110 protein-coding genes and 2 pseudogenes (2 of these 112 running past the window's edge) are annotated in these 115,343 nt (G+C 32.8%); 17 read left to right on the top strand and 95 right to left on the bottom strand.

The annotated features are described in order from the left end of the window. Positions 1–137, top strand: partial view of a 3D domain-containing protein gene (locus tag IEV77_RS08800; RefSeq protein ID WP_188463906.1) — the 3' end only. Its footprint begins 283 nt before the window's first position; 137 of the gene's 420 nt are visible here — the last part of the coding sequence; its start codon lies off the left edge, out of view; it ends in the stop codon at positions 135–137. Positions 138–191: 54 nt separating this feature from the next. On the opposite strand, the gene IEV77_RS17545 is transcribed toward IEV77_RS08800, so the two are convergent. Further along, the gene (locus IEV77_RS17545) at positions 192–323 is read right to left on the bottom strand and encodes a hypothetical protein (protein ID WP_262891656.1); all 132 of its coding nucleotides are present in this window, start codon (positions 321–323) and stop codon (positions 192–194) included. 586 nt (positions 324–909) lie between these two features. On the opposite strand from IEV77_RS17545, the gene IEV77_RS08805 reads away from it, so the two are divergent. Beyond that, positions 910–1,599 (top strand): hypothetical protein, encoded by a 690-nt coding sequence (locus IEV77_RS08805; protein WP_188463908.1) that lies wholly within the window; start codon positions 910–912, stop codon positions 1,597–1,599. Here IEV77_RS08805 and IEV77_RS08810 read toward each other — a convergent pair. Next, entirely contained in the window at positions 1,589–2,170 is a 582-nt protein-coding gene (locus IEV77_RS08810; RefSeq protein ID WP_188463910.1) for a pseudouridine synthase, read from the bottom strand. The two genes, IEV77_RS08805 and IEV77_RS08810, sit on opposite strands and share 11 nt — an antisense overlap. 153 nt (positions 2,171–2,323) lie before the next feature. On the opposite strand from IEV77_RS08810, the gene IEV77_RS08815 reads away from it, so the two are divergent. Both IEV77_RS08815 and IEV77_RS08820 read left to right on the top strand, forming a co-directional pair. After that, entirely contained in the window at positions 2,324–3,883 is a 1,560-nt protein-coding gene (locus tag IEV77_RS08815; protein ID WP_188463912.1) for a DEAD/DEAH box helicase, read from the top strand. A gap of 145 nt (positions 3,884–4,028) precedes the next feature. After that, on the top strand, positions 4,029–4,880 hold the full coding sequence (locus IEV77_RS08820) for a universal stress protein (protein ID WP_188463914.1): 852 nt from the start codon (positions 4,029–4,031) through the stop codon (positions 4,878–4,880). Positions 4,881–4,955: 75 nt separating this feature from the next. On the opposite strand, the gene IEV77_RS08825 is transcribed toward IEV77_RS08820, so the two are convergent. The 4 genes from IEV77_RS08825 to IEV77_RS08840 form a co-directional block, all read right to left on the bottom strand. Then, entirely contained in the window at positions 4,956–5,783 is an 828-nt protein-coding gene (locus IEV77_RS08825) for an OmpA/MotB family protein (RefSeq protein WP_188463916.1), read from the bottom strand. A gap of 211 nt (positions 5,784–5,994) precedes the next feature. Next, the gene (locus tag IEV77_RS08830) at positions 5,995–6,132 is read right to left on the bottom strand and encodes a hypothetical protein (RefSeq protein ID WP_188463917.1); all 138 of its coding nucleotides are present in this window, start codon (positions 6,130–6,132) and stop codon (positions 5,995–5,997) included. Positions 6,133–6,411: 279 nt separating this feature from the next. Beyond that, entirely contained in the window at positions 6,412–7,428 is a 1,017-nt protein-coding gene (locus IEV77_RS08835; RefSeq protein ID WP_188463919.1) for a S1C family serine protease, read from the bottom strand. A 58-nt stretch (positions 7,429–7,486) separates the two neighbouring features. Continuing rightward, on the bottom strand, positions 7,487–8,296 hold the full coding sequence (locus IEV77_RS08840; RefSeq protein ID WP_188463921.1) for a DUF1853 family protein: 810 nt from the start codon (positions 8,294–8,296) through the stop codon (positions 7,487–7,489). A 109-nt stretch (positions 8,297–8,405) separates the two neighbouring features. Between IEV77_RS08840 and IEV77_RS08845 the strand changes: the two genes are divergently transcribed. Beyond that, positions 8,406–9,035: an SDR family oxidoreductase gene (locus tag IEV77_RS08845; protein WP_188463923.1), complete on the top strand. Its 630-nt coding sequence runs from the start codon at positions 8,406–8,408 to the stop codon at positions 9,033–9,035. A 97-nt stretch (positions 9,036–9,132) separates the two neighbouring features. Here the strand turns inward: IEV77_RS08845 and IEV77_RS08850 are convergent, their stop codons facing one another. The 34 genes from IEV77_RS08850 to IEV77_RS09015 all read right to left on the bottom strand — a co-directional run bounded on the left by IEV77_RS08850 (position 9,133) and on the right by IEV77_RS09015 (position 41,388). Beyond that, the gene (locus IEV77_RS08850; RefSeq protein ID WP_188463925.1) at positions 9,133–10,533 is read right to left on the bottom strand and encodes an NAD-dependent succinate-semialdehyde dehydrogenase; all 1,401 of its coding nucleotides are present in this window, start codon (positions 10,531–10,533) and stop codon (positions 9,133–9,135) included. A 398-nt stretch (positions 10,534–10,931) separates the two neighbouring features. Then, complete coding sequence (locus IEV77_RS08855; protein WP_188464837.1) at positions 10,932–11,159, bottom strand: CDGSH iron-sulfur domain-containing protein; 228 nt, start codon at positions 11,157–11,159, stop codon at positions 10,932–10,934. A 391-nt stretch (positions 11,160–11,550) separates the two neighbouring features. Further along, entirely contained in the window at positions 11,551–12,345 is a 795-nt protein-coding gene (locus IEV77_RS08860) for a hypothetical protein (protein ID WP_188463927.1), read from the bottom strand. A 198-nt stretch (positions 12,346–12,543) separates the two neighbouring features. Further along, the gene (locus IEV77_RS08865) at positions 12,544–13,587 is read right to left on the bottom strand and encodes a hypothetical protein (RefSeq protein ID WP_188463929.1); all 1,044 of its coding nucleotides are present in this window, start codon (positions 13,585–13,587) and stop codon (positions 12,544–12,546) included. Positions 13,588–13,738: 151 nt separating this feature from the next. Next, the gene (locus tag IEV77_RS08870) at positions 13,739–15,448 is read right to left on the bottom strand and encodes a hypothetical protein (protein WP_188463931.1); all 1,710 of its coding nucleotides are present in this window, start codon (positions 15,446–15,448) and stop codon (positions 13,739–13,741) included. 139 nt (positions 15,449–15,587) lie between these two features. Then, on the bottom strand, positions 15,588–15,980 hold the full coding sequence (locus tag IEV77_RS08875; RefSeq protein WP_188463933.1) for a hypothetical protein: 393 nt from the start codon (positions 15,978–15,980) through the stop codon (positions 15,588–15,590). 152 nt (positions 15,981–16,132) lie between these two features. Continuing rightward, a complete protein-coding gene (locus tag IEV77_RS08880) occupies positions 16,133–17,641 on the bottom strand; it encodes a GIY-YIG nuclease family protein (protein ID WP_188463935.1) in 1,509 nt (502 codons plus the stop codon). A 296-nt stretch (positions 17,642–17,937) separates the two neighbouring features. After that, entirely contained in the window at positions 17,938–19,173 is a 1,236-nt protein-coding gene (locus tag IEV77_RS08885; protein ID WP_229736626.1) for a S41 family peptidase, read from the bottom strand. A gap of 404 nt (positions 19,174–19,577) precedes the next feature. Next, a complete protein-coding gene (locus IEV77_RS08890; protein ID WP_188463939.1) occupies positions 19,578–20,198 on the bottom strand; it encodes a tetratricopeptide repeat protein in 621 nt (206 codons plus the stop codon). A 155-nt stretch (positions 20,199–20,353) separates the two neighbouring features. Continuing rightward, positions 20,354–21,064 (bottom strand): DUF6090 family protein, encoded by a 711-nt coding sequence (locus IEV77_RS08895; RefSeq protein ID WP_188464900.1) that lies wholly within the window; start codon positions 21,062–21,064, stop codon positions 20,354–20,356. Positions 21,065–21,238: 174 nt separating this feature from the next. Next, complete coding sequence (locus tag IEV77_RS08900) at positions 21,239–21,634, bottom strand: hypothetical protein (RefSeq protein WP_188463942.1); 396 nt, start codon at positions 21,632–21,634, stop codon at positions 21,239–21,241. A gap of 2 nt (positions 21,635–21,636) precedes the next feature. Further along, positions 21,637–21,870, bottom strand: coding sequence for a hypothetical protein (locus IEV77_RS08905; RefSeq protein WP_188463944.1), 234 nt, complete (start codon positions 21,868–21,870; stop codon positions 21,637–21,639). Between the two features lie 173 nt (positions 21,871–22,043). Beyond that, on the bottom strand, positions 22,044–22,748 hold the full coding sequence (locus tag IEV77_RS08910) for a hypothetical protein (RefSeq protein WP_188463946.1): 705 nt from the start codon (positions 22,746–22,748) through the stop codon (positions 22,044–22,046). Between the two features lie 260 nt (positions 22,749–23,008). Then, on the bottom strand, positions 23,009–23,347 hold the full coding sequence (locus tag IEV77_RS08915) for a hypothetical protein (protein ID WP_188463948.1): 339 nt from the start codon (positions 23,345–23,347) through the stop codon (positions 23,009–23,011). Between the two features lie 137 nt (positions 23,348–23,484). Continuing rightward, complete coding sequence (locus tag IEV77_RS08920; RefSeq protein WP_188463950.1) at positions 23,485–24,129, bottom strand: hypothetical protein; 645 nt, start codon at positions 24,127–24,129, stop codon at positions 23,485–23,487. A gap of 137 nt (positions 24,130–24,266) precedes the next feature. Continuing rightward, positions 24,267–24,785 carry a hypothetical protein gene (locus IEV77_RS08925; protein WP_188463951.1) on the bottom strand — a complete coding sequence of 173 codons (519 nt, stop codon included), beginning with the start codon at positions 24,783–24,785 and terminating at the stop codon, positions 24,267–24,269. A 16-nt stretch (positions 24,786–24,801) separates the two neighbouring features. Further along, positions 24,802–25,389 (bottom strand): hypothetical protein, encoded by a 588-nt coding sequence (locus IEV77_RS08930; RefSeq protein ID WP_188463953.1) that lies wholly within the window; start codon positions 25,387–25,389, stop codon positions 24,802–24,804. 398 nt (positions 25,390–25,787) lie between these two features. After that, positions 25,788–27,626, bottom strand: coding sequence for an ankyrin repeat domain-containing protein (locus IEV77_RS08935; protein ID WP_188463955.1), 1,839 nt, complete (start codon positions 27,624–27,626; stop codon positions 25,788–25,790). Positions 27,627–27,780: 154 nt separating this feature from the next. Beyond that, positions 27,781–28,770: a WG repeat-containing protein gene (locus tag IEV77_RS08940; RefSeq protein WP_188463957.1), complete on the bottom strand. Its 990-nt coding sequence runs from the start codon at positions 28,768–28,770 to the stop codon at positions 27,781–27,783. Positions 28,771–28,919: 149 nt separating this feature from the next. After that, entirely contained in the window at positions 28,920–29,909 is a 990-nt protein-coding gene (locus IEV77_RS08945; protein ID WP_188463959.1) for a hypothetical protein, read from the bottom strand. Positions 29,910–30,055: 146 nt separating this feature from the next. Continuing rightward, positions 30,056–30,694 carry a hypothetical protein gene (locus IEV77_RS08950; RefSeq protein WP_188463961.1) on the bottom strand — a complete coding sequence of 213 codons (639 nt, stop codon included), beginning with the start codon at positions 30,692–30,694 and terminating at the stop codon, positions 30,056–30,058. Between the two features lie 246 nt (positions 30,695–30,940). Next, entirely contained in the window at positions 30,941–31,702 is a 762-nt protein-coding gene (locus IEV77_RS08955; RefSeq protein WP_188463963.1) for a hypothetical protein, read from the bottom strand. Positions 31,703–31,863: 161 nt separating this feature from the next. After that, positions 31,864–32,394 carry a hypothetical protein gene (locus IEV77_RS08960; RefSeq protein WP_188463965.1) on the bottom strand — a complete coding sequence of 177 codons (531 nt, stop codon included), beginning with the start codon at positions 32,392–32,394 and terminating at the stop codon, positions 31,864–31,866. Between the two features lie 366 nt (positions 32,395–32,760). After that, positions 32,761–34,464: an amidohydrolase gene (locus IEV77_RS08965; protein ID WP_229736627.1), complete on the bottom strand. Its 1,704-nt coding sequence runs from the start codon at positions 34,462–34,464 to the stop codon at positions 32,761–32,763. A gap of 164 nt (positions 34,465–34,628) precedes the next feature. Beyond that, complete coding sequence (map, locus tag IEV77_RS08970; protein WP_188463969.1) at positions 34,629–35,393, bottom strand: type I methionyl aminopeptidase; 765 nt, start codon at positions 35,391–35,393, stop codon at positions 34,629–34,631. A 109-nt stretch (positions 35,394–35,502) separates the two neighbouring features. After that, a complete protein-coding gene (locus IEV77_RS08975) occupies positions 35,503–35,847 on the bottom strand; it encodes a hypothetical protein (protein WP_188463971.1) in 345 nt (114 codons plus the stop codon). A gap of 323 nt (positions 35,848–36,170) precedes the next feature. Beyond that, on the bottom strand, positions 36,171–36,671 hold the full coding sequence (locus tag IEV77_RS08980) for a hypothetical protein (protein WP_188463973.1): 501 nt from the start codon (positions 36,669–36,671) through the stop codon (positions 36,171–36,173). A gap of 145 nt (positions 36,672–36,816) precedes the next feature. Continuing rightward, positions 36,817–37,311 carry a PPC domain-containing DNA-binding protein gene (locus IEV77_RS08985; RefSeq protein ID WP_188463975.1) on the bottom strand — a complete coding sequence of 165 codons (495 nt, stop codon included), beginning with the start codon at positions 37,309–37,311 and terminating at the stop codon, positions 36,817–36,819. A gap of 26 nt (positions 37,312–37,337) precedes the next feature. Beyond that, positions 37,338–37,628: a putative quinol monooxygenase gene (locus IEV77_RS08990; protein ID WP_188463977.1), complete on the bottom strand. Its 291-nt coding sequence runs from the start codon at positions 37,626–37,628 to the stop codon at positions 37,338–37,340. Between the two features lie 154 nt (positions 37,629–37,782). Continuing rightward, entirely contained in the window at positions 37,783–38,472 is a 690-nt protein-coding gene (locus IEV77_RS08995) for a metallophosphoesterase family protein (protein ID WP_188463979.1), read from the bottom strand. Positions 38,473–38,535: 63 nt separating this feature from the next. Continuing rightward, entirely contained in the window at positions 38,536–39,279 is a 744-nt protein-coding gene (locus tag IEV77_RS17450; protein WP_229736628.1) for a hypothetical protein, read from the bottom strand. A 25-nt stretch (positions 39,280–39,304) separates the two neighbouring features. Further along, positions 39,305–39,880, bottom strand: a complete 576-nt coding sequence (locus tag IEV77_RS09005) for a Crp/Fnr family transcriptional regulator (RefSeq protein WP_188463981.1) — start codon at positions 39,878–39,880, stop codon at positions 39,305–39,307. Continuing rightward, complete coding sequence (gene ribB, locus IEV77_RS09010; protein ID WP_188463983.1) at positions 39,881–40,543, bottom strand: 3,4-dihydroxy-2-butanone-4-phosphate synthase; 663 nt, start codon at positions 40,541–40,543, stop codon at positions 39,881–39,883. 146 nt (positions 40,544–40,689) lie between these two features. Further along, positions 40,690–41,388 (bottom strand): hypothetical protein, encoded by a 699-nt coding sequence (locus IEV77_RS09015; protein ID WP_188463985.1) that lies wholly within the window; start codon positions 41,386–41,388, stop codon positions 40,690–40,692. 77 nt (positions 41,389–41,465) lie between these two features. Here IEV77_RS09015 and IEV77_RS09020 point away from each other — a divergent pair, with 77 nt between their 5' ends. Then, positions 41,466–41,885 carry a winged helix-turn-helix transcriptional regulator gene (locus IEV77_RS09020; protein ID WP_188463986.1) on the top strand — a complete coding sequence of 140 codons (420 nt, stop codon included), beginning with the start codon at positions 41,466–41,468 and terminating at the stop codon, positions 41,883–41,885. Between the two features lie 134 nt (positions 41,886–42,019). Here the strand turns inward: IEV77_RS09020 and IEV77_RS09025 are convergent, their stop codons facing one another. The 6 genes from IEV77_RS09025 to IEV77_RS09050 all read right to left on the bottom strand — a co-directional run bounded on the left by IEV77_RS09025 (position 42,020) and on the right by IEV77_RS09050 (position 46,605). Beyond that, positions 42,020–43,270: an ATP-binding cassette domain-containing protein gene (locus IEV77_RS09025; RefSeq protein ID WP_188463988.1), complete on the bottom strand. Its 1,251-nt coding sequence runs from the start codon at positions 43,268–43,270 to the stop codon at positions 42,020–42,022. Between the two features lie 74 nt (positions 43,271–43,344). Beyond that, entirely contained in the window at positions 43,345–43,947 is a 603-nt protein-coding gene (locus tag IEV77_RS09030) for a hypothetical protein (RefSeq protein ID WP_188463990.1), read from the bottom strand. Positions 43,948–44,006: 59 nt separating this feature from the next. Next, entirely contained in the window at positions 44,007–44,447 is a 441-nt protein-coding gene (locus IEV77_RS09035) for a hypothetical protein (RefSeq protein ID WP_188463992.1), read from the bottom strand. A gap of 45 nt (positions 44,448–44,492) precedes the next feature. After that, on the bottom strand, positions 44,493–45,041 hold the full coding sequence (locus IEV77_RS09040) for an ASCH domain-containing protein (RefSeq protein ID WP_188463994.1): 549 nt from the start codon (positions 45,039–45,041) through the stop codon (positions 44,493–44,495). Positions 45,042–45,145: 104 nt separating this feature from the next. After that, on the bottom strand, positions 45,146–45,715 hold the full coding sequence (locus IEV77_RS09045) for a hypothetical protein (RefSeq protein ID WP_188463996.1): 570 nt from the start codon (positions 45,713–45,715) through the stop codon (positions 45,146–45,148). Between the two features lie 62 nt (positions 45,716–45,777). Continuing rightward, positions 45,778–46,605, bottom strand: a complete 828-nt coding sequence (locus tag IEV77_RS09050) for an RHS repeat domain-containing protein (RefSeq protein ID WP_188463998.1) — start codon at positions 46,603–46,605, stop codon at positions 45,778–45,780. A gap of 452 nt (positions 46,606–47,057) precedes the next feature. On the opposite strand from IEV77_RS09050, the gene IEV77_RS09055 reads away from it, so the two are divergent. Then, entirely contained in the window at positions 47,058–47,975 is a 918-nt protein-coding gene (locus tag IEV77_RS09055) for an ABC transporter ATP-binding protein (protein WP_188464000.1), read from the top strand. A 4-nt stretch (positions 47,976–47,979) separates the two neighbouring features. After that, complete coding sequence (locus tag IEV77_RS09060) at positions 47,980–48,765, top strand: ABC transporter permease (RefSeq protein WP_188464002.1); 786 nt, start codon at positions 47,980–47,982, stop codon at positions 48,763–48,765. 123 nt (positions 48,766–48,888) lie between these two features. Here the strand turns inward: IEV77_RS09060 and IEV77_RS09065 are convergent, their stop codons facing one another. The 5 genes from IEV77_RS09065 to IEV77_RS09085 all read right to left on the bottom strand — a co-directional run bounded on the left by IEV77_RS09065 (position 48,889) and on the right by IEV77_RS09085 (position 53,403). Continuing rightward, positions 48,889–49,263, bottom strand: coding sequence for a GreA/GreB family elongation factor (locus tag IEV77_RS09065; RefSeq protein ID WP_188464841.1), 375 nt, complete (start codon positions 49,261–49,263; stop codon positions 48,889–48,891). 455 nt (positions 49,264–49,718) lie between these two features. After that, the gene (locus IEV77_RS09070) at positions 49,719–50,096 is read right to left on the bottom strand and encodes a DUF3703 domain-containing protein (protein ID WP_188464004.1); all 378 of its coding nucleotides are present in this window, start codon (positions 50,094–50,096) and stop codon (positions 49,719–49,721) included. Between the two features lie 138 nt (positions 50,097–50,234). Continuing rightward, complete coding sequence (locus IEV77_RS09075; protein ID WP_188464006.1) at positions 50,235–50,828, bottom strand: STM3941 family protein; 594 nt, start codon at positions 50,826–50,828, stop codon at positions 50,235–50,237. A gap of 191 nt (positions 50,829–51,019) precedes the next feature. After that, positions 51,020–52,537, bottom strand: coding sequence for a nuclear transport factor 2 family protein (locus tag IEV77_RS09080; RefSeq protein ID WP_188464008.1), 1,518 nt, complete (start codon positions 52,535–52,537; stop codon positions 51,020–51,022). 200 nt (positions 52,538–52,737) lie between these two features. Then, on the bottom strand, positions 52,738–53,403 hold the full coding sequence (locus IEV77_RS09085) for a DUF6962 family protein (protein ID WP_188464010.1): 666 nt from the start codon (positions 53,401–53,403) through the stop codon (positions 52,738–52,740). A 517-nt stretch (positions 53,404–53,920) separates the two neighbouring features. On the opposite strand from IEV77_RS09085, the gene IEV77_RS09090 reads away from it, so the two are divergent. Both IEV77_RS09090 and IEV77_RS09095 read left to right on the top strand, forming a co-directional pair. After that, on the top strand, positions 53,921–55,438 hold the full coding sequence (locus tag IEV77_RS09090) for a helix-turn-helix domain-containing protein (protein WP_188464012.1): 1,518 nt from the start codon (positions 53,921–53,923) through the stop codon (positions 55,436–55,438). A gap of 111 nt (positions 55,439–55,549) precedes the next feature. Then, positions 55,550–56,920: a T9SS type A sorting domain-containing protein gene (locus IEV77_RS09095; protein ID WP_188464014.1), complete on the top strand. Its 1,371-nt coding sequence runs from the start codon at positions 55,550–55,552 to the stop codon at positions 56,918–56,920. 397 nt (positions 56,921–57,317) lie between these two features. Here the strand turns inward: IEV77_RS09095 and IEV77_RS09100 are convergent, their stop codons facing one another. The 9 genes from IEV77_RS09100 to nfsB all read right to left on the bottom strand — a co-directional run bounded on the left by IEV77_RS09100 (position 57,318) and on the right by nfsB (position 68,444). Continuing rightward, positions 57,318–58,067, bottom strand: coding sequence for a LytR/AlgR family response regulator transcription factor (locus IEV77_RS09100; RefSeq protein WP_188464016.1), 750 nt, complete (start codon positions 58,065–58,067; stop codon positions 57,318–57,320). 6 nt (positions 58,068–58,073) lie between these two features. Then, on the bottom strand, positions 58,074–61,106 hold the full coding sequence (locus IEV77_RS09105; RefSeq protein ID WP_188464018.1) for a ligand-binding sensor domain-containing protein: 3,033 nt from the start codon (positions 61,104–61,106) through the stop codon (positions 58,074–58,076). 38 nt (positions 61,107–61,144) lie between these two features. Next, a complete protein-coding gene (locus IEV77_RS09110; protein ID WP_188464020.1) occupies positions 61,145–61,552 on the bottom strand; it encodes a DUF4345 domain-containing protein in 408 nt (135 codons plus the stop codon). A 96-nt stretch (positions 61,553–61,648) separates the two neighbouring features. Further along, the gene (locus tag IEV77_RS09115; protein ID WP_188464022.1) at positions 61,649–62,683 is read right to left on the bottom strand and encodes a hypothetical protein; all 1,035 of its coding nucleotides are present in this window, start codon (positions 62,681–62,683) and stop codon (positions 61,649–61,651) included. Between the two features lie 10 nt (positions 62,684–62,693). Next, entirely contained in the window at positions 62,694–63,596 is a 903-nt protein-coding gene (locus tag IEV77_RS09120) for an SH3 domain-containing protein (protein WP_188464024.1), read from the bottom strand. 22 nt (positions 63,597–63,618) lie between these two features. Beyond that, positions 63,619–64,191 carry a hypothetical protein gene (locus IEV77_RS09125; protein WP_188464025.1) on the bottom strand — a complete coding sequence of 191 codons (573 nt, stop codon included), beginning with the start codon at positions 64,189–64,191 and terminating at the stop codon, positions 63,619–63,621. 264 nt (positions 64,192–64,455) lie between these two features. Then, a complete protein-coding gene (locus tag IEV77_RS09130; protein WP_188464027.1) occupies positions 64,456–66,609 on the bottom strand; it encodes a VIT and vWA domain-containing protein in 2,154 nt (717 codons plus the stop codon). Between the two features lie 151 nt (positions 66,610–66,760). Further along, positions 66,761–67,615 carry an SDR family oxidoreductase gene (locus IEV77_RS09135; protein WP_188464029.1) on the bottom strand — a complete coding sequence of 285 codons (855 nt, stop codon included), beginning with the start codon at positions 67,613–67,615 and terminating at the stop codon, positions 66,761–66,763. Between the two features lie 163 nt (positions 67,616–67,778). Continuing rightward, on the bottom strand, positions 67,779–68,444 hold the full coding sequence (nfsB, locus tag IEV77_RS09140; RefSeq protein ID WP_188464031.1) for an oxygen-insensitive NAD(P)H nitroreductase: 666 nt from the start codon (positions 68,442–68,444) through the stop codon (positions 67,779–67,781). A 235-nt stretch (positions 68,445–68,679) separates the two neighbouring features. On the opposite strand from nfsB, the gene IEV77_RS09145 reads away from it, so the two are divergent. Beyond that, on the top strand, positions 68,680–69,024 hold the full coding sequence (locus IEV77_RS09145) for a winged helix-turn-helix transcriptional regulator (RefSeq protein ID WP_188464033.1): 345 nt from the start codon (positions 68,680–68,682) through the stop codon (positions 69,022–69,024). Between the two features lie 235 nt (positions 69,025–69,259). Here IEV77_RS09145 and IEV77_RS17455 read toward each other — a convergent pair. The 3 genes and pseudogenes from IEV77_RS17455 to sinR form a co-directional block, all read right to left on the bottom strand. Continuing rightward, a pseudogene (locus tag IEV77_RS17455) lies at positions 69,260–69,442 on the bottom strand (OsmC family protein); the annotation flags it as partial. A gap of 225 nt (positions 69,443–69,667) precedes the next feature. Continuing rightward, positions 69,668–70,096 (bottom strand): transcriptional repressor LexA, encoded by a 429-nt coding sequence (lexA, locus tag IEV77_RS09155; protein WP_229736656.1) that lies wholly within the window; start codon positions 70,094–70,096, stop codon positions 69,668–69,670. After that, positions 70,091–70,267, bottom strand: a pseudogene (gene sinR, locus IEV77_RS17460) (polysaccharide synthesis transcriptional regulator SinR); the annotation flags it as partial. The gene lexA and the pseudogene sinR, both read right to left, overlap by 6 nt. Positions 70,268–70,428: 161 nt before the next feature. Between sinR and IEV77_RS09160 the strand changes: the two are divergent. Both IEV77_RS09160 and IEV77_RS09165 read left to right on the top strand, forming a co-directional pair. Continuing rightward, a complete protein-coding gene (locus IEV77_RS09160; RefSeq protein WP_188464039.1) occupies positions 70,429–71,691 on the top strand; it encodes a putative DNA modification/repair radical SAM protein in 1,263 nt (420 codons plus the stop codon). A 9-nt stretch (positions 71,692–71,700) separates the two neighbouring features. Continuing rightward, entirely contained in the window at positions 71,701–72,465 is a 765-nt protein-coding gene (locus tag IEV77_RS09165) for a TIGR03915 family putative DNA repair protein (RefSeq protein ID WP_188464041.1), read from the top strand. A gap of 19 nt (positions 72,466–72,484) precedes the next feature. Here IEV77_RS09165 and IEV77_RS09170 read toward each other — a convergent pair whose 3' ends face one another. The 5 genes from IEV77_RS09170 to IEV77_RS09190 all read right to left on the bottom strand — a co-directional run bounded on the left by IEV77_RS09170 (position 72,485) and on the right by IEV77_RS09190 (position 77,588). Further along, positions 72,485–73,084: a DUF6642 family protein gene (locus IEV77_RS09170; protein ID WP_188464042.1), complete on the bottom strand. Its 600-nt coding sequence runs from the start codon at positions 73,082–73,084 to the stop codon at positions 72,485–72,487. A gap of 156 nt (positions 73,085–73,240) precedes the next feature. Continuing rightward, a complete protein-coding gene (locus tag IEV77_RS09175) occupies positions 73,241–73,669 on the bottom strand; it encodes an organic hydroperoxide resistance protein (protein ID WP_188464044.1) in 429 nt (142 codons plus the stop codon). A gap of 116 nt (positions 73,670–73,785) precedes the next feature. After that, complete coding sequence (locus IEV77_RS09180) at positions 73,786–74,310, bottom strand: hypothetical protein (protein WP_188464046.1); 525 nt, start codon at positions 74,308–74,310, stop codon at positions 73,786–73,788. Between the two features lie 46 nt (positions 74,311–74,356). After that, entirely contained in the window at positions 74,357–76,852 is a 2,496-nt protein-coding gene (locus IEV77_RS09185) for an ABC transporter permease (RefSeq protein WP_188464843.1), read from the bottom strand. 25 nt (positions 76,853–76,877) lie between these two features. After that, on the bottom strand, positions 76,878–77,588 hold the full coding sequence (locus tag IEV77_RS09190; RefSeq protein ID WP_188464048.1) for an ABC transporter ATP-binding protein: 711 nt from the start codon (positions 77,586–77,588) through the stop codon (positions 76,878–76,880). Positions 77,589–77,614: 26 nt separating this feature from the next. Here IEV77_RS09190 and IEV77_RS09195 point away from each other — a divergent pair, with 26 nt between their 5' ends. Beyond that, complete coding sequence (locus IEV77_RS09195) at positions 77,615–78,358, top strand: arylesterase (protein ID WP_188464050.1); 744 nt, start codon at positions 77,615–77,617, stop codon at positions 78,356–78,358. 358 nt (positions 78,359–78,716) lie between these two features. On the opposite strand, the gene IEV77_RS09200 is transcribed toward IEV77_RS09195, so the two are convergent. After that, positions 78,717–79,841, bottom strand: a complete 1,125-nt coding sequence (locus IEV77_RS09200; RefSeq protein ID WP_188464052.1) for an SO2930 family diheme c-type cytochrome — start codon at positions 79,839–79,841, stop codon at positions 78,717–78,719. Continuing rightward, on the bottom strand, positions 79,816–81,084 hold the full coding sequence (locus tag IEV77_RS09205; protein WP_188464054.1) for a parallel beta-helix domain-containing protein: 1,269 nt from the start codon (positions 81,082–81,084) through the stop codon (positions 79,816–79,818). The genes IEV77_RS09200 and IEV77_RS09205 overlap by 26 nt, the downstream gene beginning before the upstream one ends. Before the next feature lie 506 nt (positions 81,085–81,590). On the opposite strand from IEV77_RS09205, the gene IEV77_RS09210 reads away from it, so the two are divergent. Continuing rightward, the gene (locus IEV77_RS09210) at positions 81,591–82,463 is read left to right on the top strand and encodes an outer membrane beta-barrel protein (RefSeq protein ID WP_188464056.1); all 873 of its coding nucleotides are present in this window, start codon (positions 81,591–81,593) and stop codon (positions 82,461–82,463) included. Between the two features lie 331 nt (positions 82,464–82,794). Here IEV77_RS09210 and IEV77_RS09215 read toward each other — a convergent pair whose 3' ends face one another. The 18 genes from IEV77_RS09215 to IEV77_RS09300 all read right to left on the bottom strand — a co-directional run bounded on the left by IEV77_RS09215 (position 82,795) and on the right by IEV77_RS09300 (position 106,500). Then, positions 82,795–83,745 carry a hypothetical protein gene (locus IEV77_RS09215; protein ID WP_188464057.1) on the bottom strand — a complete coding sequence of 317 codons (951 nt, stop codon included), beginning with the start codon at positions 83,743–83,745 and terminating at the stop codon, positions 82,795–82,797. A gap of 233 nt (positions 83,746–83,978) precedes the next feature. Continuing rightward, complete coding sequence (locus tag IEV77_RS09220) at positions 83,979–84,503, bottom strand: tetratricopeptide repeat protein (protein ID WP_229736629.1); 525 nt, start codon at positions 84,501–84,503, stop codon at positions 83,979–83,981. 365 nt (positions 84,504–84,868) lie between these two features. Continuing rightward, on the bottom strand, positions 84,869–85,912 hold the full coding sequence (locus tag IEV77_RS09225) for an ArsO family NAD(P)H-dependent flavin-containing monooxygenase (RefSeq protein ID WP_188464059.1): 1,044 nt from the start codon (positions 85,910–85,912) through the stop codon (positions 84,869–84,871). 218 nt (positions 85,913–86,130) lie between these two features. Then, positions 86,131–86,739 (bottom strand): DUF6515 family protein, encoded by a 609-nt coding sequence (locus IEV77_RS09230; RefSeq protein ID WP_188464060.1) that lies wholly within the window; start codon positions 86,737–86,739, stop codon positions 86,131–86,133. 237 nt (positions 86,740–86,976) lie between these two features. Then, positions 86,977–88,416, bottom strand: coding sequence for a DUF1254 domain-containing protein (locus IEV77_RS09235; RefSeq protein ID WP_188464062.1), 1,440 nt, complete (start codon positions 88,414–88,416; stop codon positions 86,977–86,979). Positions 88,417–88,516: 100 nt separating this feature from the next. Continuing rightward, entirely contained in the window at positions 88,517–90,034 is a 1,518-nt protein-coding gene (locus IEV77_RS09240; RefSeq protein WP_188464064.1) for a DUF1254 domain-containing protein, read from the bottom strand. A gap of 42 nt (positions 90,035–90,076) precedes the next feature. Then, a complete protein-coding gene (locus tag IEV77_RS09245; RefSeq protein WP_188464066.1) occupies positions 90,077–90,889 on the bottom strand; it encodes a neuromedin U in 813 nt (270 codons plus the stop codon). Positions 90,890–90,929: 40 nt separating this feature from the next. Beyond that, positions 90,930–91,985, bottom strand: a complete 1,056-nt coding sequence (locus IEV77_RS09250) for a SphA family protein (RefSeq protein ID WP_188464068.1) — start codon at positions 91,983–91,985, stop codon at positions 90,930–90,932. Beyond that, a complete protein-coding gene (locus IEV77_RS09255) occupies positions 91,982–92,221 on the bottom strand; it encodes a hypothetical protein (protein ID WP_188464070.1) in 240 nt (79 codons plus the stop codon). Before IEV77_RS09255 ends, IEV77_RS09250 begins: the two co-directional genes overlap by 4 nt. A 177-nt stretch (positions 92,222–92,398) precedes the next feature. Further along, positions 92,399–94,036, bottom strand: a complete 1,638-nt coding sequence (locus IEV77_RS09260; RefSeq protein ID WP_188464072.1) for a tetratricopeptide repeat protein — start codon at positions 94,034–94,036, stop codon at positions 92,399–92,401. A gap of 146 nt (positions 94,037–94,182) precedes the next feature. Further along, positions 94,183–95,772, bottom strand: coding sequence for a DUF1254 domain-containing protein (locus IEV77_RS09265; RefSeq protein ID WP_188464074.1), 1,590 nt, complete (start codon positions 95,770–95,772; stop codon positions 94,183–94,185). A 236-nt stretch (positions 95,773–96,008) separates the two neighbouring features. After that, the gene (locus tag IEV77_RS09270) at positions 96,009–97,517 is read right to left on the bottom strand and encodes a DUF1254 domain-containing protein (RefSeq protein ID WP_229736630.1); all 1,509 of its coding nucleotides are present in this window, start codon (positions 97,515–97,517) and stop codon (positions 96,009–96,011) included. Between the two features lie 69 nt (positions 97,518–97,586). Continuing rightward, positions 97,587–99,176 carry a DUF1254 domain-containing protein gene (locus IEV77_RS09275; RefSeq protein ID WP_229736631.1) on the bottom strand — a complete coding sequence of 530 codons (1,590 nt, stop codon included), beginning with the start codon at positions 99,174–99,176 and terminating at the stop codon, positions 97,587–97,589. Between the two features lie 121 nt (positions 99,177–99,297). Next, positions 99,298–100,365, bottom strand: coding sequence for a SphA family protein (locus IEV77_RS09280; protein ID WP_188464076.1), 1,068 nt, complete (start codon positions 100,363–100,365; stop codon positions 99,298–99,300). Between the two features lie 14 nt (positions 100,366–100,379). Beyond that, entirely contained in the window at positions 100,380–101,189 is an 810-nt protein-coding gene (locus tag IEV77_RS09285; protein WP_229736632.1) for a hypothetical protein, read from the bottom strand. 139 nt (positions 101,190–101,328) lie between these two features. Next, positions 101,329–102,834 carry a DUF1254 domain-containing protein gene (locus tag IEV77_RS09290; RefSeq protein ID WP_229736633.1) on the bottom strand — a complete coding sequence of 502 codons (1,506 nt, stop codon included), beginning with the start codon at positions 102,832–102,834 and terminating at the stop codon, positions 101,329–101,331. A gap of 23 nt (positions 102,835–102,857) precedes the next feature. Further along, entirely contained in the window at positions 102,858–104,381 is a 1,524-nt protein-coding gene (locus IEV77_RS09295) for a DUF1254 domain-containing protein (RefSeq protein WP_188464078.1), read from the bottom strand. A 478-nt stretch (positions 104,382–104,859) separates the two neighbouring features. Continuing rightward, on the bottom strand, positions 104,860–106,500 hold the full coding sequence (locus IEV77_RS09300; protein WP_188464080.1) for a tetratricopeptide repeat protein: 1,641 nt from the start codon (positions 106,498–106,500) through the stop codon (positions 104,860–104,862). Between the two features lie 711 nt (positions 106,501–107,211). Between IEV77_RS09300 and IEV77_RS09305 the strand changes: the two genes are divergently transcribed. After that, the gene (locus IEV77_RS09305; protein ID WP_188464082.1) at positions 107,212–108,123 is read left to right on the top strand and encodes a patatin-like phospholipase family protein; all 912 of its coding nucleotides are present in this window, start codon (positions 107,212–107,214) and stop codon (positions 108,121–108,123) included. A gap of 115 nt (positions 108,124–108,238) precedes the next feature. Beyond that, the gene (locus IEV77_RS09310; protein ID WP_188464084.1) at positions 108,239–108,934 is read left to right on the top strand and encodes a CPBP family glutamic-type intramembrane protease; all 696 of its coding nucleotides are present in this window, start codon (positions 108,239–108,241) and stop codon (positions 108,932–108,934) included. Between the two features lie 34 nt (positions 108,935–108,968). Here IEV77_RS09310 and IEV77_RS09315 read toward each other — a convergent pair whose 3' ends face one another. The 7 genes from IEV77_RS09315 to IEV77_RS09345 form a co-directional block, all read right to left on the bottom strand. After that, a complete protein-coding gene (locus IEV77_RS09315; RefSeq protein WP_229736634.1) occupies positions 108,969–109,679 on the bottom strand; it encodes a DUF6090 family protein in 711 nt (236 codons plus the stop codon). Between the two features lie 598 nt (positions 109,680–110,277). Next, positions 110,278–110,628: a hypothetical protein gene (locus IEV77_RS09320; RefSeq protein WP_188464088.1), complete on the bottom strand. Its 351-nt coding sequence runs from the start codon at positions 110,626–110,628 to the stop codon at positions 110,278–110,280. A 177-nt stretch (positions 110,629–110,805) separates the two neighbouring features. After that, complete coding sequence (locus IEV77_RS09325; RefSeq protein WP_188464090.1) at positions 110,806–111,915, bottom strand: T9SS type A sorting domain-containing protein; 1,110 nt, start codon at positions 111,913–111,915, stop codon at positions 110,806–110,808. Between the two features lie 188 nt (positions 111,916–112,103). After that, positions 112,104–112,523, bottom strand: a complete 420-nt coding sequence (locus IEV77_RS09330; RefSeq protein ID WP_188464092.1) for a hypothetical protein — start codon at positions 112,521–112,523, stop codon at positions 112,104–112,106. A 160-nt stretch (positions 112,524–112,683) separates the two neighbouring features. After that, positions 112,684–113,340: a DUF4304 domain-containing protein gene (locus tag IEV77_RS09335; protein WP_188464094.1), complete on the bottom strand. Its 657-nt coding sequence runs from the start codon at positions 113,338–113,340 to the stop codon at positions 112,684–112,686. A 165-nt stretch (positions 113,341–113,505) separates the two neighbouring features. Further along, positions 113,506–113,910: a hypothetical protein gene (locus IEV77_RS09340; protein ID WP_188464096.1), complete on the bottom strand. Its 405-nt coding sequence runs from the start codon at positions 113,908–113,910 to the stop codon at positions 113,506–113,508. A gap of 338 nt (positions 113,911–114,248) precedes the next feature. After that, positions 114,249–115,343, bottom strand: the 3' portion of a protein-coding gene (locus IEV77_RS09345; RefSeq protein WP_188464098.1) for a TlpA family protein disulfide reductase. It continues 309 nt past the right edge of the window; only the last 1,095 of its 1,404 coding nucleotides appear in the window; its start codon lies beyond the right edge, outside the window; its stop codon occupies positions 114,249–114,251.

Here is a 115,343-nt window from a genome sequence, read left to right on the forward strand (position 1 = left end):
AGATGAATAGTCGCTGGACCAATAAAATAGATATCTATATGGGAACAGATATCGAGGCTGCTAAAATTTGGGGTAGGAAGAAAGTAAACATCGAATACGGAATTATAGAAGATGACCTTGAAATATTAAATGATTAAAAAAAAAGTCAGCATAAACATGCTGACTTTTTTAGTTAGACTAATCTCAAATTATTAATGGGCAAAACGTTTTATGCCTGTCCAAAGTTCATCTTCGGAGTTATTAAATCTCTTAGCGAGTTTATTAATTGAAAAATGTTTTACTTTTTCGTAAGAATCTCTGGAAATTTTAATAACTGCTTTCATTTTGATTGGTTTTAAATAGATCCTCCGAAGCTTTTGGCGAAGGAGGATTGATTGATTGATTGATTGATTGATTGATTGATGATTTGTTTTAGATCCAGTTATCTGAATCTTCTATTACTATTCCAAGTAAATCCTTTACTGGTGCTTACTCTATCTGTAATTTGATTGTTGTTTAAAGTTCTCATGATTTCTATGTTTTATTGATTGATTATTGGTTTTTGATTGATACGTTTATCTGTATCTTCTTTTACAATTCCAGGTATATCCTTTACTTGTACTTACTCTGTCTGTTACTTGGTTGCTGTTTAAAGTTCTCATAATTTTAAGTTTTAAAGATTGATTGATACTAAATAGACGACAGGTATTTTAAATTGTTACAGTACTATGTATAACATAATAGATTTTTAACATTATTTAACAGAAAAACAGGGGAGTAACGCCATAAAAAAAAGGTGTAAGAAGACTGAAACAAGGTTATTTCATTAAAGTTTTGATAAAAAATTGCATATTATATTATAAGGAACGATTTTTGAACTTATAACTTTTTTTATTTTAATTCGTTATCTTTAAACTTATAACCCAAACCATGAAATATATTTGTTTCATTATATGTTGTTTTCTTTCCTTATCTGCATTTTCTCAAATAGATGCTAGTCAAGAATCAACCAGTATTCCGGCTATTCAAAGTAATGAAGGTAGTACAGGAACTTTGCTGTTAGAATCAAAACCCATTGAAAATAATGGTTTAAGCATTCCTAATTCTGGTAAAGTTAATGGGCTGTCAATTCCAAATCAAAGTGAGATGCCAGATCCTAATAAAAAGGAATTCTCCATGTTTAATAGTGAAGAATTTGGAAATCCTGCAGAATTATATACCAAACAAATTAAACAACACACTAAATATACTAAGGAAGAAGGTGGCTCTAGAGAAAATGGTAGTACAACTAACCAATATCTAGGAGATTTTACTACTGGGGTTTCTCAAGTAAATGTTATTTATAGAGATCATCAATATCCAGATGGCGATCGTGTACGTGTTTTTGTAAACGACGATGTGGTTATTCAAAATGCTTTATTGCAAACTTCATTTAATGGTTTTCAATTAAATTTGGTTGAAGGCATTAATAAAATAGATTTTCAGGCATTAAATCAGGGGAGTTCTGGGCCGAATACTGCCGAACTTCAAATACTTGATAGTACTGGAAACATCATTGCTACAGGTGTTTGGAATCTTGCTACTGGGGTAAAAGCGACCTTGATTGTAATTAAAGAATAAGGTTTAATTCTTTTACATCTCCAGGTTGCATTTGGTTTAATTTAAAATCACCTATTCGAACACGAACCAATCTTAAGGTTGGAAATCCAACTACGGCCGTCATTTTTCGAACTTGTCTAAACTTGCCCTCGGTTATAGTTATTGAAAACCAACTTGTAGGGCCATGTTTTTGATCTCTAACAAAACGTTCGGGTATATTATCTGGCACTGTTTCAAAAAGGAAAGCAACAGAAGGTTTGGTTAGATAGGGTTTTCCTTCTACTGATATTTCCACCCCTTGTCTCAACTTTTCTAGAGCTAGGGGAGTCATAATACCATCAACCATTACGTAATATTCCTTTTCAACTTGCGAACTTCTAATATAATCGCTCATTTTTCCATCGGTTGTTAATAATAGTAAACCTTCAGATTTTTCATCTAATCTTCCAATCGCCATCACATTTTCTGGGAATTCAAAAAGGGTTCCTAATAATTTTTTGTTTCGTCTTTTATTCTGATTATTAACAAATTGACTCAGATAACCATAAGGTTTATAGAGCTTAAAATGCAGGTGTTTTTCAGAATCAGACATAATATAACTAATTATTAAAGTATATTAAAAGAAAGAAGCACTTCTTAAAAATATCTTATTAACTGCAAATGTTAAAAAAACTTAAGAATATTATTCGCTTTAAATCTAAAAAAACTAAGAAAAGAGCTTATTTTTGCACATTACAAATTTTTTATGAGCAAGACAGTTACATCTTTAGAATTAGAAGAAAGACGAGAAGGAAAGAACCTTTATAGCTACCAAAAAGGTGCTATTGATAAGATTTTTAAATGCTTTGAAGAGGCTCCAGAAGATTACCATTTACTGTATCAATTACCAACTGGTGGAGGAAAAACAGTTATTTTCTCTGAAATAGTTAGACAATATTTAAAACATCACAAGAAAAAAGTGCTGGTTATGACTCATAGAATCGAGTTATGCCGACAAACTTCAACCATGTTAGAAGAATTTGGTGTGGACAACAAAGTGGTTAGTAGTAAAGCCAATTTGGAAGACCAAGCACAATTTAGTTGTTTTGTAGCTATGGTTGAAACCTTGAATAACCGTTTGCAAGAAGGTAAACTGGATATTTCTGATATTGGACTTGTTATTATTGATGAGGCGCATTACAATTCCTTTACCAAGCTCTTTAAGTTTTTTGAAAAATCTTTTATCTTAGGGGTAACAGCAACTCCTTTAAGCTCGAACATTAAATTACCAATGAAAGACAACTACAACGAATTGATTGTAGGTGAAACTATCGAGTCTTTAATTAGTAATGAGTTTCTTTCTCAAGCAGATTTTTATTCCTATAATGTAGGGTTAACCTCTTTGGTTGTTGGTGCAAATGGAGATTATACCGTAAAATCTTCAGAAGATTTATACACCAATAACGACATGCTTACTAAGTTAATGCAAGCATATGAAGAACGTTGTAAAGGAAAGAAAACCCTAATTTTTAATAACGGTATTAATACCTCTTTACATGTTTACGATACCTTCCGTACGGCGGGATATCCTGTGGCTCATTTAGATAATACCAATACAAAAAAAGAAAGACGTAAAATATTAAAATGGTTTAATCAGACTCCTGATGCTATTTTAACTTCAGTAAGTATTTTAACTACTGGGTTCGATGAGCCAACTGTAGATGCCATTATCCTTAATAGAGCAACCAAATCCTTGACACTTTATTACCAAATGATTGGACGTGGTTCGCGTATTCTACATAACAAAAATAGATTTACTGTTATTGATTTAGGGAATAACCTTCATAGGTTTGGACCTTGGGGTGCCGATTTAGATTGGCAACGTATCTTTAAATCGCCTAGCTATTATCTTGATAATATTTTAAGTGATGAAGAGTTAGAAGATAATTTTAGATATGAAATGCCGGACGACTTACGTGCTGAGTTTGGAAAATCGGATGTGGTTTATTTCAACATTAAAGAAACCTATATTGATGCTGTTAGAAATGGAGAATCATCTAAAGTAGTTTTAGAACGCTCTATTGAACATCATGTAAAAATATGTGTTGAAAACAGTGAAGATTTGTACGACGCTTTAGATTTGGCTAAGAAACTTGGAGACGATATTGATTATAGAATCCATCGTTATACCAAATGTATTAGCAAGAGCACCTTTAATTTTGTAGAATGGTTGAAAGACGATTATAGAAAAAAATTAAGAGCTTACTTAAGATCTAATTTCGATGAAGTTTTTCTAGAAGTACATGGCAGACCAGTCGAAGATTAATTAAGATACTTGCCATTTTATAAGGATTTTAAAGTGAAGGTTGTGAAAATATAGTCTGTTTTCCTCATAACTTATATAAAACCTGATAAAAGTCAATTTATATCTTTTAAATTAATAATATCTTTAAACTTTAAATAGTTTATATATGAAAAAGATATTATTACCAACAGATTTTTCTGAGAATTCCTGGGAAGCTTCACTTTATGCTTTAAATTTATTTAAGAATGAGACATGTACATTTTACATCATGCATTCTTTAGAGCCTTTAGTATCGGCTCCATCTACAGCTGTTTCTTCTAAAAGAGCTAGCGAAGCCATTAGTAAATCCAGACTTAGTGAATCTAAAACAGAATTAGAGAGCGAATTAAAAAGGCTTCATGAACTTCCGAAAAATGATAAACATACTTTCGAGACTATTATAGCTCATGACTATTTTTTAGAAGCTGTAAGATCTTCAGTTAAAAAACTAGACATTCAAATAGTGATTGTTGGTACCAAAGGAGCTAGTGGTATTAAAGAAATGACCATTGGTAGCAACACGTCCAACTTAATCAATAAACAATCCTGTCCAATTATTGCTGTACCTCAAAACGCTTTAAGCCACAACATGTTGGAAATAGGGTTTGCGAGTGATTTTAGTATTAGTGACTACGGAAACGAGCTTAACTTATTAAAAGAAATTGCTGTAGCCAATAAATCTAAAATATCTCTGGTTCATGTCCTTCACAAAAATGATGAACTGTCTACAGAAGCATTGGAAAACAAAATAGTTTTAGAAGCTACTTTGAAACCTTTGGCTATCGATTTTTATCTTATTAAAGATGTAGCGGTAGAAGTAGGGACTCGTGTTTTTAGTGAAAGCAGAAGATTAGGAATGCTTTGTATTATCAATAAGAAACATAGTTTCTTTGAGAAGCTTTTCAATAAGAGCAATAGCAAGTCTATTAGTAGTCATCTAAATGTACCTTTACTCATTATCAATCACGAGACAGCATAAAACAAAAAAGACGTTATCTAAATGGATAACGTCTTTTTTTTGGATTAAGAAATATAATATTTGATCTAAAATGTATTAGTTTGAAGACATAAGGGCAAAAAACTTATCGATGTTAGGCATGATGATTATGCGTGTACGTCTGTTTTTAGCTCTGTTGTCGTTTGTATCATTTGGATATAAAGGCAGGTAGAAACTTCTTCCAGCTGCAATTAATTTCTCAGGAGCTACTTTATAATCTGATTGTAATTTTTTAACTACAGAAGTAGCACGAAGTACACTTAAATCCCAGTTATCTTTAACAGCCGCGTTAGCTACCATTGTTTGATTGTCTGTATGACCTTCAACCATAACATCTAAGCTTTCTTCAGAATTGATAACATCAGCAATCTTTTGTAAAATATCGTTTGCTTTGTTACTTACGTGATAGCTTCCAGAGTTAAATAACATATCGTCTGCAATTGAAATCATTACTACCGTTTCATTAATATCAATGGCAAGATCTTCATCTTCATTCATGTTATTAATGGTTTTACGTAAGTTGTAACTCACAGCTAAATTCATAGAATCTTTTAGCGTTTTAGCTTGAGCTAAAGCATTTTGATCTACGTTTTTAAGCGTCGCTTCCATTTGCTTTCTAACATCTTTAGAAATTACAACATCATCACCTACAACTACTATTTGAGAATCATTCTCTGCAGTTAAGGAATTAATTTTTGTGTTATAGATATCTATTCTAGCTTGAATTTCATCGAATTTAGCTTCTAGATCTTCTTTTTCAATTTGTGTTTTTTGTAATTGGCTAATAATTTCACCATTCTCTTGTTCTAAGGCTACGTATTTCTTTTTTGAAACACAGGCAGTCAATAAAATTCCGGTTAGTAGAAAGATTGATACTTTTTTCATAATTTAAGTTTCTTGTTTTTGATTACTCTATATCTACGGTAATGTTAGGTTAATGGACGTTTGAGATGTGATTTTATAATTTCTTTAACAAATTAAAATGATAAAAATGGCATCAAATAATTAGAAGTTAATGACTTACATTTTAAATAAAAAACTCAGTTGTTTTACCTTTTTCCCTGCTAAACTCAACATTAATCATTAAAATTAAGCATTATAAAACATTAAATACATAGCCTAATAACCAATAAAGGATTAAAAAGACAACAACGGTTCCAATGCATCCGCATTTACCACCACCTATTTTTTTTGCTCCCCAGGCAGCACCAATAATTTGTAATAATTTCTTCATAATTAATTATTCTTGTTTTAGATTCTTAGAAACATCATGCTTGGAATCATCCTAGAATCCAAAAGCAACTGACTTCCTTAAAACTAAGATACAAAACTTTCATTTGTTTTTAAATACTAAAAATGTTTTGAGGTCACAATTTTATTAATGGCATTAAAAAAAGGTCCATAGAAAGAAATGAGAGCCTTCCTATAGTTTAAAAATAATAAGAAGTTTACATCCACTTATTTTGTTCAGTGATGTATTGGTATGAATAAGGGAGCGAAATGGAAATATTAGCTATTTACTTTTTAAAGTAATGATTTTTCCGTCTCTATAAACAGTGACTGTGAATTTTGGGTTATCATTTATACTATTGGTAAAGTCGGCTAATTTATTTAGAGCCTCATCGCTTAAATCGAATGTAATATCGTTATATCCTAAAATAATATCACCACCTAAGATTAATTTCTGATTATTGATAACACCTTCAACATCTCCGCCTTTTATTCCCATTTTACCAAAAATAGAACTCTCTACTACGCGTTGTACCAGTAAAGCGTGAGCTTGTGGTACGTTTAAAAGCTTACACTCTTCGGTAGTAAGGGTGTGCATATCTGCACCAAGCCAAGGCATTTTATCATTTAATAATAATTTGGTAGCTAAGTTCGATGTGGTAGCATAACCAATACCATCAAAGCCACCAGATTGAGAGGTAATAAAACTTACAATACCTACAACTTCACCTTTTAAATTAAACATTGGGCCTCCAGAGTTACCAGTATTAATGGCCGCGTCTGTTTGGATAAATTCTGTATTACTAAATGGGTTTTTCCCGGTGCCTTGTTTTCTTATACCACTTACATAACCAGATGAAAGCGAGGCTCCTTGTCCGTAAGGTGCGCCAATTACAAAGATACGTTCTCCAATTTTTAAAGAATCTGAATCCCCTAACTTTACTGTAACCGGGTTGATGCGTGGTCTAAACAATTTAATTAGGGCAATATCAGCAGTTTTATATGAGCTTACTACAGTTGCAGGAATAATGTCTCCATCAGGGAATAATACGTTAATCTTTTCAGGAACTGTAACGACATGAGCAGCAGTTATAATTAACCTATCTGAGATCATGAAGCCAGAACCCAGACCATCTTTAGTAACTACATTCGATTTTGAACCTACAGTGGTGACAATTTCCTTTTCAGAAGTAAAAATAATGACAACAGCAGGACTTACTTCTTTATAAAGTTTGGACAGGTCTTGCGCATTTACAGCGAAACTCATGAATGCTAATAGTACAAAGGAAAGATGTTTCATATAATAGGTACTTTGTTTTTTTGTGCAAAAATACATATTATTTATAGAAGTTGGGGTTTTACCACCAAACGATAAAACACTTTTCTACAAGTCCGTTTGGATGTTTTATCCAGACTAAACGCGACGTTTGCTGTTCTAAAACAGGGGAGATGTCTTCCATAAAAGAAGGATAGAGTTGCCAAGATACTTGAGCATGTGGTTCCATTAGCCAATTGGCTTTATTAGGGATGTGGAATTTACAATCTTTAAAATTTTGTAAGTCGGTTTTCTTAAGATAACAGCCTGAAATACACGCTTTATTGATACTTTGAAAGTGCGTTTTACTAGAGAGATAAGGCAGAAATAGTTGGGCTTTAAACAAGACTTTTTGCTCAATTTGCTCAATCTCTAGTTGGTATTTTTGTAAATAGCTTAAAGTATCTGTACGGTAGAGCAGTGGTAACTGCTTGTTTTTAAGCTTATCTAGTTTTTCTACCAAACTATCTTTTCGGTTGGGACCAATCCAATGATCTAATTCTGTGGTGCCCACAGACTCATCATAGACATAGAACTTATAGACTATTTCTAGATGTACTGGTTGCTTGTTGATTAACAGTAAACCATCTATTTCACCTAAAGTTAATTTGTCTTTTTGGATTTGAATATTTTCAGCTAGAATAGATACTTGCGGATGTTGTTTTAATTGATGGAAAACAAACTGCTCGACACGTTTACCAAGTCTTATAGTTGGAGAAATGGTTTCATTAAAGCTAGTTGGTAATTGGGTTTGTAATTCTAATTGCTGTAAGTTATAGATATCACGTCCAAACCATAAATTGGGCGTATTTAAATATCCGCGATATTGTGAATTAAGGGCTTTGAAATCCATAGCTGCAAATTACGAATTCAAGTATTTAACAACTCATAAGAGTTCATATTTTTTCTTCTCAGGGCAATTTCTGCTGTCTTAAAGCGATATCTTGAGAAAAACAAGAAACATGGAAAAAGTATTAGTAGCTGGAGCAACCGGCAAAACAGGATATAAAGTGATTCAATTATTAAAAGAATCTCAATATTTCGAACCCATTGCGATGGTTAGAAATGAGCAACAAAAGATAAAGTTTGATGCGGAGCAGGTAAAAACGGTGATGGCCGATTTGGAACAGGATGTTTCGCATAGCACAGAAGAAATAGATAAAGTGGTGTTTGCTGCAGGATCTGGAGGAAAGAACGTAGAAGCTGTAGATAAAGAAGGCGCAAAGAAATTGATTCGTGCGTCTGAACATTCTAAAGTAAAGAAGTTTGTGATGTTGAGTTCTATGGGAGCAGATAATCCGGAGCAAAGTGATACGCTTCAGGATTATTTAAAAGCCAAACAGGATGCTGATGCATTTTTAAAGGCTTCTAATTTGAACTATACCATTGTTAGACCTGGAGCTTTGACTGATAAACCAGGTGCAGGTAGCATTGAGCTAGCTAAATCTGTTTCTAAGCAAGGAGAGATTTCTAGGGATGATGTTGCACAAACGCTTATAAGATCTTTGCATGATGATGCGGCTAATAAGGAAACGTTTGAAATTATAACGGGAGATACGCTTATAGGCAAAGCATTTGATGGTATTTCATAGAAAGCTATGATTCCGTATTAAAGAAGTAACTGCTATTAAAAAAGGACCGAAATCATAACAGATTTCGGTCCTTTTTTTATGGTGATTTGTGAGACTATTATTTGCCTTTACTGATAACAATGGCTTTGATGTTTACAAACTCTTTCATACCAAAACCACCATGTTCTCTACCAAAACCGGAATCTTTAACGCCACCAAATGGCATGTGCGGATCTGCTAGGCCAAAGGAATTGATAAAGACCATTCCAGTATCGAAATGTTTTTCTGCTAATTTTATGGCGCCTTCCACATCTTTAGAGAAAATACCACCACCAAGACCAAAGCGACTGTCGTTGGCAATACGCATGGCATCTTCGGCATCTTTTGCTTTAATTAGCGAGGCTACAGGTCCAAAAAGCTCATCGTGGTAAGCTGGTTGTCCTGGTTTTACATTGCCTAAAACGGTAGCAGGATAATAGTAACCATCGCCTTTAGGTATTTGTCCACCACAAAGAATTTCGGCACCATTGGCTACACTTTCAGTTACTTGTTTGTGAATGTCTTCGCGTAAATCTTTTCTAGCTAAAGGCCCTAATTGTGTTTTTTTATCTTTTGGATCACCCAGGGTTAACTGAGACATGGCTTTAACGAAACCCTCTTTGAATTGCTCGTAAACAGCTTCTACAGCAATAAATCTTTTAGATGCAATACAGGTTTCGCCATTGTTATAGGTTCTACCTTTAACGGATTCTTTAATGGCATTCTCCATATCGGCATCTTCCAAAATGATGTAGGCGTCATTACTACCAAGTTCTAAAACCGTCTTTTTAATTTGTGCTCCGGATTTTTCACCTATAGCTTTACCAGCGTCAGGACTTCCCGTAAGGGTAACACCGCGCACCAGTTTGTTTTTAATAATGGCATCTGATTGGTCGTGATCTATAATTAGAACGGTGAATAAACCTTCTGGTAAACCAGCCTTCTTGAATATAGACTCTAATAATACGGCAGTTCCTGTAACATTGGAGGCATGCTTTAATAAGACGCTGTTTCCAGCCATGAGGTTGGTAATTGCGTATCTAATAACTTGGTAAGACGGATAGTTCCAGGGTTGAATGCCATAAATAATTCCAATAGGAGCGTAGGTAATGATTCCTTTACCACCGTTAGATAATTCGCGGGTTTCGTTTTTTAATACTTTAGCGGCATTATCGGCAGCATAGGTACAAATACCCGAACATAAATCTACTTCCTGATAACTTTGTTTCAGCAATTTACCCATTTCATCTGTCATGAGTTCGGATAAGACCTCTTTAGAATTCTGTAATTCTTTCCCAATTGCTTTTATTATTTTTCCACGTTCTTCAAAAGACATGAAGCGCCATTCTAAAAAGGCTTTCTGAGATTTCTCAATCTTTTCAGACACCTCATTATCTGTGATATAGGTATAGGAGGAAAGGTCTTTTCCAGTGGCAGGATTGATGGTTTTGAAGGATTTGTTTTTAGTTTCAGTTTTCATATACTAAGTTTCTATATTTTTTGCATTATTGTATTGTAAGTTACATAGATAGCGACCTGAATGCTTGCTGTAAACCTTAAGATGTTAACGCATTTGGAATGGTGTTTGGTTTGTGGTGTGTGGCTTATGGTGTGTGGTGTTTGGTTTGTGGTGTTTGGTGTATGGTGTATGGTGTGTGGCAGGAATTTACAAATACGATGTTAGATATGTAGTTTATGAAAGGGACAGGTGCTTTGAAATATTCTATTTTACATAATATAAATTATAGTACAATTATAATTATGGATGATTTCGTGGAGGGAGCTATTTATAACAATGTTGTCGTACTGGTGACATTATAATATTGTTAGTACCATCATTCTTTTGATAACATTAATGACGGTACTAAATAATCTGTCTTATTTGGTTTTCATTGGTGGTAAATCGAAAGCTGTTGCGTCATGCTCGAAATGATTTCTATGTGAACCATCGCAAAAAGGTTTGTTACTAGAAAGTCCGCAACGACAGATACCTAAAACTGTTCGGCCTTGCAAGTTATATTCGTTGCCTTGGCTATCTACAATTTCGAAATCGCCTTCAACTTTTACAGATCCATTACTATTGATGGTAAGTTTGGTTTTGCTCATGATATTATTTTCTTTTATTTGATTTGTAAAAATATGCATATAGAATTAGTTTTCTCAATTTATAATACTTTTTGAAACTAATTCTACGAATCTGCCTGACGGTTAGCTTATTCACATAAATCTGTGCGATTTCTGAGGATTCAAATATTATGGGCATCTATAGTTAACTATTAGTATTTAGTTATTTGACATGGACTTGATATGGGCTTGCTATGGAGTAACTGCTGGTTGGCAAATGTTTTGCCTGGTTTACTATAGCCTACATACGGGGTTAAAACATGGTTAACCCGCATTTGACCCACGGATTACCCGAAGTAAACCCCAAGTAGATACGGAGTTAACCCGAAGTAGCTACGAGGGAACCCCCAAGTAAACCCCAGTATCTATGGGTTTAAAGCAGGTTGATACACTGCATAACCTGCATATTTTTTAAAGTGTATAGTTGTGAACCTTCTTGTTTAAGGTATTGAATACCGAACCAAACTACTAGAGATACGTTAGAAGAAACCTCTCTTTTTACAGGGGTTTTGAGTTGAATTTGAAGATTTTTATGCTCTATTTTACATAATAATGCCTCTGTTTTTTGACTGATGCCCAGGGCATTTTGTTTTGGAGCTACTGGTCTGTATGTTTTTTGGCCTGGACGGCATGTGTAATTTGATACTAAAGACAGTGCCGCGGTAAGCTGAAAATGTGTGGCTGTTTTTGGTTTGTTTACCAGATGGATTTGAGAACTTTCTGGAATGCTTATGGTAATTATACGTCTTTTTTTATGGCTTGTAACTACTGGAGTTGCTGTATATACTTGATCGAGGTTTTTTCTTGGTTTAAGAGGAAAGCCTATTAGGGCTTTTGGCTTGTTTGTTAGATTGGCTTCTCTTTTACCAATGGTACCACTCCCCTCTTTGATTATTTGATAACAGACCCTAGTTAAGCGACTTGCCATTTTAGGATCTTGAAAGTCTTTTACTGTTTCTAAAACCCCTGTTCTTATGGCTTTTGATAGTCTGGATGCCATACCAAATTCTAGATTTCTTGCTTTTAATTCTGCGAAGGCTGGATCTGTTTGAATGCGCTCTTTGGAAGGCCCATTAGCCGTACGGGAAAGATATATGCCTTTAAGCGGGTAATAGCTTTTACCGTTTAGTTTGCCATGTATTAATATGATTCCTTTTTGCTTAGGCATTTGGTTCTTAGGTGTTTGGGTTAATCTAAGATAAGGAAAAAATGGATATGTTGGTGTTGGGTTTGTTAAAATGTTTGAGATTAGCTATTAATAGCAGTGTGTAATAAGCCATTAAAACAGGCCTTTGCTATAGCAAAAAGTGGATTGCCATATATTGAAAACTTTGTTTCAAGATTAGCTTAAAATTGCTTGTTTTTGTTAGCTACTGTACTTGTTTAAATAATATGCGCATACTTCATAAGTTTCCTCAAGAGCAGAAAAATTAAGATATAAATTCCATTTCTTATTATACTCTTGATAAGAGCCATGTAAAATCAAGTCTCTGTCATCTTTAAATCTTCCTTTAAGAAAATCTAAACGCGTATCTAAATCAATCAATACATTTTCTCTATCTATCCCAAATTCGCTTCGATATTCTTTTAATGTTTTATCCTTTCCGAGCATTAGAGATAGTTTTGTTTCATCAATAGTTATGTCTTTTTTCCAAGTTACATCTCTTAATAATCTATTTAATGACATGTATTTATCTTCCGAGAAATTTTCTCCTAGTTCGTGGGGTATTGAAAGAAAATTAGCTAATTGCCTAACCATTCCTTCAATGGTTGTCATTAGGATTAAATTACATCCTCTAAATAGCTTTTTGTCATAACATTTAATAGCTTCATTAATGCTATCAGTGAATGAAAGATAAAATTCGTGATGTTTAAGGTTTGGAATAATTTTAGTTTTGATTTTTTCTAATAAATCTGGTAAATGTTTACCTAAATCGTCTAAATTCAATTCTCCTTTGGACATCTGAATTGCCTGTAAAACAGTTACTCTTCTCGACCATAGAATTTCTGTTCTAATCGCAATATGAAAAGAATTCGATAACATGAATGTAAGGTCTGGTTCGAAAGGTCTGTTCAGACTAATACTGAATGGTTTTTCCTTTTCGCTTTTTAAATTCTCACAATAAATCTTGATTTTGTCTTCATCTAATTCCTCCATTAGTTGTTTGACGTATCTAGATAAGTTTTCAATACATTTTTCAGTTTTGAGTTCCTGTCGTTTTGTAAGTTTATCTAGACCAGGCCTAATTGCAAATTCCTTCATCTGCATCATGCAATTATCTATCGTTCTTTTAATTCCATTTTCGCGTTCTAGATAGTCATTTTGAATATCTGTTGGATTTTCAAAATCAAAAATTTGAGTTTTTAATTTGTCGATTATTTCTCCAATTGTAAGTGAATGCGATATCATTTTGAGGTATTGTAGCTAACTTTTATGTATATGAGCTGTGGCGTGTTTTAACACGAAACTCTCCAAATATAATCTAACTTTGGGAAATCCATAGATTTTCCAAATGGGTACAGACCAAGCCATAGCTTATATACGGTTTTGTAAACTGGGCTTAACCGCGCCCATATTTTCTAAATGCTGTAATTGTCTGATATATTCCATAACTAATAAATATCCTTGCAAGCCATATAACAAGACTAATTTCCCACGATTTATTTTGAATTTCAAATTTTTCAAGTTCTAATTTTGGGAACGATGTTATAAATAAAATTAATTCTTTATAATTTGGATATTGATGCGATTCTATATTTAAAGTAAAAAAATATAGAACACAGAAAATAACGGAAACTATAATTGTAAATAAAACACCTCTTAACCAACTGCGACCATTATTGTTTGAAATCCAATTTAAAAATAGAAGTATGGAATCTGCACTAAATTTTTTACTTTTTAATAACTCTATATGTTCAAGCGATTTATATTTATTAGCGTTATCAAAATCGCCGTTTGTTCTTGCAACTTCCTTTAATTGTGTGTAAACATTTTTAAGATTTTCTTTTCTTTTTGATTTATCCTTAATTCCATAACCAACCTTTGGATTTGAACTTGAGGATAATATTGTATTGGGATATTTTTTAAGACTTATGCCATTCAGTTTACTATCTGCAATGACTATCTCTTCGAAAATATTAATATCTGAATTTATAAAGTTTAAGTTTCCGACTATAGAATCTTGAATTATTAAATGCAATCCCGATAAAATATTAGTGAAGAAGACAGAACCTATATTATGAAATTCCGATAATACTAAAGAGCTAATATTTGCCTCTTTGAAAAAGATATTGCCAAAATTAATATCTCTGATATCAATATCTAAATAAGCTCTTTCAAGAACGATATTTCCTTGATTCACTCCACTAATTCTTACCATTATCATATCTTCATTTTTCGTTGTATCTGTGTATGAATTGAAGTGAAAAAGCTGTTTAAAATTATTATTCGAAAAATTCAAATATTTAATGTTTGATAAGTTCACGCTCATATCCTTGTCAAAAACACTTGAATGTATTGACAAATCTTTAATTTCTAATTCTCGTGTTTTGTTATCGAGGTAATTATAGCCATTTAAGTATATCAGACCGTTGAAATTACTTCTGGAAAATCTTATATATTGAAAAAAGCCTTCTTGAAAATCAATCCGACTGTTGAAAGTTGAAGATTCAAAAAACAGATATTCTGTGATAATCTTTTTCTCAAAATTTATATGATTATTAAATATTCCTTCAAAATGAATTGAGTCATAATTTCCCGCTTTAAAAATAATTTGGGAATAGTTAATGTTTGATTTTATACTTAAATTCTTGATTCTGTTTTGCGCTAAAAATTCGATTGTTGAATCTCTATGAGTGAACTTATTATTTACTTCCCTTAATTCTAATTTTTCGACATTTAGTTGAACAAACTGAAGATATTGGTAGTGTCCATTAATCGTTATTTCATTAGAATTAATGTCTCTTAAAGTACAATAAGAGCGACAATTATTTTCTGTAATACTAAATTTTTTTTTGAACTCACAACTTGAAAAGCCAAGAATAAAAATGTTAGAATTAGTGAGACTAAATACATTTTCAAATTTGCAATTGTAAAAACCGAATTCTCTAACCGTAATGTTGTCAAAAGAGGTTATTCCTTTAAAGGTGCAATTATTAAATAGAATATCTTCTTCAGCGGTAAAACCCTTTTCTAAAATACTGGAATCAAAAGTTTGGTTATTGAAAACCTGTTTATCAGTCAATATGCTGTTCTCAATCTTTTTAGCCATTAGTTTTGAAGTTATTACGGATTTTTTTTAGCCTTGTTTACAACGGTTTTGTATATGAAAAGTGCGTGCTTGTGTCAGAGGATTTATGTAATTAGGGTCGTGCCAAGCAATTAATTATACCATGTGTTGTCTGTAGCTTTTATTTTTTATACCCTTTAAAATTACTTATCATTTCATCATTTTCTAACATAATTATTACATTAAGACCTGACTGTTTTTTTATGCAAATTGCTGTATTTCTGCCTAGGTTATCAGTTGCTAATATATTACAAAGAGGGTCGTGACCAACGTGTTGAGTTGGAGTATATTTAAAAATTGTTCCATCTCCAGTTTTAAGTTCAAAAGTGTTGTCATATTTTATGGTGAAATAGGCTTTTTCTTCTAATTCTCGACCATTCATTTCCGTCAATATAAATGTTGGCGGTCCTTGAGGGCCACTTTCTGTAGGATAATTTGTTTTAGTTTTTTTGTCTGAATTATCACAACTAAAGGCAAATCCTAAAATCAAAATTGTAACAAATATTTTTCTCATTATCTATGTTTTTTGATTTACACACAACCAGTTATATAAACAAACTCAACTCCATAAAAATAACACCGGTAACCACGCTAATTTACACTAATTTATAAAACATGGGTTATGGAAACCCGTAAGCCCTACTCTATTTATTTGTGTTTATTTTTTTAAAGCAATGTTTCTATAATATGTTCAACATCTTTTGCATCCAATTCGAACCATTCGCCTCTCAATCTTTTTTCCGAATATGTGTCGTGTAGTGCTTTTTCAATACTTTCTGCAATTTTTCTAATCGGAAACTTTTTCGATGCAATCATTTCTATTGTAGGCTTTTCACTCTGTAATGTTTTTTCCCTATATTCTGGATTGTTAGAAATTCCAATTTTATAATAATCGTTTCTTGTATCGTGCATTAAATAAACAAAACAAAATTCGGTCAAAACTTCTTTGATAGAGTCATTTTGTTTTAGTTCTGTTGGTTGATAATCAGGTATTGTATGTTTTACTAAGTCAATGTATTCAGTTGCGAATTTTTTGATGACAATTTGTATATTATTCTTTGTCGAATAGTCGTCTCCACTGCTTTCTCCTCCTAAAATTTCTCTTTTATCGCTAACTAATGAAATTTTCCATTTTTTGAAGTCGTAATTTGAAAACAATTCAAGTTCTGACTTTGTAATTAAACCCTTGTATTCCGTTATTTTTTCGTTTCGGATGTTTTTTGACGAACTTGGATTTACTGTTAATTCAAATTGAATTTGTTCTCCATTTTCAAACAAGAAAAAGACTTTATCAAATTGTTTTGGTTTTATCTGTTTTGGGTCAAAATGGAATACAATTTGGTCATTATTGTCTATGTAGTTGAAACTAAAAAGAAAGGTTGTACTAGAGTCATCTGATTTTGTTGTGATACCTTCTATTGGGAACTTTGAACTGACCCTTTTCCATTTAATTATAGTTGAATTAGAGAATTCATCGATTATGATGTTTGGTTCATTAATGAATTTTCTATTTATTCTTTCATTATCATCATTCCTTATGACATACATTAATTGGTTCTTTGGTATATCTAAAGTCTTTTTAAAATATAAATCTATATACCCACTTTTTTCAGATTTATGTATAGTTGTACTATCATTAATTTTAGCTCCTAATCTTACTAATCGTGCATTTGCAAGTATAGATCCTGAATATTCGTATATATCTTCATTTTCTTTGACTAAACTGCCATCTGCAACTAACCATTTTTTGAATGAAGATAATTTACTCTCTGCGAAATATGATTTGAACTCGGAATTTTCTTTAGAATTTTCATTTTTATAGACACCTGTTTGATGAATTTTGTATAATATATTACCGCTTTTTAAAAGTTCATCTCTTTTAAATATCCATTCTAAAACACCTTCTTTTGTTGCTTTAATGGATGCTCCATAGAATTTTCCAAATCCGGTACCTTCTCCAATACGAATCTTACATATTGGTTCTCCTATATTTATCCATTCTCCATCTGGTTTTTTATATTCATAGAAATAAAAGGATTTATCTCTATCTTTTTCGGGGTAGTCAAGAAGATTGAATTCTCCTAATTTTGATTCGGTTGTTTTTTCAGGTGGTGTGTCAGTTAATTTTTCTTCCGATTTTTTACACGATTTAAAAATTTTGTTTAAGAAATTCATTTTTTAATTGGTTAGTTCGGGTTTTTCTTCAAAATTAAACACAACGCGTTATATAAGCTATAAAAGTACACAACTCCTTAAAAGAAAAGAGTTAACCATGCTAATTTACACTTTTTTATAAAACATGGTTTATGGAAACCCGTAAACGGTATGATTTTAATTTGTGTTTTTTAGGAGATGGGGAGATGGGGACTTCTTTTTGATGAAATTAGAGGTGGGATAGGTAGAAAATTAAGGTGTTTTTACTTGTTTTTTGGCAGGGAGCTTTACCGGAAAGAGGCTTTATACTCCATTGTCTAATCTTGTAACATATAATTCCACAATGAGTTATTGTCGTTTACTAAATCTGATAGCTGTAACTTCATTTCTTTATCTGGAATGATGCCTTTGTCTAGTGCTAATTTAGGAACATTGACAGATTCCCTTTCTGTACCTATTTGCAAACCAAGTTTTGTGTTTTTTAAGGCTGTTGCTCCTCTACCTGGATGCGTACTGTAAGTGCCTCCTGATTCTTCTCCTACTAAAGTTGCTAATTGGTTATGTTTAACAACTGCTAACATTTGCGCTGTTGCAGATGCAGAGCGACCATCCTGAAGTATATAAATATTTGCATTACTAATATTATTTGTTGTTTTTGGTTTTACGGTTATTGGTCTTTTTCGACTTTTATTTAAGTTATTATCTTCATAAAAATTAATTTCTTTATCAATAATATAGGATAATATATATTCTGTACATTCTGGGTTTCCACCTCTATTTCCTCTTAAATCAAAAGCCACTTTATTTATATTTTCATCATTTATCTGTTTCATATATGTATCTATGGTCTCCTTAAAAAAATCGAAATTTTCTCTACCTCTTGGGAAATAGTTAAAATTCTTAATCTTGATTATGGCGGTTTTATTTTCTTCATTAATCTCTATGCCTAATCTAGGCTTATTGATTATTTCTTCTTTGTATTGAGGAGCAGGCTCATCAATATAAAATGATGTTGTCATTATTTCTTCGGAATTGTAAGGTTTGAATTTGATTATGTATTCAGATTCATAACCAAAATAACTATGGTAGTAATATAGAAAGTTCACATTTAAATCTTCTCTATAAAAACTTTGATTATAAGCATCGGCAGAAATTGTTGATTTTAATGTTTTATATATTTTGTTTGATGAAATTCCGTTAATTTCTAAAATTTGGGAACCTATATTCATTTCTGTACTTGCAACACAATTGTTTATGGCGTACATTTTTTCATCTTCAAACCATACTATCACTGGTAACCAATACTTGTGGGCTGTACTGAAAAAGCGCATATCGACTATTCTTGTATGTAGACAGCCTAAACTTGCAACTATTGGAGCTGTTACTTGATAAAATTCCTGAACTGTCATTGAATCTTTTAATTTATCTCTTTGATTATTTACAAGTTGCGCATATGATGTGGCGTCAATAAAACCAAATTGTTCAGGGTGCTCTTTTAATGTTTCTAATAATTGATTAAAATCTTCTATTAATTTTTCCTTTTCAATCTTCATATTATACTTAGATAGGATTGAATCGTTTAAGCTTGTGTTTTGAGCTTGTATATTTAGGCTACACGATATAAAAGCTATAGTGAAAAAGAAATGTTTCATTATGTGACATTTTAATTGAGTAACAAATATAACTAATTTATTAGTTTAAACTAATACTTTAGTTATATCAATATATTGTTGAGCGATCTTGATGATTTTAAAAGGTATAAGTGCTTAGTAACTTATGGACTAGAATAGATTATTCTACCTACTTGTATTCAATTTAAGTTTGGAAATTTCTTTGGCTTGATGCCAACGATTTTGTGAATGAAAAGTGCGTGCTTGTGTCAGCGGATTTTCGGAACGAAAAGCGGATGAAAGCAAGTACGTACTTTCCTTTGGTTTAGCACTAAACTACGCATTTTTTATATACGTTGTTGTACACAGTTTTTTATTTTTTCGGTCAAATCTTTTATGTGATATTCAGTGTTTCCGATTCCTTGAAAATTTTCTACAATATAATTTAAGTCAGTTTGAGCTTTTTCACAGTTGTTTTTACCAAGATAATTTAATGCTCTATGAACATAGGCAGTAGATAAAATATCCTTATCGTCGCTGTTTTCAATAACATAGTTGGTAATTACAACACCTTTATCAAACTCTTTATTATAGAAGTAGGTCAATCCTAAATTTATTCCTGCAATATGATATGTTGAATCTGAAACTTCGTATGATTTTTGGTAATATTTTATTGCATTATCGTAATCGTAATCTAAATATCTATTTAATCCTAAATTACTCAATGTAGTAGGATTATTTGGGTCCAATTCTAACGATTTTAGAAAAACCTCTTTTCCTTTATCAAAATCTCCATTTTTACTAAATTCTATTCCTTTTTCGTTTAGTTCTTCTGCATTTTCATTTTCGTAATAATCGCCAGGAATTGATTTGTTTTGTTCATCGTTAATTGATGCTTTTTTATTGTCTTTGCAACTATTCAAGGATATTATAAGCAGTGAAAGAAATAGTAATTTGTTCAGTTTCATCTGGGTTTGTTTAAATTGTGTACAACGTGTTTGTATATGGTTTGTTGCGTGTTTAAGCACTAAATTTAGCAAATAAAAACCGAATAGAAAATCCGTGAGGGTTTTCGTAAGCAGGCTAGAACCAGCAATAAATTATATACGGTGTTGTGCTTTCGTTATTTTTTATTTAGCTCCATTTCAATCAGGTCTAAAATTTCAATGGATAATTCTCTATAATACTTTAAGTTTCTGATGTAATTTCTTTTGTACATAATACGATATCTTGCCAATTGATTTCGATATTCCTGACTTTCAAAAATGTAACTTAAAAACTCTTTATTGTACTTTTTTTCTGCCCAATCTACAAACCAAGAATATTGTTGATGTGTTTCTACATTTTTGAACGTGATATTTTTAAGAGATTGAATATCAGACTCTAATATTGGTGGTCCATTTGTATAAAATTGTTCAATTTTATCTGGAAGTGAATCTGAAGTATTTCCGATAACTGCAATAATATTTTTAAGTAAACCATAACCTTTTGTTATTGGTTTAATCTCGACAAAATTTGTGGATTCAGTTATACATATTTTACAATCCTTATAGTTAAGCGAATTTATAGTGTCGTAAAACGAGGACTTAATTTTCCTATCAATAATATTTTGAATCCGTTTATCTTTTTCATCATATAATTTTACTATCTGTGCAATATTGGTAGTGTCAGCTTTTAAATCTGTTTGTATTTGCTCGTAAGTTTCTTTTAGTTGTTTTTTAGCAATTTGGTTATTATTCCAAGTGTTTATTTGTAAAGCTAAAAGAATACCAATAACTACAAGTACAATTTCGCCAATAGCGTACTTAAAATACTTTCCAGTTTTGTTTTCCATAAGTAAGTTTTGTCGAATTTTTCTAAAGAATTTTATCATTTGTTAGCGGTTTCTGGTAATGAAGCACAACGGTCTTGTGTATGGTTAGTTGCGTAGTTAAGCAACTAATTTAGCAAATAAATCACAGATAGAATATTCCGCAGGAATGTTCGTAAGTCGGCAGTGACCAAGCAATTAATTATACACGGTGTTACCATACGTTTTTATTTTTTCGTACAGTTTATTTTCCAATTCAACTGATTTTTTCAAATCCACACTTTCAATTCCGTAAATCCATTCATTTTCGTATTCAATCCAATTAGTTTTGTCCGAAGCTATTGTCAGTCCGATTTTGTTATTAATTGTTTCAATTTTCTCAAATTCAGGATTGGTCATTTTGAAAACTTTTACATAGTTTTCAGCAATTAGTTCAGACAATATTTTTCCGCAAACAAAGTCAGTTCCATTTTGAGTTTCTAATTCAGGGTAATATTTTTTTACAGAATTATTAAGTTCATACATTCCTTGAATATTATCATTAATTGCATCGATTAGAATGAATTTAATATGTTCTAACATTTTATTGGTCATAATTAATCCTCAACATTAATTTCTATATCAATATGTTTTTCTTTTTTCCAATCCGAAAAACTATCTCTAAAATGCATATGACAATTATCGTTCTTTTCAATATGCTTTTTAACTTGCTCAAAAAATTCGCATAATCTCATAACATCAGATTTGGACGAAAAAATAATTCCAGATTTTCCTTGTTCAGGAAAGAATCCGTCATCATCAGAATGAGATTTTGAAAGGTATAATTTCATATTAGCAATGTTTTTCTTAAATGTATGGTAACGGTTTTGTATATGAAAAGTGCGTGCTTGTGTCAGAGGATTTTCGGAACGAAAATCGGATGAAAGCAAGTACGCACTTACTTTTGGTTTTGCACTAAACTACGCATTTTTTATATACAGTGTTGGCAACAGTATTTATTTGTTTATTCATTTTTCAGGTCAAATCGGTTTATTTTTTTCAGTTTTGAGTCAGATAGAATTTTATTTATTGAATTAAGTAATTCCGATTGTTTTGTTTTTTTTAGTTTTTCTATCCAATCATTATAATCTCCAATCCACATTTCAAAATGTTCCATATTCCAAAACTTTTTGTCAGATTCAATTTCGGCAAGTACATTATTTTTTAATTCTTCATTGTTTAAGTAAACACTTAATAAGTATTTAAATTCCATTAAGTATGCTAAAGCTCCAGAACTGTCAGAAATGATTGAAGTATGAGATTTGTGTGAATCAATAAAGTCAAAAAGCTCATTTACGGTTATGTTTTGTTCTAATGGTAAATGTTGCTTTTTCATTTCTTTAATAGCCTCATTTATTTTGTCAGGTGTACTGTCATAACCAATATCAAATTGTATTTGTTTTTGATTAACTAGACCGAAATAAAAATCAGGTGAGTTTAAGCAGTTTTTAAGCTGATTTCCACCTCGATTAGTTGCCACATCAGAACCGAACAAAGAAGAAATTACGATATAAGGTCGATATTGATTTTGGAATTTTGATTTGACTAGTTCTATTCCAACAAGAATAGGGCCAACAATCTCAAACAATTGATTAGATCCAATCGTTTTCAGTTCGGGAAAAGCGTCTTTCCAATCTTTATTTATTTTTTTAATTTGGAGTTTGTTCATATTGTTGCCAACTCGTTATATAGACTCTAAATATACTCATATCCCTAGAATAAAAGGGTTAACCATGCTAATTTACACTAATTTATTAAACATGGTTAATGGAAACCCGTAAGCCCTACTCTATTTATTTGTGTTTTATTTAATTGTGGCAGATACCGACTTCTTTTTGAAGAAATTAGAGGTGGGTTAGTTGAGAAATTTGTAGATTTTTACTTAGTTTTTAGTGCCGTACTTTTTTGGCAGTAGGCTAATTCGCTAAATTATGCAGTACCGCCATAATCTCTATTCCAATGTAAAAATTTGTTGTAGATTAAATTATTTAAGTTTTCCAATTGAGAGTGTTCTCCAACTAATTCGCCAACAGATTCCTTCATTATTTTTAGTTGGGAATCCGTTAAATTTTCGTTCAATATAAGTTCGGTACCGTATTTTATAATTCCGTTGATGTGTTTTTGAGTTATTGCTTTTTCAAACTTAATCCAATCAGATTTTAATGTTACCGCATGTCTTTTTTTTCGTTTTGACAACCAGAAATAAAACACTATTAGAAGTAATACTGGAAAAGAAACTGTAATTATGAGTATTAATTCGTTATTCATGTTGTTTTTTGTATTTGAAAAGTGCGTGCTTGTGTCAGCGGATTTCAAGAACGAAAATCAGATGAAAGCAAGTACGCACTTTCCTTTGGTTTAGCGCTAAACCACGCATTTTATAGATACAGTGATGGCAGTAGGATTTATTTATTTATTAGTAAATTTTTTAAAAAGTCATTTTCAAATTCCAATATTGACCTTTCCTTATTTTTAATTCGAGTTAGAACACTTATTAAAGGCATATCTTTATAAAAGTAATCTAATGCTTTAATTAATTGGCCATCACGTGTTCGAATACTGGAATCGAGTGTTGTAGTCAACATATTGTTAATTCTCCTCTTTAGATTTTGATCCTTTACCAATTTTAAAATTTCTGTTCTATAATTATCCATTTTTGAAATGAATTCAGTCCCTGTTTCACTATAATCTTCTCCATTGAAAAAAAAGTTATTGGTATATTCTATTTTGGAAAGCTCACCACCGTAATAACTTGGGTCTGTTTTTGGGTGGTTAATTAATTCAGAATAGGTGTTATCCAAATAAGCTACATATTGAGTTGTTAAGCTGTCATAGATTTTAGCGTTATTATCTTCAATAAGATTTTTATTGTAAAGAATGTCACTTATTTGCTCTTTCATAATTTCATTGTTGGCATTAAATTCCTCAATTAGAAGGCCATACATATCGTAAGCAAAACTTTCTTCAGAACCTGCTTTTAATTCAGCTTTTGAATCGGTTTTACAGGAGTAAAGAATTACAAATGATAAAAGAAATAGAATGTGTTTCATAAGATTATTTTAACTTACTGCTAACTGGTTATATCAGCTATAAATATACTTAAAAACTCTTTTCGAATTTGTTACAACGTCTAGGATTTGCAACATAGTAATACCCGTATTAAATATAGCCATTATTATATGGTGTTTTATTCTTTTTCAATGGCTCTAAATCCATCGATGTCAATTGAATGAGACCAAATAATTTTATCATAATTATCAAAATGAATTCTTAAAAGTTTTTCATTTTTTTCAAGACCACTACCTGATTCTATATTTCTTCTCAGTAAATAAACTAATGAAAACCCAATAACATTATCAGAATTAGCTTTCTTGAAGTCGTACGTCAAATTTGCATCATCAGGCAAAGTCATTAATTCTATTACCTGAGCCTTAGTCATTCCTTTTTCTAGCTTGTTCATATTATTTAGAATAGTCATTTTTCTTTTTTCTGATGCCTGATAAGGGTATTCAATACTTTTTTGAAAAAGTTCGATGTCTTCAATCTTCATTATTTTATTGTTTTTTTGCCCGTAACTTAATGAGGCTATTTGAAGCATCACTATTAAAATTATTATTTGTTTAATCACTGTTTTTTTTAATACCTTATAACGTTTGGTATAACAAGCTAAGCATCCTGTAAATTGTTGCCTGTCAGTATTTTTCATGTAAGTTTTTCAACCTTTAATCTCTTATTTTTATCAATTCATCATAAAAATTATCTAAAAATCTTTGTTGCTTTATATCTTCGCTAAAATGTCTTTGATAACTTCCACAGCCTTCAATATCCAAAATATTTTTTTTATTAAAAGACCAATCATTTATGTCTTTTACATTGATACTTAAATCACTATTACAACTTTGCCATAGGTTAGAAAATTGAGTTTCTTTATTTTTATTTAATTTATCGAAATCGGGATAAACAGAAAAGCCTATCATTTTTGGATTATAAAATTGAAGAATTTTAGAGATTGGTACCCCTCCCCAGTATATTACTTCTTTAAAAGAAATCTCAAAAATATCTTTCTCATCGAGTAATTTTTTCTGCTCATATTTTTCCCAAAAGTATTGTTTTTCATATATAATTTTTGTTCCTATAGGTAGTGATATATTTTTAACAATTATTGGTTGGGTAGTCATAAAAAAAGGACTTTCATCAAGTTTGTTAGCAACACTATACATTGAACCTGATGCTTTAACATAGCAATAAAAGTAACCAATAGCAATAAGCACTATTATTCCAAGTACTATAAATATTTTTTTTGATTCCATTCTTTGTTAGAAATTTCGTTTCATATTGCAGGCAACTTGTTAAATAAGCTATAAATATACTCATAAACCTAAAATAAGTGGGCTATCCAATTGCTAATATATACCATTTTACAAAACATGGTTTATAGAACGCGTAAGCCCTACTCTATTTATTTGAGTTTTTCTTTAATTGTGGCAGATACCGACTTCTTTTTGAGGAAATTAGAGGTGGGCAATTAATAAATTATTAGATTTTTAATTATTTTTTAGTGCCGTACTTCTGAAGTTAGCCCACATTTACTTTTTATACGCATAACTACCAATTAAAATGTGCTCACCTTATCAAGAAACAGGCTTTGTTATGTCTTAGAAAATTTACTTTGTTTCTTAAATAGTCTGGTTGACACAAATACAGTAAGCTAATAATTGCTGAACATTTCCGCAATTTCATGAGAGTAAGCTTCTACTAATTCTTTGGGTGTAACACCTTCGTTGTCTTTTATGCTGGGAGTTGCACCATATTTTAGGAGGCTAGGTACTAAATTATGAAACCCAGATTCAGCGGCGTAATGAAGCGCAGTTCTTCCTCTTTGATCAAGTGTATCTGCATTAGCACCATTCTTAAGAAGTACATCAATTGCCCATGACTTCCCTCCTTTTGCGCAAATGTGAAGAAGTGTGCTTCCTTCTTTATTTGTTGTATTTGGATTAAGCCCTGCATCAAGAAGACGTTGGGTATAACTAAACTCTTTATTGTATGGCTCTAGTTTTATGGCAAAAGCGAGTAGGTTTTCTCCATCTTCATTTATAAAATGTAGGTTACCAGATTTGGTAAGTACCTCCATGGCATTACCAATGCCCAATGCCGCGGCCATTTGAAGTGCTGTAAAGCCGTTTTTATAAATTGTATCATCACCCATTTCATAATAAATTTGAATAAATGCGGGCAAAGATTTAAAATATCCTTTTCGAAGGACAGCTTCTATTGGCGTTTCATTATATTGGCTTTTTTGAAAAAAGAGCTTTGTTGCATCCTTGAAGTACAAAACGCTTTCGCAGCTCATATCTGGGTTGATTGTATTAAGAACATTTTCGCCTACTTTATTGAGTAGGTATGGGTCTGCACCAGCTTCAATGAGTAGCTTAATTGGTGTTTGATTGTAAGCATAGGTAGCCATATGAAGCGCGGTATCTCCTTTTTTATTCTGAATATTTATTGTTTTTGTTGACTTTTGAAGCACTGCTTCCAGAAGCTCATTTTCTCCTTCGTCAACTAAGAGATGAAGGAGAGAACTACCATCTTGAAATATTGTGTCGGGTTGCTTATTAGCTACTGCAACTAATGATTGATGGTGACCAAATTTAGCCGCAGATATAAGCTGTTGATTAGAAAGTGTCGCACCCAGTTTTATGAGTGTTTTTGTAGCAAAAGAATTGTCATGTTCAAAGGTGTAGTCAAGCATTGTTTTACCCTTGCTATCTTTAAAGTCAATATCTATTCCGGCTTTAGCTGCCATTTCAAGCACATATCCATAGCCTTCAATGGCCGCAACATGTAAAGGACTTTCACCATTAACTTCTTGTTTGTAATTGTAACCAGACTCAATAAGTGGTTTCACGCAATTGTCGCTTCCTTTTTTGGCGCAGTACATTAGCAGACTCATCCCGTTGGCGAGTAGGTGATTTGTATCTGCTCCATGATTGATGAGCAGTTTAAAAAGGTCTCCTTGATTGTGTCTTGTGGCATAATAAAGAGGCGTGAATAAAGTATCATCAATACTGTTTACATCAGCTCCATTTGCAATTAGTAGTTCTACCAGTTGGAGGTACCCATACTCTACAGCAATGTTTAAAGCACATCCTCCTTCATCAAACTTTGCATTGACATCTGCTCCATGAGTAATTAGGTATTGTAGAATTTCAGGTTGATTATAAAAACAAGCGGTGTGAATGACTTGATAGCTATTCTCAGATTGTGCGTGAATATTGGCACCTCTATGTAGTAGTAGTTTGACTGTAGAAATACGTTCTGCGTGAACAGCCATTTGCAAAGGTCGAACTTGTTCTTTGGATTCTGCTTCAATATCTAATCCATGATCAAGAAGATAACTTATAATATCATCTTGCCCTTGGTTTGCGGCATAATGAAGGATTGTTGAACCATCTTCAAGAAGTATTGTAAGGTCAAAGCCATTGTTTACTTTTTCTTTAAGGTTATTCAATTCTCCTTTATCAATAATCTTCTTTATTTCCATCATAGTATAGGTGCTTATTACAACAATTTGAGTTTTGCGATTGGTTACTTCAAGTTGTTATACAGTCGAAATGTGGGCTAACGTTTGTTATAACAAGCGTAGCATCATACAGGGTGTTACGCGTGTTACCAGGTTTTTTTAATAGTTAAGAATAGCATTATTTTGATTGCCATATAAATTCACCCAACTTATTGATATATCCCTTTTGTTTTCCCTGATCAACATAGGCAAGCCCATTTTTAAAGGGCAAAGCTGTTTTAAACTTTTCAGAAATTACTATTTGTCCTTTCTTGTCTATATATCCTTTGGCTTTCATACCAAGTCTTTTCACGCAAGCCAAACCATCCGAAAACCTCAAACTCTCTTTAAATTTTGGTTCAATACTCCATTCACCGCTTGTGTTTATAAAGCCAAAACTTTCAGTTTCATTATCATAAATATTCGCTAGTCCTTCTGAAAACATCGTTGCTACTTGGGATGTTTTTTCAAAAGGAATTTCTCCTTCCAAATTGATAAAATAATAATCGAAACCGTCTTTTACCATTGCAAATCCTTCTGAAAAAGCATTCCCGTAATAATTTTCAGGTTCAAAAACAATCTCTCCACTTTTGTTTATGTATCCATAATTATTTTCGCTCTCAAGTCCGTCGTTACCAATATTAAAACGAACCATTGCGAGTCCTTCTGAAAACCTGCTATTATATTCAAAAGCTTGATTTATGCCATATTGACAATTTATAACTTGATTGCCTAACGCATCTATAAAGCCAAATAACCCATTTATAGATACAAGTGCTCGGTTTTCCGAAAAATGAAATGCTTGATCGTAAATAGAGTCGGTTACAGGGTCGCCAAGCCTATTGATATACATCATTTTTTTGTTATCAGATTGAATAGGAGCTAATCCTTCAGAAAAAAGACTTGTTTCAAACATAGACCAGCCATAACCAGAAAAAGTGGGCTCAATTTGCCATTCTCCGTTTTCATTTATAAATCCTGAAAACCACTTTTCATTTCTTTCAATTACTGCCCAAGCAAGACCTTCATTAAATTCCGAAACTCTTTCAAATACAGGTTTAATTACTTCTTCTCCGTTTTCATTAATGAATCCATATTTACCATTTCTTCTGATGATATATCTAAACATATTTTGTTTTTTTTTACTATTTTCTAATGTTTCGTGGCTTTGCGAAATTGCGAACTTCGGAACCGTGATCTATTTGCTAAGATAAAATTTCTTGCGAAAGATAAACGGGTACCCGTATTAATTATAGCCATTGTTGGCAAATCTTTTTTTTAGAAAGGTAGCTCATAAAAAGTTCCATTACCTTGAAGGATAATGTGTTTGTTATTACTTATATAATACCAAACTATAGTTGTATTATCTTCACCATAAACTTCTATAATAGGTAATTCTTTTGTGAAGTTGATAACAGGGTCGCTACTTAGGTCTATACTACTTAAATAAGTTTTATATTTTCGTTCGTTATTCATGTTTTTTAAGTCTAAATGCACCATATATAATGTATTATCTATTACTTGCCAACCTCTAATGCAGTGATTTTTAAACAATCCTTTTGCTTTTCTTTTTACATTATTACCTGAAATATCTAAATAGTTTAACCCAATTCTCACATCACTTGCAATCTCAAAAACAATCATTCTATTATCTGATAATAGTATTGGATAGCCTATTCCTAAATTAACTATTTCTTTTGTTACTATTGATTTTGGATGGTCTGGTTCTGAGATATCCATTAAAAATATAGAATCTTGATTAACCCAATAAATTGTATCATTAAAAACTAAAGAGTAAAAAGCGGAAGATTCTTCATTCTTATCTGGTATAACGATTTTTGATATTGGATCTGTGTTGTTAATAGTTGGAATGTCAGAAACCTCAAATCTATAGTCTTTATTATAAAGAGAAGAAATCTGAATGTATAATTTGTCTTTTGCTATACAGGCACCTTTTATATAGCCCATTTCTCTTTGCCTAATTATAACAGTAGGTTTGTCAAGATTTTGAAAGTTTATAATTGCAATTTTATTCCCTCTATTGCCTCTTAACAAGAGAGTATTATCTATAAATTGAAAATTAGGTTCGTAAAAACGTTCTTCCAGCGGTATCTTTACTAATTGCCTTAGCTGGAAAGGAACTTCAATTTTCCAAATTGTTAAAATGTTATCTTCTTGTATTGTAAATAATAGATTCTTATAGTTTTTTACAAAATGTAAATATTTTCTTTTCGAATTAAGATCTAGAATATTGGAATGTGTTATCATAAATTAATCGGTTCTGATGTTGGAATTTTGTGGTAATGGTTTTGTAAATGAAAAGTGCGTGTTTGTGTCAGAGGAATTCAAGAATGAAAATTGAATGAAAGCAGGTATGCAGTTTTCTTTGGTTTAGAATTAAACTACGGATTTTTTCACACCCTGTTGTAGCACGTTTTTCTATTCCGTTCAAACTTCTTTTTTGTCTCTAAATTATCAATTATATCTATTAATTTTTTGTGCAAAATAATAATAGCCAAACGATTATTACTCTCATAATTTAAATTTATGCTATCTTCAGAAGTTTCCAAATCGTATAATTCGAATTCTTTTAAAAATGTTTTGTTTTTATTCCGAATATAATACGAAATATTACAAGAATTAGTAATGATTGAGTAACTATTATCGTCAATTTTAAATTGTCCGATATTTTCATCAATTAATTTGGTTTGATTTTTAAATAGATATTCTATTGGGTCAAAATCTGTCAATTCAATTGGATAAAATTCACTGCAATTATCATTTTTTTGAATTAGTAATTTTTTATTTTCTTTCCAAAAAATATATGTATCATAATGAGATAGACATTCAGCGCAATTATCCGAATTTTGTTTTTTTAGGTGATTTTCTTCAGCACAGCTTTTTTTTAAACTAATATAGTTTATATTTTTATTCTCTAATTCTTTAGTAATTCTCCAAAGAGTAAAATCAGCTGCGTTATTTTTTGCAGTATTTTTTTTAGTGGCACAAGAGCTTAAAATTAGAAGTAATATTAATGGAATAACTGGTTTCATAAAAGTGCGACAACGTGTTATATAGACTCTAAATATACTCAAATCCCTAAAATAAGGGAGCAATAATTGCTAATATATAGCATTTTACAAAACATGGTTTATGGAACCCGTAACCCCTACTCTATTTATTTGCGTTTTCTTTGAGAGTGGCAGATGCCGACTTCTTTTTGATGAAATTGTAGGTGAGTTAGTTAAGAAATTAAGGAGTATTATTTGTTTTTTAGCACAGTACTTTGTTAGCAATAGTTATTTTTCGTACTTCCAATTGGAATCTATTTTTTTCAATTCAGAAACTAATCCTTTAAAATGTGCTGAACCATAAATTACTAATATTTCAGTTGAATCAGAATTATTAATTAATTTAGCTAAATACTTATTTCTTAGACCTAAAACGAAATCTTTTCTAAAATTCTTCTGCATTTTATTTGATAATGTTTGACAGTTGTAAGTAGAATCTATGTGGGTTTTAAAATCACATTCATCTAATTTTATGAGACCGTTTTTATCCTCAAAATCATTAATTAGCTTTTCGAATGTCACATCGGCATTAACCGCTTTTAACGTATCAAGATTCATCTTGTCATAGTCGGGCTGATTAATTAAATTATGTTTTTTATCGTTATCGATATTACCGTAAAGTTTGTTGTTTATAGTGTCTAAATATCCGCTTTTAGCTTGAAGGTTACCAACTATCTTTCTATATTTTCTATCAAGCAAATCAATAGCTGCTGAATCAGTTAATTCAGTACTGACACTTTCATAAAAAGCCACGTAATTCAATTTTTGAAGAGAATCAATTTTTTTTGAGACATCGTCATAATATTTTATTTTGCCAATGTGTTGAATAGGAAGAAAGGCTACTTTCTTATTTCTATTTGTTAGTGTTTCAATTTTAATTTTTTCGTCTAAAACACCAGAAGACTTTAACCTAATAGAATTGCAAGAAATTATACATAACAATATTAAAATCAAGAAAAAATTTAGAGTCCATTTGATTTTAAAATTCATATTCGTTTTTTTTATAATTATTTCTAACGTTTATGTATAAGAATAGTTGCGGGTTTGTATGCGAGGATTTTCCGAAGGAAAATCAGATGTTACAAACACGCAACGACCTTTGATTAAGCACTAAACCGCAATTATTTTTATACGGTGTTGTGCGTAGTATTTTATTCTTCTCCAAAAGAGTAGTTTTCAATTGTTTTAATATTTTCAATTTCGATATTGGTTAATTTTTCACAATTTAAAACTTCTTTAGCTCTTTCACTCAAAAATCTTAAATGTGTTTTTTCAGGTGTAAAAAAATCGTTTCCGTCCCAACTCGTTTTGTTAAATTCGTAGCCAATGTGAAATCCTTTTTGTTTCTTTTCTTTTAAAGGTCCAGATTTTCCAATTATTTGAAATCCGTAATAATTTTTATCCGTATTTTTTATTATTACAGGATAGGTTTTCCATCCAGTAAGTTTGTTTTCCGTTAAAATTTTTAAAAACTGTTCAGAAATCACAAAGTTAATTCCGTCGTTAAAATCAATTTTGTCATACATAGTTTTTCCTAAAACAATTTCAGTTAAAACCGGAATTTCAAAATTGACTTTATCGCTAAAGACATCAAAGAAGTCAGATGAGAAGTTTGATTTTAGTACAGCTTCTTTACTTTTTTGAGCTGAAAATAAACTGTAAAATTCTAATTCTTTTTCCAATATTTAATTGATTTCGTGAGTTTTTTCATATTACACACAACTTGTTATATAGACTTGAAATATACTCATATTCCTAAAATAAGTGGGCTATCCAATTGCTAATATATACCATTTTACAAAGCATGGTTTATGGAAGTCGTTACCCCTACTCTATTTATCTGAATTTTTTTTACAATGAACCTAAAAATTTCGATTACCAGTAAATTTAAAACGTTCTCAATATTCAAGTGTTTTAAATAATTATATTTCTAGTCTTTTAGATTTGCACCTTTTCATTCATTCTAAAAGATGTTTTATTGTATTTGACTTTTACTATTGTAGTTCCGTTACTAGAAGGTTTTGTATTTGAATAGTTATTGGCAACACTTATTTTTGATATACAACTTGTCCTTCCTTAATGGTTTGCAAGACTTGTATTTCTTTTATTTTATCGGGACTTACTTTTAATGGGTTTTTATCTAAAATCACAAAATCGGCGAGTTTTCCTTCAGTTAAATCGCCTTTTAAATCTTCTTCATAATGTTGATATGCTGCAGCTGATGTTATGGATTTAATAGCATCATAAGGGCTAATGCGCTCATCTGCTCCTATTATTTGACCAGTTCTACTGGTTCTATTGACAACAGCGTGTAAAATCATTATACTATTAGGGAAAACTATTGGCGAATCGTGATGTTGGGTAAATAACATGCCTTTCTTTTTTGCCGTAGCCGCTGGTGAAATTTTATAGGCTCTTTCTTTTCCCAGATTTTCTACATGAACATCGCCCCAATAAAAAGTGTGCATTCCAAAAAACGAAGGAATAATACCCAAGGTTTTCATATCGTCCAATTGATCAAGCCTTACTGTTTGAGAATGAACCATAACATCTCGTCTGCCTTTATTAGAGTAATTTGCTGTGGCTGTTTTTAATGCATTTAAGTATTGGTCTGACGCCGCATCTCCATTGCAGTGTGCTAGAACTTGCCAATTTTTAACAAATGCCGTATCAATTAAGCGTTGTACTTCTTCGTTATCCGGAATAGCAGGATATCCTGAATTATTTTTATCGCTGGTATAAGGCTCAGATATCCAAGCTGTTTTTCCTTGAGGTGATCCATCTAAACTTAGCTTAACACCGGCAGTTCTGTAATGGTTCTTATACTCTTTTTGTACCCCTTCTTGCATCATATAGTCCATTTCTATTTGTAAATCTGGGTAGCCTGCAACATCAATCTTTAAATCTCCCGATTCTCCTAATGTTTTCCATATTTCGCAAACATCTTTGGTAGCTCTTCCTTCTTGAGCTGTAGTGTACCCATATTTTATATAAGAAGCCATACCAGCTTTAGCGACTTCTAAATTAGAATTATAATCTAATTGTCCCATGAGCTTAATTAGTGGGGCGAAAAAGGCCATTTCTTCTAAGACACCATTAGGTTTGTTGGTACCTGGCTCTCTGCGTATGACACCACCTTCTGGGTCTTTAACACCATCTACATAGCCTACTAATTCTAAAGCTTTGTGATTCATGGATCCTAGGTGACTAGATTGGTGCACGACTAAAACAGGAATCTCGGTTGATATCTTATCTAAATCATCGGCTGTAGGGTGTCTTTTTTCGGATAATTGAGAATCATCATAACCCATACCTAAAATGACATTATACTTTTTAATGATTTCTGGATTGTCTATTTGCCATTGTTTCATTTTTTCAATGAGTACGTCAATAGATCCACAGTCTCCGTCGGGTTCAGGAAGGAGCCCTGCTGCCAAGCTCATTAACCCCGAGTTATATACGTGTCCATGAGCATCAATGAAACCAGGTAGGAGTGTTTTTCCTTTTAAATCAATCATTTTATGCCCTTTTCCGGCTATTGTCATCGCTTCATCTGACGAACCTACAAAGACGATTTTTCCATTGTTTTCTACAACAGCCTCCGCGTATTCTGGTGTATCGCCAACCATGGTAATAATATCACCACCAAAAAATACTTGTGCATTATTTTCAATGGGTTCTTTTTTGTTATCCTGACAAGAGAATAACATAGTGATACTTAACATTAGTGATAGGTGTTTCAATAGTTTCATATGGGACGTTTTAATTATTAACATTGTGTTAATGTTACTGAGTTATTTGGTTTAATTGCTAAAATTAGCAAATAAAAGCAAACAGGCAAGATAGAAAATAAGTAAGTATTTTCCTAGGTAGGCTAAACTAGGAATAAATTATTTGCAGGGTTGTAGCCAGTTATTTAATTCCAAATGTCATTCGATTCTGTTAAAATGACAGGATATTTATCCGTTACAAGTATGGTTTGTTCGTGTTGCGTTACATACCCACCTTTATTTCCTACTAAAGTCCAACCGTCATTCAATTCTACAGCAACAGTTGAATTTGTTGAGATAAAGGTTTCTATTGCTACTGTTGTGTTTTTTTTGAATCGTTCTCTGTTACTTTTAACTCTGTAGTTTAAAATATTTTCTGGGGCTTCGTGTAAACTTCTTCCGACTCCGTGACCTGCCAAGTTTTTAATAACTTTAAATCCTGACTTTTTTGCTTCAGTTTCAATTAAATATCCAATTTCAGAAATTCTCACTCCGCCTTTAATATTGTTTATAGCTTTACGTAAAATGTTTTTAGAGGCATCTACAAGAGGTTGGTGATTATGAATGTCTTTTCCGAGAACAAAAGAGCCACCATTGTCAGACCAAAATCCGTTAAGTTCCGCAGAAACATCAATATTAATTAAATCTCCTTCTTTCAATATTTTTTTATTTGATGGTATTCCATGGGCTGCTTCTTTATTTATACTTATACAAGAATAACCAGGAAACCCATACGTTTTATAAGGTGCAGATTTAGCACCATAACGCTTTAAAATTTCACCTCCGTATTCATCTAATTCTTTAGTAGACATTCCAACTTTAGCATATTCCCTCATTAATTTTAGTGTGGTTCCAACAACTTCACTAATTTTTTTCATTCCGATTAATTCGGATTCTTTTGTTATTGACATTTCGTTTTTTTTTAATTGACTACCGTGTTTGTATAAGAGTAGTTACGTGTTTTAATCACTAAACTACGTGTTTTTATATATCGTGTAGTATGTATTGCTTTTCTCATTATCAATGATATTTTTCCAATAGTATGATTGGTGTTTGAATATTACCAGACCATTCGCTGGCGATATAGGCAAATTCCTTTGGAAATTCTTCTAAATTAATTCTGTCGTTTTTATTTGTGACGTGGTCTTTGATTTTAGATCTCCAATTCTCGAAGCACTTATTTACTGGTATCCATTTAAGGTTTTCTCCTAATGATGCAATAACAAATTCAACTGGATACTTTTTCAATATTTCCGTCAATTCATCTTTAGTCAAGTAGCGTTCTCTTTTCGCTTCAATCAACTCCTCAGCACTCCAAAGTTCAATAATAGGAATTTTAGATACAATTTTCAGTGAATTGTCCATAGTTTTTTTGCATTATACACAAGCGTTTTGTAAATGAAAAGTGCGTGTTTATGTCAGCGGATTTTAAGAACGAAAATTAGATGAAAGCAAGTACGCAGTTTTCTTTTGTTTAGCACTAAACTACGCCTTTTTTATATAACGTGTTACCGCGTGTTCTTCTATGAATTATTTTTTATAAGAATATCTTAAATAACTCATTCAGTTAGAATATTAAATCAAAGTGTAAATGTTGTATTCTATCCGGCTTTTTCAATCATTTAATACTAGAAAACATGTATCTATTAATAATTTTCCAGTTCTTTTTTCAAAAAGCTATTCAACAATTAAGGAACTTTAATAACATATTTTTCGGTTAATGGTTGATTTTGCCAAAAAGCAAGAGGGAAAGTCCAATATGGTTTATCTTCATATAAGACATGGTAATCTCCCCAAGTATATTGAAAGTTATAGCACCCTTGAATGTCTTCACTATATACTTTTCCAAAAAGATACGCAGTAGTGGTTCCACTTACCCTACCTGTATGTAATTCCACCTTATCTATTATAACCTCTGTTGCTATAGGTATTTCTGCAATTATTTCTAATCCAGAATCCATTCCATAGCTAGTACCATCTTCTAAATGATAGCTGTAATTTTCATCCTTTGAACTATCTATAGGATTTAATAATAAAGCGCGTTTTTTTGTTATGAGTTTTTTGTTTACAATTTCAGAAAATGGTTTTTCATTTGAAACATTTCTGTATTTAGGTTTAAAAAGGAAATAAAATATAAAACCAATACATACTATTAAGAAAATTCCGCTAGCTATAACTATCTTCCTCATTTTCTATTTCTTTCAAATCTAATTATAATTGATTTTTCAAATGTTTGGCTTAGCACAAAGCTTGATAGAAGCCAAAAGCCTTAAATTTACTACTGTTTTGGCTATTTCTTATATACTTTGATTAGCTGTCTTCTTTTCTAAGTTTCTAAAACTTGTACAAGTTTAAACCAACATTTTCATCATAATAGCGATTAACGGTTCCATCAAAACTTTCTATAATAAATTCTCCAGCTCCATTAATTTTGGCTGTAAGCAAGTGTCCCGCTAATACCGTGTAATCGTTACGTCCAAGGGTTACATGCATGTGTATGTAAGGGCTATTATTTTGTTGAGAGATATTACCTGTTAAGTTGGTGATTTCCATTTGTTCGGAGAACGTTTTATCTACAAATTCTTTAGTAGCTGGATCAAAAAATCTTAAAGTAGCTTCATTTACAGCACCAAGACCTGAAATTGTTCCTGCTTTTATATCATGTTCTTCAACAAACGCTGTGATTGCTTTTGTAATCTCAGAATGGTTTTGAATACTAATAACGTACTTGTTACCAAACTGCTTGTAAGTGTACAGGTTAGAATTTGATTGTGCGTTTGCTAGAAAAGATACTGCAAGACACAGTACTATTAAAATTGAACGTTTCATTTTGTATACTATTTTAAATTATAAAATTAATAAGACTCTCTTATGATATCTATCGCTAAACTATCGGCCTTTTTTCCAAGTTCGTTTTTTAATATTAAAAAATGCTCTGTTTGATTATGAAAGTCGATCGCTTCTTGAGATTTCCATTCCTCCAAAATCAGGATCTTTAAGCTGTTATTAATATCTTCATGTAAAATATAAGAGATATTACCTTCCTCCTTCCGTGTGGCATCGGTTACGGTTTTCAACATATTTAAAACATCTTCCTTAAATTTTGGTTTTGCAATAATTGTAGCTATAATTTTTAATTTGCTCATAATAAATACTTTTAAAATTAATTTTTTAGGTATGCTTTCTTTTTTGAGTTCAGACTATATATTTGAACTTTTAATTGAGGTGTAACAGTTCCATTGCATTTTTTATCTACTTCATATGATGCAGCATATTTTTCGCAAGCTAGCTACATTCAATTTAAGGGATTAAGTACATTCTTTCTAATTTTCCTTTTTCTATTTGTCCTTTGTCATTCGCTTTCAAAAACGCGCCAGTTTCAACATTCAAGCAAGTTAACCACATGCCACCATGGGCGAAGGTATCAATACAAATGGTGTGACCAAAATCTGCTATTTCCCCATTTTTCCGAGCTGTATGCCCGCAAATCACAGTTTTACTTGGGTCATAAACTGTGGGTTTTTCAAACTTCTTATGAAATAAATAATGCTCATCCTGTTCCTCTAGACTTTTGTTTTCTTCAAGTCCTGCATGAACGAAAATAAATTCTCCAATTTCTAAATAAGGTAAGCAAGAATCTATAAAGTCCCAATGCGTTTTATCTATTTGATGCATCCAATTTGGGTTATCACTAATTTTATAGGAGTTTAATGTCAGTGATCCTCCATAATCTTCTAACCAATGCTCAACTATTTCAGCTGAAGATTTAGCACGTGTCATCATGATCTCATGATTGCCAAGAATAAAATGGAAGTTGAATGTTTTGCTTTTTTCAATTAACCAATGAATAACGCCTTTACTATTAGCTCCCTTATCTACGTAATCTCCAAGAAAAACTACTTGGTCGTCTTCCTTTATTAACCCTTGTTGAAAAATAGTTTTTAATGCGTTTATGCTGCCATGTATATCTCCAATTGCGTAAATAGCCATAATTATTTGTGTTTTTATACCTTGTAACCTTAAGCTTATATTATGTTGATCAGCCTTAACATATTAGTAATTCACTTTTGACTTGTTTTTTAATTTATGTTCTATGATAGGATATAGATTATAAGTTGGATAGATTTCTGTTGTAAAAGCTTTCCATGCAGTTCTCTCAATCGCCAAATTTACAGCTGCTAATTTTGAGGCAGGGAGTTCCAACACAACCACTTGACCAAGTCCCATAACTACAAACCAATTAACTACCGAAGTACCTTCTGGAGGGAGGTTTTCATAAAACCCTTGATTGGTTCTTATCTCTTCAATCTCATTTAAATTCATGCTTTGATCATGTTTAAGAAAGATGGTTAATAACAACTTGTCACTAGCTTTTTCAGAATTGGGTTTGGAATCGAGCACTATCTTTGACTTATTTTTTAACTTATGTTCTATAATAGGATACAAATTGTAAGTTGCATACATTTCTGTTGTAAAAGCCTTCCATGCAGTTCTTTCAATTGCTAAATTTACTGCTGATAATTTTGAAGCAGGAAATTCTAATATAGCCACTTGGCCAAGTCCCATGACCACAAACCAATTAACTACAGACACACCTTCTGGAGGGAGATTTTCATAAAACCCTTGACCCATTCTTATCTCTTCAACTTCATTCAAAGTCATGCTTTGATCATGTTTAAGGAAAATTGTTAGTATCATCTTGTCATTAGCTTTTTCAGAATTAGACTTTTCATTAGGTGATTGTGAATAACCCGTGAATTGTAAAACGAACAGTGCGAGTAATAATGCGTATTTCATATTTTTTATCTTTTAAATTTTATGGTCAGACTTTAGATTTTATTCTACTTAATGTTTCTTGTGATATGTTTATGTAAGAAGCTACTATTTTATTAGGTAACCGTTTCACAATATTTGGGTTAATTTTAAATAATTGGTTATATCTTTCTGAAGCATCTAAAGTGGTAAAGGACATGAGTCTCTTTGAACTATTAACATAGGCTTTTTCTAAATAGACCGTATAAAAATCCTTCCATTTGGGAATAATTTTCATAAGATGCCTAAAGTCTTCGTGCGTGATGAATAAGAGCTCACTATCTTCAATAACTTGAATTGTTTCTTGGGCAGGTTCATTTGTTATAAAACTAACAAGTGCTGTAGCAAATTGATTTTCAAATGCAATATAACGGGTAACGTCTTTTCCGTTATCATCTATGAAAAATAATCTTAGACACCCTTTTTTTACAAAATAACTAACCTGACTAATTTTTCCAGTAGCAAGTAAAATGTCGTTTTTACTTTTTTTTATGGTTTTAAAATAAGGCAAAATGATTTTTAAATCTTCATCTTCAATAGTAATATTCTTTTTTATGAAATTAGTGAGTTCTGTATTATTTGTCATTTAGTTGTAGTCTCTAACAAATTTACGATAATGGATAATATCCTGTATTGATAAGACCATCAAATTATTCTCTTTACCAAATGCTGTGATTGTGGCAGAATTTGCCATTGTTCCGTCATCGTTCATTAATTCGCACAGTACTGCTTCTGGTTGTAAGCCTGCTAGTTTCATTAAATCGATACTACCTTCGGTATGTCCTTTTCTTCCTAGTACGCCTTTGTTATTGCCTCTTAATGGAAATATATGACCAGGTTTCGCTAAGTCATTGCTCTTCGCTTTTTCATTACAAGCAACTTGTATTGTTGTTAATCTATCTTTGGAAGAAACTCCTGTTGTTACACCTTCTTTTGCTTCAATAGTGATTGTAAAAGGGGTTTGAAAACTACTTGTGTTCTCCTTTACCATATAGGGTAAATTAAGTGCATCGGCTTTTTCATTTGTCAAACAAAGGCAAACAATACCACTACATTTTCTAATCATAAGTGCCATGTGATTATTGGTCATGTTATGAGCCGAAAATATCAAGTCCCCTTCATTTTCTCTATTCTTGTCGTCAGTTAAAATAACGCCATTTCCATTTCGAATATGTATTAATGCTTTTTCTAATCTTTCTATACTTTCGGTAGTAGAGGTTTGTATGGTATCTAATTCTGCTAATTCCATTTTTAACTTATATTTATTTTTTCGATTAGCAAAACTAATATTGTTTTAAGCCAAACTATTTGACCTAAGTCAATAAATGAATCTATTTCTTACATACTCAAGTAAACTTTTACTCATAATCGGTATTTTATTATTAGGACATGGTGCTACTGGTGCGATGTCTTAAATTTCGGTATAAAATAATTTAAACAATAAAGCATTGCTCCATAAGTAAAAATCAGGGTAGGCATATTGGTGTTAAATCCTAGATCAAATTCAGGAATACTTAAAAGCTCTCTAAAGGAGCGCGTTGCAATTAGTGACATGAAAATAATTCCATAAGCGAAAACAGAAATAATAGCTACTTTATTTTTAGTAGTTCGTATCATTCCTTTTTTTGCCTCTTGTCTAAAGAAATACCAAAGTACAGCAATGCTGAAGATTGCTTCTATTAAAATAGCTAAATAGGTATTAGAAGCATACAAACCAAGACCAGCTTCCATTGTATCTGCTCCAAATAGATGGTGCATATGACCAGAAAAGAAATCTAATACAAAGTGTACAAAAACTAAAGCCATACTTACTAATCCTATTAGTGTGCTTTTAAATAATAATTTTCCAATTACAAACGCCATAGCTAACCAAAACAATAGAGGCAACACATCGTGGCTATATAGCATATCTACTGCCATGTTACTTAAAGTTGCATCCAAAGCATCATTTGGGGCAGTAGGTTCAAGTCCTAAATAATGGAAAGTAAACCACAATATATCCTGTAATTGCGAGATAATTAAAAAATAAAGTAGGGTTCCTTTTGGGAACTTTTGTTTGGCTATTAATGCGGTTGTAAAATGTCCTGCTAACATAATTTTTGTATTTTTGCTTTCAATTCGATAGCAAAAGTAAATATTACTATCGAATTAATAGTAATAATCTATAAAAGATGAAAAAAGAATTTCGCTCTGGCTGTCCAATTTCTTCGGCATTAGATGTTGTAGGTGATAAATGGTCTTTGTTAATTATTAGAGATATGTTAATTAAACATAAAAAGACGTTTAAAGAAATATCTGATTCGGACGAAAAGATAGCGCCAAGTATTTTGTCTGCACGATTAAAATTATTGGAATCTTATAAATTACTATCCAAAACAAAAATACCTGAAAATAAAAAAGAGAATATTTATTTGTTGACAGAAAAAGGAATTCGATTAACTCCAATAATCGTTGAATTCAGTTTATGGGGCGATACGAATATGCGAGAATTTAATAAAATAAAGGATATAGAAGGTTTGAATTCAGATAAGTCTTATATTATTCAATCGGTTGAAGATAGTTATAATGCTATGGTGCTTAATTTCCAATAATGCTGATTTCTTAGGGCATACAAGGGTTTTGGATGTGAAAAATACGCACGTGTGTCAGAGTGTTTTAGGAACGAAAAATTCAATAATAAAAAGCAGGCACTTTATTTTAGTTTCCCGGAATTATGAGGTTTCATTTAAAATGCTAGATGTGATTTCTGTTTACCTACAGAACCATTTGGTGACGGACAAAGCTGATAAGTGAAATCGGTTTGAATATTTGACTCCTGCCGATGCGAAACAAATAAAATACTTGTTTCACTTTCCTTTGCAATTTTATTTATTAACGCAATAATCAGATTTGCACCTTCATCATCTGCATTAATTAATGGTTCGTCTAAGATTAGCAAAGGTGGATGCTTAATCATAGCTCTTGCTATTAGTATCAATAGTTGAGTAGCTGCTGATAATTTTAGAAAAGGGGTACTTTTTTCTTCACTTAAATTTAATACTTCCATCCACTTAGCTGCCGTGTTACTTTGTAAAGTAGATGGGTTTTGGTACAAACCTATGCTGTCAAAAAATCCTGAAATAATCATTTGCTCTACCGTATGGTTTAGCTTAAACAATTCCAACATAGAAGGGCTAATATACCCAATTCGCTGTTTTATATCCCAAACACTTTCACCACTGCCTTTTTTCTTACCGAAAAGATATACTTCCTGCCCATAACCCTTGATGTTATTCCCATAAATCATAGATAGCAGAGTGGTTTTACCAGATCCATTAGGACCTGTTAATTGCCAAAATTCATTCTTTTTTATCGACCAATTTATATCATGAAGAATGGGAATGTCATTATAACTCACATTTACACCCTTCAGTTCCACTAACACCTCAGGAATATCTTTATACGCTGTTATTGCTGGCGGGATTTCTTTATCAAAAAGAAAAGCACTCTTTTTAGAATGATATTCATTGATAGGTATCATTGCTTTAAGTTCGTCTTTATTAAATTCAATGACATGTGTTGTTATTGATAATAAATCATCCTGCCTATTGACAATAAATACAGTAGGTATTTTTATAGATAAAGATATTAATTGCTCTTTTAACATGGATACAGAAGTCTTATCTAAGCCTTCATAAGGGTTAGATAAGACTATGAAATCAGGGTTTTGTTGAAGTAAAAATGAAAGTAATAACTTTTTCTGCTCACCAGTGGAAAATGTTCTAAGCCTTCTGTCTTTTCCAGAAGTTAATTCAAAGATATCGTGTTTTTCTTCCGCTAAAATAAATTTTTCTAAAATAGAATTTGAAAACAAAACACCTGTTTTTCCTTTTAATCCTGGTATTTTAAATGATCCTCTTAATAAACGAGGTAACCAATTATCTTGTTGTGAAAGATTAGTGTTTTCAACTGTATAATGATTACGGGATGGGTTCATATTTTTTCGAATTTAGGAGGTAAATGTTGAATTACTGTTAATCTCTTATAAGAGCTTAAAGACCCAAGTCCGTATTAATTATTGGTATTGTTACCATTAATGTTTTTAATTATACTTTCAAAGTCTTCCATTAAAGCCACGAGCCTTTGTTTTTCCTCAAAACCTGTAGATTCTAGAGGCATATCTATATTGGGTAAAAAACAACTATAAGTTATATATTTTTTATTTTGATAGAGCCTGAAATGATAAGTTTTCCCTCCAGAGATGACTTGTTGCAAATTAGCATCCTCGAAATTAAGTCTGGGTTTATTGATGTTAAATTTATCTTGGCTGATACAGGTGTTTAAAAATTTCCAAAACAGTTTATATTCACTTTTCTTAACCCCTACTCTTTTTACTTTGGTTTCTAATTGATCATTAATAGGTTCAGAGATTTTATATAATCTAACCTGTCCATTATTCATATAAACAACAAGATCGGATTCTAGTCCTCTGATAGGATAACTGGAATAACCAATTTGAATAATTAAAGCATTTTGGTCTTTCAATTTGAGCATGTTAACATACCTATTTGTTTCAGTAGTTTCTCCTTCAAATACAATTTCCTTTATTTGATTGTTTTGACAACAAATAATCATGGGGCTAAAAATAAAGATACATAATATAAGTTTTTTCATATAAATGGAAACCTGCTTGCCTATGGTAAGGTATTAAGAACTAAGTTAACTATGGTGTTCTATTCTTTTTCAATGGCTCTAAATTCTTCGATATCAATTGAATAAGACCAAATAATTTTTTCATAATTATCAAAATGAATTCCTAAAAGTTTTTCATTTTTTTCCAGAACACTACCTGATTCTATATTTCTTCTCAGTATATAAACTAAGGAAAACCCCGTAACATTATCAGACTTAGCTTTCTTGAAATTGTACGTTAAATTTACATCATCAGGCAAAGTCATTAATTCTATTACCTGCTCCATAGTCATACCTTTTTCTAACTTGTTCATGTTATTTAGAATAGTCATTTTTCTTTTTTCTGATGCCTTATAAGGGTATTTAATATTTTTTTGAAAAAGTTCTATGGTTTCAATCTTCATTATTTTATTGTTTTTTTGACCGTAGCTTAATGTTGATATTTGAAGCAACACTATTAAAATTATGATTTGTTTAATCATTGTTTTTTTTAAATCATATACGTTTAACAACTTACTTTGTTGCCATTAGTCCTTCTCTGTCCAAATCGTTTCAAATCTTTCGCAAACGACAAGCATTTCCTCTGTAGGTTTTTCCATGGTACTTGCAAAAAAATCCCAATGTGCTTTTTTCCATTTTTCGAGTGGTTCAATTTCAGTTCCCATATCTAATGCAGCATATTCTTTGGAAACCTGATTAAATGGAATTGTGTCCACTTTTTTAGTCTCAATTATCGCTCGTGCTTTACCGTTAAAATCCGTTACAATAAGTTTTTTTCCAATTTTTGGTAAGTCGGCGTTTGCTTCTTTATACCAAATATATAATCCAGAACTTGCTTTCTTTTTTCCATTAATAATTAATGCCGCTAACCGATTTGCGTCTTTTTCATTATCGTGAAAAAATTCTGCTTCTGGTAGTTCGTCTTTTATAAATTCGGGATTTGATTTTGTGAAATTGTTCCACATTTCGTAAACTGAATTATCAATTTTGTTCTCCGATTCTACTTGAGATTTCGTGTTATTCTTTGTCTCGGATTTACAGCTAAATAAAATTAGAATTATTATTAGATGCCTCATGGTTTCTTTTGTATTAATGGCAACGGATTTGAGTATGAAAAGAGCCTACTTTCCACTGATTTAGCACTAAACTACGCATTTTTTATATAGAGTGTTGAAAAAAGTTATTTTCTACTTTTATATTGTAAATCACAGTTTTCCATTAGTTCTAATTTTAAATCATGATTAAATTTTTTAAACTCTAAACTATCTTTAAGATTATACTGCCCATAAATACTAACTAAATATTTTTGAATGCTTTTTTTGGTAATTGAACTAAGGATTTGCTGTGATAAATTTGGTTCTTTTTTGAGTTCTATACAAATATTATCAGCCACCATTTCGATAATGTTTTCGGAATTAACTCGTTGTGTTTTTAATGAAGAATCAATTTCTTTAAATTCAGAACATCTGTTTTTAAGCTTTTCGGATAATATTTCAGAAGAATTGTTTTCCGCGAATTCAATAGTTAGTTCAGAATTGTCATCCACATAGTCTTTTAGAATTTTTTCGACTATTTCGGGATGGTCTGAAGTTGATTTTTGTAAACAGTCTTCGGTTTGATAAACTAGGTTACTTTGATTTGATTTGTCTTTAATTTGATTTATACAATTACAGATAGTTTCATAAAACATATCTTGTGAAGATGTTATATTAACTGTGAAAATTAAAATCAGTATTAAAATATTTTTCATTTATATAATTTTTGAAAACGGTTTTGGATATTAAAAGTGCTTACTTGTGTTAGCGTATTTTATTATTCATAATATTCAATCATTCTTTCCCAAACCATACTCAAAACACCTTTAGAACTCCTTTTTTTTGTAATCCAATTTCCATTTTCGTCATAAACATATTCGAAAGAAGTCTGATGAGTTTCTTCATCTTGTTCATTAAACCAGTTCTGAACAGTAAGATTATTCATTTCATCATATTCAGATACAAATTTTATATAAGTGCCATCAGAATTAAATTTAATTTCTACATTCTCATTTCCATCATTGTCGAAGGCATATGTCCTTCTATCTTTTAAACTGCCATCCGGTTTATATCTATATTGCTCAATTTTTTTATTATCGAAATTATAATTGTAAATATATTTCCAACCATTTTTGCTATCAGGATTTTTTAATAACATTTCTATATTATTTCCAATTTCGTCATACTTATTAGATTGAATTTTAGTTAACTTATTTTCCGAATCATAAGTTTTGACTTCAATCATATTATTATTTGAATCGTATTCGTAAGTCCAATAACTTTTTATTTCATCCAATGAATTCTTTTTTGTTGCTTTTAGGGCATCTCCGTTTTCCTTTCTTTCATAAACAGTTTTTTCATAAAGTAAACCGTCTTGTTCGTATTGAGCATTTTCTATCAATTTCTCGTTTTTGTCAAAAACCATATAGGAACTAATGTTTGAGTCGAATAGATTTTTACGGTTTTTTAATTCACCATTTTCAACTTTATACAAGACTTGTTTTTCCATTTTAATTTTTGGATTAAGACTGTCTATAGTTGATTGAGCGATAAGATTTGTTCCGGAAAATGAAATTAGCATTCCGATTAATAATATAAATTTCATTGGTTTGATCATATGATGTAAAAATCGTTATACAAGTTATAAATATAACCATTCTAAAATAACAGAGTTAACCATACTAATTTACACTACTTTATAAAACACTGGTTACAGAAACCCCTACTCTACTATTTTTTCTTTTGTTTTCTTTGAGAATGCCAAATACCGATTTGTTTAACAAGAGATTAAAGGTGAGCTAGTTACCAATTAAAGGATTTTACTTGTTATTGGGGTTGCTTTTTCTGTATTACGAAAGAACATTACTCCTAATAATATTAAAACTAGTATCTTTTTTTTTATTTCCTTCTTATAGTTTCTAACCATTTTTTATAAGCTTTGTTGTGCTCGTCTTATTCCCTAAAAGGTATAAAATCAGACTTGCTTTATTTAGTTAGTTTGTTACATTTTCCTTCTTTAATCGTTCTAATAATATACCAACCCATTAAATTTTAGAAATGAATCAACTTGTTGTAGAAACCAAAAATCTCAATTTTTCATATTCCAAAGACAAGAAAGATATTGAAGACTTAGAGCTTAAAGTTCCTAAAGGAAGTATTTATGGTTTTTTAGGTCCAAATGGCTCAGGGAAAAGTACCACCATTCGTCTTATTCTTGGTCTCTTGAAGAAAAACTCTGGAACTGTTGTTCTTTTTGGTGAACTCTTTAATGGCCAATCAAGACTTAAAGTTTTAAATAAAGTTGGTGCCTTGATAGAGAATCCGTCTTTATATGAGCATTTAAATGCCATTGATAATTTGAAAATATCCGCTAATTACAGGCAAAATATTTCGTCGAGTAGAATTTTAGAAGTATTAGAGATTGTAAACCTAACCAACGCTAGAAACAAAAGGATAAAAGAATATTCACTAGGAATGAAACAACGTTTAGGATTGGCAATTGCTTTATTAAGTAATCCTGAACTCATTATTTTAGACGAGCCAACAAATGGATTAGACCCGAAAGGAATTATAGAAATGCGTACCCTTATTAAAGACTTGAACAAAAGGTTTGGGACAACCATTTTTATTTCAAGTCACTTGTTAAGTGAAATAGAAAAAACCTGTACACATGTTGGTATTATTAGGAATGGTAAGATGTTATATCAAGATACTGTGGCGAGTTTAAAAGAATCTAAAGGAACAAATATCAAAGTTGAAATAGAAGTAGATAATCCTATTGAAGCGTTGTCTGCACTTAAGGATTTGAAAATGGAACACATTTCGTTGCTTGATGGTTTTATACAAATTGAAGTAAAAAATAAAAATGAAATTACAGAGGTGATTGATATTTTAAGAGCTGAAAGCATTAATATTTATCAAGTATCGATTAAGAACAATTTAGAAGAACTCTTTTTATCATTAACCGAAAATTAATAGTATGTCAGCAATATTATATTATACCGCAAGCTTAAAAAATGAACTTATTAAGTTAAAACGAACCTTTGCTTTTTGGCTTACCATTATTAGTGCCGTCCTTTTTCCTATCTTATTTATTGTAGCTTACATTTTTGAGCGTAAAACTTTAGTGCCATTAGCAGGAATAAATCCATGGGAGAAATTTATGGTGACTCAAATTGCAAATTCTACTCCCTTTTTCATACCCATGTTTATTGTTTTAATTACCAGTTTGATTATGCAAATAGAGCATAAATCTTTAGGAATAAAACATTTATTTGCACTACCTGTACCCAAATGGAGCATCTATTTCGGGAAATTAAGCATTGTTATTTTAGCCATCATCATTACATATGTATACTACTATATAGCAATTCTCTTATCAGGTGTTTTATTAGGTTTTGTTTACCCAGATTTAGGGTTTTTAAATTTTCCGCCAGAACATTGGCGATACCTAAAAATGTTAATGACATCTTTTGTGGCTTCTTTTGGTATTATTGGTATTCAATTTTGGTTAAGTTTCAGGTTTAAGAACTTTGTTATTCCTTTAGGCTTTGGAATGTTCTTAGCCATTATTGGAATCATTGTTTCACAAGCGCCACAACTATCCATTTATTTTCCATATTCGTTTAGTGTTTTATCAGTTTCTCTAGGTGATAAAATGCCCTTGATTTTTGGTGTTTCCTCTGTTACTATATTTAGTATCATGTGCTTTTTAATAACAAGTGCTTTTGGTTATTACAACATTAAGACCTTAAATATTAAATAAGCAAATAGTAAATTATTAAAGACTTTTACTTATTTTTTAACACTGTACTTTGTTGGCAGTAGTTATTTTAAATAAAAAGAGCCTTTGTATTAATACAAAGACTCTTTTTCTTGATTTTGAAGGTTAGATATTTTCAACCATTAAAATTTCTAGTTTTCTTTCTCCATCCTTAAAAGGCCAATTTATTATATCGCCTGCTTGTCTCCCAATTGTAGCGACGGCAACATCTGATAAAATAGATAATTTCCCTTTTTTATTGTTTGTTTTCGTGGTTGCCACAAACATGTACTCTTTTTCTTTGTTGTCCGTATGATCTTTAATTTTTACACGTCTGTTTACCGTAACAACATTGTTTGGTAAGTCTCGTCTAAGTACTTGTTGGGCGTTTTTTAATTCTAGAAGTAATAATTCTTCTTCTTGTTTGGTTACTTTTTTTCTTCGAACATGATCTTTAATCATATCGTATATTCCAGTTGTTAAAATTACATTATTTGACATCATATTTTTTTTTTGGATTCCCTTCCTAATACCATGTAGTTTTGACCCAATCATTCAAAATAGTGTGCAGTATATTGCGCTCCTGTTTTTAATGACTAATAGGCGTGTTAAGAAGAAAAAAGATTAATCTTTGAGAATAATAAAGAGGTGCCCTGTTTTGAGTCGTAACAGGGATTAATTAATGAACTCTTTTGAATTTTTTAAAAAAATATCGTCATGTAAGTAAGATAATGATGGCGCTAAACCTAACCGGTTTTTTTTAGTATATAGAAAGTAAACTGCTACCATTTGTATTAAAATTAACGAGTTACAAAGCTAATCATTATATTTAATCTTTGCAATATTAAAGCAACTAAGGTCCTTTAAAAACAATTATTCTTTAAATTACCTTTAAGGTGTCCAGTTTTTGAATTCGGACGATTTTTTTAATTTTTGGGTGTTGGGCGCAGTTCTTTTTAGTTTAATTTAATTCCTGCTTTCACAAAAATATTCTCTAGTTCTTTTTCAATTGGAAATGATTTTAAAGGTGGAACATTCGCACCTCCAGTATTTCCAACTGGAATTTTTCCAACAAAGGATTTCACACCTCCGAAAATAAGCCGTGGAATTTGTCCCATAATTTCTTTTCCGCTTTTAATTTTAATACCGAATTGCAACATTTTCCAATGAACAAAGGTATGAGCAAAAGGATATTTCTGTCCGATAATATGCGCTCTTTCCAAATGATTCCACGCACTTTTTAAATCACCGTTTGAGTTTTTAATTCGGTATTTATCCAATTCTGCTTTATAATATGGTTTCAAACTTTCAGGTATTGACGTATAAAATTTCATGTCTTTATTAAGTTTTCTAATCGTTTGTAGTTCTAAAATTCTGTTTCCGACAATTTTGGGGAACAAGTTTGGCAAAGGTTTTTTTGCATTGTTACGCCACTAAGTTAGTAAGCTTGGCGTCAAGCTAGCTTTATACTATTAATTCGTAAAAATCTCTTTTCCTATCTCTATTTCCGCACCTGATTTTATCTTGATTTCGTTGTTTATCTTGTACTGTTCTTCAATTAATGCTTGTAATTTCGCGAAGTTTATTTTCAAAGAATTTGCAGAAATACTTATGGGCGAACCAAATTTATCATAATTTGCTCTCATGGCCATTTTGCCAATTCTATTCTTTTTTAAGTCAATATAATACTCCGGATTTGATACTTCAAGCATCATAAATTTTTGCGAGTGGACTTGCTCCATTCGTATTCCAATTATATCGTTCCATTTTACTAATCCGATACTTGTACCACCTGAGTTATCTGTAATTCCTTGTTTGTTAATAATTAAACCAGCTTTTTTGTCAAATAATTTTTTGAAAGCGAATATGCTGCATATTCCAAAAAAAGCTACTCCGACTATTCCCAAAATCTGCATAAATTCAGAACTTCTTGGGAGACGAAAGCCATTTGCAAATTTTTCTGGCTCCATTAGAAACCAAATTCCGCAACCCACGAATATTAAAGCACCAAGAAATATCAAAAAGATTTTGTTTCGGTTTAATGGAATTATTATTTCTTCATTCATAAGCTTATTTTTTCTCAAATGTACCTAAGGGTTTTATATGTGAACCGAACCGTTCTTGCTTGTTTTAGAGGGTTTTAGATTAAAAATTAGATGAAAGCAAGTATGCCCTTTCCTTTGATTTAGCACTAAGCTATGTGTTTTTTATATATGGCATAAGTTTGTAGCAATTATTTATTAACTTGGAATAATTTTCATCTTACAGTAGTCATTCTCGAAATTTTACCGTTTATTATTTCATAAATGGCAATCGCATTGTAATTGTCGCCATTAACAGTCAGGTATTCTTCGTCGATAACTACACTTCCAATTATTATACGATTCGTAATTTCACAATGTAAATCAGGTGTTTGCGAAAAGAAATCACTAAAAGTTGTACGTAACTGTTTTTCGCCTTGTATATAAAGTCTATTCGGAAAATCATAGGCTTTTACTTCGCTATCGAAGGTCTTAACAAAAGCATCAATATTCTTTGAATTAAATGCTTCTAATTGTTGCTCTACAATAGCTTCTGCTTCTGGAAGTTCTTCTTTTTGTTGAATAAAAGTCTTACTGTTTATCTTCCCGTTTTGTATTACATACAGTACAGCACGATGATAGACTTTACCGTTTATATTTAAACGTTCTTCATCTATAACTACCTTTCCTTTATGAATGCGTTTTAAAATTTCAATACTGGCTTTGGGATTATTTGATAAGAGCGCTCTGAAATCTGAATCTAGTTTAGAGTAGCCTTCATAAAGGGTATCATTGGGGAAATTTTGAACAATTACATTATCGGCATAAAAGGATGTCAAACTTTCTAAATCATTATTGTTAAATGCTTGAACATGTTTTTGGATTACAGTAACTGGTGATTCTTCTGAAACCAGAGCTAATCGCTTACCGTCTGGACTAATGGAAACTCTAGAAATCTCATTTATTTCGTCTTCTTTGAAATGCTGTAATATATTCATACTATCATTAGAAGTATTGAATTGGGCAATTAATTTCCCATCGGGAATCAAAATTATATTTTCTGAGAACCAGCATATATCGGCAATTGGAATGGGTAAGGATTTTATGGTTTTTATATCACCTGTTGTAGGATTAAGTGATTTTATTGTAGATGAATTGTTTTCATAACTTATAAAACTAATTAAATTTGAATTTGGAATTTTATGCAAGGAGCACCCAACATTATTATGTACCGTTAGATTGGAATTATCCTTTAAATTAGAGATAACTAAGTCCATCTTATCTCCTACTAAAACTGATGAAACCAAAATGTCTTGATTGTACCAAACATGATAGCCTACTTTTAAATCTTTTAGAATTATTTCGGGTTTTCCAGTTGCTAAGTTGTATTGGTATAATCGTTGTACTCCATTATCATCCAAACGCACAGCGGAAACAGATTCTTTGTTTGGAATTCTTAATGGGGAATACTCACTTCCTAAAGAAGTGTTGGTTATCCAAAAATGCTCACCTGTACTTATATTGTAACTTTTAATATCGGTTTGATTGTTTCTTGTAGAGGAGAATAGAACCGTATTATTGTCGTAAAACGAGGGTTGGTTATCATACCCGGCACTATTTGAAATATTTTTAAGGTTTTTCAGTTCTATTACATCCTTGGTGCTTGTTATATCCAATAAAAAAACCTCCGTATTGGATTGAGCCATAAGATTTACAGAAATTGCAAATAAGGTTAGATATATTATTTTTTTCATTTGCTATTCCTATTGGTTGGTTACCTGGTTAAACCACTAATTTAGGAAATATAAACGGAATAGGAAATTTCTGTCGGTAGACAGGCATTCTCAAAAATTTCGGAAGTAGGTTGCGACTAGCAATTAATTATTTACGGAATTAGTAAATCAGTTTTTAACCGAACTATAATTTCGCACGTTCATTTCCATTTTTATTCAATTCACCCCTCAATCAGGTTTCTAGCTCCTTTGTAAAATAATACTGAAGCCATCATCATGAACACATGACTGATGTCTATATGGTTAAACCATTTATCTAAGCCAATTTTGAAAACAAAAAAGAATGCTCCAATAGAACTGACTAGCACACCAATTAATATTTGCTTGCTTCCTTTGTTTTTTACCTTGTAGTAAACAAAACCAGTAAATCCTGTTACTATAATGGCCATTCCATATCCTGCATGAAAAAGTACAAATTGGAAGTTTAATGTTACGAGTGATAGAATTAAAAAAACAAGTAATTCTATAATGTTCAATTTTGAAAAGAAGGCCCCTATTTTGGGATCAATCCACTTTCTCGAATATTGTATCACAGCACGTTCAAGTAATGCGATAGATAACATGCTTGTTATCCATCCTGGAAGCTTCATATAAAATGGCAAATAATGTATGAGTGCATGACCTAATACGCCACCTAAAAAGGTAGCCAAACTCATTGAAAGAAAATAATACTTAAACAACTTTTGGACCTCAGAATTTTGAGGTAATGCATTCAATTTTATATAAGCCACGAAACAAATGATGGAAACAAAAACATCTGTTAATGTATTTACTGGCTCGTATAACACAAGTCCAAATAACTCAATGGATGGTTGTGGGTCTAACAATTTCTTCCTTTTGTTTTAAACGGTTTTTAATGAGGTATACTAATTGAATATTTTCAATTGTCTTTTTTCAGCTTATAAAGCTAAGATACTAAATCTTTGATTTCTAAAAACAATCTGAAATAAAGGTTAAAAAACTTAGCAGCTTGTAAGCCATAATCTATATTGTTTTTAAGTACACCTATGTCATTCAATTCAACTATGGGCTGATATGGAATACAGCATCAACACCTATTGTTATTAAAGATTAGTAACTGTATTAAATGTTCTCTGTAAGCTGTTTTTCATTTAATCATTCGGAGTATTCAACACCAACATTTTTTTATTAGCTGTTGTATGTAAATGGAATCATAATAATATATTTCTTGATTGCATACTTGTAGCCCTTCAAGAAAAATCATCTGCTAAGTAACCTATTGGATTTGTTTTTTTAATACCTTTAAAAATTATTTAACCCATGCAGAGCTTTTACTTTAATCGATACATTTTTTTTGGCTTCCTACTCATTTCCAACCTGGTTATGGCGCAAATTGAGCAAAATGAGCTCGATAGTTTAGAGCAGAAGCTGTATGGGAAGTCTAAACCAACAACAGACAGTATCATTCTCTTGGGAACTCGTATCCTATCTCTTAGCAATTCTGATGAACAAAAAGCAAGAATCTTAGGGAAAATGGCCATCACTTATTTTGAAAAAAATGATCTGAACCGCTCTACCGAATTGTTTTTTGAAGCAAAAAATATGGCCGAAAAGTCTGGTAACCATGAATTGATTGTCAAAATATACGGATCGCTTGCTCACCAATACGTACATTTAAAGTTAAAGGATAAAGCCTCTTATTATCTAAACAAGGCCATTGAGGAAATTGAAGAGTTGCCCGTGGGTGACAAAAAAGACTTTCTAAAAGGGCTTTCTTATTTAGAACTTGGAAATTTAGAATATGACAATAAGAATTACCTGTTGGCTAAGGAAAACTACAAGCAATCGCTCAAGGAATTCCAAAATATAAGCACCCGAGATGAAAAGATGAACTACCATTATAGGAGATCATTTTATAATATAGGTAACTCTTTTGTGTATTTGAATGAACCAGATTCTGCAAAGTGGTATTTGGAAAATGCATTACAGATACAGAATGACAATGTAGACTTAAATTTTTTTATAAAAAATGCCATGGCAAGGGTTTATAAACAAAAAGGCTTGCACCAACAGGCAATTGATTCTCTCGAAATAATGTTGCAGGATGAAGCATTTACGGATATCAGGCTTAAATCCGAAATGTATCAGGAACTTTCACAGAACTATAAAAAACTGGAAAATAACGAGCAATATTATAACTACAATGAGAAATTTATTAAGCTTCGAGACTCTCTTCAGTTAAGTGGCTTAAGTGCTATCGATTCTGCTATAAATACAGAACAAAAAGAATATATTTTGGCGCTTTCTGAATCCGATAGAACTAACAAAAACCTTATTATTGCCAGCTTAACTTTTTTAATACTGCTAACTTTGACCATACTGTATCTGGCAAATAAGAAAAAGAAAGAACGTCTTATTTTTGAGGATATTATTGGCAATTTAAACTATAAGTTGCATCCTTTGGTTGAAGATGAGAAGAAAATCACCATTAAAGGAGGAGGCAATAATATCCCAAATCCAGTAGAACAGGATCTTCTCTTCAAACTAGAGAAATTTGAAAAATCAGGAAGGTTTACTAATCCTAAATTAACTATAGCGACATTAGCGGTGCAATTAAAAACGAATACCTCCTATCTTTCTGAAATTATCAATAATCACAAGGAGAAAAACTTTAATGCTTATATCAATGAATTACGCATTAAATACATTTGCGAAAAAATCTACACACATCCAGAATATTTGAATTATAAAATTAGCTATTTGGCGGAAGAAAGCGGATTTGCTTCTCATAGTTCCTTTTCTACGGTTTTTAAAACAGTGACTGGCCTATCTCCTTCCACGTTTTTACGCGAAACCAATAAAACAAGTTCTAACACTACTAAAACAGAACTAACAAGCTAATATATAGCTGTTTAAAAACTAATCACAGCTATTAAAATCCTTGATTTTGAAAGGTCTTTTTTAGGTTAGCCTTGATACTGGCATTATATTTAGCAAAAACTAAATAACAATATGAATAAAATTTTATTTACAGCATGTTTGCTGACAGGTTGGATTTCAATGGGACAAGATTGTTCTTATGGGACAATGTCTGAAAACTCCATAAATGGTAGTAACATTTCAACAGGTGGTGCCTATGAATATTCGGGAGCCACAGATTTCGACATTCCTTTTGGAACCCTATTTTCAGTTGAACAAGTGTCGATTAATGTATTAAAAGGAACAGAGGATCTTACCTATGTAAATGTGTATTTCTTAGAAGATTTACAAGGAAAACCTGGAGAGGCCTTCCAGACATTTGAAAATGTAGTTCCAGTAAATCAAGAATTAATTTTCACGGTTGAAAATGAATCATTTGATGGGTATACCATTACACTTGATATTCCGGTGCCTTTTGATGTACCAAAAGGAAAATATTACTTACAAGTTAGAGCAGCAACCTCGGATGGATCCAATGTGTTTTGGGAGATTACTGATGAAAACACGACCAGTTTAGGGCGTTTTGATTATGCTAATTTTGGTGATGAACCTTGGTTTGGAGGTTTTTCTTATTATGATTACGTATTTCAGGTTAGTGGCACTTGTTCCGATACCGGTGAAGAACAACCAGATTATGGAGATGCTTGTGCTCAAGAACATACTGCGAATAATCACGAAACTGGTTTAAACTTAAGGACGGGAAGCTTGGCCGATGATTTTTTTGTAGCTGAAAACACCACCTTTCACTTAAATCATTTAAAAATTTCCACACTTCAAATTGGTAATGTTGTGAATGCGAGTATCAAAATTAGAAATTCAGTGAATGATGCACCAGGAGACATTGTTTATTCTGTGGAAAATAAAGCACCCATTACAGAAAACTTTTTTGGTTATTGGCCATATAATGGTTTTCCTTTAGATGTCGTAGCGGTAGACTTGGAGTTTGAGTTCGAACCTATAGAACTTGCTGAAGGTCATTATTTTGTGGAAGTAAGCGATGTGGTATACTTTCAATATACCGATTTTTTAGCTTGGGAGGCTAAAACAACTTCTGGTATTGGTGGTAGCGCTTATGAATCATATGATGGTGAAACTTGGACGGAAGTTTCAGGTTTTAACTTGGTTTTTGATGTATCAGGCTACTGCGAGGAAACTCTTGGAGTGGAAGATTTTGCATCTGTTAATGTGAGCGTATATCCAAACCCAGTAACGGATCGATTACACATTAACACTCTAGAAAATATCCAAAAAATAACTTTAGTGAATGCACTTGGCCAAAGCATACGGAGCTTACCATCCCACGCTGAAGACATTGCAATGGCATCTTTACCAAATGGACTTTATATCTTGACAGTAGAGCTAGCTAACGGCAAAAAACAAACCTTTAAAATTGTGAAGCACTAATATTCAGCTTTATGTAATTAAAAATCCGTCTCATACCAGTGAGACGGATTTTATATTTTATTGAGATAGGAAACTTCTTAGTAGCATCCACAAACTATCTTTCAGTCTGATAAGGTTTATTAGTTCGAAACTTTTAAACCCATTCCTTTCAATCCTTTAATTATCTATTTCATAAAACCATAATTCAATAGGTCTTAATTCAAGTTGAGGGATTAGCTCCTGACTCCTTTTTTTACTTGATCTCTCCTAACTAAACCTCTAAGATACTCACTATCATTACTATATTCTCCAGTTATAATTCATGACTTTATCCACCTATCTTGTTTTTCTATCTGTAGACATTTATTTCGTGTTTAAATATTCAAATTATTGATTCAATTTCACAAAACTTATGCAATCATCGATGCATCTTATCCAAAACCTCAATAATCTCTGCTTTCTTACGTACAGAAACTGGGACATTTTCGCCGTTTTTAAGCATGAGATAGCCACCATCCGTTTTAATAAATTCACTGACGTAATCTAAGTTAACCAAATGACTTTGGTGGATGCGGATAAAATCGTAGCTCTTTAGCATGTCGGCAAAATATTTCAAGGTTTTGGTAACGAATATTTTACGTTTGTCTTGAAGATAAAAAATGGTGTTATTGCTGTCTGATTCGCAGCGGATAATATCGTTTAAACTCACAATAATAATCTTGTCGAGTGTATGCAAGGAAATTTTATCTGGTTTTTGCTCTGGTGCAGACAAGGTTTCCTTTAAAATGTTTAAGCGCTCTTTATTAGGTTGAATTTGTTGTTTAGCACGGGTTACAGCTAGATCCAACTCTTCATAAGAATAAGGCTTTAAAACATAATCTATAGCGGCAAATTTAAAGGCTCTAATAGCAAACTCATCACTTGCAGTAACAAAGATGATTTTGGATTTTAAATCTGGAAAAATTTCCAAAATATCAAAGCCTGTCCCATCACCTAACATGATATCTAAAAACAAGATATCGGGTTGTTTTTTACGTAGTAACTTGGCCGCTTCTACCACACTTTGAGCGGTATCGATGACTTCAATTTCTGGATGCCTCGTTTCTAAATCGCTTTTTAAAAGTTGTAAAGCATCAATCATGTCTTCTACTATAATAGCTGTAAGCATAGGTCTCTAATAATCTGTTAATAAAGGAATTTTAAAGGTAATTTGTGTGCCACCAATACTACCATCGGCATTTTTAATTTCTGTAATCTGAAGCGCATTTTCTCCAGAAATAGATGCTAGGCGTTCTTTTGTAACGGTAAGCGCCATGGATTGGTGATCAGTTTTTTCTTTTGTTTGCTGAGATTTAAAAATACCAATCCCATTGTCTATGACTTTACAATGTAAATAGTGCTCGGTGGTGCTAAATTCTATTTGAAGGTCTCCTGCTTTGTCACCTTTTAAAATACCATGACGGATGGCATTTTCTACAAAGGGCTGCATGAGCATGGGTGGCAACAGAATTTCCTCTGGATCTAATTGGCTCTTATTTGTAATAGAAAAGGTAAAAGGCTTTGCCGCCATTAACTGCTCTACGGTAATATAGTGTTCTAGGGTTTTAATTTCCTGTGCTAAGGTAATTTGATCTTTTCTAGAATTGTTTAAGGTTTCTCTAAGTAATGTCGCAAAACTATTGATGGTAGCATTCATCTTATCGGGTTTGTTGATGGCCATACCTTTAATGCCGTTTAAGACATTAAAAATAAAATGCGGATTCATTTGTAATTGGAGGGCTTTATGTTCCAGAGTCAGCAAATGATTTTGCATTTGTAATTGGGCTTTATCTGTTTTGTTTTTTAATCGGATTCTTCTAATATACAACCAACCGAAAAACCCTAAAAGTAACAGAGCTAAACCTATAACTGTCCATTGAAAGGCTGCTTTTTTGTAAAGCGGACTTTCAATAAAAAAGTTGAATGTTATGGGCGTGCTTTCCTCCCATCTATAATTTCTCGATTGTGCCGAAAACTGATGCTCCCCATAAGCCAGCCCTGCAAAGTTTTGTTTGTTTTCTTTAGACCAAGGACTCCAGGCATTTTTGTTTAATCTGGATCTGTATTCAATTTGATTGGGATGATCGATGTCCACAGATCTGTAAGCAAAACTTACTTGGGTTTGGTCTGGAGTTAACTTGAGAACTTTGTTGGAATTGGTCCAGGTTTTTAGATTTATAGAATCGACACTTTTATAAGCGACTTGCACATCATTAAAATAGATTTCAGGCTTGATAGTACTTTTACTATCTACACTAGGAATGTATTCAGTTAAACCATAAAGGGCGCCAAACCAAAGGTGGCCATTAGCATCTTTATCCACGGCATTTAAACAGGTTTCGATTCCCAGAAAGCCATCGTTTCGTCCAAAATGATAAATGTCTTCTATGATATTGGTTTGGTCTAATTGTATTTTATCCACGCCTCGTTCTGTACCTGCCCACAAATAGCCTTGATTGTCGAAGATTAGTTGGTAGATGTTTTCTGAAGACATTTTTTTAGCCCCATTTAAGGGTTTGAAATTTAATGGATTTTCATCTGTTTTTGAGACCCAAATCCCTTTCCCTGCAGTTCCTAGAAATAAATTATCTTGATGAAACAAGAGGGTTCTTATAGCTGTTTTCTGATTTAAAACAGCCCCTAAAGCTGTATGTTCTCCATTTTTAAGATAGCCTAGTTTTCCAGATTGTGTGGCGTACCAAAGTCTGTTTTGGGAATCTAATGCCAGGTCGTTGATGTATAAATCTGTGATGCCAGATTTTGTTCCATATAGGTTATTAATAACCAAACTATCTTTATCCGAATTATAATGAAACTCCACAATCCCACTAGAATAAGTTGCTGCCCACATGGTATTTTGGCCTTTAACCAGTTTCCGAATCCAATCGAAGGGAAAGCCATTTTCTGTGTTGTACACCTTATATTTAATGACTGTTTTTGGGGAAATTTTTGTGATAATGTTTAAAGAATCTGTATCATCTACAACCAAACTATCAACTGTTTTTGTGGTTCTTAGAAGTACCCCATTTCCATCTGATCCTGCCCAAATAGTACCATAATTATCGCTTGCTATGGTTTTAATTTTGACGTTTGAAAAGCCTTTTATTTTAGGAATATCGTGAATTCCTAAAGAATCTATTTTTGTTAAACCAGCCTCAGAACTAGAGATCCAAATACTATTATTTACATGATGTACCGCATAAATACGATTCCCTTTCAAACCAGAACTAGCATCAAAATGCTGAAAATTGTTTTGGAAATATTTATAAAAACCACCCCCAGATGTTGCTATCCAAATATTCGATTGTCTGTCTGTAAATGTTTTTCTAATATGAGAAACCGAAAGGCCAGTTGTTTTATCTATGCTTCTTTTTTCTGAATAATTCTCGGAATCTATAATGGTAATCCCATCATTATCAGTAGCAACCCATATTTCATTTTTATTATGAAGCGACATGCTATTAATTCCAAGAGGTTCTTTTAATAAAAGAGGTACTTCTTTTTGTTTTGAGTCTAAGATTAAAATACCATCTCTATATGTTGCGGCAAAAATTTTATCGTGGCTGAAAACAAGGGATCTAAAATTGTTTGCTTCTATTTTTTCTATTTTAGGCGTATTGCCATCTAGTAAATTTGCTTTATATAAACCTATATTAGTTGCTAACCAGTAGTGAGTTCCGTCAAAAACAAACCCATTTACGATGCTGGAATCTATCTCTGCATTTAGACTTAGTTTTTTAAGTTTATCTGAATTAGAATAGCTGTAAACTCCTTTTTTTGTTGCTAGATAAAGTTTGTTTCCTGACTTGAAAAATTGGTTTATCTGAGGACATTCAAAATTTGAAAAGCTATTTTTTGTTTTGATGGATAGCCCTAGATTGGTTCCAATATAAAGGCTGTCCTTAGTTGAATATAAAGCTTGAATGTAATTTGAAAGCAACCCATCATTCTCATTCCAAACCGTAAAATCTGTGCCGTCAAAATTAGAAAGGCCGCCACCTTGAGTCCCTAACCATAAATAACCAATTTCATCTTGAATAATATCGTATACCTGAGATTGTGGTAACCCATCTTCTATACCATAGGCCCTTAACTGGCTATTTTGAGCCCTGACAAAAGAGCTTATAAAAAGCAGGCATAAAAGAGAGTATGTTGTGAGGTTTTTCAAATGGGGATTTTGTTTTAATTAGATAATAATCCTTTGCTTTATAATAAATTCAATTTTGATGGATATTTTTTCAACTGATAAATTGAAAACAACCCAAGAGCAACTTCCGCTATGACTCCAAAAATATAGCCACCTGTTGGTAAACCATCTGCAATCATGCTTAATATTCTCCCAATGGCAAGACTCAGCATAAACAGTATATTTAGTTGGGTTGCACTTTTCCAATATTTGGTTTTAAAAATTCCAAGAAGCCAAATAACAGAAACTCCTAAATATAAACACATAATAGCTTTCAACATATTTGAAAGATCTATCGTGTTCACTTGAATATCTAAACGCTCTGGCAAGATTGATGGGGAACTATAAATTATTGCTGTTGGTATTATAATCGATAATGAAATAAGAAGATGCAAGTTTTTTAAAACCCAATTTGTTTTTTCTGTCATAGTCTTTACTTCTACGTTTCGGTTTTAGAGTTATTATTTTTCAACTTGCTTGTAACAAATATAAACAAACACAGCTTAAAAAATTATGGCATTCCTTTATAATATGTGATATAAACTAGCATCGCTAAATTCGGGGCTTCTATATTCAGTAGCATCATTTTCTTGCAAAATAGGTTCTAAAACACAAAGCACAGTTGTTTTTCCTTTAATACTAAGTTTGTTACCATGGATGTCGCTTTTCCAACGGTATTTTTCAATAGGAATATTTAGCTTTAAGATTACGCTGGCCATTTCTGGAGATTCGGAAACCCAATCCATAATAGCCTCTCTATCTGTAAGCTCAGGGATTTCTGTAGGATCATTAAAGGTAAACTCCCATACTACTGGAATATTAAATTTATAACTATACACTTGGCCTAGGTTTGTTTCTTCTCTTGTTTTTAAGGCTGTAAACCAATCGATGTTTGTGTTGGGATAAGAAGCTTCAAATTCTTTAGAAAGGGCTAATGGTCCAGGAGATCCTGCCGTTGGATAATAGCCGTAATAGGGTTTTGCTAAATAGTGACCGGCGTATTTACCTCCAAAGACATTAAAAAAAGAAGAAGCTATTATTTTAGGAGTTTGTGAGCTGTTTTGGGTTACAAAAAGGCGTTTTAAAGCTTCTAATAACTCTTTATTTTCTCCTAACCCACAGGAATGAAAAACAATTTGTGCATCAGAATTAAAATCATCTTTTAGAAGAGGCATGTTATTTTTAGCATGAGATAAGCTTTCTACAGTGATACGTTCGCCATTTTTAATGGTTTTTAAAGACATTCCCAACCAAGAATTACTATGACTTACTATATGAATATTCTTGAATGTTTTATTAGAGTTTTTATTCAGGAAGCTTATAATTTCAGCTATAGAAAATAAACTATCTACAACCTGTATGTTTTTTGCTTGAAAATAATTTTTGGCATTATCATAATACCTGTTGTCATCTTCATCGAAGCCAGCAATAAAGGCGATAGATTCTTCTGCTTTTGTATCTTCTATAGGGAAAGCAAGTGCCGTTTCCGGAGTTTGCGAAAACGGCTTCTTGCAACCTAACATTAGAATAAATAGCACTATGAGGTGATATATTTTCATTACTACTTTTTTAGAAGTTATCAGTGATTCTATTTTCACTAGTTTCCATATTTCCAGCGAGCTCTAAGGAATCTTCCACTTTTACTAATTTGTAACCATTCCATTTGTATTGGCTGATAATTAGTTTCTTGTCTTCTTTAGCAACATCATTTTTAGCTGTGGCATAATGATCTGTGATAAAGGTTTCTAAAACCAATCTACTTTTGACACCTTCCATATCTGAAGGAAAAATAAAGGATTCTGTTTTTGTATAAGAAGCATCCGAATGATCTATTAAACTAGCGACATTAGCGAATCTGCCATTGTTCCAAAAAATATACATTTTACCTTTTAGATCAGTTCCTTTAGCACCTGGAATATCCAAAGCGATAATGTCTTCTACATTAAACAAACCTTTGTTCCCAATGTTTTTCATTTCTAAGGCCGTAGCTTGGTGTCCGTCGAAAACAATTTTATCAATTTGAACTCCGTTTTTAAAAGCTCTTAGCTGGTGTTTTTGTTCTAAAACCCCGTCTTCATTTACTGTAGCGCTTTCAAAACCATAGGCAAATTTGATGTTGTGACTAGCTTCGCTACCAAAGGTTTTTTGTGCAATTAAACCGCCCCAAACCCAGCCAGAATCGTTACCAATACTCACGCGATACCAATTGCTTTTGATACCATCTATGGTCTCTTCATTTTTACTTTTCTCTTGAATGACTAATTTGGTGCCAATAGGTAATAAGGCTACTGCTTCACCTTTTATCGACGGATTTTCACGTAAGTACACATGGTCTGCCAATAGGTATTGATACGAGACTTTGTTGACGTTGGTACTTGAGGTTTCGAAATTTACTTCTGGTGTTGTTTGTGCAAACACTGTGGACATGGCTACTAGGCATAATCCTAGGATACTGTTTTTTACATTTTTCATTTTGATTATTATTTAAGGGTTATTAATTATTGTCAATACCTGTATAGGCTATTGATTCGTTGTTATTAAAGTGATCCTCATTCCACGCAAAACTTTGTAGAATTTGATGGTCTTTAATGGTATGTTTTTCGGTAAAACTGACTTCTGTTTTTAGTATGATGGCATTTTTACCAAGCTCTTGAGCCGGAAATATGTATTGAATTTCGGAGGTTGCATTTTCGCAATACGCATTTTCAATTGCTGGTAATGAAATAGATTCGTTGGTCTCTGTTACCATAAAATAATGGGTTTCTACTTGGTTACAACATGAATTATAATTGATTTCTACTTTGATAATTTCGTTAATGTTGTCCAGGTTTGGTTTTTTAAGAGAACTGATAGTGATATCTTCAAAAAAATCCAGATCTAGGATGCTTAAGGTTGCTATTTTTAAAGAGGCATCTTCTGAAGCCACGATATCAAAACGAACTGAAGCATAAGCGTCTTGCTTGGTTTCTAATCTATTTGCTACTTCATAGGTATTAGTTGGGATAAATTCTTGGGCGTGTAGTTGTAAACTGAAAGCGGTAATTAAAAGAAGGATAAACTGTTTCATGGTATTTTATTTAGGTTGTTGTGTTTCTATACCTCAAAGTTAAGAGAGAACGAAAGGGTTATTTGGACGCTTTTAGTATTCGTAGGCTATTATCTAGTATTCGTAGCATATACTGTTATTAGACTGTTTAAGACCTTCTTTACAGGCTGTTTTATTGGATATATAACAAAAGAAAAACCTGTAAATTTTTTAAGATTTACAGGTTTCATAAACTTCCTATTTTTAGAAAGCCTCAAAACAACCTATTGTTTTATTTCTTGTAGCTTAACGGTTTAAGGTTAATGTGATAGCACTATTTACTGAGAATGCTTTTGTGGGAATCCTATGAAACTCTATAAGTAGATCTTGGGCATAGACCCATTGTCCATTTTCAAGAGTTTCAAGTGATGTGATTTGACCTTCTGCATTAAATTTAATGCGTAAGCTTTTGTAATGCTGTAAATGTTTTGTGACTAAGGTGGCGTATTGGGCATTAAATTCCATTTTAATTTTGCGTTTATCGGTTGATACTAACTTTTCAGTGATTGTTGTGGTGTAAGACTTTTTATAAGCTGCTTTTTTAAAAAATTCGGCCTCTGCTCCTACAGCCGCATTGTTGACGTTCTCAGGCATGGGAAGTGGTTGTTTTACACTTTTTATAACGCCATCTTTATTTACTATGGTTTCATCTACAGCCACAAAAGAGGTGTACTTACTTAGCAGGTTGTATTTTAAACCTAGAGCAATTACTTCATCCTTTACATCGTTATAAAACAAGACATTATAATCGTCCAATTCTTCTATTTTTTTTCTGGCCCATAAATAAGGTAAAGCCTTGTTTTTATCACTTAAGTTACTAGCAGATACTTTAAATTCTTGCTTAAACTTTTTCTTGCCCTGGTAACCGGTAATTAAAATGGTTCCTTCGGGTTTGCCATGGTATTTTCCATAGACAAGCACTGGTCTGGCAGCAAAGACATCGGGAATACTGCTTGGCGCCATATCGTAAATTTCAAAGCCTTTGGTTTTGAGTTTCACTTGAGTCAGTAAAGGGGTTTCTATATAGTTTTTAAAGGCCTTGGCTACTTCCACAGCCTCGGCAGGTGAAGTGGCTATAAAAGATTCGCTTTGAGACACTTTTGCCATACCTTCAATTAAATATCTATTAACGCTAGAGCCAATTCCAAACGTAAAGACATTGGCTTGATCTAAGTTGCTGTTGATAAGCTGAAAAGCTTCCTTTTCTATGTTTACATAGCCATCGGTTACTACCACCATGGAACGTGCGCTGTTTGGATCTTTTCTCGGTAATTTATAGGCTTCCTTTAAAGCACTGAGTAATTCTGTGCCACCGCCACCTTGGCCTTCAGACAAAAAACGAATGGCAGCCTCAATGTTTTGCTCGTTAGATTCTACAGCGTTTGGGCTAAAAATAGTAGAGCTGGACGCAAATAGTTGCACGTTGAAGGTATCTGTAGCTCTAAGATCGCATAGTAAGTTTCTCATGAGTTCTTTTGAAACTTCTAGCGGATAGCCATTCATAGAACCCGACACATCCACAATAAAAAGGTATTCTCTTGCAGGGATGTCTTTATAGTTAATGTTTTTAGTTGGCTCCATTTGAAGGGCAAAGAAATTCTCACCCTCATGTTCATATAACAACAAACCCGATTGTATTTTATTTCCTCTCAAATTATAGTCTAAAATAAAATCTCTATTCCCAGGATTTACATTACTTTTTGATAAAAAAATATTGGCTGTTTTAGGGTTGGGATATTTAACATTAATTTGATGGCTTGGACTGTTTATATTTTGGATAATCATACCAGCATTTAGTGATACTTTCAAGTCGTATTTAAAAGAATCGGCAGACCCTTTTGGCATATATGGCATGTTAAAAGCCTCTTCTTTTTGGGCACTTTCTCCAATAAATCTTGGGCCAACTACTGCTGGTGCTACAAACTGATAGCTGCCATGAGTTGGCACTAATAATTCGGTATAAAAGATGGTGATAGTAATTTCATCGTCAGCCATGATATTCCCTACATTCATTTGAAAAACATTAGGTCTGTTTTGGTCTAGCTTGGCGGCCCGTTTGCCTTCTTTTACTGCTGTTTCATACACTTTTTTAGCTTCTTGCTTTTCGAATATTTTAGCCTTAATAATTCGATCTCCAATTTTCATTTGCATGTTATGGACAGCGGCTTGCGTAGAAAGAGGAAAAACATAGGTAGCTTCCAAAGGCAAATTCCCTTTGTTTTGATAGACTTGAGTGAGTTTTACATGGGCAATAGTTCCTGAAATTTCTACCTCTGTAAAAGAAGATTTTAAAGGAATTACAGCATCTTTAGTAGATACTGATAAATAAGGGCCATCCGTTTTTTGGGCAAAGCCAATGGAGATGGAACAAAGAAGTAAGAGCGTTGCAAGATATTTCATGGTTTTTAAGTTTTAGATTGTTGTTATTGATACATCAAATCTAAAAGAGAAACCGAGCTATATTTGGTGGGTTCTAGAATTCGTCGCTGTTAAACTAGAATTCGTTGTTATGTGATATTACTTAGGATTGCAAATAAAAAAAAATGAAAGATTAGTCCAGAGTTTCCTTAAACACTTTCATCATGTCTATGGTAGATATATGAGCTCTGCCTGTAGCAACTTTATAATCTGAAGATACATCATTTGCTCCTTCTTTAATGCCTTCATAAATTCCAGCAATAACGGTTCCTATAAAATCGCCTAAAGCTGCTACTCTTTCAGCTTTATAATCTGCTACAGAAACTGAATGATAAATAAGACTTGTATGAAATACTTGATTCATGTAACCAGTTAACTGACTTTGAGTAACAGGCTCTCCCACAAGATTATAAACTTGACCATGATGCTTGTCTTCAGTTAACATTTTAGCATACCCATAGCCTAACTCTTCTCGGCTGGTATAGGTACATTTGCCATTAGCTGCACAGTTGCGTATTTCTCCTTCTTTTATATAAGTCTCTAAGTATTCTAAATCTGGTTCTATGTAAATACCATTTCTACCAATAACCCATTCTAAACCAGAATTTTGAAGGTCTTTTTCTGTTTGTCTGTTAGTTTGTACTATGGGACTAAACGCATTACCTTCTTCTGCTCCAACAATGCTGGTGTACACTATTTTCTTAACCCCATTCTGTATTGCAGCCTCAATGACGTTTCTGTGCTGAATGATTCTTTTATCGGGTGCATCCATACCTGAAACCAGAAGAACAGCATCTACGCCTTTTAAGGCTGCATTAAACTGTTCTCTACTATTATAATCTCCTTTTCTAATTTCAACGCCCAAGTATGCTGCTTTCTCAGGGGTACGCGCCACGCCAATAACATTGTCTTTTCCTACTAAATTAATTAAGTGTTTTACTATTGAAGCACCTAATTTTCCGCTTGCTGATGTGACTGCTATTTTCATAATCGTGATTTTTTAGAATTGATAATCCAATTGATTTATAACCATAAAAGTATGTCAAATTCTTAGAAACGTTAAGATAAACCTTAGACATCGAATGGTAAATTATGCCTTGTAAAAGCATACGTTTATTACTTCTTAGTTGATTTTTTCATAATTAAAGAATTTATACCACTGTAATTATCTCACTTTGTGGTAATCTAGATTTTGGCGTTTTGTCAGTCGAATTAAAATCAGATGCGGTTCTATACCCTAAAGACACAGCTACTAATGACGTAAACCCTTTTTCTCTTAAACTGAATTCTTCATCTAAAGCTTTTACATCAATACCTTCCATTGGTGTTGCATCGATACCTAAACTAGCAACTCCTAATAAAAAGTTACCCATATTAAGATATACTTGTTTTTCCATCCAATGTTGATAATCCTTTAAATCATATTTATGAATGTCAGCAAAAGCGTTCATTCCTCCATACATCCCATTCTTTACATCTTCATTAGGAAACCTTCCGTCTTTATCCTGAACTTCTAAAAGGTGTTTAAAAAAAGTATCGTCTGCACCTGCACTTGTTTTTGAACAAAACAATACAACCGCTGAAGCATTCGTTATTTTTGGTTCATTAAAATGAAAAAAGCCTTGGGTTCCTTTTGCCATACGTGCTTTTCCTTCTGTAGTTTCTGCTATAATAAAATGCCATGGTTGCAAGTTTACGCTTGAAGGACTCATTCTTAATAAGTTTTTAACTTGTGCCATATCTTCTTCAGATATTTTTTTGGTGGTATCAAATTCTTTCGTCGTGTATCTCCAGTTTAATGTTTCTTGTAAATTCATTTTTTATATTAAATAATTATACTATCATTTTTATAGTGACAAAAGTATGTAACCTATTTAAAACTCGCAATAACGGTCAAAAATGATAGTACGTGTTAAATTTAACCATCAACTCGTAAAACACTAACTAACAACACAATAAACGCGTGTTAAATAAACTATAAAAAGTATAGTTGTATAATTTACTATAGTACTTTATCTTTGCATAAACAATAGAACTAGTAATTACTTGATTATGTACCAATTTAAAGGGAAAGAATATCCATGTTGCGCCAGTTTAACCATGGGAATGATTGGTGGTAAATGGAAGACCGTTATCCTATTTCATTTAATAAATAAAACACTTCGATATAATGAATTAAGAAAAGAAATGCCAACAGTTACTGAACGAACGCTGAGTTTACAATTAAAAACATTAGAGGATGATGGCATCATAAAAAGAAAAGTTTACACTTCTAAACCGCCATTAAAGGTGGAATATTCTTTAACTAATTTTGGTAAAACTTTAATTCCGGTTGTGCAATCTATTGCTGAATGGGGTGTTTTTGCTATTAAAGAAGAAGGGGAAGTGGTAGTTTAAGAGCTCATATTTTTTATACTTATTCTCAATTTAAATCTATTGTAGCTACTCAAAATGAGTATTTATTTAAAACTTTTATTTCTTACCAAGATATACCTATTGGAGGAAGTCCAAGCAATGATGATTCCAGTTAATAGATGATGAGACTTTATCTTAATCAAAAACCCCAGAATATTTTTTGTAAAATTAATTATCCTGAGGTTATCTTTATATTTACTTTAAGGTTTTACGCCTTTTATTCGTCTAATAACAGATTTAAATTCACTGTAATATTATCGCGTGTGGCTTTACTAAACGGACATACCTTATGGGCTTTTTCAACTAAATCTTCTCCAGTTTCCAAATCTACTCCTGGAATGAAACAATCTAAAGTAGCTTCTAGAAAAAAGCCATCTTCATCTTTACAAAATCCAATAACGAGAATAAATTTCGGAAAACTATTTCTAGGCTATTGTACTCCTAATTTATTTACGCTTTTCAGAATATAAAGGATGTTAAGCGTATTAGAGTATTTAAAATTTAATATTAGGTCATGATGACATTCTTGGTTACATACATGTAACTTCCCTCCTAGGTCGTTATATAAAATGTGTTCCGTAAACATTTAAAAAGCAACTTTTTACAATATATTTTTAATACCAAACTACATCTTAATAACATGTGCCACAACACCCTGAACTTTAAAATCGGTGGTTAATATAATAGGCTGATGTTTTAAATTTGTAGAATGTGGCTTTAACACAATGGTACTTCCGTTATGTCTAAACTCTTTAACCGTGGCTTCGTCGTCTAGTAAAGCGAGAACTAAATCTCCAGTGTTGGCAGTCTGTTGTCGTTTAATGAGTAGTAAATCGCCACTATCAATCCCTTTCGTATTCATAGAATCTCCACTAGCTCTCAATAAAAAATAATCAGTTGGGGTTTTAACCAGTTTTGTAGAAATTGGGATATGGGCTTCGATATGCTCTTCTGCAAAAACAGGTAATCCACACGCTACAGATCCGATTAATGGGATGTTTACTGTATCACTTTCAACGGTGTTATTAAAGACAGCTTGGTTGATATCTAACAAATCTCTAGCTTCTACTTGCAGGATATTAGCAATCTCATACAACATTTCTAAACTGGGTTGCCTCCTATTTTGGACATAAGAATTCACCATGTTGTAACTCTTATTTAGCTTTTCGGCCAACCAAGTTTGCTTAATGCCTTTGTCTTCCAAAATGTCTTTAATGCGATTCATAATTCAATGGGTTGGTTTTCAGTAGCAAATATAATAAATTACATAATAGTATATCATATTATGAGATAGTTATTTATACTATTATGATATTATTTTCAAATACAACGCATTTTTAATTAGATTAAGTTGTAGCTTTACGCCTTAAAATTAAATGCTTAAGTATGTCTTTTGAACGTGTACAAGAAAAGTTAAATATCCTAGCAGATGCAGCTAAATACGATGTGTCTTGCTCTTCTAGCGGAAGCAATAGAACCAATACCAACAAGGGATTGGGTAATGCATCGAATTCTGGTATTTGCCATACCTATACAGAAGATGGCCGTTGCGTGTCCTTATTAAAAATACTGCTTACCAACCATTGTATATTCGATTGTGCGTATTGTGTGACGCGCAAAAGCAACGATATAAAACGGGCGGCATTTCAGGTGCAAGAGGTAGTCGATTTAACTATAAACTTTTACAGACGGAATTATATTGAAGGTTTGTTTTTAAGTTCAGGCATTTTTAAAAGCGCCGATTATACCATGGAACGCTTAGTATCTGTGGCCAAAAAATTAAGATTAGAGGAAAACTTTAATGGTTATATTCATTTAAAATCTATTCCTGGTGCTAGTGACGAACTTATGCGGGAAGCAGGTTTATATGCCGACCGGTTGAGTGTAAATATTGAAATTCCGACAGAAGAAGGCTTAAAACTTCTAGCTCCAGATAAAAACAGAGCGGATTTTATTAAGCCTATGGAAAAAGTTAAAAATGAAATCATTCAATATAAAAGTGAAAAGAAACTGATTAAAAGCACGCCAAAATATGCACCTGCTGGACAAAGTACACAAATGATTGTAGGCGCGAGTGGCGAAAATGATATGCAAATCATGTACACTTCCAATTACTTTTACAAGAATTTTAATTTAAAGCGCGTGTACTATTCGGGCTATGTGCCTATTAGTTACGATACGCGTTTACCGCAAATTGGCACGCCTGTACCCATGTTACGTGAAAACAGACTGTATCAAACCGATTGGTTATTGCGGTTTTACGGCTTTCATATTGAAGAAATTTTAAACAAAGACAATCAGTATTTAGATTTAGATATCGATCCGAAATTGGGATGGGCGTTACGGAATTTACACGAATTCCCTGTAGATGTTAATAAAGCCGATAAGCGCATGCTGGCAAGAATTCCGGGTTTAGGGATGAAATCGGTATTTAAAATATTAAGTGCCAGACGTTATAGACAACTTAATTGGGACCATTTAAAAGCAATTGGTATCTCTTTTAATCGTGCGCAATATTTTTTGATTTGTGCCTCCAACCAATTTGAAACTCGAGATCTGACACCCGAAAAAATTAAAGGGTTAATCTTACAAAACTCCAAGAGTAAATATACCAGCATGCTTAGTAACCAATTAAATCTTTTTGGGTAGTCCCCTGTTATGGAAACCACTCTAATTTACGACGGCACATTCGACGGGTTCTTAACAGCCGTGTTTACAGCTTTTGATATGAAATTAAAAGCAGTGACCATAGTAACTACAGAACGCTTTCAACAACCTTTATTTGGGAGTTACGAAACGGTGCATACGGATGCTGAGAAAGCAAATCGGGTTTGGACGGGCTTAAAAAAGAAACTATCTGCTAATGACTTACGCCGTTTTTATTATGCGTTTCTGAGTGAAAAACCCACTGTAGAAGACAGCTTGTTCCAAGCCATGGTTTATGTGTTTACCGCCAAAACCAATGTGGGATCTGATTATACCAATGTGCATATTTTGGAAATCTCTAAACTGACAAAAAACGTAGGACGAGAAAAACACAGAATGGAAGCTTTTGTGCGGTTTAAACTGACAAAAGATGGCGTTTATTTTGCAAATATAGAACCTGACTTTAATGTGTTACCACTTATAAAAAATCATTTTAAAAGACGTTATGCCGACCAAAAATGGCTGATTTACGACTTAAAACGGAAGTATGGAATTTATTACGATTTAGAACAGGTAGATATCATTACCCTTGAATTTGATGCTGATTTTGATCCGTCCAAAACATCGACAGATATTTTTGCTGCAATTGAATTAGAATTTCAGCAGTTATGGAACGATTATTTTAAAAGTACAAACATCGCGTCTCGGAAAAACATGAAACTGCATATACAACATGTACCGAAACGGTATTGGAAATATTTAAGTGAGAAACAGTAGATACTGTGCGTATATTGGTTCAATAATACAATCTGAAATCGAGTAATTTACAGACATTGTAATGCCTTTGGTGCAACTCTTCAACCACATCAAACATATTATCATCTTCTTTAAATAAGTTAAAGAATGCTTTATCAAGGTTAGAACTACTTATACCATTATATGCATTACCATAGCCAGAAACTGCTTTTGCGCCTGTGATATCTAAAAAATATTGTGCCTCTTCTTCGTCTAAATCTAGAATTTTTGCATTTGAAAAATGTAAAATTTTTCCGCTTAAGCGACCTTCAAAAAGTTCAGCAATTTCCTGAAAACTATAATAATAATCATTTAAACAAATGCTATTGGCTTCACCCTCCATAACCAAGTAGATTATTTCATAGTCTTTAAAATTATGATCATCTAAGATCAGTGTATTTAAGCTCTCTTCAAGACCTTCAATAGTGTCGCATGTTTTATGTATACTCGCTATTTCGTAGGTCAAAGCCAAGTGTTCCAAGCTTTCTTGGGCTTCGGTAACCTTCACCGTATCTATGTCTTGAACGCCTTCCAAACAATAAATAAAATAATCTGAATCTATAGCGTTTTCTTGGGGTAATTGGGGTCTTTTTTCTAACAAGTTTCTATATTTATGCAACGTATTTGAAACGCAAAATTAAAACAACACTTTTAAACTTTTTAGCACTTTATAATAAAATTATTTTATAAACTTATTTAAAAAAAGCTCACCAGATGGTAAGCTTTTTTATATTTTTTTTTAAGTAGTAAACGTCTCTTATTCGTCTAATAATAAATTTAAATTCACTGTAATATTATCGCGTGTGGCTTTACTAAACGGACATACTTCATGGGCTTTTTCAACTAAATCTTCTCCAGTTTCCAAATCTACTCCTGGAATAAAACAATCTAGGGTTGCCTCTAGAAAAAAGCCATCTTCATCTTTACAAAATCCAATAATAGCCGTAACGCTTAACTCATCTTCATCAATTTCAATTCCTTCACTTTTAGCTACTGCTTGAATTGCTCCTCCAAAGCATGCTGCATAAGCTGCACCGAATAGTTGTTCTGGATTGGCACCATTACCTCCATCTCCACCCATAGATTTAGGAACTGATAAATCAAAATCTATTGGACTATTTTCTGATGCGACCTGACCTTTTCTACCGCCTGTTGCAACTGTGGTTGCTTCATATAATGTTTTCATCTTTTTCGTTTTTATAATTTAGATATGTAAGATAACACCATAAATATATTTAATAAAACGAAATTTCATAAAGTTCTCTTAAAATACAATAGATGTTTTCAGCGGATTGAAAGCATCTAGAAACCCTTATTTTTAAAATATTCTATTAGAATATCACTCTTAGTTTTATCTAATTTGCGCGGGTTAGAATCCAAAACATAATAAGAACCATTATAACCAAATCTGTTATTAAACCCATATTCACAGATGACTTTTTCTGGAGCAAAGAGCGTATGCATGGTATAATCTGTATTGTATTCGTGTACCGTGTTTTCATCGATACCATCTCCATAGTTGAAGAAAGTCAAGGACCAATTCACATTTTTATTTTTGTGTAAAAAGGAATCCTTTTCTATATATCTTACTATAAAGCTATCGATAGTTATTTTGTGTTGCTCTTTTTTTTGGTCAAAATTCTTTACCACGAAAAAGTCGTTTCGGGTTTTTGAGTACCAACCATAAGTTTCTAAGGTGTCTTTGTTTATTATTATTTCATCTGGCGCTAAGTGAACTATTTTGAAGGTGTTATCCTCTGGTTTTTTCTTACAAGAGAGGATCAACAAAAACGATATCGAAAAAATAAGCACTCTAATAATTGTCATAACAGAAATAGATATACGTCATTGATTAATATTAATGGCTTGTAGCCTAACTCTCCCTGCGCAACACTTCTAAAGGCGAACTTCTCAATACCGTTTGAATGTTGCTCAATCCAATAATTAACACCAAGAGCGTGATTCCTGGCATAAAAATTAAAAAAGGAATTCCAGATGGAATAAATGGCTCTTTAAAAACAAATAAAGCTAAACACAGACTACTAACTAAAGCCAATAGCAAGCCTACCAAACTTCCTAAAAGCCCTAAAAAGAGGTATTCGAAAGCTGAAATTTGTAAGATCTGTTTGTTTTTAGCTCCAAGGGTTCGCAACAACACACTTTCTTTAATTCGCTGATATTTACTGGTTCTTACAGAACCAATCAATACAATAATTCCTGTGAAAATACTGAAAAATGCCATAAAATTAATCACCCATGACACCTTATCAAGAATATCTTCTACAAGTGTAAATATTTGTCGTAAATCGATAATAGAAACATTCGGGAATTTAGATACCAAATCTTGTTGCAAAGCAGCAGAGCTTACTTCATCTGGCACCATCGTGGTAAAAACGTTAAATTGAGGAGCATCTTCTAAAACACCTGTTGGAAAAACAATGGTGAAATTGAGTTGGATTTGAGACCAATCCACTTTTCGAATACTTCCTACAGTTGTTTCCATTAAAACCCCTTGCACATTAAAAACCACCGCATCTCCAACAGTTAACTGGGAATCGTTGGCCAGATTATCTGAAATAGAAATTACTATAGGCTCTCCTGGTTTGATGTATGGTACCCACTCGCCTGCCATTAATTCTTCTGAAGCTATTAGTGAATCTCGATAAGTTGTTCTAAACTCATGATTTAAAAGCCAACCCTTTATTTGTCTGGTTGTATCCTGACGGATCTCATTTACCAAACGGCCATTTAGGCTTTCCATGCGCATGGTAACCAGAGGCATGTTATTAAGTACTGCTAAGTTTTTTGATGTAATACTTTCTGCAACAGCATCTTTTTGATCTGGTTGCACATCCAATATAATAATGTTGGCATTTTCTGTGGTTTGTCCGACTTCTGTTTTAGCTAATAAAATATCCTTAGTAAAATATAAGGTACTTATTAGAAACGTCCCTAAACCTATGGCAACTACTAATACAACAGTTTGATTATTGGGTCTAAAGAGATTTAACAAACTTTGTCTGGCAGTAAAGCTCCAATGTTTTGGAAAAAAACGCTTAATTGTTTTTATAAAACCTAAAGCGACAGCGGCCAACAAGGTAAAAGTAATGACAGTTGCACCTACAAAACCCAAGGCATAAAGAGGATCTTTTAGCAGCCAAAGTGAAAATAGAAATAGGAATACTAAAATGATTCCGAAGACCAAAAACCGTACGTTTCTAGGTTCTTGAGAGCCATTTTCATCTACCCGTAAGACATCTAAAGGCGACACATACCAAGTACGAAGTAATGGTAAGAGCGCAAATAACACCGACATGAAGAGCCCTAAGAATATTCCTATTAAAATAGGTTGAGCGGAAATGGTTATTTCCAAGGTAAAGGGTAAAAAATCTTTTAAGAGATATGGAAATACGGTTTGCAGGGCAACGCCTATCAGGGATCCTATAGCACCACCCACAATTCCAATGCCCGCAATTTGAATTAAGAAAATCAGAAAACTCTGAAGTCTGGAAGCTCCCATGCATTTTAAGATAGCAATCGCTTTTAATTTTTCTTTAATATATATATGAACTGAACTCGCAATTCCGATACAGCCTAATAATAAGGCGATAAAGGCTGCTAAATTCAAGAATTTACCCACATTGTCATAACGTTTCCCTAAGCGTTCTGTGGTGCTGGTATGCGTATCTAAATCGGCATTTTCTAAATCGAGGGCCGGCTCTATTTTAGCTTCTAAGCGCTCTAAATTAAAGGTGTCCGATACTTTATAGAAATATTGATATTCTTTTCTACTTCCAAACTGCAATAATTCTGTGCTTTCTACAAATCGATATGGAATTACTACTGGAGGTGCCACCGAACTTGAAACAGCAGAATTACCTGGCATGGATTTTAAAGCTCCTGCAATAGGCAATGTCAGTTGTCCTATTTTAATAGAATCTCCTGGTTTCATGTTGAATTGCAACATCAAAGTCGCATCAACCAATGCTCCACCTGACTGTTGATAACTATTTGATGCAGAAGATGGTTCCGTATTTATTTTACCATAAAAAGGAAAATCCCCTTTCATCCCTTGAACCTTAACTAATTTGGTGCCTCCGTTTTTTGGAAACGCAATCATGGATACAAAATTAACCTCTGAAGCATCCGGTTTTAAAGAGTCGATAATGGCTTGAGCCCGCTCTGTTGGTAATTGCCTGGAATCTATAATATAATCAGCTCCCATCAAAGTTTTCGACTGACTTTGGATATTATCCTTTAAATTGGAGCTAAACAGTTGTATAGAAACCACAGCCGCGATTCCTAATATGATGGACGCCATAAATAACAGCAGGCGCACTTTGCTGGCTTTGGCATCGCGCCATGCCATTTTAAACAACCAGCCTATTTGTAGTTTATTTGTTTCGTTGGGATGCTTCACGGGACGGGGTAGGTTGATTTGTTACTATTTTACCACCTTTTAGTTTCAAGATGTGCTGTGTTCTATTGGCTAACTCTAAATCGTGCGTAATAATCACTAAAGTCGTTCCGTTTTCCTTATTTAATTCTAAAAGTAATTGGATCACTTTTTCTCCAGTTTCATCATCTAAATTCCCCGTAGGTTCATCAGCAAACAATATTGATGGCGAGTTTGCAAAAGCTCGGGCTAAGGCCACACGCTGTTGTTCACCACCAGAGAGTTGCGATGGGTAATGGTGCATTCGGTCTCCTAATCCCACTTTTTCTAACAAGCTTTTACTTTTTGAGGTCGCATTTTTTGCGCCTTGTAATTCTAAAGGCACGCTCACATTCTCAAGAGCCGTTAATGTTGGAAGCAGTTGAAAATTCTGAAATATAAAACCCACTTCCTTATTTCTTAATTGGGCACGTTGGTCTTCGTTTAAGATATTCAAATTCTGTCCGCAGAGCTCTACAGTTCCTGAATTAGGTTGATCTAGCCCAGCACAAAGCCCTAATAAAGTAGTCTTTCCACTTCCCGAAGGTCCAACAATGGAAAAGGTTTGTCCTTGTTCCACATCAAACGAAATATCATGTAATACCGTTAATTGTTTGTTACCACTGGAATATGTCTTTTCCAACCCAGTAATCTTTAATATCTTTGACATCTAAATTCTAATTTAAATACAGACTTATGTCCGAGGCTCAAAATACTCAATTGCATTCATATTTACCAAACTTAACAAGCTCTAAACTCATAAAGTTTTGTTATTTTATTTTGGTTGCTCTCCTCTATTCTTGTGGCGATTCGAAAACAGAGAATACAACAGAAGTTTTACAAACAGAAACTCAAATAGAAACCACTGTGACGTCCCTTAGTAAAAGCAAAACCATTTTGTGCTTTGGAGATAGCATTACAGCTGGTTATGGTTTAGACGACACCAACGATGCCTATCCGGCTATATTACAACAAACCATAGACTCCTTGAACTTAGATTACACTGTGATTAATTCTGGAGTTAGTGGGGAAACAAGTGCTGGAGGAAAAAGTAGGATTGATTGGGTAATCAAGCAGAATCCTACCATCTTTTTATTGGAATTAGGTGCAAATGATGGTTTACGTGGGGTTCCGTTAACTGAAACCAAAGCCAATTTGCAGGCTATTATAGATGTGGTAAAGGATAAAAGTCCTGAAACCATGATTGTTCTTGCGGGGATGGAATTACCCCCAAATATGGGACTAGAATACACTACAGAATTCAGACAGTTATTTGCCGATCTAGCAATGGTAAACAATATCACTTTTATTCCTTTTATTTTGGAAGAAGTTGGAGGCATTGCTGCTCTAAATCAGAGTGATGGGATTCACCCAAATGTGGAAGGTCATAAATTAGTGGCAGGCACGGTTTGGGATGTGTTATCCCCTTTAGTAAAGTGATATTCAATTAACGAAAGAAACTTTATAATCTTAAACGTTAAATATATTAGAATTAAATTCTGGAGCACTAAGAAGCTCTTTCAATGGACTCAACATTGTATGGATCGCTTTTTTTGTAATTGCTTTCTTAGAACGAGTAATTTTTGTGGTATGTGTCATAGCGTTTTGTTTCTTGTGGTTCAAGAGATCTTCTGTTTTATCTCTGGGACAAATTTCGGAAGAAAAACACTATGAAAACGTTACAAAATTATCATATTTATATGCTATTTTAACCATATTCTGAATACCAGAAAGTTACATGTTAATATCGCCTACTTTTATGATAATTTGCCCAATAATTAGAACTTAAGGATTCAAATTAATTTTTCAACGAAGTAATCCAAGCATCAATAAGAGCTACTCCTTCAACATGCACCAAGTTTTTGCCAATTTCGGGCATCACAATTTCAGGTTCTAAATGTTGCATTCTGTAAAGTAAAATGGATTCCTCTGGCTTTCCTGCCACCACATCAAAATCTAGATCTCCAGAACCTGCACCTGCAGCAACTGGTGGTTTGTTTAAACCTAGTTTATAGGGGGTTTGTTCTTGATAGACCAAATGCAAACCGGATGTTTTTGCCGAACCGCCATCTTGATGGCAATGGGCACAATTAACATCTAAATAAGCTCTCGCCCTATTATTCACACTTTCAGAAACATCAGAATAATCAGGGAATTTATGAATATCTGCTAATTCTGGTAAATCCTTAAGTTTATTATTGTCTTGTAGGTAGCTTAACTGATTTTCAGAAATCCCGTTATACACATTAGTTTTGTTTAATTGTCTTGGGGTTGGTCCTAACGGCACTAATTCCTGCCCTTTAACATGACAATTTTTACACATGTTTAGGTTTGGAACCGAATAGCTAAACGTCATTTTTTCAGTTCTTCCGTCATTGACCTCTAAAACCAAGTCTATATCTTTTCCTAGTATATATAAATAGGCTTCTGTTTGTTCTTCATTCCATATGTAAGGTAAGGTGATCCACTCGCTTGACTCATCTTTTAATAACAAGCGTGTTTCGATAATCACATCCGTAGTAGTTGTTTTTAAATCGTTGTTGGTATAATAAAAGTTTTTAATAAGAATGGTTCCTATTGGAAAATCTAAAACCTGAGCATCAGAAATATAGCTAGCTTCAGTTCCATCTGGAAAAGCAATAAAACGTTTTTTTGAAGCATAGTCGGTAAACAAAGGGGAATTCAAATCGTAAGGCACCACTTGTTTGTTTGCAGGGATTAATTGATTCAAGGGTTGCAGGAAAAAGCCATAATCAGAGAGTTTCTTTAAACCTAAATCCTCATAGTTCATTAGTGTGTCTTGACTTGTTAATAAGCCCGAAATACTCACGTAATCTTTAAGCTCAACGACGCTTTCTTTTTTCTTACAACTAATAAATAAAGCAAAAACAAGTAAACTACTTACAACTAAATTTCGATACATCACTGGTCGCATTTTTAAAATCATGTAAAACATCCAAGCCAAAGAAAGAAACAGTTTCTGTTCCATCTTCAAAACAAATCGTATAATCTGATTCGGAATCTTCCAAACCATCCCAAAGAACATCCACTGTTTGAAAAGGTTTCTTAAATATCAGGATCTTTCCAAAATCGTTATTAATTGTAGGGAAAATATAGGAATTGGCATAAGAATTCTCACCAATTCTAATGTTTCTAGGATATGGATTGTAGTTCTTATCTGCAGTATACTTATCATTAATTACACGTACCGAACCTACCACGCCTTCTGCTTCCACTTGTTTTTCTTTAGAGCGTTTTCCCAATTCATAAATTAACTCATAACTTGCAATGGCAATAGATGTTGTTTTATTATTTAAAAAGGTATTGTCATGAAAATAAACATCTTTAGTACTTAAAACCAAACTACCTGTTCCACTAGGTACTTGGCCTACAATAGCTCCTTGTTTCGCGAAATTCTTGGTATTGTTTTCATAAACCGTATTATTATAAACCTCAATGTTAGATCCATATTGCGTTAATCCAGGCAAATCAAACACTAAAATACCACCTGTATTTTCATAAGCTTTATTACCAAATATCTTAACATTAATAGAGTTTTCACTTTCTATTCCAGCTACATTGTAAAAGGCTTCATTATTACTAATGACCACATTAACAGATTGTCCCACGTAAATACCAGCATCTGCCGATCCAATAGCTCTACAATTATCTATCAATACATTTTTACAAAGAACTGGGTAAAAAGCGTAGGCGCCATTGGCTTCACTTACTTCTCCTGTCCAGGAACTCTCTACATTTTTAAAGGTAATGCCATCGGTGTCCATTACTTTAATGTTATCTCCCTTGGCGTTTTCAACCGTTAAATCTTGTACTGTAATAGCAGTACTATTGGTTATTCGTATTCCTTCGGCCCCTTTTGTTTGTCCTTTAAAGTTTAGAACCGTATTATCCATTCCTTGTCCCTTAATGGTTACATGGTTCACACCATCTAATAATAAAGACTGGGTTATAGTAAAATGACCTTCTCCTAATTCGATAACCGTACTGTCTTTGGCTAATAAAAATTGAGAAAGAATGGCATTTTCTTGCCCTTCGGTATAATGTCTTTCAGGGGCATAAGTTGGCGTAGGCTCACTTTTTAAAACAAAAAACAAGATCACTAAACCTGTAATGACAAAGAGAACTAAATAAAGCAGTTTTTTCATGTTGGATCAGATTGAAATAGAAGCTACAATTTAGAAAAAATATCAGATAAGGGCGCTGTTATTGAAAAAAATAAAGTTGAAACGGGTTTTGGTTAGTAGATATGGCACTCAATTCTACATTTCTTTAATACTAATGAAAAGATATCCGCAGATTTTACTGTAAAAAACAAATCTAAAAACGTATTTCTAAGTAAGATTTCTAAGATTGATGTTGGTTTTTTTACAATTCTAAAAAAATATAGTTTTTTAAATGGGACTAATTTTTCACAATTAAATTTGCAAGTTTCATGTTCTCATATATTTACAAAAAAACCTTTTAAACAAAGGGCTACTTTCAAAATGAATGTCCTTTAAAATCAGGAATTTTAACACCCAAACCCCTAAACAACTTTATTAAAAAAAGTATCTTTGCCGTCCATTGTGTTATTATCATTATTAGACCCTAGATCAAATAATAATATAATATAAGGATCTAAAAAAAAATCATTAATATAAAATTATCAATTATGAAACAAGTAATCACATTATTTGCCGCCGTTTTAATCAGCACCCTATCTTATGGTCAATTCGAGGTATCTCTTAGTTCTGGGTATGCCATAGGTAGTGCTACCATGAAATTAGGCGAAACAGTTAGTAGTACAGAAATTGAAAATAACTATGGTAGTTATGGAGAGGGAGCTAACTTCCAATTAAGAGGTACCTATTTCTTTAATGAATCTTTTGGTGTCGATTTAGGAGTTGGTTATCTATTAGGTACAGACCAAACAATTTCTGAAGTTAATTTACCTGGATATGAAGTAGATGCTAAAGCTAGAGCACGAGCTTATGGAGCTTCAGCTTCTTTAGTTTATAAATTTACCAATAATGTTTACGGGCGTTTTGGTGCCTTAATAAAAATAGCTGGAAAAACAGAAGCTATTGTTTCTCAAAAAGAAACATTTTCTTCTGCAACAGCTCAAGCATTAGGTTTACCTGAAGGATCTTATTCTCAAACTAATTATACAGAAGACTTTCACGGAAAATTTCCTTTAGGTTTTGTTGGTGCACTTGGTTATAAGTATGCTTTAAACGACAATTTCAGTCTTTTTATTGAAGCAGAATATTACGGAATCAGTTTAAAAAGAAAAGATTCTGAACTTACAGAATTCAACACCGACTTCGTATTACCTGATGGTACTGTAGCCGCCGCTGGTGTATATTCTTTAGACAACTTACCAGCTGGATACAATAAAGAAACAACTTATGTAGATTCTATTTCTACAACTAATACAGATTCATCTCAAAAATTATCTGAAAAAGTACCTTATTCTTCTTTCGGACTTAATTTTGGTGTGACTTATAAATTCAAGAGTACAGCTAAAAGTACCTCTAGTCTATAATTGTAAGTAAGTGTCAAGGTTGGTTTAGAAATAAACAATCAGTGATTAAAAATATAAACCCTCTTAAACATATGTTTTAAGAGGGTTTTATTTTTATAAAGAATAACAGCTGTCTACCATCATTATATAAGCCGTTTAAAGAATCACTTCTATGCATGGGCTTGACAAAACTCCCAAAAGATGTAGAAAATAAATAAGACGCTTAAATAGCTTGTAACGCCTCCTAATTTTTAATTACATGATCCTGAAGTTCTGACAACAAAGGAAATCTCTTATTTGGACTATCGCTTGTTCTGTTTTTCATTTTTAAATGCAACTTTCAAAGTTTCGATTAATCCAGGGTAATCACTTCGCTTAACAGAACCCACTTCCCATTAACTTCAGCACTGCGAGTTACAGTAATCTTATTAGGACCTGTTTTTTTAAATACATCAATAAGCTTGAGGTTTTTATGTATGGCCGTGTTAATTACAATTGGATCGCAAAGCAACATGCCATTGGTAGGGTTAAAAACATAGAGGCTTTTGGTTGTAGGTTTTATATCCCAATATCCAATTTCATCAGCCCCATCTCCATTAAGGTCTTTCAAGTTTTCTAATTCCGATTGGTAAGATTCTTCAATCTTTATGTCTTCTAATTCTTTATTACTGAATTTGATGATGCTGTTGCAACCGCCTTCACAGTCTATGGCATCGTTGTATTGAGTTCCCTTTGTTAAAATAACGTTTAGTTCTGGAGAGATTACCGTGGCATAATCTGATAAACCGTCCCCATTAAAATCTCCATACACTTGTCTGTTATTGGAAAAGAAAATAATATCTTCTCGAGCACTAGGAAAAATGGGAGCATCCAGATTATTCCCATCTTCAACAACACCTTCTCTTTGTATTTTGAAAGCACCATTTTTAATAGTCAATGAAAGGTAAGACGCATAGTCTGCTTCTATCCCACCGTAGCTAACATGATTGGTAAACGTTACTAAATAGCTTCCAGCCTCTTTTGTAATATCAAATTGATCGTCCAAAACACGTTGTGTATAGTTTGGAAATTGTTGAAACAGTAAGTTTTTATCTTGTTGCACTTGCGATTTGGTACGTTCTCCTCCGTAATAACTCACTAAAGACATATAGTCCCTTTCCAAGTAAGCTACCTTCAATTGTGTATGGGCTTGGTTCCATTCTTTTACAAAGGCACGCACCTCTTTATCTCCTTTAGGTTTAACCTTATTGCAACCAGAAAATAGTACAATTAACAAGCAAGATAAAAGTGAAGCGTATTTCATAAATTTAAACGGATATTAATTTTAAATATAAATGATAAAGGTACAAGATTTTAAACGACTTCAGTTGCCTACGATGTTACCATATTTTTTTAGAACAAAAAATATTGAGATAAAATCTCTAATAACATGAAACTTACTAGGCATAAAAACAGAAATCAAAAGAACCAAAATGCAAAGCGAATACATATTAGGCCGTTTTGTATTATCAACTTCAAACTATTTTCAATCTAGGATCATTTATTCGAGGCATTCAAAAAAGCATCCAAAGGCACTAAGAGATTGCTAGCTTGACTCGTTTTTGTAGAAAGAGCTTGTGCTTCTGTAACCATTGCAGTAGTTAATCCACGAATGGCTGAAATATTTTTACTAGCATTATTTTCGGGAGACTTGTCTATAGTTGCTGACACCATAAGAAGTGCAACACCTGCTTTCTTATTTTCTTTCACACCTTGGCCACGTATATACAACCTACCCAGATTCCCAATAGCCAGCCCATCGCCTTGAACAGAAGCCTTACGATACCAATCATTCGCTTTTAAGAAGTCAATGTCAGTGCCAATCCCATTCTCATAAAACACACCAAGATTGAATTGAGCGCCCATATTTCCTTGAGAGGCGGCATTTTCATACCAAAAAAGAGCTTCTCTTTCATTCTTACTAACTCCAAGGCCTTGCTCATACATAAGCGCAACATTAAACTGAGAATCGGCATGTCCTTCTTTAGCAGCCGCTAAGAAATCCTGGAATGCTTGTGGCATGTTGTTGGATTCTACTGCCTGAACCCCACTCTCGAAAAGAGCTATACCGTTAGCTTTATCTTGCTCTATATTTACGTTTTGAGTGTTCTCTTTATTTGGGGTTTTGGATTGCGTTTGCTTAAAATTTCCTTGCTTGCATGATAATATTACATTAAGACATAGACAGAGCAAAAGAATTTTAATTGTGAAAGATTTGATATTCGATAGTTTCATTTTTTGTTTCTTTTTTAATGATGCATTGGGATAGCTAAAAAAATCCATTTCCAGTTTACGTGGTTTTTTTCCAATGCGTTAAAAATATTGTTTTTATAATAGATTTAAAACCAAAAGCAACTTAAATAAACTTTCAATTTACTTTTTTTTAATCAATCAAAAAGCGCGGCAATCTCTTTGGCTGTTTGACGTGCCGTCTTACCTACTCCATAAATGGTAGCAGATGCAAACCCAGTCCAACTACCATAACCAACAAGCCATAAATTTGGTTCTATTACAGAACGCGTATAGGTGGTTTCTATTCGATTATTTACAACAATGCCTAAAGGAGCTAAGTATTTTAAATTTGCTCGAAAACCAGTACACCAAATAACCATATCGTAGGTGCTTTTAGTTCCATCTTCCCAAATAACTCCTTTTTCATAAAAAGAATGAAACATTCGTTTCGCGTGTAACACACCTCTACCTCTAGCCTCTTTAACGCTTTCAATCATGACAATATCACTTAAAGTAGCTTTAGTTCCGGCATTAGTAGTTCCAGTTTTACCATGAAATGTATCTGTAGCATCGTTAAACAAATATCTTCCATCAATATCGTCCGGTAAAAAACTAGGCTCCTTGAGTGTTACCCATTGAGTTTGGGCTACTTTCGAAACTTCTGCTAAAACTTGTGCTCCGGAGTTTCCACCCCCAACAATTAACACGTTTTTACCTGTAAAATTACCTGGGCTTCTATATTCTGAAGAATGCATTTGGGTTCCTAAAAAAACCTCTCGGTTTGGGTAATCTGGAACAAATGGAGCTTGGGCCGTTCCTGTAGCGCTAACTACGGTTTTACTATAAAAAACCCCTTTATTCGTCTCTACTTTAAAAATAGTATTTTCCTTTACTATAGAAAGCACTTTAACTGGTCTTTTAACAGGTATTTTGTAACGCAATTCATACTGTTCTAGATAAGAAATAAACTCGGCTTTATCTGGATATTCATTAATTCCCTTGGGCATGCCCCATCCTGAAAGTGAACTAAACTCTGTAGGCGAAAACAATTTTAAGCTATCCCAGGTTTCCAACCAAGATCCACCTGCTTTTTGGTGATCGTCCAAGACTAGGTAATTTAGTTTGTACCTTCTTAAAAAATAAGCAACAGATAAGCCTGCTTGTCCGCCACCTATAATAAGTGTATCATAGAGTTTCATATCATCTATTTTTTATTAAAAAAAGGAGGTCTTTAGCTTGAATAGTTTTAAATTACAAATACTCTTCTAATAAAAGAAATTCCCAAATTACTTATTTCAAAGTTAGAAACTAATTTATTTAAACTGCCAACCAGTACAAACAAAAAGGGGAATAGTTTTAAAAACCATTCCCCTTTTCTACTATTAACCAACTTTACTAATTAAAATTTTTATACTTTTTATTCCATATCTATAATTCCAACCACTTCATAAGCTCGCTTATCATTAACCTTTACTCTTTCATATAAAATGTTTGCGTATTCATAATACCTTTCACCATCTATAACAACTTTCTCAGAATCATCAGGGAGTTCATAAACTAAGGTTCCTATTTCTGGATCTACAACCTCGTAAACATTATTTGTTTGAACATAAAACACCCCCTGCGCATTATAATAGTTATAGGTGTTATAATTTACTCTCACATAATTTGAAGGCAAGGTCTTTATTTTAAATCCAACCTTTGGAGCAATTACAATGTAACTCCCTCTAGATTGGGTATAATATCTATTATTTGCATAATAGTAATTTTGACCTTGATAACTGATTTTTGTTTTGTTTGGAACATTTCTTACAGAGGCTACTTTTTTCTGTTTAGTTTTATAAGTTACCTTTGAACTAGGCACTTTTTTACTAAACGTTTGCACCTTTTTATTAGTCTGGGTGTTACTTTTTGCAACTGACTTTGTTGTCGTTTTAACATTTGTATTACGTATTGTTTGTGCCGAAACTTGAAGACAAATTAAAAATAATACAGGCAATAAATATACTTTTATATGTGCTTTCATAGTTTTTCTGTTTTTGGGTCTTTGTTTCATTAGAAGGCTTTACAATTTCTTATTTCTTCTATTTCTATGGTGTAAAGATATTTTAATTAGTCCTTGAAAAAAACACAAATAGACCAATACCCAGATTGTATCTACCAACTTTTGAAATTTATAGAAATAGAATAATAGATAGCAAATAAAAAAAGCGATTTGAATTACTATTCAAATCGCTTTTAAAACTGTTATTAAAAAGTATGCTTATTTTACAAGCTGTATTTCTGGTTGTTTCCAAGTACCATTATAAGCTTCTGGTTTTGGCCAGTATTCTCTAAGAACCACTCTAAATGGTCCATTAGGTGCTGGTAACCAATTAGATTCTAAATTTTTCCCAGGAGATTCTTTCTGAAAATATATTGTGATTCCTCCATCTGCATTTTTTTTCAATTCAGATAACATAGGAGAATTAATTAAATAACGGTTGATTGGATTGGCAACCATTAAGCTTTCTGGTGAGGTATACATCGTTAAAGACCAAAAGGCATTTACAGGAGGTAAATCACCACCTTTAAAAGTTAAAGTGTAGTTGTTTGTAGCTGCATCCAATGGTTTTTTGTCTGCATCTACAGTATAAAGTGGATAGAAAGCTTCCTCTTTAGAGTTACCATAAAGACCTAAGACATCGCCAGCCATTCTGTATAAATAATTACCAGCTATATAGTCTCTTGTTCCAAATACGTTAGCAGATGTTACTTCACCAGCTTCAACCTTTTTCATTAAACCTGCAAAAGTTACGCCCCATGCTTCTTTTATACCAGCTTCCATGGCTGCTTTAACATCCGGAGAAAGTGTTGAAACATCAATTGTTTTTCCAGCTCCTACACCTATTTTAGCAAAACGCTCCATCAATGCAACTTCAGATGGTACTGTTGGACAAAAGTTCATTACAAAATTCATCACATTAAAAAACTCTAAAGAAGTCTTTTGCTCAGCTGGCGTTAAAGGTATCATCCAGTTAACAGATGCTGAAGCAGCGGCTACAGGAGCCTTACCCAAATATTCAGATAAACCTTGTACTTTGTATTTGGCTTGTACAGCCTTTACATTATCAATATCTGCTGGGTTGAAAAGTTGTGTTCTAAAAACGACTACTCCAATTTGAGTTTCTGTTTTTATCACCTTATCAATGCCTTCAGGAGTTTCTCCTTTCCAGTTTGGTCCAACAAGCATGTATGTACCTGCTTTGTTACCTGTAGTTCTTGACCCTAGGTAAGCGAAATTATACGTGTAACTGTCTACGAATTGCACATCATAATAACGACTTTCTTCAATTTCTGGAAGGCCAATAATTAAAGGTTCGTTTGTTACATCATATCCAATCCATGAGTAAGGTGTGTCTGAATTTGCTGTTTGTACAGCAGTATCCGCAGCTGTATATACCTGCGCGATATTTGTAATTTGATTCCAAGGCGCTTTAAATTCCGTCCCTGTTTTGTCTACATAATAGGCATATTCCACACGGTAGTTATCTACCATTGGATACCCATAAATATAAGCATCATGAGCTATAGCTTTTATAGAATCCAGAGGTAATGTTGCAGGAGATTCCTTTGCAGGTTCTGCTGGCTTGTCTTTACAAGCATTCATTGTTACAACTAGTACCATAACAGATGCTAGTTTCATAAGATTTTTTAAATTCATTGTTTGTTGGTTTTTAATTAGTACAAATGTATAGTAAAAAAAATAAAATTTAAAGCGACTTAAATTTAAATTCAAATCGCTTTTTAAGATTTAAATAAGTTTATTTAACTTCTATAAACTCACCTGGCTTCCAGGTCTTGTTGAACCAACTTTCCTCGGGACCATATAAGCGAAACAGCACAGCCCATCCTCTACCTGGAATGGTTTGCACCCAATTCTTTTCATGCCCTTTTGGAGCCGTTGGGCTAAACCAAATATCAATAGTTCCATCAGCATTGGTAACAATGCCTTTGCTGGCGGTTCCTACACTTGGAAATGCTTGATCTGTCTGCAACATGGAACGCGTTTGACTGTCGTACGCCACTAAAGACCAGAAATCCTTGGCTGGAACGTTCGCCGGAAGCTGTATTTTGTAAGTTTTGGAACCATCAAGGGACATGCCTTTGGAATCTGTAGTAGCCATGACATACTGTGAACCGAGTCCTACCATTTTGAATGCCATCGCTGGGGTGATTCCTGTGTAACTGTAGTGGAATAGGTCGCGTGCAGCCAAATTGCGCACGCCTGGTTGTGATAGGAACTGGTAGCTACCGCCAACAAATGTGAAGAACCATGAGCTACCTGGTGACAAGTAGGCATCATCCATTCGAGGTTGAAACGCAATAGTTCTTGCTGCGGCATTTCCAACAGCCACGGCCTCTGTAAGCGTCTTCTTAAGTTTGTCATCAGGTGCAAAAGTTTTACCTTTTTCGATACCGATAGCAGCAAGCATACCTAAAATTTCTGGGCTGTAGGCCTCGTTTGGTTCTGCTTGAATAATCTCGTTAATGTCTGTATAGAAGCTATAATCGTTGCTACCAATGGTATTGAAATCTTTGTCAGATACATCGATATACTTCATCTCTGGCTGGTTGTTGATTGCGTTTAGAGGATAAACTTTTGCGAACTTCTTTGTGTTTGCTACCGCTGTTGCTGTGCTACCATCTTTGATGAATCCACGCCAGAAATACAGGTTCTGATACGTTTGAGAGCGCAATACAAAATATCCTTGAGGCACGTCTCCCTTATAATCAGGTGGCAATAATAAATACTTGCCTCCTTTGCCTTTATCTGGTCCAGCGTTTCCGATATCACCTACATAGCGGAACCAGTGATCGTTGACGATACCCAATACATCAGGTGGCGTTTCTAACACTAACGGTCCGTCTTTCAGGTCCAACCACATCATACTGTAAATACTTTGCGTGTTGGCCGTTAAAAAAAGTGACCTCGCATTCATCAATTCTTCCATTATTAAAACCGTCTGGTTGTCGCCTCCCATGCTCTTGATGCCTCGACCAGCCGCGTGGACTGACGCACCAGGTAAAGCGTAAAGGAAGGCTTCCACTCCATGCATGAAGTCAAGATAATCATAAATCTTGTCGGCAGTGTCTTGGGTCGGAGAGCCTTGTGGAAATTCTAGCGTACCGATTCGAGATTCAATCTTTGCGGGTGTCGTGATAGACTCCGGGATAGGGGTCGTCATTTTCATCTTCGACGACTTTTGGGCATGACTTACATTTACTACAAATGCACCAATAAGTACTGCAGCAAGAATGTGAATTGATTTTTGTTTCATGATCTGTGTATTTATATAATAATTGATTTAGTATTATGTGTTTTATTTAGTAGCTCCCGATTTCTTCAAAAGAGACGTAGGTAACATGACTGTTGCTTGCACCCTTAATTGAGATTCTGGCCCAAAATCTGGTGAAATTACATTGTAATAATATCCTGCTTGAAAATTGATAGGAAGTTTGCCACCTAGTTTTACAATTTTACCAATACCAGCTCCAATTGGAACGGTCCATTGTTGTCCACTTTCTGCTTCCCAATTGGCCGTGATGATTGGAGACGTATTTATATACAACCCTTTTGGTAAATTATAATTAGCAAAAACTTGAGCATAAAAATTATTTACATCTTGTACATCTGAAGGGCCTGCTACAGAAAAAGTGTTGTTAATAACACCTCCATATACCCATTTTTTACCCATTTTTAATACCACTATTGAGGGACCTACACTTAATTTTTTAGAACCAAAATCAGCATTTCCTGCAGGGAAGGCAATAATAGGCCCAAACCCCCAAACAATTCCTTTAGATTTTGGTACATAAAATGCTGTAAAATTAATATTACTTACCCCTGTAACTGAACCAGAAGCTTCTGTAAAATCAGGTTGCCATAAAATTGGAATAATAGTTCTAGTAATAAGTTTGCCATCAAAAAAAGGCAATACAGGTTGAATGTTTAAGATATTTTGTGTTCTATCATTATTAGGACCGTATCCAAAATTAGTATTGTTTTGAAACGGAAAACTCATAATGTTGGCTAAAGGGTTTTGTGCTGCTTTCGCCAATTCTTCTTGAGTTTCTTGAGCATTCATAGTAGCAATGAATAGCATAAAGCATAATAAAGTAATTTTGTTTTTCATGATTTTTATTTGAATTTTATTAATTAATCTGTGTAAATAATTATTTTTTAGCAGCTTTATTTCCTGTTAAAGCATTGGTAATAAACGTTAGGTTGATTTGAAAATAATTTTGTTTTAAACGTTGCTTACTGCCATATGTAGAACCATATTTACCAACCGCTTGTAATCTGTTTGCCCAAAGCCAATAACCCACTTGTGCACCTACAATACCATTCTTATCTTTTACAGAACCATCCCAGTAAACTCCAGAACCTTTATCGTCTCCAACTTGCCAGTTATTACCGCCATAGATACCAACCGATAGTTTGTCGGTAAAATACATATCTATCCCATAGTCTAATGATAAACGGTTCCCCGGTGTTACTTCTACATCTTTGATTTTTCCAATAATTTCATAGGTAGGTGCGAACATTACAGCTAATGCTTTAGAGGTTTCTCCTTTAATTTTCATTGGATAATAGTAGGTAAAGACTTGAAATATATTGCTCCAATAGCCTAATCCTGTATTGTTATTGCCTCCTGGAGTATATTCTCCTGTAGGCGCATAAAACATATAGCCTGCAGTAATGTCAAACTCTTTCAAACCCCAAGATAAATACACTGGCATGACATTAAAATCTGAAAATCCAGAAACATTACTAATACTACTTCCTTCTTGGTTGGAACCTTCAATAATACCACTTCTATTATATGCAATATCTGCATTTACCGTATTATAAGCAATAGAGATACCAGTAAGAAAAGTGGCACCTAAAACTTTTTGTTTTGCAACCCACATTAATACTGGATTATTAATGTATCCGCTAACATCGGTATTTAATGCAAAATCGGCTCCTGTTGGACTTTCAAATTCAGTCACTTCTTCGCCATTTTTATTAAAATACTTATTACCCGAAAGAAATATATTATAATCTAGTAGAACCAAGCCACTTGCTGGTGCTGGATCTGCAAAATCACGAATACTTATAATTCCAGGTAAATAATGACCAGTTTGTAAAGGAGATGCTAATTTAGGTTTCTCTTGTGCTTGTATTTTAAAAGTTGAACAGGTGATAAACACCAATAAAACCATTGCTTTTGTAATTGTTATTTTCATTTTTTTATATTTAACTGAACTCTTATCTCCTCTTCCAGACTCCGCTGCAACACTTCCATATCGGCAAACTCCTCCCTATTTATATTCCTGTCATTTTTTCTTTCCAGGACCATAGACCTACATAGCATGTAGTCTGAACACATATCCCGGAAGTTCTCATCGATTTGAAACAAGTCATCAATCTCCTCTTCTAAATCCGGAAATAGTTGAATAATAGAATCGACTTCTTTACGCATGTGAGGTTGTTAATTTAAAATAGCCGTGTAAATGTAAGAAAACTTATAAAAAACAGTAAGAATGGAACGGTTATGAAACGGTTCCATTTAGAATTTAATGTCTTAATAATTAGCGTGTTGTATCTTGAGAATAAGGGTTGATACTCATTTGGACCACAGAGAACTATTTCTACTAAGTTATGTTATATTAACACCTGTCTTTTTAGCGCTAAAAATAATATTGTCAACTAAAGTTTCATCTAATAGAAACGAACTTAGGTAAAGTTTAAGATTTGCGAGTATTTCTGGGAATTTTTCATTTAATAGAGCTACTTCAGGTTTCGAATCAAGGATTAAACCCAATTGTCCTTTGGCTGCAGCTATGAGCAATGGTATTATGTAAACATCTTCTGACGCTTTCATCTTTTGAGTATAATGCAATGCTTCTTCGTATTCACCATTTTGATAATAAGCGAAGTAAAAACCTAAATAACACCACCAAGGGCAGTATGGGTTGAGATTTAATGCCTCCTTTAGTAAAACTAATCCACGTTTATATTCTCCGATACAATTATAAGCAAAACCAAGAGTACTTTTTATAGATGGAGAAAGTGGGCCGAGTTGCATACTATAGTCAAGCGCTTCAATAGCTTCGTTTTTCTTACCCAAATAAACATTCGCCCACCCCCGGGTGATATTTCCAAATTGAGATGCAGGTGCTATGCTCAAGGCTTTATCTAATAGCTTTAAAGCTTCAGCTATGGGATCTTCAACAGTTTTATACCCAAGTGAATAAGTAAAAAGATTTAAATCGCCCAAAATGATTAGGCACATCACATTATTTGGATCTTTAAGTAAAGCTTTTTCAAGAGCCTTTCTACACAATATACAATCTGCTTCTGAATGTGTTATTTGCGTAAGATTAAACCACAATATAGCATCAAATGTTTGCAAATCTTGCTTCATTTCACCCCCTACCAAACGTACTGTGTCATTTATAATCAGTCCATATTGACCACTTAATAAGGCAAATACATCATCATTTATCTGGTCTTGAATGTCTATAGTTTTGTCTTTTTGTAAATCGTGCGAATAATCTTTGGACCAGATTTGCATGCCATTCATGGTTTCGACTAAACCGACATTCACTCTAATCTTCGTAGCAGAGCGTTTAACAGAACCCACTATAACATAATGAACTCCTAAGTCGGCTCCTACTATTCGGATATCTTCAATATGAGTCGCGTATTTTAATGTTGAAAAATGGGCCACGACAGCAATTTCTTCAGAATTGCTAAAGATTCGCGTCAGTTCCTCTCCAAAACCATCCACAAAAAATTGATACTCATCACTTGGCAATAAGTTGCGAAAGGGCAATATGGCAAGCGTGAGTTTTGATCTGGAATAGGTATTTGCTTTGGTGTTACTTGGTGAATCTGATTTACCTTGTATGTCTGCCTTTGACGTTATAATATGAGATCGAAATACGGGAACATAAGATCCTTTAATTACTTCAATTTTAATAGGATCGGTCATTCCTGCCTCTAGATAATATGTATGTAATAACCGTCTAAGTCTTCCTGCGTTAATTCTAATGGTTGCGTTGGTTTGCGGGTTAAAATTTGCCGATTTCCCCAAGCCATTGACAGCTATAATATATTCCTTTAAGCTATCAGTACGGCTAGCCAGTGTTTCTTCTACAATAAATTTTAAAAAATTACTTAACACGGAAGAACGAGAAAATAGGTCGCTGCTTAGAATGCGATCCAATTCCTCCAAAATTTCCTGCTTCGAATAATTAGGTAAGATGTGTTTTCCTGCTACGTTCTCTGGCATTGAAATGTCCTATATAAGTTGTATAACTTTGAATTTTTTATTTAATAAATCAAATGTAGTTTTTTTATTTTAAACTCGTGTTTCTAATAAAAAAAAAGCGATTTGAATAAATCCAAATCGCTTTTTATAATCTTAATTAAAATATGTTATTTAACTTCAATAACCTCACTTGGTCTCCAAGTTTTGTCTAACCAAGGTTCTAGTGGGCCATACATTCTTAAGATAATATACCAACTTTTTCCAGGAATAGTTTGTAACCAGTTGCCTTCAAATCCTTCAGGAGCTTTAGGTGCAAAATACACATCCATTGAACCGTCTGCATTTTCCTTAAACCCTTTGGTTTGAGAACCAACACTTGGTCTAGGCTGATCTGTTTGTAACATAGAGCGTGTTTGCGTGTCATAAATCGTGAATGCCCAAAAGTTATTTACTGGTACGTTTGGAGGTAAAGTTACTTTATAGGTTTTAGAACCATCCATTGGTTTTTTATTGGAATCGACAAATGCCATCCCATAATCCGAACCTTTACCCGGAATAGATACCGCCATAGCAGGAGTAACAATAGTATAACCATAGTAGTACCATGCTCTGGCATCTGTATTCATGGTGTGACCATCTTTACCATTAAAGAACACATTCTTGTCTAAGAAAGCCATCACCCAAGCACTGTTGGTATCAGGGTAAATTTGAATCCCTTTCATAGTACCTGCAGTGCCCGTTGTTCTTGGATACCATATGGTAGAACGTATTGTAGCGTTACCAATGGCAACAGCATCTGTTAGAATTTTTTTCATTCTAGCGTCTGGAGCAAAAGGTTTCCCTTTTTCAATACCAATAGAAGCAAACAACCCTCTAGTTTCAGGATCTAGCATTTCTAATGGTTCATACTGAATCACTTCATTAATTTCTTCATAGAAAGAATAATCGTTATGGTGAACTGTATTAAATGATTTATCAGATGCATTTACAAAATTCATTTCAGGAATATTGTCTGCCATAGTCAATGGATAAACTTTCACATTGTCCTCTGCTATTTTCGCTGCTTTTTCTAAACCTTCAGCAATAGATAGACGCATAAAATTCCATGTAATGTTCGTATTAGATTTTACAACGAAGTAACCTTTAGGAATTTCACCTTCGTAATTCGGAGGCAATACTAGGAATTTTCCACCTTTACCTTTGTCCGGTCCAAAAACACCAATATTTTCAACAAATTCAAACCAAGCATTGTCGAATCCACCAAGTAATCCTGGAGGTGCTTCAACGACCATTGGTCCATGTTTTTTTAGATCTAACACGGCAGCAACATATAATGTAGAGGTGTTTCCTGTTAGAAATATTCCTTTTGAATCCAACAACCCTGAAAAGATCATGATGTCATTGAACTTTACACCAGCACCGATCGTTTTAGGTCCTTCAATCAATCCTCTAAGTGATGCGCCTTGAATACCTTTTAAAAAGGCATCAATACCACGTGAACGATCTAAGTTATCATAAACTAACTGAACAGTTTCTTGAGTTGGTGTACCATCGAAAAAGTTTAAGGTTCCAATAGATGTTTCTACCACAGCTGGCGTTAATATTCCTTTAGGAATATCTGTTGTTTGTGTATAAGTGCCAATTGCAGGCTCTTCCATGACTACTTCTGCTTTTGCAGGTACCTCTTCTTTTTTTGTTTCTTGGCAATTAAATAAAGTTGAGAAGACAACTCCGGCCATTAGTAATTTGTATTTCATGAGTTTGTTAGTTTAATATTAGATCAAATGTAAAAAAAACTTTTAGAATGAAAAAGCGACTTGAATATATATTCAAATCGCTTTTTAAATGTTTACTTATAGTATTCTATTATTTAACCAATTCAACTTCGCTTGGTCTCCATGTTTTATCTATCCAAATTAAATAGTCTAATTCAAAGAAACTGTAACAAAAAAACATGGTGTATTTTAGTACACCATGTCATTTACTTATTGTATTACTTAACTGGCACTACTTTAGGCATGTTATAAGAACCGTTTACAAGCGGTGCATATGGACCATAGTATCTAGAAGTAAATCGGAAACCTTCTTTTGGTGCTGGTAACCAGTTTTTAGCTTGATCTGGATCTGTTGGCTTATCTTTCTGTATATAAATAACAAGTTTGCCGTCTTTAGCTACTAAATCACCCGCTTTTAACATAAAACTGTTAATGGTATATCTGTTTATTTCATTCGCAACAAAATAACCATTCGCATCATAAATTGGAATTGACCAGAACTGAGTTACAGGAGGTAAATCGTTCATATCGAAAGTCATTGTGTATTTATTCTCTCCACTAAAAGGCTTACCATCTGAATCTGTAAATAAAAATGCTCCAGCATGAGAGACATTCTTGTCTGGCGCACCCCAAGCTGCATCAGCAATTATTGCACGATCCATCCAATGTGTTTCAAATCCACCATCATTACGTACTACACCCCAACCATTCATATTAATCATATTGGTTTTTAACGTTTTACGAACATTTTCAAATCCAGCTTTAAAACCAGTTGTTAATGCATTTTGCTGTGCTTCTGTAAGTTTGCTCCAATCGAAAGTTAAGCCTTTACCAATACTGAATTGCTCAAGTTCTTTAAGCATTTTCGCCTCCATCATAGAATCCTCAATAGTTGGCATAGTTACATCGTTTAAAATGACACTAAGCAGTGTGAAATATTGTTCAGGTGTCTGTTTGTCAACTTGTCCGAACTGATATTCAGGTAACCCTTTTGGAATTAAGAAGTCTCCTTTTACAATCTTTCTATCTGCTTCAGGAATTCCCTTATTACCATTAGCTAACCAATCTGCCAAAGGCGTCATTGTTAATTCGTCTTGATACCCATTGATCTCCTTGATCTCGGCATCAGATCCTGTTTCAACTGCCATACGCGCAACTGCAGAAGCAGTTAAAGCTGGCCATTGAAAAATATCGGTAGTAGCGAAATCTGCAGGAAGATCCTTAGTGTATCCTGGTGGTACTAATATGTATTTACGTGCAGCGGTACCGTTGAAAGGCGAACCAACAATGATGCGGAAAATCCCATATTGGTCCATAATTTGAACGCTAAAATAGCGATCAGTAATCTCAGGTACTTCAACAACAACTGGTCCTTCTCTTAAATCAATAAAACCCAGTCCGTAAAGTGTCGTTGCGTTTGGTGTAACCACCGGATAATCTGGAGTTATTTGCTTACGTACCCATGCAAACCTATTAAGACCTGTATAGACCTGATTGTCTTTTACATCATTTTGGGTATAAGTCCAGCGCTGTCCATAATAAATGGCTTGTTGTAGTCCGTAAAGATAAGCACGTGCTGCAACGTCTTCCATACTTGAAGCTACTTCAGTTGATTCTTTTTCAGTTTTCTTTTCTGTTTTATTTTCTGCTTTCTCACAACTTGTCAATACTGTTGTAGCAGCAATACATGTCATAGCAAAGGTGCGTAGTAAATATTTTTTCATCATTATTTATTTAAAATTTTATTTGAAATAGAAGATAGCGCTTTTTTGAGCGCTATCTTCTTAATATTATTATTATTTCACCAACATAATCTCACTTGGTCTCCACGTTTTATCTAACCATGGCTCAAGTGGTCCATACATTCTTAAAACTGTAAACCAGCTTTTTCCAGGAATGGTTTGTAACCAGTTATTTTCAAATCCTTTAGGAGCTTCAGGAGCAAAGTACACATCCATAGAACCATCAGCATTTAATTTAAATCCTTCAGTTTGGCTGCCTACACTAGGTCTAGCTTGATCTGTTTGTAATTGAGATCTTGTTTGAGTATCATATAAAGTAAATGCCCAGAAGTTATTTACGGGTACATTTGGAGGTAAGGTTACTTTATAGGTTTTGGCTCCATCCATAGCTTTTTTATCAGCATCTACAAAAGCAACTCCGTAATCAGATCCTTTTCCAGGGAATGAAACAGCCATGGCAGGTGTTACAACCGTATAGCAATAGTAGAAGAAATCTCTAGCATCACTATTCATAGTCATTTTGTCTTTACCATTAAAGAACACGTTTTTATCCAAGAATCCCATCATCCAAGAACTATTAGTATCTGGATAAATTTGAATACCTTTCATATTATCAACACTTCCACTTGTTCTTGGGTACCACACGATAGAGCGTATAGTAGCGTTTCCAATAGCAACAGCATCTGTTAGAATTTTTTTCATTCTAGCATCTGGAGCAAAAGGTTTCCCTTTTTCAATACCAATAGAAGCAAATAAACCTCTTGTTTCAGGGTCTAACATAGCTAATGGCTCTTCTTGAATGGTTTTATTCACTTCTTCGTAGAAAGAATAGTCGTTATGATGAATGGTATTGAATGCTTTATTAGATCCATTTACAAAATTCATTGCAGGAGGATTATCAGCCATGGACAACGGATATACTTTTACCGTTTCTTTTGCCATTTTCACTGCTTTCTCTAAACCATCAGCAATACCTACACGCATAAAATTCCACACTTTGTAAGTAGGTGAATGTACCACGAAATACCCTGAAGGAATATCACCTTCGTAACCTGGAGGCAATACAAGCCATTTACCACCTTTACCTTTATCTGGTCCAAAAACACCAATATCACTAATATACTCAAACCATGCAGAATTAAATCCACCTAATAATCCAGGAGGCGCTTCAACAACCATAGGGCCATTTTCTTTTAAATCTAACGTAGGAATAACGTATAAAGTAGACGTGTTTCCAGTAAGGAATGTTTGTTTAGAATCCATTAACTGTTCAAAGATTAAAATATCATTGAATTTTACGTCTGCACCAATCGTTTTTGGTCCTTCAATTAATTCTCTAACAGATGCCCCTTGAATACCTTTTAAAAAGGCATCAATACCTCTTGAACGGTCTAAATTGTCATAAACTAATTGTACTGTTTCCTCTGTTGGTGTACCATCGAAAAAGTTTAAGGTTCCAATAGATGTATCTACTACATCTGGTGTTAATATCCCTTTTGGAATATCTGTTGTTTGCGTGTAAGTGCCTACAGCAGGCTCTTCCATGGATGCTTCTGCTTTAGCAGGTGCGTCTTCTTTTTTAGTTTCCTGACAACTAAAAAAAGTAGAAAGGACAACTCCAGTAATTAGTAATTTGTAATTCATAATTTTAACCTATTTTTAATTTTTTACTAAATGATTATATTTTTAACTCATTCAATTTTACTTGATTTTAATTGTTATCTAATTAGGGTTCAAGTTACGCATTTTTAAGAATATTCTAAATCTATTTACTAGATGACGTTTTGGCTGCTTTATTTCCAGTTAAAGCATTGGTCATAAAAGTTAAGTTAATCTGAAAGTAATTTTGCTTTAAGCGTTGCTTACTACCATAAGTGGAGCCAAATTTACCAATAGCTTGGAGTCTATTCGTCCAAAGCCAATATCCTACTTGTCCACCTACAATACCATTCTTGTCTTTAATAGAGCCATCCCAGTAAACACCAGAACCTGTGTCGTTACCAACTTGCCAGTTATTACCACCAAAGACGCCCACAGATAATTTTTCTGTAAAATACATATCTACGCCATAGTCTAATGATAAACGATTTCCTGGTACCACTTCCACATCCTTAATTTTTCCTATAATTTCATAAGTAGGCGCAAACATAACAGCCAATGCTTTTGAAGTTTCTCCTTTAACTTTCATTGGATAATAATAAGTAAAGACTTGAAAAATATTACTCCAGTAGCCTAATCCTGTATTATTATTCCCTCCTGGAGTATATTCTCCTGTAGGTGCATAAAACATGTAGCCTGCGGTAATGTCAAACTCTTTTAAACCCCAAGATAAATACACGGGCATGACATTAAAATCTGAAAATCCAGAAACATTACTATTACTACTTCCTTCTTGGTTGGAACCTTCAATAATACCACTTCTATTATATGCAATATCTGCATTTACCGTATTATAAGCAATAGAGATACCAGTAAGAAAAGTGGCACCTAAAACTTTTTGTTTTGCAACCCACATTAATACTGGATTATTAATGTATCCGCTAACATCGGGGTTTAATGCTATATCGGCTCCTGTTGGACTTTCAAATTCAGTCACTTCTTCGCCATTTTTATTAAAATACTTATCACCCGAAAGAAATATATTATAATCTAGTAGAACCAAGCCACTTGCTGGTGCTGGATCTGCGAAATCTCGAATACTTATAATACCAGGAATATAATGTCCTGTTTGTAATGGTGATGCAAATTTAGGAGTTTCTTGGGCCTGTACTTGAAAAGTAAAACCAATCATCAACACACTTAGAACTAATGCTTTTGTAATTGATATTTTCATAATCAGAACTTATTTTAGTTTGGAAATAAAAAGGCTACTTGAATTCTTAATTGAGATTCTGGTCCATTATCAGGTCTTACAACATTGTAATAGTAACCGGCTTGTGCATTAATAGGAAGTTTTCCTACACGTACTAATTTACCAAATCCAGCTCCTAAGGGCACTGTCCATTGATTCCCTGATGTAGCTTCCCAATTAGCAGTTATAATAGGCGCAGTATTGATGTACCATTTTTTTGGTAAATTCTTCACCGCAAAAATTTGTGAGTAAAAATAATTTACATCAGCAGCATTTTCAGATCCTGCAAACGACCAAGTATTTTGAAGGATACCACCAATTGTCCATCCTTTTGGTTGAACTAATAAAACAACAGAAGGTCCTGCAGACCATTTATCTGTTCCTAAATAATCGCTAGTTGCAGTAGGAATACCTACAGCTACACCTCCACCATAAATAAGTTTAGTCGCTTTTTTAGGAGTCAAAAATAAGCTTAAACTAATATCTCCCAATCCGTATTCACTATCGTGTTCTCCTACAGGTTGAGAGATTAATGGAATAATTGTTCTGGAAATTAAATTAAATTTATCATTAATTGAAATTGGAATTACCGGTTGAATATTCGTAGTATTCTGCGTACGGTTATATGGTCCTACTCCAAAATTTACATTGTTTTGTATTGGAACACTTATCATACTTGCGATAGGGTTCTGAATTTTTTTCTCAAGATCGGAAGCTGAATCTGTAGCAGCTGGTTTTTCCTCCTGAGCAAAAATACTAACACTACTTAGAAGAAGTAAGCACAATAAATAATTAAGTTTTTTCATTAGTTTTAAAGTTTGTTACTGTCCATTTGCTTTTATAGCATAATGCAGATAATTATTTGTGAATATAAATTTAGGAATCCGTAAAAAAATAAGGGAATGGCTCATTTAAGCAGGTCATTCCCTATTCTATAATATCGTATTATTTCACCAATTCAATTTCACCTGGTCTCCATGATTTGTTTATCCATGGTTCTAGAGGTCCATACATTCTTAGTATACTAAACCAACTTTTTCCAGGAAGTGTTTGTAACCAGTTATTTTCTTTTCCTGCTGGTGCTTTTGGTCCAAAATACAGATCGTAAGATCCGTCTTTATTTTTCTCAAAACCTTTAGATTGACTTCCTGCTGTAGGGAATGGTTGATCTGTTTGTAATAACGAGCGTGTTTGTGTATCGTAAATCGTTACTGCCCAAAAATCGTTTACAGGAACATTTGGAGGCAAATGCAACTTGTATGTTTTAGAACCATCAAAAGTTTTCTTATCTGCATCTAAATACGCAATGGCATAATCAGATCCAGCTCCTGCATGTGTTACTGCCATAGCTGGTGTTACTCCTGTTGCATTATAGTAAAAAATTACACGAGCATCTAAATTCATAGCACCATTGTCTTCAAACGACGTGTTTTTATTGGCATAACCCATTGTCCAAGAACTATTTGTATCTGGATAAATATATACACCTTCAATACGTGGCTTGTAAGTAATTGCTCTTGCTGAAGCCGCGCCTATTACGGCCGCTTCATTAAGTATTTTAGTCATTCTAGCGTCCGGAGCAAAAGGCTTACCTTTCACTATTCCGATAGATGCTAATAAACCTCTAGCTTCAGAGTCTATAGCATCGATAGGTTCTACTTGCACTAAAGTATTAAGGTCTTCATAGAAACTAACATCGTTATGAACAAGGGTACTATATTTTTTTCCTGAAAAGTCAACAAACTTGGTTGCTGGTGGATTATCGGCCTTAGATAACGGATAAATCTTAAGATTTGACTTTATATTTCCAACTGCTTTAGGCAATCCATCTTTAATAGAGGCACGTAAAAACATTAAATTATTATAGGTATCAGTCTTAATTACAAAATAACCTTCAGGAACCGTACCTGTATATCCTGGTGGTAACCATAAATATTTTCCACCTTTTCCTTTGTCTGGACCTATCGCTCCCATATTGCTTATAAATCTAAACCAAGCATCATCAATAAAGCCTAACATTCCAGGTGGTAATTCAACCACTAATGGACCTTCTTTAAGATCGATATATGTAAGCGCATACATTGTAGATGTATTTCCTGTTAAATATAAAGACTCCGATTTAAGTAATTGTTCGGTAATAGACACCGTATTACTCGTTGCTCCTATGCTAGCATTCCCTTTACGCATAGCGTTAAGCGACCCAGAACCTTGATTATCAAGAAAAACTTGGACTGCACGCATACGATCTAGATTATCATACACCGTTTCTACTGTTGCATCTGTTGGTACACCATCGAAAAATTCTAATTTCCCAATAGGAGTTTCTACCTCATTAGCAATACCAATTACTTTCAAATCTATATCTGAAGGTGATTGCGCATAACTTGGCAATGTAACTACAGCACCAATAAGCACAATTGCTAAATAATTTAATGGTTTTTTAATCATCATTATTATTTTAAATTATTATTTTATTATTTAACTAATTCAATTTCTCCTGGTTTCCAAGATTTGTCAATCCAAGGCTCTAATGGTCCGTACATACGTAAAATACTAAACCAACTTTTACCCGGTACAGTTTCTAACCAATTATTTTCTTTTCCCTTTGGAGCCTTTGGTCCGAAATACAGATCGTAAGATCCATCTTTATTTTTTTCAAAACCTTTAGTCTGACTTCCTTTTGTTGGGAATAACTGACTTGTTTGTAACTGGCAACGTGTTTGAGTATCGTAAATCGTAACAGCCCAGAAATCGTTTACAGGTACATTTGGAGGTAAATGCAATTTATAGGTTTTAGATCCATCAAAAGGTTTATCGTTATTATCTAATGTTCCAATCGCATAATCAGATCCAGCACCTGCATGAGTTACCGCCATTGCTGGTGTTACACCACCTGCATTGAAGTAGAAAAATGTACGGGCATCTAAATCCATAATACCATCTGCTTCAAACGACGTGTTCTTGTTAGCATAACCCATATCCCAATTCATACCAGAACCTGGATAGATTTCTACACCTTCAATACGTGGTGCATAGGTAATTGCACGACCTGCGGCATTACCTAGGGTTGCTGCTTCTGTAAGTAGTTTTTGCATTCTTGCATCAGGAGCAAATGGTTTTCCATTTACAATACCAATGGCCGCTAATTCTCCACGAATTTCAGCATCGATAGCGTCTTCTGGTTCACCTTGAACAATTGTGTTTAACATATTGTAGTACTCTAAAGTACTTGGGAAAATAGTTTGGAAAGATCGACCAGACATATTTACCAATTCAGTAGGTGCTGGATTCGCATTATCTTTTAAAGGATACACTCTTAATCCTTGTTTAAAATTATCTGTTGCAGCTTCTAAACCTTTAGCAATTGAACCTCTCAAGAAAATAAAGTTTCTGTTTGTTTTTGGTTTTAAAATAAAATAACCTTCAGGAATTTCACCAGTATACCCTGGAGGGATCACAAGATATTTTCCACCTTTACCTTTATCTGGACCTACAACACCCATATTGCCTACAAAACGTTGCCAAGCATCGTCCATAAAACCAAGCATACCTGGAGGAAGTTGGATAACTGTTGGACCATCTTTTGCTAAATCTGTCCAGAAATAAGCATACATGGTAGAGGTATTAGAAGTAATCACTGGTGTGCGTGAATCCATTAACTGCTCCCAAATAGCAATTTTGTTAGGTGCATCGGCACCTTGTTGTGCTAATGCATATTGAAGACTGTAAATTGAAACAGCTCCAACATTATCAAGAAAAACATCTACGCCACGAGCACGGTCAAGATAATCGTATACTAAGTCACTTGTATTTCCAACAGGTACACCATCGAAAAATTCTAAGTCACCTGCAGCAGTTTTTACTTTGTTTGCTATGGATGCCGCTTCTGTTTTCTCTGCTTCACTTAACTTACTATAATCAGTTTGTGCGTAAGTTGGCAGTGTAGTAAAAGCCCCAATAAGCGTTATTGCAAGATAGTTTAATGGTTTTTTAATCATAATTTCAATTATTAACAATGGTTTTGTTTATTAAATTTTATTTGTAAATCGCTCAACTTTACCCGAATGAACGTGCAATTAAGTTTGAGATTGAAGGACCTTTATAATGTCTTCTTTTAAAATGAGTTGTAATGTTTCGTACTCATTAATCTCCGCTTTATTTTTATGTTCTGCTATTTTTCTTTGTAATATCATACTTGTGCACAGGTCATAATCGGAACATAAGTCCCGGAAATTTTCATCGTTTTGAAAAAGAAAATCAATTCTCTCTTCAAAATCTGGAAATTGTTGCACAATTTTTAAACGCATTTTAAGTCTTGTAAATTTCAATTAATACAGTAAAGGTACAACGTTGAACGAAAATTATAATGATTAAAAATCCATTTAACTGTTAAATGGGTTTTTAACATACTAAAAACAAGTTAGTTATATATATGTTTGATGTTTTCTTACTCTAATTCGAGTACTGGAAATAGATTTAGTGGAGTTGAAGCCCTGCCTTTTTAAGTCCAAGAATAATTTCCTCAACCAAAGAACGGTCGAGTATAAATGAGTTGAGATACATTCCAAGATTCGCTAAAATCTCTGGAAATTTTTTATTTAAGATGTTTATTTCTACTCGCGCTTCCAATACCATTCCTAATTGCCCTTTAACAGCCACCATTAGCAAAGGTATTACGTAAACATCTTCTGAGGCATTCATTTTTTGTGCATATTTGAAAGCTTCTTCATATTGTCCGTTATGATAAAAACCAAAGAAAAGTCCCACATAATACCACCACGGACAATAGGGGTTGAGATTTAAAGCTGCCTGCAACAAGGCATGACTACATTTATACTCACCTACACAGGAATATGCAAAACCAAGCCCTCCCATAGTTGAGGGAGAAAAAGATGGAGAAGCAAGTTGCTCACTGTACTTTAATGATTCAATAGCTTCTTTTTTCTTACCTAAATGAATGTGTGCCCAACCGCGTTCCATGTGTGCATATTGCGATAAAGGTGCTATTCGGATTGCTTTTTCTATGTATAGATTGGCTTTATTGATAGGATCTTCTACAGTATAACCCATGGAATAGGAAGAAAGATATAGATCTCCCAATATTGACAAACACATCACATTATTCGGATCATTTTCTAAGGTTTTTTCTAAACCTTTTATCGCCTCTAAGAAGTTCTCTTCAGAATGCGTTAATTGCGCATGATGAAACCATAAAACAGCATCGAAAGCTTGTAAATCTTGCTTCATATTACCTTCAACCAAACGCATGGTATCCTTAATAATAAAACCATAATGGCCACTTAATAAAGCAAAGACATCGTTATTAATCTGGTCTTGAATATCCATTATTTCATCATCTTCCAAACTATGGATATAATCTTTAGTCCAAATTTGCATGCCATTAACGGTTTCTCCCAGGCCTACACTCACTTTAATTTGCTTTGCTGAGCGTTTAACAGCACCAGCTATTACATAGTGAACCCCTAACTCAGATCCTACAACACGAATGTCTTTAGGATTAGCAACGTACTTGAGCGTAGAAAAATGAGCAATTACATCTAAATCTTCAGAAGTACTAAAAACTCGGGTAAGCTCTTCGCCAAATCCATCTACAAAAAATTGATAGTCCTTGTTTGGTAATAAGTTACGAAAAGGAAGCACGGCAAGAGTGAGTCTTGATCGCGAATATACAACTGTATCATTAACTACTGTCGTTGTCTTTTCCCTTAAATCCTCTGTTGATTTTTCTATAACTTGTGTTCGAAATACGGGTACATAGGTCCCTTTAATAACCTCAATTTTTATACTATCTGTAATGCCAGGTTGTAAATAATATTCGTTTAATAATCTTCTAAGTCTTCCAGCATGAATGCGAACAACAGCATCTGTTTGTGGGTTAAAATCCACAGATTTACCCAAGGCACTCACAGCAATGGTGTATTCCTTTAAGCTATGTGTATGGCCTTCTAAAGTTTCCTCTACAATGAATTTTAGAAAATTACACAATACGGCCGTGCGAGAAAAGAGTTCACTGTTTAGAATACAATCCAATTCCTTGAGAATATCCTGTTTCGAATAATTGAGTAAAATGTGATTTTCTGCGGCGTTATCTGGCATGGATTTCGACTATATTCTACTAATGTGTAGTTTAATGGTTCTTTATTAGATCATTCAAAAGTAGTATTTTTATAGTAAACTAGAGGTTCTAAAAAAGAAAAAAAAGCGTTTTTAATAGCCATCCATATCAACACGGCTAAAAGACTTATCATGCTTTTTCATGCTAAAATTCACAACCACTTCCCTCCTTTTACTTCCGTTGGTTTGCGAATAATAAAAATTTCTCGAAAGTACTGCAAAAGTGACCATGTTCCTTCTTAATGAATATTTCATATTGGGTTTAATTTATTGTTGCTTACGTTCTTGTAAAAAGCTATTAGTGTGTAAGTTATAAAATTACTTTCAAATTATGAAAGAGCCAAATTTAAAAATTTTGGCATGCACTCAAATATACAGCAACGTCGTTTAAGTAGCTAATAGCTCTAAATTCCCTTATACAAAATTCTTCAGTCCAATTATTATAAGAACTAAATATAATCAACTCTAAAATGGTAGACCGTTACAAAAGCATTTAGATCACATATGGCATATATAATAACAGATTTATTATAAGGCTTCATGTCTTGTTTAAATCTGCTACCATATTTTAGGCCATGAAACCATAAGCTGTCTAAAAGGCATTTTATAAAAAACTATTTTTTTAAGATGCTTGGTGTTTGCGAGTTAAACCAATTAAGTTTAGATTCGTGAATCTTACTAAGATTTCCATTTATGAAAAAACAGTTTACATTTGTCGCCTTTTCAATATTGATACTTTTTGCAGCAACCTCATGTGCAAAACAATTTATGGTAGTTGACACTCCTACATTACAACCCCCTGCACGTGTGCTTAAAGATAGACCTGCAGTTGCTCTTGTTCTTGGAGGTGGTGCATTTCATGGAATGGCTCATGTAGGTGTGATAAAAGTACTTGAAGATGCCGGAATTCCTATAGACCTTATTGTTGGAACAAGTGCTGGAAGTATGGTGGGTGCATTATATGCTGACAACCCTAAAATTGATTCTCTAATTCCTTTAATAAAATCTACAACAGCCAAAGATGTTTTTGATTTTTCTTTATTTAGATCGAGTGAAGGCTATGTTTCAGGAAAAAAACTACAAAGTTATCTTAATAAACAGCTTCGAGTTACTCAGATTGAAGATACACAAATACCTTTTGTTGCTGTAACAACAGATCTTGTAAAAGGAGAAACTGTGGCTTTAAAAGCCGGCCCCATAGCTCCGTCTGTAAATGCATCTTGTGCCATACCAGGAATTTTTGAGCCAGTAAAAATGTATGGTTCTACTTTTGTAGATGGAGGTGTTCTTGATAATCTTCCTGTTAATATTGCTAAGGAGTACAATCCAGAATATATAATTGAGGTTAAAATTATGGCATTTGAGACTACGGTCGATTTAAAAAACCATCAGGATGTAATAATAAGAGCATACTCTGTTGCTGCAAATAAAGCTAATGTTGAGCTAAACTCAACGGCTGATGTTTTAATTGCTCCTAACTTAAAGGGCATTCCATTAATGAGTAGTAAGGACAATGAAAAATTATATGAATTAGGAGTAAATGCAGCGAAAGAAATGCTTCCTGGAATAAAAGCTGAACTTCAAAAAAGAGGTATCCTTAAATAGTGTTTCCAAATAAAAATAAGATGCTAGTACGTTTATTAGTGGTTTCTGTATTTGATGATAATTAGATTTAGACAATTGTCTTTATCCAATTGTTGAAACAAATTTGACAAAAACAATGAGTGTTTTAAAGAATTTATGGGCTTTAGGTAAAACTGGTTTTGTTAAAGAAGAAATAAGAACTTTAAAGCAGTCAGTCCGATTTTTAATAAAATTGTTTTTATTTTTAGTCGTTGTCAAAATCTTGTATTTAGGACTAACTCTTATCATTGATTTGTCAGATACATTTTCTATTCCTGTGGTTTCAAACGACTTTAAATTCGACAAGTATTCTGGAATTCAAAAATTCCTTTTGAGTGCTTTTTTAATACCAATTTTGGAGGAACTGACATTTCGGCTTAATTTGAAATTTTCAAAACGAAACTTTCTTATAATGTTTCTTGGAATTAGCTACTCTGTTTTCAAAATTATATTTCAATTGGACTGGTCTAATTCTTTATTAATAACTGTAATACTCACCTTATTATTAGGCTTGTTATTAAAGAATAAAATTCTCAATCGATTAGAAATATTTTGGAAAGAAAATCGACTAATTGTATTTTATTTTTTACTTTTTAGCTTTGTTCTATTGCATTCGACAAATTACGATTTGGAATTTTCGACTTTAATTTATATCCCACTATTAATGCTTCCACATTTTTTTGCCGGATTAGTTTTTAGTTATGCACGTTTAAAATCAGGAATAATAATGTCTATTAGTTTACATATACTAAATAACGGCTTGTATGCACTTCCATTGCTATTTGCAACATAAACTTACTACAACACCATGTTAGCCTTTTGTTATTTTATTTTATAATAATATGACTATCCGAAATCTCTATAATTTTATTTAATAAAACATCTGCATTATTATACCTTTTTTCCAATTCAATTGCAGAATATAAGCTGTTATCTAGTGCATTTTCAAAACGTATTTCTTGTAATAAGTCTGAATTTTCAAGGTTGAACTTTGAGCCTTTCTCATTTTTTTCATTATAATGGTCAACATTCACCAAGGATCCTTTTTCAATTAAAAAATAAACTAGATAGTTTGAACTAGTATTTAGGCCCGTATGCCATTCTAGGATATCTTCATAAAGTCTATCCCAATCATATAAAAGAAGTTTCAGGTTTTCATTTTTCAAAGTTGATAATTTACCAGAATTCTTGATGTCATTTAATACGTAAGAACTTGGATTCCAAGTAGGATTAGAGATAGCATAATAAATTAAGCTATCAATTATAATGTTATTCACTTCAACATTTTTTAAACCAGAATATGATAATAAAGTATTACTCGCAGAAATTTTATTTTTAATACGTGATAAGTCAATCTCTAGTTCTTTCAAATTCTTCCGGAATTCACTATTTAGATTTTCCGTTAATATTTTTAATGCATTATTTTCCTTTCGATTTTCATTCCATTGATTAATCTGAAGTGCAATTAATATTCCAATTACTACTAAAACAATTTCCCCAATGGCATATTTCAAATACTTTCCAGTTTTATTTTCCATAAGCAAGTTTTGTTGAATTTTTCTAAAGAATTTTATCATTTGGTAAGTGGTTGGTCATAATGAAGGCTAACGGCAGTCTGTCTAATAACTAAAACCTAATCTCTGAGAATCGCCTATTCATGAATTTTCAAAGAGACCTCCCCGAATATCAAAGTTACAAAAATAGGTTATTAGACAGTCTGACGTTTATGTTTAAGGTTAGTTGCGTGGTTAAGCAACTAAATTAGTAAAATGGAACGAACCAGAGGAAATTCCGTAGGAATTTCCAAGTAGGCAAGAACCAAGCAATTAATTTTATACGGTGCTGGAAATAGTATTTTTTATTTGTCTTCTTTTAAATAACGCAAATATAAAAACAATTAAAACGTGGGATATTAAGCAAAATGCTAATCTAAATAACATTCCTAATCCATATTCATCGTGTTCCCAAATAACAGTTTTTCCATAAATTATAATTCCTACATATGTAATTACTAAAAGTGCATTTGCTATAAAAAAAATTTTAAACTTAATCCAATTAGAAAGCATATAAGCACTTGAAATCCAAAGAATAATTGGAATCAAAATGATTAGTAGTATTAACAAGGCTTCCATTATTTTAGTTTGTTAATGTCTCAATTTTAGGTAATTCAAAAATATCCGATTCTCCATCTATTGAGTAAAATTCTAATTCAGTTGGCATTTGGTCAGTTCCGAATACAGATATTCCAACCAATTCTCCGTTTTTACCTTTTCCTGCGTAATCTATCATTAAATTTCCTTTTTGAATTTCCGAGTTAAATGATTTTCCAAAAATTATAGTCGGACATTTTCCGCATCCACATCTCGCAATTACTTTGAGGTTTTCAATTAAATTACTCCATTCCGATTTTTCTTTACGAAACAAATAAGTCAGAAATTCAATCTCTGATTTGGTCAATTCTCTTTTATCTGGAATGCTATATTTCATTAAGCAATTTGTTCATTTTTTGCGTTCAGCTATATTATTGCCAACGGTTTTGTATATGGAAAGTGCGTGTTTGTGTCAGCGGATTTTCGGAACGAAAATCGGATAAAAACAAGTACGCACTTTCCTTTGGTTTAGCACTAAACTACGCATTTTTTTTATACAGTGTTGTGGCTAGTTTTATTCTTTAACAATTTTCTTAATATTGACCTGATTAAATTCATCGATTGATTTTACAATATAAACTCCATTATTGAAATCAGAAAGATCTATACTATTCATTCCTTTATGTAATTTGAATGAAAAAATTTTTCGTCCTATGATATTATAAATTTCAACATTAATAGATGAGTTGAAATTGTTTAATATAAATAATTGATCCTTAGTTGGGTTTGGATAAATAAATAAATCGTTGTTTGAAAAATGATTAGAAACACTTAAGGAATTACAGTCTTCAGAAAAAACAATTGTATTATCATAAGACCAATCATCATAAGGAGGATTACCATTATTGGCGTCAATTTCATTATCAACTTGTATACATGTTAAGTTAGGACTATTTAAAACGTTAACGTTATAATATGGGACTGTGTAATTTGTACCGTTTTTTAAATTTATTGTTGAAAGTGAATTATTTTCTGCCCAGAGCACTAATAATTCGGGGTTGTTACTTAAGTCTAAATCTCCAGTAAGAAGAGTATTTGATAAACCTAAAATTTGAAGATTTGGCCAGGATGAATATATATTAGTAACATCACCTTCAAGATTATTACCAAATACATGAAAATTACCCATCATAGTTAAATTTGCAAATTCCAGAGGTATAGTGCCAGTAAAATAATTCTCATCCAATTCAAGAGATATTAGATTTGTATTATTTCCAATTTGAGGAGGAATAACACCAGTTAATTGGTTATTCCATAAGGATAGATGCGTTAAATATGGAAGATTTCCAATACTGGCAGGAATTGTTCCATTAAGATTATTATTTGAAAGTTCTAAATATGTTAAATGAGGAAAATCTCCAATACTAGCTGGAATTGTTCCATTAAGATTATTATGCGATAATTCTATTTTAGTCACATGGTCATTGCCAGAAATATTAGTAACGACAATACCATTCCAAGTTGATACTGGATTATCAATATCCCAATTATAATAATTCCAATTCAAAACATCTGTAGATACAGCTAAATCTATTAAAGCATCTCTTTCTGAAATTGGTACTTGAGCAATTATTTTATTAAGTCCAAAAATTAGTAGGAGACTAAATAGTAATTGTTTTTTCATAGTTATTTAAGTTTATTGGTTTGCAATTTTTTATTGTTGTTGTAATTACCCACAACGGTTTTGTACATAAAAAGTGCATGCTTGTGTCAGAGGATTTTCGGAACGAAAATCGGACGAAAGCAAGTACGCACTCTCCTTTGATTTAGTACTAAACTACGCATTTTTTTATACAGTGTTGTAAACAGTTTTTATCGGCTTAAAGTTTCCTTTAAAATACCTTCTCCTAAAATTTCAGATTCCCAAGTCATAGAGTTGCTTGTTAATTCAGAAACAGTATAAATTTTCGTTCCCATATCTACATTATCAAAATCTATTGTTAATATATTTTCGTTCTTTGACCAATTACCTTGGAAAACTCTTAATTCTAACTCACCACTAGGATCACCAACATCAATTAAATATCTAAATTCTGCTCTATTTTCGGCAGATAATAATCGAGTAATACTTTGATTAGTAATTATTTCTCCATTTAATGTAGTTTCACCTACAGACCAACCTCCAACCACTGATAATTCAGTTTCAGTATCATTATTGTCATCGTTATTCGAACAGGATGAGAAGGTCATAAATCCAATAGATAAAGTGAAGAGTAAAATAAGTTTTTTCATTTGTATAGTTTCGGTTAAATTGTTTACAACGGTTTTGTATATGAAAAGTGCATGCTTGTGTCAGAGGATTTTCGGAACGAAAATCGGATGAAAGCAAGTACGCACTTTCCTTTGGTTTAGCACTAAACTACGCATTTTTTTATTCAGTGTTTTGCGCTGGTTATTTTGTCAGTCTAATATTCAGCTGTTTTGCTAATTCCGAGACATAGTTCTTATGAGGTTTTTTACTCTCAATCGAATTATAGTATTCGTTAAAAATTCGTTCACCGTTTTTTCTGTCGATTTCCAATTCAATAATGGCTCCGCAAAGCTTTTCTCTTGGTGAAAATTTTATTTCTTTTGATTGAATTAATTCCGCAACAATTTTGGTTCGATTGTTAAATCTGTCGAACCAATTTTTAACATCAGATTTAATTCGGTCAATTATTAATTCAGCCGTTTTCTGATAATCAGATTGCAATGAAAACCATATTTCTTTTCCATCCACCTTATCATTTATTCTTGTCCGAATTTCGCAATCATATTCTTGAATAAAAACCTTTGGTTTTTGATTAAATGTCTTTTCGTACAATTCAGGAATAAAAACTCCAATGTTTATTGTGAAATTCTTATAAAGATTATTCCTTAAACCAGGAATTTCAACAGTATTTTCAAATTCATAATTAGCCATTTGGAAATTAACGACTTGGATGATTCCATTGTCAAGAACTTTATTATGAGTTCTTCCTTTTTTCTTAAACCCATCCACTTTCAATTCGGAATGAACTGTTTTTTGGATTTCGTCAAGTGTCTTTTTATAGTCGATGTTGTTTGTCATTTGTCAACTAGCGCCTAACGGTTTTGTACATAAAAAGTGCGTGCTTGTGTCAGAGGATTTTCGGAACGAAAATCGGATGAAAGCAAGTACGCACATTCTTTTGGTTTAGCACTAAACTACGCATTTTTTATATACAGGGTTGCCATACGTTTTTTTTTATTTCAGTTACCCTTTTTTAGGTTTAATATCAAATTCGTCTAATTTTTGTAACCAATTTGGACCATCAATATTCATTTTCACAGTTTCTAAAAGATATCTTTCTCTTTTTACGTTATAACTGTAACCTTCTAACATTTTTTGTTCAGTATCCATGATGTAACCTAAATCGAGGTCTTTGTCAGCATAAATGCGATAGGTTATTTTTTTGTCTACTTTGAATGGTTGATTATATATAATATTCTTTACTTCATTTCCAATGTCATTTATATTCACAAGATTAGATTCTATTCTAACATCTTTGTTTTGATTTATAAAAACATTAATAAAGTAGGATTCATTAGAATCCGATTCTTGTGCAAAAAAGATATTGCTGATTAAAGCTACAACGATAAATAATTTAATTTTTTTCATAATGTTTATTTTATCTTGGATTAATATAATTTAGGTGTTATAAATTTATTGCTTTATAATGATTTTAGCTAAAGTTGAAAATAAAATTTTAAATCAAACTTTAGATGTCGGTCATTTTCTCGTTTTGGTCAAATATGTTACAACGTGTTTCTTTAGTTAGTAATAAATATCTTTAGATAGAAAAAGTGGATAACTTACCTTGTTTTATAATTACCGCTTAATGACAATTACATGTATGGTTAGTTGCGTGGTTAAGCGAGTAAGCTCGACAAGCAATTAACTATAACCGGCTTAATTTAGGATACGTTTTTTAAGAGTTCATTCCGTTTCAAATTATCTCAATTATTTAGATTTAATAAATCATCTTCGAGGGTAATATCAGAAGGCTTTTTTGCATTAAAATCAATTATATTCCCAGCCTTATCTAAAATAATATATCTTGGTAAACTTTCTATTAAATAATTTTTTTTAAAGTCAGCAAATTCTTCTGGTTGACAAAATAATTGAATACCATCAAATGATTTTTCTCTAATTACATTTTGCCATTTTAAGGAATCCGTTTGAATACAAATATTGACAAACTTTATATCATAGTTATTTAATTTTTGTTGAAGTTTATTTGAATACTCAATTTCATTTATACAAGGATTGCACCAACTTGCCCAAATATCTATATAAACTAAATTTCCTTTTAGGTCATTAAGGGAAACTAATTCATTATTTTTATTTATAAACTCAAAATTTGAAACCTTTGAACCTATATCATAATCTTTTAACTTATAATATTTTTTTTCAATAATATTTTTCAAGTAGATATCCTTTGTTGAAGTATTATAGGTTTCATAAAAAACGTCTAAATTATTTGTATGTTCTATATTAAAAAATGCTGTTACGTACATTAACTGCTCACGAATCTTTTCACTTTTCATAAACGTCGTATCAGTTTTAACTAATTTTAAATGAGCCAAACCTATATCATTAATTGAATCTAGCTTATTGTTAGTCATAAGTCCAGAGTAAATATAAAGATTCATCATAAACAATGGAACTTCAATGAAATCTTCATTTTTAAGGTCTATCCCTTTAAAAAAAATTGGATATGAGTTTGATTTCTCATAATTTTCGTCAACATTTTTTCTAGTAAAAGAATAAGTAAGGTATTTACTAGTTCGCAATGCTAAATTCTCTAATTCCAAAAAATTTTTGAATTCGTTGTCATCAAAGGAAGCTTCATTAATTAATTTATCATATAAACTTTTAATTGAATCTGTTAGTTTTAAAAACTTGTCTTCTTTCAGATTTGCAAAATGGTGATAAAAGTTAACTGAAGCCAGTTTTTCAGCTAGTGCCTTGCTTTGTTGGCTATAGGTGTTTTCTTTTGCTCCATAACCTGAAAATTCAATTTTAGAATCATTAATAGTTATATGTAAATC

It is taken from the genome of Xanthomarina arctica (assembly GCF_014638915.1).
Classification (GTDB): domain Bacteria; phylum Bacteroidota; class Bacteroidia; order Flavobacteriales; family Flavobacteriaceae; genus Xanthomarina; species Xanthomarina arctica.

Coding starts and splice junctions, on each gene's coding strand:
- IEV77_RS17545 (WP_262891656.1), bottom strand. CDS start 323: ATGAAAGCAGTTATTAAAATTTCCAGAGATTCTTACGAAAAAGTAAAA.
- IEV77_RS08805 (WP_188463908.1), top strand. CDS start 910: ATGAAATATATTTGTTTCATTATATGTTGTTTTCTTTCCTTATCTGCA.
- IEV77_RS08810 (WP_188463910.1), bottom strand. CDS start 2,170: ATGTCTGATTCTGAAAAACACCTGCATTTTAAGCTCTATAAACCTTAT.
- IEV77_RS08815 (WP_188463912.1), top strand. CDS start 2,324: ATGAGCAAGACAGTTACATCTTTAGAATTAGAAGAAAGACGAGAAGGA.
- IEV77_RS08820 (WP_188463914.1), top strand. CDS start 4,029: ATGAAAAAGATATTATTACCAACAGATTTTTCTGAGAATTCCTGGGAA.
- IEV77_RS08825 (WP_188463916.1), bottom strand. CDS start 5,783: ATGAAAAAAGTATCAATCTTTCTACTAACCGGAATTTTATTGACTGCC.
- IEV77_RS08830 (WP_188463917.1), bottom strand. CDS start 6,132: ATGAAGAAATTATTACAAATTATTGGTGCTGCCTGGGGAGCAAAAAAA.
- IEV77_RS08835 (WP_188463919.1), bottom strand. CDS start 7,428: ATGAAACATCTTTCCTTTGTACTATTAGCATTCATGAGTTTCGCTGTA.
- IEV77_RS08840 (WP_188463921.1), bottom strand. CDS start 8,296: ATGGATTTCAAAGCCCTTAATTCACAATATCGCGGATATTTAAATACG.
- IEV77_RS08845 (WP_188463923.1), top strand. CDS start 8,406: ATGGAAAAAGTATTAGTAGCTGGAGCAACCGGCAAAACAGGATATAAA.
- IEV77_RS08850 (WP_188463925.1), bottom strand. CDS start 10,533: ATGAAAACTGAAACTAAAAACAAATCCTTCAAAACCATCAATCCTGCC.
- IEV77_RS08855 (WP_188464837.1), bottom strand. CDS start 11,159: ATGAGCAAAACCAAACTTACCATCAATAGTAATGGATCTGTAAAAGTT.
- IEV77_RS08860 (WP_188463927.1), bottom strand. CDS start 12,345: ATGCCTAAGCAAAAAGGAATCATATTAATACATGGCAAACTAAACGGT.
- IEV77_RS08865 (WP_188463929.1), bottom strand. CDS start 13,587: ATGATATCGCATTCACTTACAATTGGAGAAATAATCGACAAATTAAAA.
- IEV77_RS08870 (WP_188463931.1), bottom strand. CDS start 15,448: ATGGCTAAAAAGATTGAGAACAGCATATTGACTGATAAACAGGTTTTC.
- IEV77_RS08875 (WP_188463933.1), bottom strand. CDS start 15,980: ATGAGAAAAATATTTGTTACAATTTTGATTTTAGGATTTGCCTTTAGT.
- IEV77_RS08880 (WP_188463935.1), bottom strand. CDS start 17,641: ATGAATTTCTTAAACAAAATTTTTAAATCGTGTAAAAAATCGGAAGAA.
- IEV77_RS08885 (WP_229736626.1), bottom strand. CDS start 19,173: ATGAAGATTGAAAAGGAAAAATTAATAGAAGATTTTAATCAATTATTA.
- IEV77_RS08890 (WP_188463939.1), bottom strand. CDS start 20,198: ATGAAACTGAACAAATTACTATTTCTTTCACTGCTTATAATATCCTTG.
- IEV77_RS08895 (WP_188464900.1), bottom strand. CDS start 21,064: ATGGAAAACAAAACTGGAAAGTATTTTAAGTACGCTATTGGCGAAATT.
- IEV77_RS08900 (WP_188463942.1), bottom strand. CDS start 21,634: ATGACCAATAAAATGTTAGAACATATTAAATTCATTCTAATCGATGCA.
- IEV77_RS08905 (WP_188463944.1), bottom strand. CDS start 21,870: ATGAAATTATACCTTTCAAAATCTCATTCTGATGATGACGGATTCTTT.
- IEV77_RS08910 (WP_188463946.1), bottom strand. CDS start 22,748: ATGAACAAACTCCAAATTAAAAAAATAAATAAAGATTGGAAAGACGCT.
- IEV77_RS08915 (WP_188463948.1), bottom strand. CDS start 23,347: ATGAATAACGAATTAATACTCATAATTACAGTTTCTTTTCCAGTATTA.
- IEV77_RS08920 (WP_188463950.1), bottom strand. CDS start 24,129: ATGAAACACATTCTATTTCTTTTATCATTTGTAATTCTTTACTCCTGT.
- IEV77_RS08925 (WP_188463951.1), bottom strand. CDS start 24,785: ATGAAAAATACTGACAGGCAACAATTTACAGGATGCTTAGCTTGTTAT.
- IEV77_RS08930 (WP_188463953.1), bottom strand. CDS start 25,389: ATGGAATCAAAAAAAATATTTATAGTACTTGGAATAATAGTGCTTATT.
- IEV77_RS08935 (WP_188463955.1), bottom strand. CDS start 27,626: ATGATGGAAATAAAGAAGATTATTGATAAAGGAGAATTGAATAACCTT.
- IEV77_RS08940 (WP_188463957.1), bottom strand. CDS start 28,770: ATGTTTAGATATATCATCAGAAGAAATGGTAAATATGGATTCATTAAT.
- IEV77_RS08945 (WP_188463959.1), bottom strand. CDS start 29,909: ATGATAACACATTCCAATATTCTAGATCTTAATTCGAAAAGAAAATAT.
- IEV77_RS08950 (WP_188463961.1), bottom strand. CDS start 30,694: ATGAAACCAGTTATTCCATTAATATTACTTCTAATTTTAAGCTCTTGT.
- IEV77_RS08955 (WP_188463963.1), bottom strand. CDS start 31,702: ATGAATTTTAAAATCAAATGGACTCTAAATTTTTTCTTGATTTTAATA.
- IEV77_RS08965 (WP_229736627.1), bottom strand. CDS start 34,464: ATGAAACTATTGAAACACCTATCACTAATGTTAAGTATCACTATGTTA.
- map (WP_188463969.1), bottom strand. CDS start 35,393: ATGTCAATAACAAAAGAATCCGAATTAATCGGAATGAAAAAAATTAGT.
- IEV77_RS08975 (WP_188463971.1), bottom strand. CDS start 35,847: ATGGACAATTCACTGAAAATTGTATCTAAAATTCCTATTATTGAACTT.
- IEV77_RS08980 (WP_188463973.1), bottom strand. CDS start 36,671: ATGAGGAAGATAGTTATAGCTAGCGGAATTTTCTTAATAGTATGTATT.
- IEV77_RS08985 (WP_188463975.1), bottom strand. CDS start 37,311: ATGAAACGTTCAATTTTAATAGTACTGTGTCTTGCAGTATCTTTTCTA.
- IEV77_RS08990 (WP_188463977.1), bottom strand. CDS start 37,628: ATGAGCAAATTAAAAATTATAGCTACAATTATTGCAAAACCAAAATTT.
- IEV77_RS08995 (WP_188463979.1), bottom strand. CDS start 38,472: ATGGCTATTTACGCAATTGGAGATATACATGGCAGCATAAACGCATTA.
- IEV77_RS17450 (WP_229736628.1), bottom strand. CDS start 39,279: ATGAAATACGCATTATTACTCGCACTGTTCGTTTTACAATTCACGGGT.
- IEV77_RS09005 (WP_188463981.1), bottom strand. CDS start 39,880: ATGACAAATAATACAGAACTCACTAATTTCATAAAAAAGAATATTACT.
- ribB (WP_188463983.1), bottom strand. CDS start 40,543: ATGGAATTAGCAGAATTAGATACCATACAAACCTCTACTACCGAAAGT.
- IEV77_RS09015 (WP_188463985.1), bottom strand. CDS start 41,388: ATGTTAGCAGGACATTTTACAACCGCATTAATAGCCAAACAAAAGTTC.
- IEV77_RS09020 (WP_188463986.1), top strand. CDS start 41,466: ATGAAAAAAGAATTTCGCTCTGGCTGTCCAATTTCTTCGGCATTAGAT.
- IEV77_RS09025 (WP_188463988.1), bottom strand. CDS start 43,270: ATGAACCCATCCCGTAATCATTATACAGTTGAAAACACTAATCTTTCA.
- IEV77_RS09030 (WP_188463990.1), bottom strand. CDS start 43,947: ATGAAAAAACTTATATTATGTATCTTTATTTTTAGCCCCATGATTATT.
- IEV77_RS09035 (WP_188463992.1), bottom strand. CDS start 44,447: ATGATTAAACAAATCATAATTTTAATAGTGTTGCTTCAAATATCAACA.
- IEV77_RS09040 (WP_188463994.1), bottom strand. CDS start 45,041: ATGAGGCATCTAATAATAATTCTAATTTTATTTAGCTGTAAATCCGAG.
- IEV77_RS09045 (WP_188463996.1), bottom strand. CDS start 45,715: ATGAAAAATATTTTAATACTGATTTTAATTTTCACAGTTAATATAACA.
- IEV77_RS09050 (WP_188463998.1), bottom strand. CDS start 46,605: ATGAAATTTATATTATTAATCGGAATGCTAATTTCATTTTCCGGAACA.
- IEV77_RS09055 (WP_188464000.1), top strand. CDS start 47,058: ATGAATCAACTTGTTGTAGAAACCAAAAATCTCAATTTTTCATATTCC.
- IEV77_RS09060 (WP_188464002.1), top strand. CDS start 47,980: ATGTCAGCAATATTATATTATACCGCAAGCTTAAAAAATGAACTTATT.
- IEV77_RS09065 (WP_188464841.1), bottom strand. CDS start 49,263: ATGTCAAATAATGTAATTTTAACAACTGGAATATACGATATGATTAAA.
- IEV77_RS09070 (WP_188464004.1), bottom strand. CDS start 50,096: ATGAAATTTTATACGTCAATACCTGAAAGTTTGAAACCATATTATAAA.
- IEV77_RS09075 (WP_188464006.1), bottom strand. CDS start 50,828: ATGAATGAAGAAATAATAATTCCATTAAACCGAAACAAAATCTTTTTG.
- IEV77_RS09080 (WP_188464008.1), bottom strand. CDS start 52,537: ATGAAAAAAATAATATATCTAACCTTATTTGCAATTTCTGTAAATCTT.
- IEV77_RS09090 (WP_188464012.1), top strand. CDS start 53,921: ATGGCGCAAATTGAGCAAAATGAGCTCGATAGTTTAGAGCAGAAGCTG.
- IEV77_RS09095 (WP_188464014.1), top strand. CDS start 55,550: ATGAATAAAATTTTATTTACAGCATGTTTGCTGACAGGTTGGATTTCA.
- IEV77_RS09100 (WP_188464016.1), bottom strand. CDS start 58,067: ATGCTTACAGCTATTATAGTAGAAGACATGATTGATGCTTTACAACTT.
- IEV77_RS09110 (WP_188464020.1), bottom strand. CDS start 61,552: ATGACAGAAAAAACAAATTGGGTTTTAAAAAACTTGCATCTTCTTATT.
- IEV77_RS09115 (WP_188464022.1), bottom strand. CDS start 62,683: ATGAAAATATATCACCTCATAGTGCTATTTATTCTAATGTTAGGTTGC.
- IEV77_RS09120 (WP_188464024.1), bottom strand. CDS start 63,596: ATGAAAAATGTAAAAAACAGTATCCTAGGATTATGCCTAGTAGCCATG.
- IEV77_RS09125 (WP_188464025.1), bottom strand. CDS start 64,191: ATGAAACAGTTTATCCTTCTTTTAATTACCGCTTTCAGTTTACAACTA.
- IEV77_RS09130 (WP_188464027.1), bottom strand. CDS start 66,609: ATGAAATATCTTGCAACGCTCTTACTTCTTTGTTCCATCTCCATTGGC.
- IEV77_RS09135 (WP_188464029.1), bottom strand. CDS start 67,615: ATGAAAATAGCAGTCACATCAGCAAGCGGAAAATTAGGTGCTTCAATA.
- nfsB (WP_188464031.1), bottom strand. CDS start 68,444: ATGAATTTACAAGAAACATTAAACTGGAGATACACGACGAAAGAATTT.
- IEV77_RS09145 (WP_188464033.1), top strand. CDS start 68,680: ATGTACCAATTTAAAGGGAAAGAATATCCATGTTGCGCCAGTTTAACC.
- IEV77_RS09160 (WP_188464039.1), top strand. CDS start 70,429: ATGTCTTTTGAACGTGTACAAGAAAAGTTAAATATCCTAGCAGATGCA.
- IEV77_RS09165 (WP_188464041.1), top strand. CDS start 71,701: ATGGAAACCACTCTAATTTACGACGGCACATTCGACGGGTTCTTAACA.
- IEV77_RS09175 (WP_188464044.1), bottom strand. CDS start 73,669: ATGAAAACATTATATGAAGCAACCACAGTTGCAACAGGCGGTAGAAAA.
- IEV77_RS09180 (WP_188464046.1), bottom strand. CDS start 74,310: ATGACAATTATTAGAGTGCTTATTTTTTCGATATCGTTTTTGTTGATC.
- IEV77_RS09185 (WP_188464843.1), bottom strand. CDS start 76,852: ATGGCATGGCGCGATGCCAAAGCCAGCAAAGTGCGCCTGCTGTTATTT.
- IEV77_RS09190 (WP_188464048.1), bottom strand. CDS start 77,588: ATGTCAAAGATATTAAAGATTACTGGGTTGGAAAAGACATATTCCAGT.
- IEV77_RS09195 (WP_188464050.1), top strand. CDS start 77,615: ATGTCCGAGGCTCAAAATACTCAATTGCATTCATATTTACCAAACTTA.
- IEV77_RS09200 (WP_188464052.1), bottom strand. CDS start 79,841: ATGTATCGAAATTTAGTTGTAAGTAGTTTACTTGTTTTTGCTTTATTT.
- IEV77_RS09205 (WP_188464054.1), bottom strand. CDS start 81,084: ATGAAAAAACTGCTTTATTTAGTTCTCTTTGTCATTACAGGTTTAGTG.
- IEV77_RS09210 (WP_188464056.1), top strand. CDS start 81,591: ATGAAACAAGTAATCACATTATTTGCCGCCGTTTTAATCAGCACCCTA.
- IEV77_RS09215 (WP_188464057.1), bottom strand. CDS start 83,745: ATGAAATACGCTTCACTTTTATCTTGCTTGTTAATTGTACTATTTTCT.
- IEV77_RS09220 (WP_229736629.1), bottom strand. CDS start 84,503: ATGCCACAAGCATTCCAGGATTTCTTAGCGGCTGCTAAAGAAGGACAT.
- IEV77_RS09225 (WP_188464059.1), bottom strand. CDS start 85,912: ATGAAACTCTATGATACACTTATTATAGGTGGCGGACAAGCAGGCTTA.
- IEV77_RS09230 (WP_188464060.1), bottom strand. CDS start 86,739: ATGAAAGCACATATAAAAGTATATTTATTGCCTGTATTATTTTTAATT.
- IEV77_RS09235 (WP_188464062.1), bottom strand. CDS start 88,416: ATGAATTTAAAAAATCTTATGAAACTAGCATCTGTTATGGTACTAGTT.
- IEV77_RS09240 (WP_188464064.1), bottom strand. CDS start 90,034: ATGAAACAAAAATCAATTCACATTCTTGCTGCAGTACTTATTGGTGCA.
- IEV77_RS09245 (WP_188464066.1), bottom strand. CDS start 90,889: ATGAAAAACAAAATTACTTTATTATGCTTTATGCTATTCATTGCTACT.
- IEV77_RS09250 (WP_188464068.1), bottom strand. CDS start 91,985: ATGAAAATAACAATTACAAAAGCAATGGTTTTATTGGTGTTTATCACC.
- IEV77_RS09255 (WP_188464070.1), bottom strand. CDS start 92,221: ATGCGTAAAGAAGTCGATTCTATTATTCAACTATTTCCGGATTTAGAA.
- IEV77_RS09260 (WP_188464072.1), bottom strand. CDS start 94,036: ATGCCAGAGAACGTAGCAGGAAAACACATCTTACCTAATTATTCGAAG.
- IEV77_RS09265 (WP_188464074.1), bottom strand. CDS start 95,772: ATGAAATACAAATTACTAATGGCCGGAGTTGTCTTCTCAACTTTATTT.
- IEV77_RS09270 (WP_229736630.1), bottom strand. CDS start 97,517: ATGATGAAAAAATATTTACTACGCACCTTTGCTATGACATGTATTGCT.
- IEV77_RS09275 (WP_229736631.1), bottom strand. CDS start 99,176: ATGAATTACAAATTACTAATTACTGGAGTTGTCCTTTCTACTTTTTTT.
- IEV77_RS09280 (WP_188464076.1), bottom strand. CDS start 100,365: ATGAAAATATCAATTACAAAAGCATTAGTTCTAAGTGTGTTGATGATT.
- IEV77_RS09285 (WP_229736632.1), bottom strand. CDS start 101,189: ATGAAAAAACTTAATTATTTATTGTGCTTACTTCTTCTAAGTAGTGTT.
- IEV77_RS09290 (WP_229736633.1), bottom strand. CDS start 102,834: ATGATGATTAAAAAACCATTAAATTATTTAGCAATTGTGCTTATTGGT.
- IEV77_RS09295 (WP_188464078.1), bottom strand. CDS start 104,381: ATGATTAAAAAACCATTAAACTATCTTGCAATAACGCTTATTGGGGCT.
- IEV77_RS09300 (WP_188464080.1), bottom strand. CDS start 106,500: ATGCCAGATAACGCCGCAGAAAATCACATTTTACTCAATTATTCGAAA.
- IEV77_RS09305 (WP_188464082.1), top strand. CDS start 107,212: ATGAAAAAACAGTTTACATTTGTCGCCTTTTCAATATTGATACTTTTT.
- IEV77_RS09310 (WP_188464084.1), top strand. CDS start 108,239: ATGAGTGTTTTAAAGAATTTATGGGCTTTAGGTAAAACTGGTTTTGTT.
- IEV77_RS09315 (WP_229736634.1), bottom strand. CDS start 109,679: ATGGAAAATAAAACTGGAAAGTATTTGAAATATGCCATTGGGGAAATT.
- IEV77_RS09320 (WP_188464088.1), bottom strand. CDS start 110,628: ATGAAATATAGCATTCCAGATAAAAGAGAATTGACCAAATCAGAGATT.
- IEV77_RS09325 (WP_188464090.1), bottom strand. CDS start 111,915: ATGAAAAAACAATTACTATTTAGTCTCCTACTAATTTTTGGACTTAAT.
- IEV77_RS09330 (WP_188464092.1), bottom strand. CDS start 112,523: ATGAAAAAACTTATTTTACTCTTCACTTTATCTATTGGATTTATGACC.
- IEV77_RS09335 (WP_188464094.1), bottom strand. CDS start 113,340: ATGACAAACAACATCGACTATAAAAAGACACTTGACGAAATCCAAAAA.
- IEV77_RS09340 (WP_188464096.1), bottom strand. CDS start 113,910: ATGAAAAAAATTAAATTATTTATCGTTGTAGCTTTAATCAGCAATATC.